The organism is Clostridium zhoujianii, from assembly GCF_051590805.1.
GTDB lineage: Bacteria > Bacillota > Clostridia > Clostridiales > Clostridiaceae > Clostridium.
Genome location: NZ_JBPUTF010000006.1, coordinates 1 through 115343, shown reverse-complemented (window position 1 = coordinate 115343; position 115343 = coordinate 1). Strand labels below are relative to the sequence as shown.

Below are 115343 nucleotides of genomic sequence, written 5' to 3'. Positions count from 1 at the left end.
AAACATTAGATGCACTACAATACTTAGTATCATTAGTAGTTAATAAAAATCATGAAACTTCTTATAAAAGAGTTGTTTTAGATACTGAAAATTATAGACAAAAAAGAGAAGAAACTTTAAAAAGAGTTGCAGAAAAAACAGCTTATAAGGTAAGGAGAAGTGGTAGAGCTTACAAGCTTGAACCTATGAATCCTTATGAAAGAAGGATTATCCACTCTGTACTTCAGGGTAAGGATGATATTCGTACTTACAGTGAAGGTGAAGAACCTTATAGAAGAATAGTGGTAGATATAAAAAAAGAAAGTCGTTAAGACTTTCTTTTTTTATTTATATATGATCCTAGTTAAAAGTTAGATAACCTTATAGAATTATTTTTATATTAATTAGTAAGAAGATACCAGTGGAATCAAGGTTAGTTGATATCTGTATTATTTTAAGTTAATAAAATATATGTAGAATGTATTTGAAATTTATATATTTACTTTTAAATATGAAAATATTTAGGGTGTTTAATTGCGTTTATTTCTTTGACTAATTAATTAATGTTTTGTAAAATGGATATTAGTCTAAATGGGTTATAATATGAATAGAAGAATTACTTCTAAGGAGGATAACTAATGAAAGAATTTGATACTATATGCGGAATAGCTACACCTATAGGAGAGGGCGGTATATCAATTATAAGGGTGTCTGGAAGCATGGTTTTAGATATAATAGATAAAATTTTTAAGGGTAAAAACAATTCTAGTGTAAAAGATATGAAAACTTACACTATGAAATATGGGCACATCTATGAACTTGGAACGGATAATGTTATAGATGAAGTTATAATTAGTTATATGAAAGGACCAAGAAGCTTTACCGCAGAAGATGTAGTAGAGATTAATTGCCATGGTGGAGTCGTATCAACTAATAGAGTAATAGAAGAAATAATAAAATCAGGTGCAAGAATAGCAGAACCAGGTGAGTTTACAAAAAGAGCATTTTTGAATGGCAGAATTGATTTAAGTCAAGCAGAAGCTGTTATGGATATAATAAGAGCAAAAACTGATCTTTCGATGAAATCCGCAGTTATGCAACATTCAGGAGATCTTTCCCGGGAAATAAATAAGCTAAGAGAGTATATGTTAAACACATTAGCTTTAATTGAGTACTCAGTGGACTTTACAGAGGATGATGAAGAAGTAGATGAAACTATACCTTTAAGAGTAGGAGACCAACTACAGAAGGCTATAGAGGATATGAATAGCTTACTTAAGGGAGCAAATGAGGGGCGAATAATAAGAGAAGGTTTAAATATGGCAATAATTGGTAAACCTAATGTTGGAAAGTCTTCACTATTAAATGCACTGCTTAAGGAGAAAAGGGCTATCGTAACAGATATACCTGGAACAACTCGAGATGTTATAGAAGAGTTCATTAGTTTGGATGGAATTCCTGTAAAGATTACAGATACCGCTGGAATTAGGGAAACTGAGGACGTTGTAGAAAGAATCGGGGTAGAGAAGTCTAGAGAAAAGCTAAATGAGGCAGATTTAGTTGTATTAATGTTAGATAGATCAAGAGCTATAGATGAAGAAGATAGGGAAATAATTAAGAGCATACAGGATAAAAATTATATTGTTCTTCTTAATAAGGTTGATTTAGATTCAAATATTCATAATGAAGATTTAGATAATTTAAGTAATATAATAGAAATTTCAGCTATGACTGGTTTTGGAATTGAGGAGTTAAAGGAAAAGATTAAAGAGATGTTCTTTAGCGGAGAAGTTGATACTGAAAGCCTAATAATTTCAAATAGTAGACATAAGCAAGCACTTTATAGAGCACTTGAAAATTGTCAAGTTGCTTTAGAAAGAGTAAAATTAAATGAGTATTTAGACTTGATATCAATATATGTAACTTCAGCGCTAAAATCCCTTGGAGAAATAACTGGATCAGAGCTTGAAGAAGACTTAGTAAATAAAATATTTAGTGAATTTTGTGTAGGAAAGTAGGAGAAAAGAAAATGAGATATAATGCTGGTGAATTTGATATAGTTGTAATTGGTGCCGGGCATGCGGGGTGTGAAGCTTCATTAGCAGCTGCTAGAATGGGGTTAAATACATTAGTATGTACTATTAACCTTGATTCAATTGCTATGATGCCTTGTAATCCTAATATAGGAGGAACTGCAAAGGGGCACTTGGTTAGAGAAATAGATGCATTAGGCGGAGAAATGGGCTTAAACATTGATGATACATTTATCCAATGTAGAATGCTAAATACATCTAAAGGACCTGCAGTTCATTCCCTAAGAGCTCAAGCTGATAAGTTAAAATATCAAAATAGAATGAAAAATGTATTAGAAAATCAAGAGAACCTTCAAGTAAGACAGGTTGAGGTTACTGAACTATTAGTTGAAGATGGTAAAGTTACAGGAGTAGTTACTAAAAATGGTGCTATATTTAAATGTAAGGCAGTAATTTTGGCAACAGGTACTTACTTAAAAGGTAAAATTATAATTGGTGATGTAAGTTATAATAGCGGACCAAATGGGTTATTCCCTGCAAATGACTTATCTCAATCACTCTTAGATTTAGGAATTAGTTTAAGAAGATTTAAGACTGGTACTCCTGCAAGAATAAATAAACGTTCTGTTGATTTTTCAAAAATGATAGAGCAATGCGGTGATGATAAGATAGTACCATTCTCATTTATGAGTGATGATATAACAAGAGATCAAGTATCTTGTTACTTAACATATACTAATGAGGAAACTCGTAAAATAATTGAAGAAAATATCAGTAGATCACCTATTTATAATGGACTTATTCAGGGTATAGGACCAAGATATTGTCCATCTATAGAAGATAAGGTTATGAGATTCCCTGATAGACCTCAACATCAAATATTTATTGAGCCAGAGGGAGAAGATACACTTGAAATGTATGTTGGAGGAATGAGTTCATCATTACCAGAAGATGTTCAAATTAAGATGTTAAGAACTTTACCAGGATTAGAAAATGTTGAGATGATGAGAACGGCTTATGCAATTGAGTATGATTCAATTGATCCAACTCAATTAAAACCAACGTTAGAATTTAAGCATATAGAGGGTTTATATGGAGCAGGGCAATTAAATGGTAGTTCAGGTTATGAAGAGGCTGGATGTCAAGGTCTTATAGCAGGTATAAATGCTACACTAAAGATTAAAGGAGAGGAACCTTTAGTACTTACAAGATCTGATGCTTATATAGGAGTTCTTATAGATGACTTAGTAACTAAGGGTACTAATGAGCCCTATAGAATGATGACCTCTAGAGCTGAATACAGACTACTATTAAGACAAGATAATGCTGACTTTAGACTAACTGAAATTGGATATAAGGTTGGTCTTGTAAAGGAAGATAGATATAAGAGATTTATAGAAAGAAGAAATAAGATTAATAGTGAAATTGAGAGGTTAAAAAATCTTCAAGTAACAAATAGAAAAGAAGTAAATGAGTTCTTACAATCACTAGAATCTTCAGAGTTAAAGAAGCCTATAAGTTTTTATGAATTAATTAAGAGACCAGAATTAGACTATTTCTCTCTAGCAGAATTAGATGTTGATAGAGAGGATTTAAGCGATGATATAGGTGAACAAGTTAATATAATTGCAAAGTATGAAGGATATATAGCTAGTCAATTAGAGCAAGTAGGACAATTTAAAAAGTTTGAAAAGAAGCTTATTCCTGAAAATATAAAGTATGAAGATGTTAGAGGTCTAAGGACAGAGGCAATACAAAAACTATCTAATATCAAACCTATTAGTATAGGGCAGGCATCTAGAATATCAGGGGTATCCCCAGCAGATATTTCTGTGTTGTTAATTTATTTAGAACATCAATATGGTAAAAATAAGGAAAGTAATTAACTCTGGAGGTAAAGATGAGTTTTTATAATATAATGAAACAGGCAGCTAATGATGTAGGGATGGAGTTAACTGCTAATCAATATGATCAGTTTATTCAGTATATGAGATTAGTTCAAGAGTGGAATGAAAAAATTAATCTAACAGCAATAACTGAGGATGAAGATTTTATAAAGAAGCATTTTATAGATTGTATAAAAGCATTTAAGAGCAATGAGTTAAAGGAAGCTAAATCATTAATAGATGTAGGAACAGGGGCTGGTTTCCCTGGTTTACCTATTGCTATAATGGACTCTAGCAAAGAGGTTACATTATTAGATTCATTAAATAAAAGAATTAACTTTTTAAATCTTGTTGTTAAGGAGCTTGGATTAAAGAATGTAACAACTATTCATTCTAGGGCAGAGGATGGCGCTAGAAATAATGATCTTAGAGAAAAATTTGATGTAGCGACTTCAAGAGCAGTTGCTAATATGACAGTTTTATCTGAATTCTGTTTACCATATGTTAAGGTAGGTGGTAATTTTATAGCATTAAAGGGTCCTGCAATTGAAGAAGAGCTAAAAGGTTGTAAAAATGCTATAGGAACTTTAGGTGGAAAACTACATGAAGTGATTGAATTAGATATTGAAGATACAGATTTAAAGCATAATATTGTGGTAGTTAATAAGATAAAAGAGTGTCCTGTGTCATTTCCTAGAAAAGCAGGGATGATTACTAAAAAACCACTAAAATAATATGTTGTATTATGAAAATTTTAAAAACAATTTGTCTAACGAAAAATAAATGTAAAAAGAAGGAAATTAACGGCAGATATAGAATCTATAATTAGACAATAAAGTAAATTTATTAAGGATGGTTGAAGCAAGATGAGTAATGAAATAATAAGAGTGAAGATTGATGATATAATTCCAAATACATACCAACCACGTAAATACTTTCATGAAGAAGCTTTAATGGAATTGTCTCAATCTATTAGGGAGCATGGAATAATACAGCCTATTACTGTTAGAAAACGTGGAGCAATATTTGAACTTGTAGCTGGAGAGAGACGATGGAGGGCAGCTAGACTTGCAGAATTAGCAGAAGTACCTTGCGCCATTGTTGATATTTCTGATACTGAATCAGCACAAATTGCATTATTAGAAAACTTGCAAAGAGAAGATCTTAATTTTATTGAAGAGGCTGAAGCCTACTATAATTTAATGCATGATCATAACTTTACTCAAGAAGAAATAGCAACAAAGATGGGTAAAAAACAATCTACAGTTGCGAATAAGCTAAGATTATTAAAATTATCTCCACAGGTAAGGTCATTATGTTTAGAAAATGCATTAACAGAAAGACATGCTAGAGCTCTATTAAGTTTACCAGATGAAGCTCTTCAACTAAAGGTTATTGGAAAAGTTATTAAAAATAGTTTAAACGTAAAGAAGACAGAAGAATTAATAAATAAAGAATTATTAAAGATAGCTGGTAAGCAATTAAGTGGAAAAGGAAAGAAAAAAATTAAATCTGTTTTTCCAGCGAAATTGTATGTTAATACAATAAAGCAAGTATTTGATAAGTTTAATATACCAGCCGATTATAAATTTAACGATACAGAAGAATATATTCAAATTACTGTTAATATTCCTAAGAATAAAATGTAATAAAACGACTGAATTATGGTAGTATTTTCATCTTTTTATATATTTCAATGAAAAAGATGAGAATACTGCTTTTTTTATATAAATCTTCTTTTATTATTACATGATTATATATATAATATTATTATGGAAAGGGGGTGTAGGCTCTATTGATTAGAGCTTTATATGAAGGTAATTTGTGTATTTAATCAAAAGGGTGGAGTTGGGAAGACTACTACCAACATTAATTTATGTGCCTATCTAGCGATGGAAGGGTATAAGGTTTTAACTATAGATATAGATCCCCAAGGTAATACGACAAGTGGATTAGGATTAGATAAAAGAAATCTAGAGTTATCTATGTATGATGTTTTAACATCAGATTCACCGTTAAAGGATGTTATTCTAAGAAGTGATTTAGTACAAAATCTTTATATTGCGCCATCGACAATGGAATTAGCTGGTGCAGAAGTAGAAATGATTGAAAAGAAGGATAGAGAACGTATATTATTGAAGAAAGTAGAAGAAGTAAAGGATGACTATGATTTTATTTTTATAGATTGTCCACCATCATTAGGAATTTTAACTATTAATGCATTAACTTCTAGTAATTCGGTTCTTATTCCTATACAATGTGAATTCTATGCTTTAGAAGGTGTAGGACAACTGATAAACACTATACAATTAGTTAAAAAGTCACTAAATAAGGATTTAGAAATAGAGGGTGTTCTAATGACTATGTTTGATTTTAGAACTAATCTTAGTAATGAAGTATACAAAGAAGTCGAAAAGTATTTTGATGAGAAGGTATTTAAGCAAACTATACCAAGAAATATTAGATTAGCTGAAGCTCCAAGCTTCGGATTACCAATTATGCTATATGATGAAAAATGTAAAGGTGCTGAATCTTATTCAAACTTTACTAAAGAGTTTTTAGAAAGGCAAAAGTAGATAGGTGATTAAATGAGTAAGAAATTTGCTTTAGGAAAAGGATTAGGAGCATTAATTCCTGATGATATAGAATCTAATAAGGAAGAAAGCAATTTATTAATTCCTTTAAACAAAATTAAAAGTAATTCAGAACAACCAAGAAAAGCTTTTGATAATGAAAAAATTGCTGAGTTAGCTGAATCAATTAAGAATCACGGAATTATACAGCCGTTAATACTTAAGCAGAAAGGCAGTAATTATATTATTGTTGCCGGTGAGAGAAGATGGCGAGCAGCAAAGATGCTTAGCTTAAAAGAAGTTCCAGCTATTGTTATGGATTTGACTGATAAGGAAGTACTTGAAATATCGTTAATTGAGAATATTCAAAGACAAGACTTAAATCCTATAGAAGAAGCCTTAGCTTATAAAAAGTTATTATCAGACTTTAATCTTACTCAAGAAGAACTTAGTAAGAGAATAGGTAAGTCTAGAGCTACAATTACAAATACTATGAGACTAACAAACCTTGATGAAAGAGTTCAACAATATTTAATTGAGGGAATAATCACTGAGGGGCATGGAAGAACGTTATTAGGAATTGATGATGGAGATTTACAGTACGATATAGCACAAAAAACTATAGATGAGAAATTATCAGTACGTGAGCTTGAAAGACTTATTAAAAAACTCGGAAATGAGCAAACTAATAAGGAAGTGGAAGAAAGGTCAAAAGAATTAAATCCTTATTATAAAGATGTAAGAAATAAGCTACAAGATTACTTTGGTACTAAGGTTAATCTAAGTAGTAAAAAGAATAAGGGTAAGATCGAAATCGAATATTATTCAGAAGAGGATCTTCAAAGAATTTTAGACATAATTAATTTATAATGTTTCACGTGAAACATTTTGAAAGGATGAGCTAGAAGTGGAAAGTTTAATAAGTAGTTTAAATGATTATCTTCCGTATATATTAGGAGGAATGGCATTAATAATCTTACTTCTATTTATATTGGTGATAGTTTTATTCAAATCAATTAGTAAACTAGAAAATAGATATAGAAAATTAATGAGAGGTGCTAGTAATAAGAATTTAGAAGAATTAATAGTATCACAACTGGAGAATATTGAAAAAGCTAATGCTAATTCAGAAACTGCATTAGAGAAATGTGAAAGTCTATCATCCAAAATGAAAGAATGTGTTCAAAAGGTTGCTATCATGAGATATAAAGCCTTCGAGGATGTAGGTAGTGATTTAAGTTTCTCAATAGCAATATTAGATGATAATAATGATGGAATAATGCTAACTGGTATATATGCAAGACAAGAAAGTACAACTTATGCAAAACCTATAGATAAAGGTATATCTAGATATGATTTATCTGAGGAAGAAATTTGTGTTTTAAATGAAGCAATAAATAAAGATGCTAATGTAAAAGTGAAAAAGAAAAAATAAAAACTGAGTGAGAATATAATTCTCACTCAGTTTTTATATGTTAGGAAGAGTAAAAATATCGTTAATAAAATTATCATTATTTTTTTTATTACCGACACTCTTTAAAATGAAGTGGTATATTCCATTAGATATAGAATCAGCTAATGACATAACAGTATAGAGGCGTGTATTTTGTAAAACCATAAATTCAAAACTACCTGAAATATTAACGATTCCTGTTATACTCATCTCTCCAATGGGAGGTAGATCTTTACTTACAGCTAAACCTGGTAAAACTGGTTTATGATCAATAAAAACTTTTCCTATATTATTAAAGCTGCCTAAACAAGCATCGATACCTATAATATAAGGATCATCAAAGTTCTCATGTATTCTATTCATAATTGTAAGTAAGTTTTTTGAATGTATTGGGTTTTCTAAAGTTCCATAAATATAAAAGTTTTTTCTTTTTATGCATTGCAGTTTATATCCTATTAAGGGACCGAGAGAGTCACCTGTAGACCTATCCGTACCAATACATAAGAAAATTATAGAGCGATTAGATTTCACTATTGGCTTTAGCTCTTTATATAAATAATCTCTTATTGCTTCATAAGAGTTATGTGAGGTAGAATCAACTGAAAAACAATTATCCATAAAAAAGCCTCCTTTAATGGAATTATTTCCATTAAAGGAGGCTATTATTCATTTATATGAGGTTTTTGCCAATTTTATTTAGTACGGTTAAAGTATAGTCTATTTCCTCCTTAGTATTGAAAAAACCAATACTTAATCTAACAGTTCCCGTTGGGAAAGTATGTATGGATTTATGGGCTAGAGGAGCGCAGTGAAGACCAGCTCTATTCTTTATTCCATTACTATCTAAGTAAAATGAGGTTTCTGATGGATCTATGTCCTTATAGTTAAATGATATACAGGTAGTAGAATTATTATTATTATTAGTATCTCCATAAACAGTAATACCATCTATATTAAGCATACCATTTAAAAGGATGCCTCTTAGAAGTTTATTTTTATCTTCTATAGTATTTCTACCTATTATATTTATATAGTTAATGGCATTAGATAATCCTATTATGCCAGGCATATTTAATGTACCACATTCAAATTTATCAGGAAGAAATGTAGGTTGATAAAGTGAATGTGATAAGCTGCCAGTTCCACCACTTAAAATTGATGAACAAGAATCATTAAGCTTATCATCAATGATAAAGCCACCAACACCTTGAGGTCCTAAAAGACTTTTATGGCCAGTAAAAGCAATAGCATCAGCTTTAAGACTCTTCATATCAATATCTATGACACCAGCAGTTTGGGCTGTATCAATAATGAAAAAAACATCAAATTCACGACAAATCTCGCCAATAAGTTTTAAGTTTTGAATTGAGCCAGTTACATTAGAAGCGTGAGAAATAATAACAGCTCGAGTATTACTTTTCACTTTCCCTTTAATATCATTAGGATCAATAAATCCTTCCGTTGAGGCTTGGATTATATCTAACTCAATATTAAGAATTTCTTTACAATCTATTAATGGTCTAAGAACAGAGTTATGCTCCATTGAAGAAGATATAACATGGTCACCAGATTTTAATAGACCTTTTATAAGTAGATTTAAAGATGTAGTTATATTATTAGTGAAAATAACATTTTCACATTTATCATAATTAAAAAATTGAGATATTCTTTCACGAGCTAATAAAAGCTGACGATTACTTTCAAGTGAATTAGAATAATTTGATCTATTAGCATTACCGCCAATATTGATTAAGTAATCATATATTGAGTCAGCCACTATTTTAGGTTTTGGGAATGTCGTACTTGCATTATCTAAATATACATCCATAAAGACACCTTCTAACAAAATAATTTTATAGTCCCATATACTACAAAGACTATACCTAAAAATAATAGTACATAATCTAGAATTGAGGAAGTCTTTTTGGCTATATTTTTATTGAAAAGTCTAAAACCTTTTGTAGCTAGAAAGTTAAGTAGCACAAACCAACTTAAACTTCCAACCACCATGGCAAGGAAAGAGCAGATGAAATATAAATTACCCTTTGACCTCCAAACACTCATAACAGTTCCGCTTACCGCTAACCATAATGAGAGTGTCATTGGATTTAATAAAGTAATTAAGTAACCAGAAAATAGTCCCCCCCAATTTTCTATTATTAAATATACTAGTGGAATTAGTAGGATATCTTTTAGAGATATAATTAAAAATAATTAATATAATTCCTGATAGTATCCAAAAAGCACCTTCAAAGGAAGTGTCAATTGCAAAAAAACTTAATAAACCGAAGTTTATTATAAGTATACATGTTATATCAGCTAATATAGCCCCAATGGAAACCTTGAAACCTTCCATAAAGCCAAATGTGATTGATCTATTAACTGACTCTATTCCGGAGGGCCCTAGGGGGATAGAAACGCCAAATCCTGTAAAGTATCCTATTAACAATCCTATTACTAAATGTCTTAGTTTTATCATAATATGCTCCTTAAGATTTCTAATATTACTTACTAATTATAATGTAAAATATAATAAAATTCACCTTAATTTAACAAAGAATATTAATCTATTACTCTTACTTTATTAATATGAAAAAACATATATAATATAAATGTAGAGTTGTAATTATAGGAGGATAATATGAAATATTATATTATAGTATATAAAAATACCCACGAGGCAATGGAAGCAGATAAGAAGCTTAGTGAGAAGGGATATGACTTTAAAATAATGCCCACACCAACTTCAATAACACAAAGTTGTGGCATATGTACTAGATTTAGTGAAATAGATATAATAGAAGACATTATTGATTCTAATATTGTTGAGTATAAAAATATCTATATGAAAGATAGTGAGGGTTTTAAATTAATAAAATAAAGATAGGTGATTAATATGAAATTGGGTGCATTATTTAATTTCAAGACTGAAGCTACTAGTTTGGATTTAGGTATTATAGAGATTAGTATTTCAGATATAGAATACCTAATAGGAAAAGGAATAAAGATAATAGTAGTATTATTATTAATGTATTTTACTATTAAGATTGGAAATAGGTTGATTAATAAATTTGTAGATAGGCAAATTAAAAGTAATACGAAATTTTCAATGGATACTCAAAAAGCATTAACTATAGGAGAAGTCTTAAAAAGTATATTGAAGTACATGACATATTTTATTGGAGCAGCAATACTATTATCTGATTTCTTTAAGGGGGTATCCGTAGCACTAGCCAGTGTAGGTGGATTTGCTCTGGGATTTGGAGCACAAAGTTTAGTTAAAGATATAATAAATGGATTCTTTATACTCTTTGAAGATCAATACGGAGTTGGTGATCATGTTACAATAGGTACATTTACAGGAATAATAGAGACAATTGGAATTAGGACAACTGTTATTAGAGATTTTACAGGTGATATACACCTTATACCTAATGGATCAATAGTTCAAGTAACCAACCATTCAAGAGGTAATATAAGGTTTATTGTAGATATAGAAATAGCATATGAGGATAATATAGATAATGCTATTGATATAATATCTAATGTGTGTAAGAACTTTGAAGAAAGAAATGATGAAGTAACAGAGCCAATAGAGGTGTTAGGAGTAAACTCACTAAATCCATCAAGTGTAACAATAAGGGTATCTGGTAGAAGTAAGCCATTAAAGCAATGGAAAATGGAGAGAGAATTAAGAAAGGAAATAAAGTTAGCATTAGATAGGGAAGGTATAGAGATACCATATCCAAAAACTGAGTTTATACAAAAAGAAGAGTAGGAGGCATTTAATATGGTAGAGACTTTTAATTTAGGTGATATAGTAGAAATGAAAAAACAACATCCTTGTGGTACTCATGAATTTGAAGTCATAAGAGTGGGAGCAGATATTAAGATAAAGTGTACAGGATGTGGCAGAATAGTAATGATTCCAAGGGCAAAATTTGTAAAAGGTGCAAAAAAGATTGTAAAGACCTCTGAAGTGTAAAAAAAACTTGAAAAAAAACTAATTAGGTGTTAAAATTATTAATTGTAATCCCTGCTGTACAAAGTACAGCCGTTAGTCCGAGGGGAGGAGGTGAATTAGATGAGAAAGTACGAAACTATATTCATACTAAGCCCATCATTTGACGAAGAAGCTGTTAAAGCTAATATCGAAAAATTTAAGGGTGTAATAGAAAATGGTGGCGGAACTGTTGAAAATGTTGATTTCTGGGGTAAGAGAAAGCTTGCTTATGAAATTGCAAAAGTAAACGAAGGTTACTATACTCTAGTAAACTTTACTGCTGGTCCAGAATTACCAAGAGAATTAGATAGAATATTTAGAATTACTGATGGAGTTATCAGACACATCATCGTTAAAGAAGAAGCTTAATATGGAGGTATTGTAATGAATAAGGTTATTCTTATTGGAAGACTTACAAAAGATCCAGAATTAAGGTTTGCAGCTGGCAGCGGTACTGCTGTTAGTAGATTTTCTGTTGCTGTTACAAGACCTTTTAAGAAGGATGAGACTGACTTTATCAATTGCGTAGCATTTGGTAAAACAGCAGAAACAATATCCCAATACCTTACTAAAGGTAGACAAATAGCTGTTACTGGAAGCATTAGAACAGGTAGCTATGATGCTCAAGATGGAACAAAGAGATATACTACAGATGTTGCAGTAGAAAGCTTTGAGTTCATTGGTTCAGGCAACGGTGGAGCTAGGGAAAATGCAGATTCATTCAATGGTGGATACGGAAATTCAAATTCTGATTATTCAGCTCACTCAAACAACGATGCATTCGGTGGAGCGAGCTTCAATGATGACATAACTCCTGTAGATGATGGAGATATGCCATTCTAAATTTCAAGGTAAGGAGGAAAAAGTAATGAGAGATGCTAGAAGACCAGGCGGCAAAATGAGAAGATCTAGAAAAAAGGTTTGCGCTTTTTGTGTAGATAAAGCTGAAAATATAGATTACAAAGATGTTGCTAAGTTAAGAAAGTTCGTTACAGAAAGAGGTAAGATATTACCAAGAAGAATTTCTGGAACATGTGCTAAGCACCAAAGAGAATTAACTACAGCAGTTAAGAAGTCAAGAAACATAGCATTATTACCATTCACAACTGAATAGTAATAATAACCTCTGATTTTATCAGAGGTTTTTTTATTAAAATAAATATTATTATATGAAGCTTTATGGCTTCTTTTTTATACTTTTTGTAAATACTATAATTAATAAAGGTATGCATCAATACATATTATGGTAAAAACCTATAACATATGTTGCAATAGTTAGTAAAAAAAACTACAATATATATACAAGGAAAAATAGGGGTGAATTCAATGAAACACAAGGAACTTAACATAATGGCAAATGTTAAAATAATAGAAAACTTGAAAGCTCAATTACTTTGTATTGTAGGTGAATTTTTTAGATTATTAACTAAAGGAACTAATGTAGCTCAAGATGCTATAATTGATTGTATATCAGGTGCTATAATAATTCTTTATGTACTAGGGGAGAAGTTAGGATATTCATTATCTGAGATTGATCATACAATGAAAAATAAATTAGATATGGGGATAAAAGCAGAAGATGAAGTTGAGAAAGATGGAAAGAGTTTAAGTGAATTAAAAAGTTATATAAGCAAGAGAAGAGATTAGTATCTTACAGGAGGCTAGTATATGAAAAGACTTAAAGTTCTTAAGCCATATCTAAAGCCTATTGCACTAATTACTCTATCTGTAGCTTCCTGCTATAAAGGCTACGTTGCTATTGGAGCAATAATATTTTTGGTATATTTAATAGATAATTTCTATACCCTAAATATATATTGGAAAAAAGAAAGTGACATGAAACAATTTACTAGTTCTATTGATAAGAGTGTATCCGGTAATTTATGCAATTTAGCATTACCAGTGGCGCTTATTAAAGAAAATGGAGAAATTGTTTGGCATAATGAAAGATTTAACGATCTGAAAAAAGGCGAGGAGCTATTAGGTAAGAATATCGTAAGTATAGCTAGGGGTATGAATATAGATAAAGTAGTGAGGAATGAAGAGTCATCACACCAAAGATTAAAATATAATAGTAGGTTATATGATATTCATAGCACTAGAATAGTTAGAGATAAAGATGTTTTTATACTTGTATACTTTAACGATATAAGTGATTTAGTAGGTTTGGATAGTACAAAAGAAAGTGTAGTGTTAATCGAAGTAGATAATTTAAATGAGGCTTTGGATACAACAGAAGAGAATAATAGACCATTAGTTGTAGCGGAAGTAGAAAGAATGATTAATGCATATGCACATAAAATTAATGCAATGATAAGAAAATATGATACAAATAAATATATATTATCAGTGCAGGATAAGTATATCAAGGAACAGATAGAAGAAAAGTTTCCTATATTAGATGAAATTTCTACTATAAATAAAGGAAATAAATTAGAAGTTACATTAAGTATGGGAATTGGTAGAGGTGGTATATCTCCATTAGAGAATAACAACTTTGCTACAGTAGCAAAAGAGCTTGCCTTAGGTAGAGGTGGAGACCAAGTTGTAGTAAAGGATAATGAAGATATAAAGTTCTTTGGTGGAAATACTAAAGAAATTGAAAAGAGAACAAGAGTAAGAGCAAGGGTAGTATCGCATGCATTAAAGGAATTAATATATGAAAGCAGTAAAGTATATATATTAGGTCATAAGAATCCTGATATGGATTGTTTTGGGGCTGCTATTGCATTATCCTCTGTTATTAAACAACTTGGTAAGGAATGTAATATTATATTAAATAATGATACTAATCCAATAGAGTACTTCTTAGGAAAATTAGCAAAGGATGAAAGATATAAAGGTAGGTTTATATCTTTAGAAGAGGCTAATAAAGAATTGGATGATGAAACATTAATTATAGTTGTAGATGTTCACAATAAGAGCTATGTTTCAGATGTAGATATTGTTGAAAGAGCAAAAAGAAAGGTTATAATTGACCATCATAGAAGAAGTCCTGATATAATAGGAGGAGCATTACTAAATTATATAGAGGTATATGCATCATCTACGTCAGAAATGATCACAGAAATAATTCAATATATTGTTGATAAGCCTAATCTAACAACTGTAGAGGCTGAAGGTTTATTAGCAGGGATAGTTATGGATACTAAAGGATTTTCCTTCAAAACTGGAGTAAGAACTTTTGAGGCAGCTTCATTTTTAAGAAATATGGGAGCTGATACCATACAAGTAAAGAAGATGTTTACTGATAATTTGGAAGATTATCTATTAATTGCAGAAACTATAAAATCTGCGGAAGTAGATAATGAAAATCATACAGCTATAGCTGTATGTCCTAATAATGTAGATACAGTTATTGTTGCAAAAGCAGCAGATGAAATGCTTAATATTTCAGGTATTTTAGCTTGCTTTGTTCTAGCTAATATAAATGATGATATTTATATTAGTGGTAGATCTGTAGGTGATATTAACGTACAGGTGGTGTTAGAAGCCTTGGGAGGCGGAGGACATATGAATATTGCAGGAGCAAAATTATCTGGTATTACTATAGATGAAGTTATAGAAAAACTAAAAGATTCAATGACAAAACATTTAAGGGTGGGTGAATAGACATGAAAGTAATTTTATTACAAGATGTTAAAAAGATAGGTAAAAAAGGTGATGTTATTAATACATCAGATGGATATGCGAGAAACTTTTTATTTCCAAGGAAATTAGCTCAAGAAGCTACAGATGCAAGTCTTCACATATTAAATAATCAAAAGGAAAATGAAAGAAAGCAAAAGTTGGCTGAAATAGAAGCAGCACAAAAGCTAGCAGGAGAGCTAAAAGGCAAAGAAATAAGAATAACTGCTAAAGCTGGAGATGGTGGTAAGCTATTTGGAGCAATTACGAGTAAAGATGTAGCAGAATTAATAGATGCTCAATACAAAATAAAAGTAGATAAGAAAAAAATAGTAATGGATACAATAAAAATCGTTGGCGGATATGAAATAGAAGTTAAGTTATATCCTCAAGTGTCGACTAAGATGAAAGTTATTATTGTTCCACAAAATTAAGGAGGAGTAATATTGAAGTTTCATGAGGAAGCAAGCTTCTTACAAGAAGTATTAGATGGAAACTTGTCTCAAGAAGCTCAGATTAATGTGTTATTTGAGATATTAAATAATGTTTTAGATCAAGGAGCAGTTAGAGCAAGGACAGTAAAATATAAATTACAAAAGTATACAAAGTCAGCAAATGTTTGTGAAAGAGCATATGCATTAAATATGATAGCCTCAGATGGAAAGGGTATGGATGTTATACCTAAAGAGGAAGAAGTAAATAAGGTTTTAGAAAATACAGTGGATTGGATAGCTGAAGAGATTGCTCGTAAGTACGTACAAAATCAGATTGAATCTAAAGTAGAACAGTCTATTATGGAAAAGCAAGAAAAGTATATAGACGAAGTAAGACTTTCTGTTATAAAAAAGCAGAAGGGCAGCGAAAATAATAAGACTAAAAAGAAGTATGAGGATTTAGTTAATCTTGATGAAAAAGTAACGAATAAGAATATAATGAGCGTTTTAAGGCCAGAAACTTTAGATGAAGTAGTAGGTCAAGAGAGAGCTATTAAATCTCTTATTTCTAAGTTATCATCACCATATCCGCAACATATTATTTTATATGGACCTCCAGGGGTTGGTAAAACTACAGCAGCTAGAATAGCATTAAATAGAGCTAGAGAATTAAATTTTACCCCATTTGATGATGATTCTAAGTTTGTTGAAGTTGATGGAACTACATTAAGATGGGATCCGAGGGAGATTACAAATCCTTTATTAGGGTCAGTACATGATCCAATATATCAAGGAAGTAAAAGAGATTTAGCTGATATAGGAGTTCCAGAACCAAAGCCAGGGTTGGTTACAGAGGCTCACGGTGGAGTTTTATTCATAGATGAAATTGGAGAGTTAGATAATATACTTCAAAATAAGCTATTAAAGGTTTTAGAAGATAAGAGAGTGGAGTTCTCCTCATCATACTACGATCCAGATGATGAAAATACACCTAAGTATATTAAGTATTTATTTGACAAAGGGGCACCAGCAGATTTTGTTTTAATTGGAGCAACAACAAGGGAGCCAGGAGAAATAAATCCTGCTTTAAGATCAAGATGTACAGAAGTATATTTTGAACCATTAGCTGCAACAGATATACAACAAATAGTTATAAACGCTGCTAATAAGTTAAAGGTAAAACTTGAAGAAGGTGTTGCTGAATATATTAGTAGATATACTATTGAGGGGAGAAAAGCTGTAAATATTTTAACTGATGCTTATGGATTTGCTTTATATAGTGAAAAGAGAGCAGAGGTTGAAGGTTTTGAAATAAAACTTAGTGATGTTGAAGAAGTAATTTCAATAGGTAGATATACTCCTTTTGAAAGAGATGATTATACTGATAAATTTGAAATAGGTCATATATACGGATTAGGTGTAAGTGGGTTTATTGGTTCAACTTTAGAAATAGAAGCAGCTGTATTCCCAGCAAAGAAAAAGGGTGTAGGATCAGTAAGATTTAATGAAACAGCAGGTTCTATGGCAAAAGACTCTGTATATAATGCAGCATCGGTTATTAGAAAATTTACTGATAAAGATATAAGAGATTATGATATTCATGTAAATGTAGTTGGTGGAGGAAAGATAGATGGACCTTCAGCAGGTGCAGCTATAACTGTATGTGTTATAAGCGCATTATTAAATAAACCTTTAAGACAAGATATTGCAATTACAGGAGAAATTTCTTTAAGAGGAAAGATAAAACCTGTAGGAGGAATATTTGAAAAGGTATATGGAGCTAGAAGAAAAGGAATAAAGCTAGTATTAGTTCCGAAGGATAATGAAAAAGAAATACCAAAAGGCTTAACAGATATTGATGTTAAAGCTGTCAGTGATATAGAAGAATTATTAGAAATAGTATTTAAATAAGAAGAGGGGAGGGTTACTTTTGGACGCTCCAGTAATGAGAAGTTTGCCACAAAGTATAGAAGCGGAACAGTCTGTAATAGGGTCTATGATTATAGATAAATCTGCAATAGCGCAAGTGGCAGAAAAATTAGGAGAAGATGATTTTTATAGGGATGGTCATAAAGTTATATATAGGGCAATATTTGAAATGTTTAAGAATGATATGGCTGTTGACCTTCTGACCCTATTAGAATATTTGAAATCAACTGATCAATTAGAACGAGCTGGTGGAGTAACATACATTACTGAAGTAAGCTCATCAGTACCTACAACTGCAAACTTATCTTCATATATAAAGATAGTTGAAGAAAAGTCTATTTTAAGAAGGCTTATTAAGTCAGCTACAACAATTATTGAGGATAGTTATAATAAGCAAGGTGAAGTAGAGGAAGTCTTAGATCAGGCTGAAAAGAAGATATTTGATATAGCAGAAAAAAGAACGACTAGTGATTTTGAACCATTAAATGTTGTACTAGAAAGAGGTTTCCTTGAAATAGAAAGACTATTTAATAACAAGGGAGAAATCACAGGAGTAAGTTCAGGATTCAAAGATCTAGATGCAAAGACATCTGGTTTCCAAAAGGGGGATATGGTGCTTATAGCTGCCAGACCCTCAATGGGAAAAACAACATTTGCCTTGAATATTGCAGAACATGCAGCACTAAGAGAAGGTAAGAGTGTAGTTATATTCTCACTAGAAATGTCTAAGGAGCAGCTAGCATATAAGTTATTATGTTCTGAAGCAAATGTAGATTTACTTAAGCTTAGAACAGGTGCTCTTGAAGATAAGGATTGGGAAAATATAGCGAGGGCTACGGGGCCTTTATCTAAAGCTAAAATGTACATAGATGATACAGCAGGTGTATCTGTAATGGAAATGAGATCTAAATGCAGAAGACTTAAGATGGAGTATGGTATAGATTTAATTATGATTGACTACCTTCAATTAATGTCCGGATCTTCTTCTGAAAGTAGACAACAAGAGGTATCTGAAATATCAAGATCTATTAAGGCGCTAGCTAAAGAAATGGAATGTCCAGTTATAGCATTATCACAGTTATCACGTGCTCCAGAACAAAGAGCTGACCATAGACCAATGCTTTCGGATTTAAGAGAATCAGGCTCTATAGAGCAGGATGCCGATGTTGTTATGTTTTTATACAGAGATGAGTATTATAATAGAGAAACTGAAGATAAGAATACTGCTGAGTGTATAATTGCAAAACAGAGAAACGGCCCAGTTGGTACTGTAAAGATGGCCTTCTTAGGTCAACTTAGTAAGTTTGGAGATTTAGATGTTGTTCATCAAGAATAACAAGTGATTTGGGGGATTTATAATGAATAAAAAAATTGGATTTATTGGCTGTGGCAACATGGGTGGGGCTATGGTTGGAGGATTAATTAATTCTGGATTTCAAAGACCAGAAGATATAATTATCTCTACAAGAACAGAAGAATCAGCTAATAGCTTAAAAGAAAATTTAAAGGTTAATACTACTTTAGATAATAAGGTTGTAGCAAAGGAAGCAGATATTCTATTTCTTGCAGTAAAACCTAATATGTATAAGAAAGTTATAGATGAAATTAGAAGCTATCTATCAAAGGATAAGCTTATAGTTACTATAGCAGCAGGAATAACTATTGATGATATGGAGGAATGGCTAGGAGAAGGCTATAAGATAGTTAGAACTATGCCTAATACTCCAGCACTTGTAGGAGAAGCTATGTCTGCTGTGTGTCCTAACGTAATTATAACAAAAGAAGAGCTTGATTATATATTTAATATATTTGAAAGTTTTGGTGAATGTGTAGAGTTAGAAGAGAAAGATTTTCATGGATTTATAGCATTATGTGGATCATCACCAGCTTATGTATTCATGTTTATTGAAGCAATGGCTGATGGTGCAGTTAAGCTTGGAATACCTAGAGCTAAAGCATATAAGATGGCTTCACAAAGCCTTCTAGGCTCAGCTAAAATGGTTTTGGAGACAGGAAGGCATCCAGGAGAATTAAAAGATATGGTTTGCTCTCCAGCTGGAACAACAATAGATGCAGTAGCAGAGCTTGAAAAGCAAGGGTTAAGAACTACTGTTATAGAAGCAATGGTTAAATGTGCAGATAAATCTAAATCAATGTGATAAGTATATAAGAAGAAGTTAAGTAATACAGCACTTAACTTCTTTTTTATATTTAAAATTAAATTTTATTTACTTTAGTTCTAATAGCGGCTTCTTTTACGGCTTCAGCTACCATTCTTTGAACCTTTAAGTCAAAGGCTTTTGGAATAATATTATCAGCTGTAAGCTCCTTTTCATCTATAGCATTAGCAATAGCATATGCAGCAGCAACTTTCATCTCTTCGTTTATCTCACTTGCTCTTACATCTAAAGCGCCTCTAAATACTCCAGGGAAGGCTAATACGTTATTAATTTGGTTTGGATAATCGGATCTACCTGTACCAACAACTCTAGCTCCAGCATCCTTTGCATCCTCTGGGAATATTTCAGGAGTTGGGTTAGCCATTGCGAAAAGGATTGAATCTTTATTCATTGATGCAACCATTTCCTTAGAAACTATATTTGGCGCAGATACTCCAATAAATACATCAGCATCCTTCATAGCATCCTTTAATAATCCTTTTTCTTTGTTAGGATTAGTTATTTCAGCTAACTCTCTTAAAGCATCATTTTCTAATTCAGAGTCTGTAGTAATTATTCCATTAATATCACACATTACAATATTAGATACCCCAGAAGAAAGTAATAACTTACAGATTGCAGTACCAGCAGAACCAGCGCCATTTATAACAATCTTCAAATCTTTTAATTCTTTATTCACAATTTTTAAGGCGTTTATAACACCAGAAAGAACAACTATAGCAGTACCATGTTGGTCATCGTGGAAAACTGGTATGTCTAGTTTTTCCTTAAGTTTTTTTTCTACTTCAAAACATCTAGGTGCAGAAATATCTTCTAGGTTAATTCCGCCCAGTGATGGGGAAATTCTAAGGATTGTTTCTACAATCTCATCTACATTTTTAGTATCAAGAACTATAGGATAAGCATCAACATCTCCAAACTCTTTAAAAAGTACACATTTTCCTTCCATTACAGGTAATGAGGCAAGTGGTCCAATGTCTCCTAATCCTAGAACCGCAGTTCCATCAGATATTACCGCAACAGTATTACATTTTCTTGTGTATGTATAAGCCTTAGTAGGATCTTTGTGTATTTCTCTACAAGGCTCAGCCACACCAGGTGTATAGGCAAGGCTTAAATCATTAGCATTATTTATAGAACATCTTGACTTTATTTCTAATTTACCTTTTAATTCCTCGTGAAATTTTAAAGCTTCTTCGTATATAGTCATATAAGCACCCCTTTTCAATATTTAAATGGTGAATAATAGCCCTGTCTATATAATCATACACATATTATACGAATTATTCATTAAATTTGCAAAAAAATATTCGATTACTATGTTGACCTATGGGTCTCACTTTGCTAGTATGAAATATGGAGATTTTTCATAAGGAGGCAATGTATATGTCAGCATTTATTGTTTTAGGCGCTCAATGGGGCGATGAAGGAAAAGGAAAGATGACGGATTATCTGGCAGAAGAGGCAGATGTAGTAGTTAGATTCCAAGGAGGTAATAATGCAGGTCATACTGTAGAGGTTGGAGATAGACAATACAAGCTTCACTTAATACCTTCAGGTATATTATACGATGACAAACTAAATGTAATAGGTAATGGAGTTGTAGTAGATCCTAAGGCTTTATTTGAAGAAATAGGATACCTAGAGAAAGAAGGAGTTAAGGTAACACCTGATAAGCTTATAATTAGTGATAGAGCTCACTTAATTATGCCGTATCATAGAGTGTTAGATAAATTAAAAGAAAAGGCTAGAGGCAAGAATGATATAGGAACTACCGGTAAAGGTATAGGTCCTTGTTATACAGATAAATTTGAAAGATGTGGTATTAGAGTATGTGATTTAATGCACGAAGAAGTTTTCGAAGAAAAGCTTAGAGAGAACGTGGCAATGAAGAATGATTACATCACAAAGGTTCTTAATGGAGAACCACTTGATGTAGAAGAAATATTAAGTGATTATAAAAACTTTGCAAATAAATTAAGACCATTTGTTAAGGATACATCAGTACAAGTATATGATGCTATTAAAGCAGATAAAGATGTTCTATTTGAGGGTGCTCAAGGTATGTTACTAGATATAGACCATGGTACATATCCATATGTTACATCATCAAATACTACAGCAGGTGGAGTAAGCAACGGCGTAGGTATAGGACCTAATCTTATAACTAATGCAGTGGGTATAACTAAAGCTTATACAACAAGAGTTGGTAAGGGGCCATTCCCAACAGAATTAAATGATGAAACTGGAGAATGGATTAGAGAAAAAGGCCATGAATATGGTGTAACTACAGGAAGATCAAGAAGATGTGGTTGGTTAGACTTAGTTATAGTAAAATCAACAGTTAGAGTATGTGGATTAACATCTTTAGCAGTAACAAAGATTGATACATTAGCAGGACTTGAGAAAATTAAGGTATGTGTGGGATATAAATTCGATGATAAAATAATTGATTACTTCCCAGCTAGCTTAGAAGATTTAGCTAAGTGTGAACCAGTATATGAAGAGTTTGATGGATGGGATGAATCAGTTGCAGATGCAAGAAGTTATGAAGAGCTACCTGCAAATGCTAAGAAATACCTAGAAAGAATTGCAGAGTTTACAGGAACAAAGATTTCAATTGTTTCAGTTGGTCCAAAGAGAGATCAAACAATGAGAGTAACAGAACTATAATTTATTATATTTTAAGAAGACTTTTTATTAAGAATAAAATATAATTTATTTTAGAACAATAACTATAATTAGCTACAAAGAGGTGATATGAATGATAACTAAGGATATGACAATTGGAGAAGTAATTAAGGCAAATCCAGATAAGGCAGAAGTTTTAATGAGTTTTGGTATGGGATGCGTTGGCTGTCCATCAGCACAGGCAGAAACTATAGAAGAAGCTGCTATGGTACACGGACTTAATTTAGATGAGTTAATGGAAGCATTAAATAAATAATGAAAAAATTAAAAGGAAGCAATTTGCTTCCTTTTAATTTTTTATTTTAATAACAGAAACATCTTTTCTTTGAAGTTAAAAAATCTAAGAATTTATTTTCATAATCAGTAAATAAATAGTTTTTTCTAAAAGCAACGTAATAATTAAATGGTATATCTAACTCTTCAATATTAATTTTTTGTAGAGTACCAGTTCTTAATTCATGACTTACAACAGATTCGGGTAAGAAGGAGTATCCCCTACCAGAGGCAACTGATGATTTAATAGATTCTAAAGAGTTTAAAGAAAGTAATATGTTCAAATTACTTAAAGTTAGAAGATTCTCTTTTAGTGACTTTTCTAATAAAGCTAATATACCAGAACCTTCTTCTCTTAAAATTAAAGGTATTGAAGTTAATTCAGATAGGGATATAGAGTTTTTCTTGGTATTCTTTCCGCCAACCAATATTAATCTATCTGACATTATAGGAATCGTAGATATATTATCTGGTACAATCATATCTTGAATTATTGCTATATTAGTAGTGTGGTCCATAAGTTTCTTCAAGACATTAGAGGAATTATCTATCTCCATAGAAATATCAATATTAAAATGAATTTCTTTGAAGGTATATATACTACAAGGAAGTATGTGTTCTCCAATACTTTTGCATGAAGAAATAAGTAATTTAGATTTTTTATTCTTAAGGTTTTTCAAATCTATTTGCAAATTATCTTCTAATGAAAGCATGCTATGTGCATATTCGTAGACAAGAGATCCCTCCTCTGTTAATCCAACGCCTTTATTACTTCTATTAAGAAGTTTTGCACCAATTTCATTTTCTAAACTTTGCAATTGCATACTAAGTCCTGGTTGAGTTAAATGTAATTCCTTTGCTGCCTTAGAAATGCTATTAAACTTCACAGTAGTATAAAAAGAACGTAGAGATACTAAATTCATATAATCACTTCCTAACCGTATTATTGTAAATATAGTCTATATTACTAATGCAAAGGATGTCAAATTAGGAAATGCTGTTATAAGGATTAGTTATAATGGATAAGGAGTTGTTATTATGAAAAGGGATTCACATATGTTATTATTGAGAAGGATAAAAATTTAACAATGTATACTGATTAGTTCAAATAAATGGAGGCGGGATATACATGGGAAAGAAAATAGTTATAGTAGGTGGAGTTGCTGGAGGAGCATCAACTGCAGCTAGACTTAGAAGACTAGATGAGAGTAATGAAATAATAATGTTTGAAAGAGGACCTAATGTTTCATTTTCAAATTGTTGCTTACCATATCATCTAAGTGGAAAAATCGAGGATCATGAAGATTTAGTGCTAATGAGACCTGAAAATTTCTTTAGTCAATATAAAATAGATGCAAGAGTTTTTAGTGAAGTTGTTTCTATAGATAGAAAGAATAAAGAGGTAAGGATAAGAAATGTAGTTAGTGGAAAGGAGTACACCGAGAGTTATGATAAACTAGTACTTTCACCAGGGGCTAAGGCTATAGTACCGCCTATAAAGGGAATAGATGAAGTAAATGTATTTACAGTAAGAAATGTAGTTGATATAGCTAAACTAAATTTCTTTATAAAAGGTAACAACAGTAAGAAGATAACTGTTATAGGTGGTGGATTCATAGGGGTTGAAGTTGCTGAAAACTTAAAAGAAGCAGGATATGATGTTACTTTAGTAGAAGCAATGAATCAAATAATGAAGCCATTTGACTATGATATGGTACAAGTATTACATAAGGCTATGTATGACAATGGAATAAATCTTATTGTTGGTGACAAGGTTAATTCATTTGAAAAGAATTTAGTTGTACTAGAGTCAGGAAAGAAAATAGAATCAGATGCTGTAGTTATGGCAATAGGGGTTATACCAGAGACTGACCTAGCTAGAGAAGCAGGATTAGAAATAGGACAAACTGGAGCTATAAAGGTTAATACTAATTATATGACAAATGATAAAGACATATATGCAGTAGGAGATGCTATAGAAGTGCATAATGCATTAACAAACACAGTAACTAAGCTTCCACTTGCAGGACCAGCTCAGAAGCAAGCAAGATCAGTAGCTAATCATATTCATGGACTACCTGTTAGAAATACAGGATATATTGGTTCATCATGTATTCAAGTTTTTGATTATAATGGGGCATCTACAGGATTGACAGAGGGACTGATAAAAGCTCTAAATATGAACATTAATTATGAAGTTGTTAGAGTAATACCCCAAGATAAAGTTGGGTTAATGCCAGGAAGTGAGCCACTTCATTTTAAATTAATATTTGAAGTACCTACAGGGAGAGTACTTGGTGCTCAAGCAATAGGAAGAGGAAACGCTGATAAGAGGATAGATGTAGTAGCTACATTAATTAAATTTGGTGGAACTGTTTATGATTTAGCTGATTTAGAATTATGTTATGCACCGCCATTTGGGACAGCAAAAGATGTTGTTAATCATGCAGCATTAGTAGCTACTAATATTCTTCAAGGGACATTTAAGCAAGTATATGTTCATGAGGTAAGAAATTTAGTTAAAAACAATGGATACATAATAGATGTTAGGGAAGAAGATGAATATGAATTAGGTCATATTATTGGTGCAAAAAATATTCCGTTAAGTCAATTAAGAGATAGAGTAAATGAAATACCTAAGGATATACCAGTATACTTACATTGTAGAAGTGCACAAAGAAGTTATAATGCGTCATTAGCATTAGGTCATTTAGGGTTCGATAATATTTATAATGTTTCAGGTGGATTTATGGGAATAAGTTTCTATGAATATTACAATGATATGATAACTGGAAGAGAAAAAATAGTTACAGATTATAATTTTGATTAATAAAATGTAGAGCCTATTATAGGGGCTCTTAAAATTGGAAAGGTATGATTGATAAATAACAAACAATATGAAAAGTTATAAGCTTTTATATAAATTAAAATACTAAGGAGGATACTATGAAAAAAGGACAAGTATTTATCGGAGTTGGAATTATAGCTGCAATTACTACATTTATAATTACTAAATATGCAGATAAAAGTAATTTAGCATTATTCTTAATTACAGGATTGATGTTAGGATACATATTACAAAGATCAAGATTTGGTTTCGCTGGTGGAGTTAGAAAGATATCAATGACTGGTGATGGAAGCTTAACGAAGGCATTATTATTTATGTTTGCTATTACAGTAATAGGTGCAGCTGGAATTCATTATGCAGCAGCACAAGGTGGTGCAGAAGCTGCTTTTAGAGCTGCTAAGGATGCAATAACTATTCCTGGTACAGGAAGTGTTTCTGCAATTACTATAGGATTCATATTAGGTGGTATATTATTTGGGATTGGTATGATAATTGGTGGAGGATGTGCTTCAGGTACATTATCTGATACTGGTGAAGGTTCAGGAAGAGGTTTAATAGTATTAATATTCTTCTGCATAGGTGGCATGCTTGGAACATGGCATTTACCATCATTAAAGAAGACTTTCTTATATGAGAATGGTGTTACTGTGTATTTACCAGATACTTTTGGATATGTTGGTGCTGTATTAGTTTCTTTACTACTATTATTAGGATTATATTTTGTTGTTAAGATGTATGAAGGTAAGAGAAAGAAAGCTGGTACTTATGTAGCAGAAGAGTATCAAGATTGGGAAAAAGAAGTTGAAGAAGATAAAGAGTTTAAAGTATTTAGTTACAAAACTTATCATAAGTTATTTATTCAAAGATGGTCATTCTTTACTGGAGCAACTTTATTAGCAATAGTATTTATATTTATAATTAACACAACTAAGTCAAGTTGGGGTGCATCAGGACCATATACTCATTGGGGAGTTTGGTTATTTAGTAAGTTAGGTTTTGACTTTGGTGCTGTAGAAGCATTTAAGGGAAGTGTTAAAGTTGTTAATAGTGGAATATTAAGTGATCCAGTTTCAGTAAGAAATATTGGTATTATATTAGGAGCAGCTATTTGTATGTTATTAGCTGGAAAGTGGAAATTCAATATAAACTTTAAGGCTAAAGATGTTGCATTTTATGGACTAGCTGGTATACTTATGGGATATGGAGCGAAGCTTGCAGGTGGATGTAATGTTGGTGCTTTATTCTCAGGAATAGCTAACCTATCTTTATCAGGATGGGTGTTCTTAGTAGCACTTGTTGTTGGGGGATTAGTAGGGGTTAAGTTAGTTAAGAAGTTTAATATACCTGCATAAGTCATCACTCTTTTTATAAAATGAACCTGTTGTTATTAATATAGACCTATGTGGAGTTCTCCACATAGGTTTTCTTTACTAAATATAAAATAAAGTAGGTAGTAAGTATGAAGAAATATCTTAGTAAGTTAGATGTATTTTCCATTGTAGTTGGTGGAATTATTGGATGGGGATCATTTATGCTTCCAGGAACAAAATTCTTGAAGGAAGCAGGAGTTATAAATACAGCTATAGGATTAATTTTAGGAACATTATGTATTGTGATTATAGAAAGAAACTATGAGGTAATGATGAGTACTCAGAATGAAGAGGGGGGAGAATTTTCATATACATATAATAATTTAGGGAAGAAGCATGGCTTTATAGTAGGTTGGTTCCTTACATTAGCATACTTCACTATGATCCCTTTAAATGCTACTGCTTTCCCATTAGTTATTAAGAAGTTATTTGGAGGTATATTAGAATTTGGATACCTATATAATGTAGCAGGATATGATGTATATATAGGGGATATTCTTACATCTACTATAGTTATCTTAGCTTTTGCTTATTTAAATATAAAGGGATTAAAGGAAAGTAGTAAGGTACAAAATGCAATAATATTTGCGCTAATATCCATGGTTTCAATTGTATTTATTGGGATGTTATTTAAGGGACAAAGAGGTGTATTTATAGAAACTTATATTAAAGATTACAGCTTTAATATAAGTGGGATAGCTAGAGTACTAGCAATAACGCCTTTCGCATTTGTCGGATTTGATGCTATACCTCAATTAAGTAAAGAATATAATTTTTCAACTAAAAAGGCATCACGTATTGCTGTCATATCACTATTTATAGGAACTTTAATTTATAATTTATTAAACATAATAACAGCATTAGCATTTACGCCAGAACAGGTAATAGGCCTTGAGTGGGCAACTGGAAGTGCTGTATTAAGCACATTAGGAAAAGGAGCATTTTTCATGCTTATTATTGCTCTATGTGCTGCAGTATGGAGTGGTATAAATGGATTTATGATTTGTAGTTCTAAGTTATTAGGTTCAATTTCAAAATATAAGATGCTACCAGATAAAATAGGAGAGACAAATAAAAATGGAGTATATAGAAATGCTGTATTGTTCCTATCATTCATAAGTTTAATTGCTCCATGGTTTGGACGTGAGGTTATTACATGGATTGTTGATATGTCATCTTTAGGTGCATCTATAGCCTATTTTTATGTTTCATTTATAACATACAAAAAATGCAGTAATAATATAGGAAAGTTATTTTCTGTTTTAGGAGTAGTAATTAGTGTTATATTTATATTATTGTTACTTTTACCTATGTCACCAGCGGGTTTAGGAAAAGAGTCTATAATCTCTTTACTGGCATGGTGCTTAATGGGAGTTATGTTCTATTTAAAAGTTAGAAAAAAATAAATATAAAGAGAGTGTATCAAAGTATATCTTGATGCACTCTCTTTTATAATTGTATAGTTATATAAAATTATAAAAAATTTAAGGTGGTGAACATGGAATTATATGCTATTTGTGATAAAATACTTATTATATAAGAGGTGATTAATATGTTAAACAAATTTAGTAAAGAATATGAAATAAATTATTATGATGTAGATTATAAATTAAAATGTAAATTATCATCTATAGTGAATTTTCTTTGTGATGTAGGCAATTATCATGCGGAAAGTCTAGGAGAGACTATAGAGAGTTTAGTAGAAAATAATTGTGCTTGGGTATTTTATAAGTACGATATAAAAATCAAAGAATATCCAAAGTATAGAGATACTATAACTGTAGAAACTGAGCCTATTGGATTTAAAAAGTTTTATGCATATAGAAGCTATTATATCAAGAATTCAGAAGGGAAATTGTTAGGAGAAGCTATCGCTTTATTCTTCTTAATTAATATAGAAAAGAGGCGCCCTATGAGAGTGTTACCAGAGCAATATGTTAGATATGGGGCAGATGGAGATCTTAAAAAAAATATTGAAATGGAAAATATATTAAAGTTAGAGAAGGAAGATCACTATAAAGATTTTAATATAAGATATAGTGATATAGATTCAAATGGTCATGTAAATAACGTTAAATATATAGAATGGGCTATTGAGTCTGTTCCTGTAGAGGTTATTAAGGATTATGAGTTAAAGAGAATAAAAGTTGTTTTCGAGAAAGAAACAACATACGGAGATACAGTTCATGTTTCAGCACAAGTAATAAGAAATGAAGAAAATGAGTTAGTAACAATTCATACAATAAAAAGTGAAGCTGGAGTTGAGCTTACTAAATTAGAAGGTAAGTGGGTAAAAGAAAAGGAATAGCTTAAACGCTATTCCCAACTAAAAATCCTGAACTCCAAGCCCACTGAAGATTAAATCCTCCACAATCCCCATTTACATCAAGAATTTCTCCTGAAAAATATAAACCAGAAACTAATCTTGATTCAAGGGTTTTAGGATTAACATCCTTTGTATTTATACCCCCAACTGTAAGTTGAGCACTGTTAAATCCATTTGTATCTGTACATGTAAATATCCATTCTTTAAATCTTTTACATAATAAGGATTTGTCTTGCCAATCTAATTCATAGCATGGCATATGAATATTTGAAATTCCAATATCCTTTAAGAAGATTGGAATAAGTTTTTTATTTATTACTCCAATAAGTGCATTTGAAATACTTCTATGAGAGAAAATAGCTAAGTGTCCTTGGACAAAATTATCAACATCATCAATAGACATTTTAGGCAACATATCTATCATTAACTCAACTTTTTGCTTTTTGGCAATAGATCTGGAAGCTATTGCGGATAATTGAAGTATAGGTGGACCAGATATCCCATAATCAGTGAATAATACTTCGCCTGTATCTTCTCTAATTATTGAATCATTTACAATTACCGATACTTTAGCATCGAATTTAATTCCTGCTAGAGCCTTTAAATGTGGATAATCTAATTTTAATTGAACTATACCAGGAAGAGGTTCTATTATTGAATGACCAAATTCCTTTGCTAATTTATAGCCGGTTCCATCAGAACCAGTTTTAACAGCTGATTTTCCTCCACAGGCTAAAATTAATTTTCCACATGTGAATAAAGATAGCTCTTCGTTATTTGTGGATAACTTAAAAACTTTATCCTTGTGGATAGATTTTATTTTACAATCTGTATACACAGGAATTTCTCTTTCCTCTAAAGATAATCTAAAGATATCCACAACAGAAGAGGCTTGCAAGGATTGTGGATAAAGTTTACCTTTTTCCAGTTCTGTTAATGGAAGTCCTAAAGACAAGAAGAAATTTTTTGTATCTTCTATAGAAAAATTATTTAAACAGTCTGTATAAAAACCATCATTTCTACTGTGGTAGGTAGGATATGGGTATGCAATTGTAGAATTAGATATATTACATCTACCATTACCTGTTGTTAAGATTTTTTTTCCTATCCTATCAGTTCCTTCAATTATTGCTACATCTTTTCCAAGATCTTTTGCTACTATTGCAGCCATCATGCCAGAAGCACCGCCGCCGACAATAATGATATCGTGATGAATCATAATAAATTTATCTCCTTAATATATGTTATAAATAATTCTACCACAGTAATATTACCTATTAAAGATAGGAATAATACTATTGAGGTGATTAGCTATGAAAGTTAAAGTTATTGGGGAACATAATGATAATGGCAAGGAATTTAAAGTTAGGAGAATGAATTATGATGAAGTTATAGTAAATTATCCTACAGGAACAGGTTTATATACATATAAGTATAGTGAAGTGGAGTTGATTAGTGAGGGAGAAATTGACGACTTTCTTATTAATAATATGGAGTTTTTAAGAATTAAATTGAATAGGGGAATATCGATATTTTTTTACAAGGCATTAAAAGATTCTTTTGAAGAAGAGTTAAAGGAGGAGTTAGAGGACCTAAATTTACTTAGGGATAAATATAAGGTTAATAAGAGAGGAATATGGGAAAAAGAAATAATATGTGTGATTAATAAAAAATTACCTGTAAAAGTAATAGCTTCAGGACAAAATTTTAAGAGAGAAGGATATAGTATTTCTATAAATAATATCCAGACTGGAGATTTTTTGAAATCTGCATTAGATGAAATTAATAAAATAAAAGAAGAAATTAATAGAAAAGAAATGACATTATTAATGTATGATAAGGCCATAAAAAACCTTAAAGAAATTGAGAAAAATGAAGATATTCAATATTAATTTAAGTTGGAAATATAGTTAAAATAATAAGGTTTTTAAAAAATATAAAAAAAATTATAAAAATGTGTTGACACAAATAATTAAATTCTGTATTATAGTCTATGTGGTCAGCGCCGAGCAATATCGGTAGAGACACAATGACAATTTGGCTCCTTGGTCAAGCGGTTAAGACACCACCCTTTCACGGTGGTAACAGGGGTTCGATTCCCCTAGGAGTCACCATTATTACTTTGGGCGCATAGCTCAGCTGGGAGAGCATCTGCCTTACAAGCAGAGGGTCACAGGTTCGAGCCCTGTTGTGCCCACCAAAGTAAATTTTATGGCTCAGTAGCTCAGTTGGTTAGAGTGCCAGCCTGTCACGCTGGAAGTCGAGGGTTCGAGTCCCTTCTGAGTCGCCATTTAAATTGCTGGCATGGCTCAACGGTAGAGCAGCTGACTTGTAATCAGCAGGTTGTAGGTTCGATTCCTATTGCCAGCTCCATTTAAATTTTCAAACAACCTATATGGCTCCTTGGTCAAGCGGTTAAGACACCACCCTTTCACGGTGGTAACAGGGGTTCGATTCCCCTAGGAGTCACCATTATTACTTTGGGCGCATAGCTCAGCTGGGAGAGCATCTGCCTTACAAGCAGAGGGTCACAGGTTCGAGCCCTGTTGTGCCCACCAAAGTAAATTTTATGGCTCAGTAGCTCAGTTGGTTAGAGTGCCAGCCTGTCACGCTGGAAGTCGAGGGTTCGAGTCCCTTCTGAGTCGCCATTTAAATTGCTGGCATGGCTCAACGGTAGAGCAGCTGACTTGTAATCAGCAGGTTGTAGGTTCGATTCCTATTGCCAGCTCCATTTAAATTTTCAAACAACTATATATGGCTCCTTGGTCAAGCGGTTAAGACACCACCCTTTCACGGTGGTAACAGGGGTTCGATTCCCCTAGGAGTCACCATTTTTTACTTTGGGCGCATAGCTCAGCTGGGAGAGCATCTGCCTTACAAGCAGAGGGTCACAGGTTCGAGCCCTGTTGTGCCCACCAAAGTATGGCTTAGTAGCTCAGTTGGTTAGAGTGCCAGCCTGTCACGCTGGAAGTCGAGGGTTCGAGTCCCTTCTGAGTCGCCACTTAAAAAAGCATCAATTATTTGATGCTTTTTTGTTTTTAATATTTTAACAAGATAAAAATGTGGAGAAGATTATTACAAATAAAAATCTTCTCCACATTTATTTTATCTATTATTTTTTAAGTTAAGTGTGATTCTTATATCCTCTGAATAGAACTTACATAATTTAAAATCCCCTATTAGTCGTGAACAGATTCTCTCACTATATACTTGAGTTATGCTTGGTAAAGAAAGATTGGTTGAAACTAACATTTTTTTATTTCTTAATAACTTTTTATTTAATAAATTAAATAACTCTGTAACGGAGAATTCATTCTTTTGCTCTGCACCTAAATCATCGATTATTAATAAATCACAATCTAATAGTAGTTCTTCTAGATTAGAGTTATTGTTAAATCTAATATCTCTTAAGTCACTAATAAGCTCATCTGAAGTTTTATATACTACCAAATATCCTAAATCTAAAAGCTCTTTAGCTATACAATAGGATAAATAAGTTTTTCCACTTCCAGGATTACCATAGAATAGTAAGTTAGTATTTGAAGTGTTAAAGTTAGGAATATACTCTCCACGAATATATTCTAAAGTATTCTCCATATTTTTTCGTGATGAATATTTCTCATCACCTATCTTACGTTGTGGAAATAAGCTTATATCAAAACTATTAAAGTTTTTAACTCTTAGTGTATCCTCTAATAAAGAATTCTTATAATAGAGTTTAATTAATTTTTGTTTGTAGCAAGAACATCTTTTTGTTGCTATAAATCCTGTATCCTGGCACTTCTTACATCTATAATGAAGATTTAGGTATTCAGGATCGTAGCCTTTAGATACAAGCATTTCACATTTCTTCACTCTTAAATCTGTGATTTGATTTCTGTATTCAGATAAAGTTTTTTCACTATCCTTTGATTGTAATATAGATAAAGATAGTCTTAGAGATAGCTTTTGAATTTTATTATCTATTTCTAGAATTTCAGGAAATAGATTTTTTATTTCAGCTTTCCTATCTTTAAGTAATTTAGCTTCTTCATCTCTTATTTTTGTATATATATCCATAAGTTTAGATTGATAACCATTAATCATCAGTATCCCATCCTAACAATTTCTTTTCTAAAGAATCATAGTCGTAGGATCTTGGCTCGAAGTTATTAAATCCACCAAGGTTAGAACTAGTATTCTTTGGAGAGTTTCCTTTATTATAAGTATTTTTATGCTGTCTATCTTTAATAGCAACATCTTCTAGAGTTTTAATATTATCCTTAAACCACTTTGATAATATTCCGTCTATGTATTTAAAATCTGCACGATTAAGACGTTGGAAACAGATATCACATGCTTTTTGAATTAATTCTAAATCAAAGTTATATGTGGAAATCCATTTATCAAGCAAATCTTCTTGAGGTTTCATTATCTCTGTATTCTTTAATCCTAGGTAAGTTAGTATTTTTCTAATTTTAATCCATTTATCTTCTGTTTTCTTGATATAGACTTGAACTTCTTCAATAGTTTTAATACCCATATCATTCCAAGCTAAAGCTACTTTTTCTATATATCTATAATCAGTTTTACCCTTTGATGCACAGTATTCGATTAAAATTAATATAAGCTCAGAAGAAAAAGAAAAGTCATTTTGCCATCCAAGGTATATTTCCATTTCTTTAGTGGAAAGGGTTCTAGCAAGAATCTTTTCAATATCTCTAAGCATATCTGTAGTTTCAGAATTATTAAGTGCATCTAGTAGATTTACATCTTTAGGATTATCAGTTGGATCATCTTCTAAAGACATGAATTCAATACTGAAGTTATTCATCTTGTCGATAGGGGTTAATTTAATAACTCCTTGCTCATTCCAATAGTTTAGCGCATTCATAACATCGGATTCTAATAAATTTAAGGAAGAAGCTAGTATAGAACCATTTACACCTGGTTCACTAGAAATATTGTATTTTAACATAAGTAAATAGACTTTTACAAATTCTCCCCTTGCCTGAGGCATGTATTTTTCGATAAAAACATTGCTGACAGGAGTGAAGTTGAAATTATTATTTTTAAGCATGAAAGTGCTCATTAGCTAACTTTCCCCCCTTTTCTATAAATAAAGAATGTTATCTATTCAAATTATAGTAAATATTATGTTCAAGTTAATTATAGCAAACACCAAAAGGTATAACAACTTATGAAAAAATATATAAAATGTATAAAAATTTAATTAGTGGGAAAAGTAATTTATGTGTTTCTAAAAGAAGGGATGATGTATGATTAGTAGAAAAAAAAGAATTGTTTTAATATCATTATTAAGTATTTGTATTTCACTAATATCAGTGGAATATATTTTCGGAGAAGAGGAAAGTATATATGAAATATACTTTAAGGAGAGAGTTGTAGGTTATTATGATAATAAGTCTGAAGCCAAAGAAGTCTGTTCGAATGAAGTTTCTAATATTAATAATAGATTATCTGAAGTTAATCTAACAGCTAATGACTTTAAATATAAAAAAGTTGGAAATGAAGTTGCTGTAAGTAAGAAAGATGAAATTAGAAATAATATATTAGGTACATTAAATGGGGAAGCAACATTAATAAAAATGAGCATAAAGGATAAAGATTATGGAGTAATAGCAACAGAAGATGAGGGAAAAAAGGTTTTAAGAAAATTAGGAGAGTTATATATAGAGAAAAGTAATATAGAGGAAGAGAACATTTTAGCTATTGATATAAAATCCAATATAAAATATGAAAAGGTAAAAACAAGTATTAAGCTATTAGATTCCATAGAAAATATTGCAGATAAGATTTGGAAGGAAAATAGTGATAAATCTATTGTTGATGTAAATATTAAGTGCAAAGAAAACAGAGTAGAGGAGATAGCACCAAACACTAAGATTATTAGTGAGAGTGATATGTATATAGGGGAAAGCAAGACTGAGGAGGGGGAAGTAGGTAGCAAAGAAGTGTTAGCAGAGGTAACATATAAAAATGGTTTAAAGATAGGTGAGAATGTATTACATGAAAATGTGATTGAAAATAGTAAGGATAATATTATTTATAAAGGCAGCAAAAATCCAATAGAAGATGGATTTGCATTTCTAGAACATCCTACTAGAGGAGGATACATAACATCAAATTTCGGTAAACGGTGGGGTAGAAACCATAATGGATTAGATATTGCTCATAAGATAGGCGATCCTGTTTACTCTGCCTTGGATGGAATAGTTAAAGAATGTCATTATGAGAGTGGGTATGGAAATAAAATATTAATAGAGCATGAAGGCAATATTGAAACTATTTATGCTCACTTAAGTAAGTTTAATATAAGGATTGGAGATGAAGTTAAAAAGGGTGAATTGATAGGTGAGGTTGGAAACACAGGTAGGAGTACAGGTCCACATTTACACTTTGAAGTAAGAGTAAATGGAGCACCTGTTGATCCTACAGGATATATTACAAATTAATTTAGTAGCTTACTTATATTTATAACCCCCTCTCCTTGTTGAAATTTTGAGAATTCTCCAAGTTCACAAGATAGCTTTAATATAGAAGATATATCTTTGAATGATAAGCTTGGATTATTTTCATATAAAAGTGCACAAATACCACTAATGAATGCGGTTGAAAGAGAAGTTCCACTAAAAGTTTTATAGGAGGCTTCAAGCTTAGTAGGATATAGCTTGAAGCCTTCTTTTTCGGAAATATATGCTGTATCTGCATTTAGTGATGTAATATTCACACATGCAGCGCTTAGATTTGGCTTGTTACTTTTGGAATAGGGACCGGCTGATGAATATTTATAAGGCTTTAAAGATAAAGCAGTATCTACACCAGCAACGGTTATACATGTATCTAATGTTGCAATACCCATTATTGAATTATTTACATTTGAATTACTACCACTAGGTACTATTGGGACTATGCCTATTTCATTTGCTTTTAAGAATGTACTATTAAAAGCTTCTATAACTTGAATATTATGTGTTAACAACTCAAAAGGTAGACAGAGTACCTTTATATTATTAATTTCAGAATTTCTTATTAGTTCTTCAATAGCAAATAATACATTAGAGGCATATCCCTTACCTAACTTGTCAAAAGCTTTATAACAATGAATTTGAGCGTGAGGTGCAATGCCTTTGTACATGTTATTAGAAGAGATTCCACTACTGGATATAAGACCTGATATGCAGGTGCCATGTCCATTATCATCATAGGGGAATCGTAATTCATTAATTAAATCTACAAAATTAGCAATTCTATTAGATGGATTCAAAAGGTCTGGATGGGGATAGACACCACTATCTACTAAGCCAATACCAATACCTTTGCCAGAAAGGCTATACTTTTCAGAGATATGGACTTTATTTGCAGTAGACACACTCATACCGCAAAGAAATAGATATTCATCAAAGCAAATATGTTGGACTTCTGGGTACTCTATAAGTCTTTCAATAGAAGGGCCATCAAGGCTAGCACAAACTATATCAGAGTACTCAAGAGAATGAATAACCTCGCCCCTATAGGAAAGTACCTTCTTTGATACACCATCTCTAAAGTTTTTACATTTGATTAAAATTCTATATTTCTTATAGCTTTTGTTTGATAAATAATACTTTAAGTTTTTATCTAATTTATTTCTAGAAGAAAACATACTAAACTCCTATTAATTACTTCTTTATATATTATATAGGTATGCGTAGTTTTGTTAATATAGCATAAGATAGGATCTGGTTTTATATACTCATAAAATCTTATAGAGTAAAAGCAGTTGTCTATTTAGACAACTGCTTTTAAAATTTATAAGTTTCACCTATATTAATTAACTTTATTTTTTCATCTTTATAATTATCAAGAATACTATAAGTTTCATCAAAATCCTCAAGGGATATCCTAAAAGTCTTATAATGAATAGGAATCATGGCGTCAGAATTCATTTGAGAGAACATCTTATAGCTTTCTTGTGGAGTACAATGCATGTATGAGAACCTATCTGGCTTATAGCAACCTACAGGCATTAAAGCTACATCACATTTCAAATCATTATAGTCATCTGTATAGGCTGTATCCCCTGCAAAAAACACTTTCTTATCATTCTTTTCAATTAGGAAAGAATGACTTTCATCATCTATTCCAACATAAAATCTTCGCCCATCATGATTGGCTTTAAGTGAAGTAATTTTAATATTATCGTCCTCATAAATTTCACCATGTCTAAGCAGTATAACATTTTTGTAGCCCAATAGTTTTATTAAGCGTTTATATCCTTTAGGAACTATAATAGTAATATTTTTATCAAGCTTTCTTAAGGATGGAAAATCCATATGGTCCATATGACCATGAGATAGTAATATATAGTCTATCTTAGTATCTTTTAAATCACTAGGTTTTTCTACAACTCTTTTAAATATTCCTAAGGTATTAGATAAAACAGGATCAGTAAGAATAACTGTTCCTGATAAATTAATTAAGGTTGTAGCGTGACCATACCAATGTACAGAATTATTTACAAGAGTATCATTTAGGGAAGAATCTCTTGGAATAAAGTACTGATGTATATTATTTAAAGTTAGTTTAGATAGAAATTTTATATTACTAAAAAAGTTCATATTAGTTCTCCTTAAATCAGTGTTTCCATTTAAATACTATAATACCAATAACCATAATTGCAACCCCTAATATTTCTTTAATACTAAAGTTTACTTTTTGGCTATCAAATAATCCAAAGGCATCTATCAAAGCAGCAGCAAGTAACTGAGCAACAAGAATAATTCCTATGCCGTAGGTTGCCCCCATACCTCCAATACTTTTCATTACAGTAAATATTATTATTACTCCAAGGGCCCCACCTAATAAGTAAAGTTTATTAACATCTCGAAGTTCACGGTAGCTTCCCTTTCCTAAAAAGAATGCTATTATTAAAGTTAAAATTAATCCACTGGCCTGAACAAGTACATTTGTTTCCCAGATTCCAATTTTCTCTCCAAGTCTAGTATTAAATACACCTTGGAGGCTCATAGCAATTCCAGAAATTATTGCGAATATTATTGGCATCATTATTTCATCACCTCAAGGTTAGTATTCCCAGAGGTGAGAAGAATATAAATAAAAGCCCTCTAAAAATTAGAGAGCTATTTGTATATTTCTAAAGTTATAAAAACCATCTAGGATTATTTCTTCTGAAAATCCTAGGCTAATACCTAAGCTAAAATAGTCTTCAATCAATGTTATAAAATGGTCCTTTGAAGGTGATATTATTAAATCATTTATGTCTATATATAAGTTTAAGAATTGGTCACTTAAGCAATATTCACTAGGTTGTAGTGTGACTTCTTCAACACTATCATAGTTATTATCCAATCCAAGTGAAAGAATTTGTTTTAAACAAGCTATGTATTTTTGGAAAATTATATTTTTGTCAAGGATACTGTCATCATTAAGCCAATACTTATAGCACTTAGTCTCATTAGCTAATTCACTCATCTTAATTTGAAGTTGAAGATGCTTTCTAGCGAATAACTTATATTCACTTAAAGTTGTGTCAATAACTAATTTACTATTGGCTTCCTTTTGTATCTTAAACAAATTTGAAATTTGCATATTTACATCCCCCTTAATTTTCAAGGCAATCCATCTTTATATATTTTACAAAATCTTTAAAATAAAGAAAAGGGCAGAAAACGAATACAAAATAAATATTTTTTAAAAAAGCAAAATATTAAAAAAATTCCTAATTAATTATAGTATTAATTAGGAATTTTTTATTATACATTTTAAAAATCTTTTAACGTATATGTTTTTAAACAAGTTTCTTTTTTGTTATTAGATATCTTCCAAAGTTCAACCCTATCAATTTTAAGAGTTAAGTTCTTACCATCTTTCTCAAGAGGATCACAAGCACTATCATTTTCATGTTTTTTACTATCTTTATTAAAGTAATTAATATTAGCCAAAGATATTGCTAGTTCTTCCTTAGGAGAGGATTTAAGATTAAATCCATGTAATTCAAGTGTATCTGTTAATGATCTACATATTTTTCTTATGTAGCCTATATCTTCTATTTTTAAGTTTATAGTCCTCATAGATTCACATATAGAAACATTGTCACACAGTTCAATCTTAAATTTCTTGTAGGGTTTAAGTACTTTCTCTATTATTGGATTTAATTTTTCAACATTAGGATTTTCCATTACATTTAAAGCTATATAAGGAATTGGTGAATTTCTATTAGCTCTAAATTTTTTAGAAAACTTCCGTTGAATAGGTGTTATAACGTTATAAGATTCTTCGTCAAAAAGTGCAACAATATAGTATTTCATAGCAAACCTCTCATCTGATAATATTATGTATATTAAATACATACAATCTTTGTTATAAATTATAACATATTACCATATATAAAAAAATAGAATTATCATTATTAAGGTTTATAAAGAATAGTGTTAGTAGGGTTAGGGCAAGAATTAAGATAATATATAGTTAATATTAAAAAAACAACAAATTGGCATAAAAAAAGGATTTAAATAAATATAGTTTATGATATAATGAGTAAGATAGAAATTAATTAAAATAGGACTATAATGTCTGAGTACTAAATATTTGGATAATTTTATGATTTTTGGGAATTTTAATATATATAATCTGTGAATAAGGGTGAATTGGATGGAAAGATTGGTAATTAACGGAGGAAAGGCTCTTAGGGGTTCTGTTGATATAAATGGAGCTAAGAATGCTGCAGTAGCTATTTTACCTGCTACAGTGGCTGCGAGCAAAGGCAAGTGCATAATAGACAACATACCTGATATAGAGGATGTTCATTGTTTAGAAAGAATACTTGAAACATTAGGTTGTAAGGTAAATAAGATTGATAATAATACATTAGAAATAGACAGTACGGATTTAAATAACTTCAAAGCATGTACAGATGATGTTAGAAGAATGAGAGCATCATACTACTTTATAGGGGCCTTATTAGCAAGATTTAAACAGGCCACAGTTGAACTACCTGGTGGATGTCCTATAGGGGTAAGACCTATAGATCAACATATAAAAGGATTCGAGGCTCTTGGAGCGCACGTAACTATTGAGCATGGTGCTGTAACTGTAAAGGCGGACAAATTAATAGGAGCTAATATATTCTTTGATGTTGTTTCAGTTGGAGCAACTATTAATGTTATGATAGCAGCGACCTTAGCAGAAGGTATGACGACCTTGGAAAATGTTGCAAAGGAACCACATGTAGTTGATGTTGCTAACTTCTTAAACTCTATGGGGGCTGATATTAAAGGTGCAGGAACCGACGTAATAAGAGTTAAGGGTGTAGAAGAACTTAATGGATGTGCATATAGTGTTATACCTGACCAAATTGAAGCAGGTACATTTATGATAGCTGCAGCAGCTACTAAGGGAGATGTAACTATTACTAATGTTATACCTAAGCATTTAGAGTCAATAACAGCTAAGTTAACTGAAATGGGAGCTATAGTTGAAGAAGGTGATGATAGTATAAGAGTTGCTGTTGATAAGGAACTTAAAGGAGTAAACATTAAAACAACTCCTTACCCAGGATTCCCAACGGACGTACAACAACCTATGTCATCATTATTAAGTACAGTTCCAGGTAGAAGTTTAATTACAGAATCTATTTGGGAAAATAGACATAAGCACATAGATGAATTAAAGAAGATGGGTGCGAACATAAAGGTTGAAGGTAGAGTAGCTATAATAGATGGAGTTAATAGACTTACAGGTGCTATAGTTAAGGCTACTGACTTAAGGGCAGGAGCAGCAATGGTTATTGCAGGTCTTGTTGCTGAAGGAAAAACCGAAATTACAAGCATAGAACATATTGATAGAGGGTATCCTCATATAGAAAACAAATTTCAATCACTAGGAGCGGACATATACAGGATTGAAGAATAGATGGGGGAAAATTAAATGAAGTTTTGCTCATTATACAGTGGTAGTAGCGGAAATAGTATTTTTGTTTCTTCAAAAGAAGCAAAGATACTAATTGATGCAGGGTTGCCAGGTAAAAAGATAGATGAAGCGCTAAATTCTATTGGAGAAAATCCAAGAGATTTAGGGGGTATTTTTATTACACATGAGCATAGTGACCACATCAAAGGAGTAGGTGTACTCTCAAGGAAGTATGATATTCCTATTTATGCAAATGATAAAACATGGCTAGCTATGGAAAGTTCTATAGGAAAAATAAAAGAACATAATATAAAAATAATGGATAGAAGAAGCACCGTTGATATCGGTGATTTAGCTATAAAGTCTTTTATCATACCTCATGATGCAATAGCCCCTGTAGGATATAGCGTTGTTTGCGATAACAAAAAAGTTAGCGTTGCTACTGACTTTGGTACATTTACAGAAGAAATTTACAGTAATATTAAGGACTCGGAAGTTATTCTATTAGAGAGTAACCATGATGTTAATATGTTAAAGTTTGGGCCATATCCGTATAGCCTAAAAAGAAGAATTTTAAGTGAAGTTGGACATTTATCAAATGAAGATTGTGGTAAGGCTATAGTTGATATAGCTAAAAACGGTCTAGGGAAAAAAATAATATTAGGACATTTAAGTAATACTAATAATCATCCTGACTTAGCCTTCCAAACTGTGCTAAGTGTTGTACAAGAGTATGGTATTAAGCAAGGAGAAGATATATTACTTTCTATGGCAAATAGAAAAGCACCAAGTGAATATATAGAGTTATAGTCTGAAAGAGGATGATGATTTGGATAATCAGTGTATTTATGCATGTTCAGAACATGTAGATGAAGGAATAGACGAATATGTTAATGAAAAAGAAACTTTTCCTATTTTAAGTGAATGTACTAGTGGGAGATGCTTTAGTTGTGATAATAATTCCAATTATAAGATTGGTTAATTATAGTTGAAAATAATGTTCTAACTTAGTATAATTTTTTATATTAAGTGGAAGAAAGAGGAGAGAAAACATGAGTTTATATAAGAATTGGACAGATATGGTCGTTGATTATGTTAAGACTAAGGGAGAAGAAGCTTTCTGGACAGAATATAGTGAAATAGAAACAAATGTATATAAAGAGCTTTTATCAAATCACAAGGAAATAAAGAAAGCTACAATAGCTGACTTAGCTAAAAAGTATAATACAACTGAAGAGTTTATTATGGGATTCGTTGATGGAATTAATGATAGCTTAAATAACTCATATGACTTAGAAACATTAGAAGGTAGCACTGAACTAGTATTTGATATAAACTTAGAAAAGTTATATTTCAACATGTTAGACGCTAAAGCTGAATACTTATATGAATTACCTCAATGGGATGGAATATTCTCAGAGGAAAAGAGAAAAGAAATTCAAAAAGAGTACAGAGAATCAAGAATTGTTAGAAATGAGAACAAAGTGGGAAGAAACGATGCATGCCCATGTGGAAGTGGAAAGAAATATAAGAAGTGCTGTGGAAAGTAATATAATATTTTAAGAAACTCATAGTTATGAGTTTCTTTTTTTATGGTAAAATTTATATATAGTTAAATTTATATAGTTAATTTTGGGGAGGCTAATTTATGGATAAGAATTTAGAGTGGGTAAATAAAGAAAAGATACTTAGAACAATATCAGCCTTAGAAGCTAATAATATGAAGGGATACTTAGTAAAAAACAATGAAGAACTTATCTTAAAAATTAAAGAAATAGTTCCAGAAGGTTCTAAAGTTGGCTGTGGAGGGTCAATGACTTTATTTGAAACCGGAGTAATTGATTATTTAAGAAGTAATAATTATGAATTTTTAGATAGATATAAAGAGGGGCTAAATCAAGAAGAACTAGTGAAAATATATAAGGACTCTTTCTTTACAGATGCATATTTTACAAGTAGTAATGCAATAACAGAGAAAGGTGAGCTATATAATGTAGATGGTAATGGAAATAGAGTTGCAGCTATGTTATATGGACCAGAGAAAGTAATAGTAGTATGTGGAGTAAATAAGATAGTAAAGGATTTAGAGGCGGCAATAAATAGAAATAGAGAAATTTGTGCACCTACAAATTCTAAAAGGTTAGATAAATCTACACCATGTACTAAAACTGGATACTGTATGGATTGTAATAGTAAAGATAGGATATGCAATGAATATACAGTAATTAAAAGGCAAGGAAGAAAAGATAGAATTCATGTTATATTTTTAAATGAAGATATAGGATATTAATTATAATAGTGTCAATTTGGAAAACATTTAATACATATATATTATAATGCTTCTATTGTAAGGAGATAGATATGTATGTTTGGAATGTTTCCTTTTAATTTTAACAACAATAACAATAATAATCCGAATAACTACAATAATGGGAATAACATAAACATTTTTGATACTCTTTTAAATGATAATTTTATAAATGGTATGGTTGATCAGCTATTATCTAGCGATTTAGTTAATGATTTAGTTAGTGAGATGACTCAAGAAGATAATTATGATGTAGAACTTAAAGATTATGGTGATTATTATTTGATTAAGGGATATCTACCTGGTTTGACCCCAAAGGATGTAAGCATAGATTTCGAAAAGAATAAAGCAATATTAACAATAAAAAAGAAACAAAGTTATTCTAATGGTAGAAATGCAATGGTTACAGTTATACAAACAGGGGGGAATTTAGTAAAGAATTTTTATATAAGTGAAGTAGATGTAACTAAACTAAAGGCATCCTTTGATAATAGCTTATTGCTACTTACCTTGCCTAAAGTTAAAAAGATTGAAGATGAGGTAATTAGTACTACTGCAGATAACCCTATCATTATAGATGTAGACAATTATAAAATTGAATAGCATAGAGCTTACTAAAGAGAATAATGAAGGGATATTTGGCTCATTATTTTCTTTAAATATGCCTAAGGTTTCGTCCTCCTTTGTGGTAATATATTATTATTAACACAGGAGGATTTTTTATGAACATTTCAGTTATTGCAGTTGGAAAGCTAAAGGAGAAATATTTAAAGCAGGCTATAGATGAATATGCTAAAAGGTTAAGTAGGTATTGCAAACTAGATATAATAGAATTACCTGATGAGAAGACACCAGATAATGCTTCTGAAAAAGAAGAAGAACAAATAAAAGAAAAAGAGGGTAGATTAATTTTATCTAAGATAAAAGATACTGCTTATGTAGTAGCTATGGATTTAAAAGGAAATCATTTAACATCAGAAGAGTTTTCAAAATTCATATCGAATTGTGGAGTGATGGGGAACTCCAATATTGTATTTATTATTGGAGGAAGTTTAGGGCTGTCTGATGAGGTAGTAAAAAGAGCTAATTATAAGCTATGTTTTTCTAAGATGACATTCCCACATCAACTATTTAGAGTTATGTTGCTAGAGCAAGTTTATAGAGGATTTAGGATTATTAATAATGAACCGTACCATAAGTAAATGAGGTTATTAGTCTTAGATATATAACTTGTCTAAGGCTATTTTTATTTGGACATAATGTATCATAAGTAATATTGTGATTACATAATATGGTATAATTTAAATTACAAAACTTTTGCAAAAGATAAATTAGAATTTTTAGATGTGAGAATGTTATTCGATGTTTATGTTAAAGACAAATTAGATGAAACTGGCTAAATGTATCATAAATACTATGATGAAAAAAGTAGCTATAAACATGCAAAAATGATTAATAAAGAATTTATAAGGTGGTAAATAAATGATTTATGTTGCTTTATTAAGAGGAATAAATGTTGGTGGTAAAAATAAAATCGATATGAAACTTCTAAAAGAAACTTTTATACGAATAGGTATGGAATCTGTTGTAACATATATTAATTCTGGTAATGTAATATTTACTGATAGGAAACATACAAAGTCAGAAATTACAACATTACTGCAAGAAGCTATATTTAAGGAGTTTCAGCTGAATATTGGAGTTTTAATCCGTAGTCTAAATGATTTTGAACATATGATGAAAGTTCTTCCTGAATCATGGAAGAATGATAAAAGTATGAGAAGCGATGTACTATTTTTATGGGAAGAAGTAGATAGGAAGACCTTGATTAATGAATTAAAAGTTAAACCTGAAATAGATACAGTTATGTATGTGCCAGGAGCAATTCTATGGACATTAGATAAAAGCAATATTACAAAAAGTGGGCTACATAAACTTATTGGAAATGGATTGTACAAAAGAATGACAGTGAGAAATGTTAATACTACCCGTAAAATATATGAGATTATGAAAGAGCTACTTTAGATTTATTAAAAATAAGAACAATAGTTTTAGCTACTATATTATTACAATATGAGAAGGGATTTATGAGTTTTTATGTATTTAAGTTATTTAGTTTTTATTGAGATGCTTTAATTCATAGTACTAAACAAGTAGAGGACGTTGTAAGAAGGATTATGGATATTGAGTTGTAGAAATTATATATAATTACTTATCATAAAAATATTAAAAGAATTCTTAGATAATAGATAAGGGTAATAATACACATATATTTAGAATTATAAATAATGAACCCTATCACAAATAAATGAGGTTTTTATACATTGAATAATTTTTACGATTTATTTATATTTGAATATGGGATAAAAGTTTCAACATGCAGATCATATTGAAAATATGTAGTATTCTGATTTTTTATAAAGAGCATTATTCATTAATAAATATAGAAAGTGGAACTAAAACAATTATAATGGGAATCTATAAGTTAGGTGAAGAAGATTTATATCTAATTACTTTATTAGATATGGTAGCTATATTACCACAGTAAAACCTGAATCTCTAAAACATCTTATTCAAGAAAAAGCAAAAAGTTTATTGAGTTATTATCCAAAAATACAAATTTGGATTATAATAATTAGAGTAAGCAAAGTTTGGAGATAAATACCTGATAAATATCTAAAAAGAAGATATTATGATGGGTTAAGAAGTATAGAATTAAAAAAATAAAAAACTTATTTTAAATTATAAAAAAGTGCTGTAAAGCTTGATATTTCAAGTGTTACAGCACTTTTTACTATACTATTATAATACCACAAAATAGTATAAATTTCAAGTCTAGTACTAATATAACAATAGCAGTAAACTACATTAGAGGTGATAGTAATGAATGAGAAAGTTTCTTTAACTATGAAAAATATTAAGAAAAAACAATTAGCAGTGGAAATAAAAAAATGCAATGAGATGACAATAAAATATGGAGTTACATTGTCAGATATCCAAATTGAAAGTCTAATTAATAAAAGGTTTGAAAGTTTAAAGAATACTGGAAGAGTAGAATTTGGAGATGGAGTTTTAAAAGAGTTAATCGAAGCATTTTGTGATTCCCCATACATCATTCAGGAAAACTATGAAGAAACATTAGAAGAGCTACAGGATATTTTTTACTTTTTTAAGGGAGAAGCAATGGAAGAAATAGCAGATGATGAGTTAATAGAATTTATGAAGGAATGCTTCAATAAAGAATGTCAGGGGTCTATTGAATATTTAAGTGGAACAAGTCTTGAAGAGTTATGCCGTAATACTAGATATGGATTAAATAGAGAAAGATAACTTATGGCTATAAAAGGAGATGCTATGGAGGATAATAATTTTTATTTAGATCTTTTAAAAAATTCACACCTAGCTAATATAAGTAATGAAGATAAAGAAATAATGACAATAAAGCTTTGGATTTTATTAGGAAAAGTTACAGAAAGATATACCATGGGAGATAGTTCATCAGTTCCAATTGAAATTGCTGAAGAACTTTTAAAGTCTATTACCTTTTTATTAAAGAAAGAAATGAAAAATTCAAAATCTATGGTAGACATATTTGAATGTGAAAGTCTAGAAGGTGCATGGAAGGATTCTTGGATAACAATAGAGAAGGATATAACAATTGGTAAGAATTTGCTAGAAGAGGTAATAAAAACATCAACTGGGATAGAAAATATATCATATGAGGATACTGTAATGGGATTTAAAAATGGTCTCAAAGTTTATGATTATAGATTTTTGGCTCATGAAATAACTTGCAGTATAGATTATCAACTTTCAAATCCTGTAGATGAAGATTTGCAAGGGATAGATTTCATTAATGAATATCTTACAAGATTATTATTTGAAAATAAATTCTGTAATAACTTTGAGAAAGAAAAAATAATAGAGATTTTAAAAAGTTATTGTAGAGATTATAAAGGATTATTAATAAATATATTTGAACCAGTACTTACTAATGTTATAGCCTTAGAGCTGGTAGAGGCAGATATATTTGAATTAGAAGTAAAAAGCTATGAAAGAGAAATATTACTATATATTTTCAAAAAAATGAGCATAGAAGAAATAGAAGCAGATATTATAAAGGCAGCTAATAATATATGTAATAAATTAAAAATAGTAAGGGATTATGAAATTAATTATGTTAAAATGACAGCTTTAAATTTACTCCCAAGAATTGAAGAATGCATTAAAAATAATAATTTAGAAAATATATTTTTAAGCTATAAAATAGAGGAAGAAGAAATGAGAGAAATTTTTGTAGCTAATGAAAATATGGATGATGAAAGATTAAGGGAATTAATAGATGAAATAAGAGTTTGTAGATTTACTAAGGATAAAATTGAAGTTATTCATAATGAGGTTAAAAGTTTAGATGATTTAGTAGAAATTTTAAATAATTGTATTTTGGAAGATGAAGTAGAGGAATTAGTAAATAATCTTAGAAAAGAGGAGGTAGAAGCATTGAAATATTATTTGAATAATAAATTAAATGATAATATTTCAAATACAGGTTGGGAGCAGAAGTTTATCCGGATTTGTTAGTTTGTATAGATTTTTAATTGTTTAAAGTTAGTACAAAAATATTCTTAATAAACTTTTCAAGTTATGCAAAGTAGAATAGGTGATAAAGAACGACTTAAGCTAACAAGTTATAGAGCTTAAGTCGTTTATTTATTTTGAATTCATTTACTGAAATAGATGGCGCTAGCTCTTGTAGCAAATTTCAGCTAACAGATAACGTAATGAAATTTACTATAAAATATCATTGGCTATATATTTGCTCTATTTCTTAACTCAATTAATCAATACGTCTAAATTCTATTGGCATATCAAAAGTAGTGACTATAGCTTTTTGAGATTTTCCATTTTGTATATCCATAAATTCTATATTTAAATCCTGATATTTATGGAAAAACTTTTTTTCTGAACATGGAAAGATTGTACTAAATTCACTAGGGGAAATTCCATAGGACTTTGTAACAAAAGATAGGCCATTATCTTTTTTAATAACTTCTATGTCATAACCTGGAGCAAATTCATACTTCCCAGTATAATTATCTAAAAGATTTGAATCAATGTTTACTTCTTTAAATTGTTCTGGTGTTTCATATTTTCCTTCATGTAAAATAGAATATAAATTTGTCTCCATTTTTGCAAGTTTCGATGCCTTAAGATTTGACAATATGATTATACATGTATCTTCATCAATAAATCTTAATATATAAGAATCAACTCCTGGCAAGCTTCCACTATGACTTATACATTTTTGTCCATGGACATTATCTAGTACAAATCCATAGCCATACCCTATCTCTGGTAAATATCTCTTGTACATTTGATCCAAGGATTCTTGAGTTAATAATCTGCCATCACTTAAGGCTCTATTCCATAAGTATAAATCATCTATTGTTGAATACATACCCCCTGCGGCATAAGTTGATGTAGGATTAGCGTATATTGGACTTTGTAAGGAATTATCTAGAATATTTTCGCTTCTTTGATAAGGCCTAGATTTATTCTTAACATTCTTTAAATCTAAATAAAAGCCTGTATCTTTCATATCTAATGGGTCAAATATGTTATCAGCTAAAAAGTCTTCATATTTTCCGCCAGATACTATTTCAATTATATATCCTAATAATGCATAATTTGAATTGCAATATTGATATTGTTTCCCAGGTTCAAAGGAAAGAGGCTGGTTCTTGAATAAGTTTATTATTTCTTCAGGAGTTTGCCTTTTTTTAGATTCTTCAGAAAGACAAAAATCCCAAGTGAAATAATCTGGAATTCCTGATGTATGTGTAAGTAAATTTTCTATTGTTATTTTATCTCCATTTGGAAAGTCAGGTATATATTTTGATATATAGTCTTTTACATTTAACTCACCACTTTCTTGTAGTATCATTATTCCAATTGCGGTAAATGATTTTGTCATTGATGCTATAGAAAATTTAGTTTTAGGTGTATTAGGTATATTATTTTCATAATCAGCTTTACCATAAGCTTTTCTAAAGATAATTTTTTCTTTTTGAGACACAAGAACTGTACCACTAAAAGGATATTGAGTGTTTAATTCATTCATATAGTCATTCATCATTTTTGCTACATCTTTATCTTTCTTTGGAACCTTTGTACTAGAGCTAACATTTGCTATTGAACTAGCTGTTATTAAAGTTGATAGTAAAAATACGGATATACATTTCTTAAAAATATTCATTAATTTCATCTCCTTAATCTACATATACACAATTTTACCATATTTTTCAAAATAAAAACTACTGGATGTGATGTCTTTACCAAATATAACTAATTATGATAATATTAAATAATTAGGTTTTAAAAGATTAAGTTTTGGAAATACCCTATGGGTAGAGAGTGAAGAAATTAAAAGGAATTTAGAGGAGAAAAAGTATGGTAATTAATTGGATAACTATTAAGGTAGATGATTATAATAAATCAAAAGAGTTTTATAGAGACTTTTTAGGAATGAAGGTAGAGAGGGAGTTTTCTCCTAATGAATCTATGTCCATTGCTTTTTTTGAGGGAGATAATGGAATGAAAATTGAGCTGATTTATGATAAAAATTCAAAAGTAGAGTTTCCTTTAAATAGCAGAATTTCTATTGGGGTTTGTCCTTTGGATTATGATGAGGTTTTACAGAAATCACAAGAAAAAAATCTTATTTCTAGTGGGCCAATTGTTTTAGGTGGAAGTATGGAATGCTTTTTTATAAAGGATCCAAATGGAGTTGGAATTCAAGTTATTAAAAGTTTGACTTTTAGATGTAGGAACTAATCTTAAGGGTGAAGAAAAGAATGATGTTTATAAAATAAGAACTACCAAGGAAAAGGGAATATAGGATTTTATTTTTGTCAGTGTTCCTGAAGGTGGAATAAAAAAGGGAGTTCAAATGAAAAGAATTATAAAATCTAAAAAATTAATAATAATGAGTGTGCTTATTATAGCAATGTTTTTAGGAATGATATGGCAACTTGTTATGATAGGGATTGAAAGAAAAACATATACTGCCCCTGGACAATTTGTTGATGTAGAAACATATCAAGCTCATTACTATTTGCAGGGGGATGGAGATCCTGTTTTTATTTTTATTACAGGATCAGGAACACCTTGTGCCTATACTGATTTTTATGCCATTCAAAATAAATTATCTGCCATAGGACAGACCATTACCTTTGACCATCCAGGAAGCGGGTGGAGTACAGAGACAGAATCTGAACGTAGTATTGAAAATATTGTAAAAGAGCTTTCTATTATTATAGATAAGGTGGCTTTAAATAGGTCGGTTGTTTTGATTTCTCACTCGCTAGGATCTTTAGAAGCAATCGGATATGCACAAAAATATCCAGAGAGGGTGGAGGGAATTATATTTTTAGATTCAGGTAGTCCAGAGTTTTATTGCACTGATTCAGAATTAACTGCCAAAATAGTGAACCGTAGTGCTGCATTTACAAGAGTATTTGGTATAAATCGTTTATTAGGAGAGGTTGGTGTTTTTTTACCTATGTATGGTGAGAATATTAGAAATACACAACTGCCAGATAATAAAAAGGATATAGACAAAGCCATGTACTATCAGTATGCAGGTAATGCATCGACTCTCAATAGTATTGAGTTAATTAATGAGAATGCTGAAAAAGTTCTTAAGGAAAGAAAATTAGGTGATATACCAATACTTGTACTTTCTTCTGATAGCGGAAGTAAGTGGAATGAAGTACAAAAGCAGTTGGCATCATGGTCTGAACATAGCAAACAAATAGCTATTGAAGATTCTAATCATTATTTGTATTGGTCAAACTATGATGGTATTTCAGATTATATTGATGAATTTATTAATTATTTATATCATTAACATTCCACTTGGAATAGTTACAGTGAACCATACTATAAGTAAATTAGATTTTATGTTGATTCACGCCATTTATTTTCCATTAAATAAAGATACACCTTGCACAAAGCTTGGATACTAGTTTTTACAATTGATTCTAGCATATTCGAAGCCTACCTAAACTAGGATGAAGTATCCACAATAGTATTAGGGAGATAAAATTTCAAAACTCAATATATACAGCAGTTTTACACAATGATATGGTATAATTTAGAAGTTGAAATTGCTTATAGGTTAATAATATGAGGTGAAAATAAGGATGACATATAAAAATAAAGTTAAGTATGATGAGGAATTAAATGAGAACCTGAGAGTAGATTGTGAAAAATGCTTCGGATTTTGCTGTGTTGCATTATATTTTTCAGCTTCTGAAGGTTTTCCAACAAATAAAGATGCAGGTAAGCCCTGTATAAACTTACAACCGGATTTTAAATGCACTGTTCACAAAAGCCTTAGAGATAAGGGGCTTAAAGGATGTATGGCTTATGACTGTTTTGGATCAGGTCAAAAAGTTGCTCAAGTTACATATGGCGGTAAAGATTGGAGAGGGAATCCAGAAATATCGAAGGAAATGTTTGAGATATTTTTAATAATGAGGCAACTTCATGAAATGTTATGGTATCTAAAAGAAGCACTTAGTATACCACAAGATAACCTTGTTCAAAATAAAATCATTAATATTATAGATGAAACTATTAGACTTACTGATTTAGATCCTGACTCTCTTATAAAGTTAGATTTAGTAGCACATAGAAATAATGTTAATTTGCTACTTGCAATGACTAGTGAGGCTGTGAGAAGTAAAGAGCGTAGAGGAAAAAAGTCTAATCTAAATCGTAAAAAGATAATTGCTGGAAGATTAAACTTAATTGGTTTAAATCTTAAGAAAGTAAACCTAAGGGGAGAAGATTTAAGAGGTGCACTCCTTATTGCAACAGACCTTAGGGATGTAGATTTAAGTGGAGCTGATCTAATTGGTGCAGATATGAGAGATACAGATATAAGAGGGGCAAATCTTTCAAGGAGTATATTCATTACTCAAGCTCAGATTAACGGGGCTAAAGGAGATTCTAATACAAGATTACCAATATCAATAGTTCGCCCTAGCCATTGGGATAAATAATGAATATAAGGAGATACAAGTCCGAAGATTGTAAGGAAATTATTGAGTTATTTTATAATACAGTTCATTCAGTTAATTCAAAAGATTATAATGAAAAGCAAATAGAGGTATGGGCACCAAAAGAATTTAACATTTTAGGGTGGGATAAGTCACTTTCAGAACATTTTTCAGTGGTAGTTGAGGAAAACAATATTATTGTAGGGTTTGGAGATTTACACTTTAGTGGGTATCTCGATAGATTGTATGTCCATAAAGATTATCAAGGAAAAGGAATAGCAACTAGAATTGTAAATAAAATAGAGAAGTATGCGAAGGAAAGTATGATTAAGATTATTACAACACATGCATCTATAACAGCAAAATCATTTTTTGAAGGGAAAGGGTATAAGGTTATAAAAGAACAAACAGTTAAACGTAAAGATCAATATTTAATAAATTTTATTATGGAGAAAATCATTAGATAATGCTTTTTGTAAAGTAATTATAAAAATTAATTGTTGCTTAATACTTAGGGGATAGTAATAAATATTTATGTTATAATATATAAATAATTTAAGCTGTTAAGTAAGTGGAGGAGAGAGTATGTTTACTAAGGAAGAACTTTTGGTAATCGAAGAGGCATTAAAAATAGCAGATGCAGAATATATAAAATTACTTGATGAAAATAAGAATAATAAGAATAGAATGGTTGCTTATAATAGAAAGCAAAAAAAACTATGGTTAGTTCAGAATAAATTAAAGAAAATTAAAGATGAACTATAAGAATATAGAAAGAAAGCTTTACTAAAGTGGTTTTACAAATCATTTTGGTAAAGCTTTCTTTGTTTATAGCCTCATATAATTTAAATTTAAGGATATTATATATTAATAAGTGAATATAATAATTATAAAGAAAGGGGTCATTAAAATGGAGCTTAGAGATAATAGTTTTATAGCCGAGATGGCATTAGAATATATGGAAGATGGATTAGAAGATAGGAAGAGAATATTTAAGAATCAGTTAAAAAAGTTAAGGGATGAGGAGTTACGTAGTGCTGTTATTAGCATCGATATAAATGACTGGAAATATGATTTGCTTAAAAATGAATTAAAAAGAAGAGTACTATTAAAAAGATAAAGTAATTAATAAAGAATAATATTGAATAAAACAATACCACCCTACCTCGAATTAAGAAGTAAGGTGGTATTATTTCTTATTTAATTTTTATATTAAGGTCTAAATATAGTATTAGTAAAAGTTAATTCCACTATTCACAAAAAGAGAAACTAACTGCATACATATAATTCTAATTTTTAGAACATCATAAAGGGTATGAAGTAAATTTATCTATATAATGTAAAAAATAAAATTATAAAATAGAAAGAGGATGAATCATGAGAAAAATGAAAACTATGGACGGGAATACTGCGGCTGCACATATTTCCTATGCATTTACAGAAGTAGCAGCTATTTTCCCAATAACTCCATCAACACCTATGGGGGAAAGTGTTGATGATTGGGCATCAAAGGGGAAGAAAAACATATTTGGGCAACCAGTTAAGGTTGTGGAAATGCAGTCAGAGGCAGGTGCAGCAGGTGCCTTACATGGATCATTACAAGCAGGTGCACTAAGTACTACATATACTGCATCTCAAGGTTTGTTACTTATGATACCTAATATGTATAAGATAGTAGGAGAGAGACTACCGGCGGTAATTCATGTATCTGCAAGAGCAATCGCTACATCTTCATTAAGTATATTTGGAGACCATCAAGATGTTATGGCTACAAGGCAAACAGGCTTCGCAATGCTTGCAGAAGGATCTGTTCAGGAAGTCATGGATTTAGCAGGGGTAGCACATTTAACAGCAATTAAAGCTAGGATGCCATTTATTAATTTTTTTGATGGATTTAGAATTTCACATGAGATACAAAAGATTGAGATAATAGAGCAAGATGAGCTAGCTAGATTAGTTGATTATGATGCAGTTGAGAATTTTAGAAATAATGCACTTAATCCAAATCATCCTGTTACTAGAGGGACTGCACAAAATCCAGATGTGTATTTTCAAATGTGTGAATCAATTAATAGATATTATGATGATATTCCAACAGTTGTAGAAAGCTATATGAGTGAAATAACAAAGCTAACTGGCAGAGAGTATCATTGCTTTGATTATTATGGTGCTCCTGACGCCGATAGAATTATTATAGCTATGGGATCTGTAACAGAAGTTGTTGAAGAGACAATTGATTACTTAAATTCAAAGGGGCAGAAGGTTGGATTAGTAAAAGTTAGACTTTATAGGCCATTCTCAATGGAAAGGTTAATTAAAGCTATCCCAACTACTGTAAAAAAGATTGCGGTACTAGATAGAACTAAGGAGCCTGGATCAATAGGAGAACCTTTATATTTAGATGTTGCAAGAACATTCTTTGGAAAAGAAAATCCTCCTTTAGTTGTTGGTGGAAGGTTTGGATTAGGATCAAAAGACCCAACCCCATCACATATAGCAGCGGTATATGAAAACTTAAGTAGTGATAAGCCAAAGGATAGATTTACAATAGGAATAATTGATGATGTTACACATACATCATTAGAAGCAAAGGAAGAAATAGATGCAATACCAGAAGGAACAACATCATGTAAGTTCTGGGGATTAGGGTCAGATGGTACTGTTGGTGCTAATAAGAGTGCGATAAAGATTATTGGGGATCATACAGAAATGTATGCCCAAGGTTATTTTTCTTATGATTCTAAGAAATCTGGTGGCATAACTGTATCTCATTTAAGATTTGGTAAAACACCAATTAAGTCACATTATTTGATTGATACAGCTGATTTTGTTGCTTGTCATAATCAATCATATGTATATACTTACAATTTATTAGAAGGATTAAAGAAGAAGGGTAAATTCTTATTAAATAGTATTTGGACACCAGAAGAATTAAATGATAGATTACCAGCAAAGCTTAAGAGGTATATTGCAGAAAATGATATAGAATTTTATACTTTAAATGCAGTTAAGATAGCCCAAGAAATAGGTCTTGGTGGAAGAATTAATATGATAATGCAAGCTGCCTTCTTTAAGATTGCCAATATAATTCCAGTTGAAGATGCAGTTAAATATTTAAAAGAAGCTGTTGTTACTTCATATGGTAAGAAGGGTCAAAAGGTAGTAGATATGAACAATGCGGCTATTGATGCTGGAGTAGGTGCAATAGTAAAGATAGATGTTCCAAGTGATTGGAAGAATGCAGAGGATGATAAGACAGAGGATGATAAGGAAGTTCCTGACTTCATTAAAAATATTGTTAGGCCAATGAATAGGCTTGAAGGTGATTTATTACCAGTTTCAACTTTTGTAAATTCAGGAGTTGATGATGGTACCTTTATGGCTGGTACGACTGCTTATGAAAAGAGAGGGATAGCTGTTAATGTACCAGAATGGATTCCTGAGAATTGTATTCAGTGTAATCAGTGTTCATATGTATGTCCTCATGCAACTATTAGACCATTCTTATTAACAGAAGATGAGAAGGCTAAGGCTCCAGAAAGCATGAAGTTAATTCCTGCTAAGGGTGTAAAGACAGAGCAAACTATGTTATATACCATAGGAGTTACACCTTTAGATTGTACTGGATGTGGAAATTGCGTAGAAGTATGTCCAGCACCAGGCAAAGCTCTAGTTATGAAACCTCAAGATAGTCAACATGATCAAATTGAGGCATGGGATTATGCTGTTGAAGAGATATCAAAGAAGCAAAATCCTATGAATAAGAAGACTGTTAAAGGTAGTCAGTTTGAACAGCCATTACTTGAGTATTCAGGGGCATGTGCAGGTTGTGGTGAAACACCTTATGCTAAGCTTGTAACACAATTATTCGGGGATAGAATGATGATAGCTAATGCAACAGGTTGTTCGTCAATTTGGGCAGCTGGAGGGCCAGCTACTGCATATACAGCTAATAAAGAAGGTCATGGTCCAGCTTGGGCAAATTCATTATTTGAAGACAATGCAGAGTTTGGATTAGGCATGTATATTGCTGTTAAAACTATAAGAGAAAGAATAGCAGCAAATATTAAGATAGCTTTGGATTCAGATATTTCAGAGGATGCAAAATCAGTATTAAAAGACTGGTTAGATAATATGTATGTCGGTGAAGGATCCAGGGAAAGAGCTGATAAAGTTATAAGCACTTTACAGGGAGTGAATAATGAAATAGCTAAAACTATTCTAAAGGATAAGGATTACTTAGTTAAGAGATCTCAATGGATATTTGGAGGTGATGGATGGGCTTACGATATTGGTTATGGTGGACTCGATCATGTATTAGCATCAGGAGAAGATGTAAATGTGCTAGTATTTGATACAGAAGTTTACTCTAATACTGGAGGTCAATCTTCAAAATCTACTCCTGCAGCAGCAGTAGCTAAATTTGCTGCATCTGGTAAGAGAACTAAAAAGAAAGATTTAGGTATGATGGCAATGAGTTATGGTTATGTTTACGTAGCTCAAGTATCAATGGGTGCAGATAAAAACCAAACAATTAAAGCTATAACAGAAGCGGAAGCGTATAATGGACCATCATTAGTAATTGCATATTCTACATGTATTAGTCATGGTATTAAAATTGGTATGTCTAATTCTCAAGAGGAAGAAAAGAAGGTTGTTGAGTGTGGATACTGGACTCTATATAGATATAATCCAGAACTAAAAGGACAAAAGAATCCATTCTCGCTAGACTCAAAGGAACCAAAAGCAAGCTTTAGGGATTTCTTAATGGGAGAAGTGAGATATGCATCATTAGCTAAGGCCTTCCCAGAAGTAGCGGAACAGCTATTTGAGAAGACAGAACAAGATGCAATGGAGAGATACAACAATTATAAGAGATTAGCAAATATGGAATAAAAAGAATGGTGTTCAAAATAAGAAAGTTTATTTTGAACACCATTTTTATTCAATAATATTGCCTAGGAAATTTAGTATCTATGATAAATGAAACTTGTGAGGTATAATTGAAGTGTTAAAAAAGGACTAAGCTTACATATCAAGGAGAAATAGAATGAACATTATTATAGTCGGTGCAGGTAAGGTGGGATATACCTTAGCAAAATATCTCTCAGTAGATGAAGATAATATAACTATTATTGATAACGATGATAAGGCTTTGGAGCGTATCAATAATAATTTAGATGTAATGTGTGTTAAAGGGAATTGTACTAGTTTAAAGGTGCTTTATGAAGCGGGAGTAAGGGATGCAGATTTATTAATTTCAGTAACAGATAGTGATGAATTAAATATGCTTTGTTCTCTTGCATCTAAAAAGTTAGGAGTTAAACATACAATAGCAAGAGTAAGAACCCCAGATTATGATGAAGATATAACTCTTCTTACTGAAGCAGTAGGAATAGATTTAGTCATAAATCCAGAAAAGGCTGCAGCTATAGAAATAGCTAAGCTAATTAAATATCCATCAGTATGTAGTATAGATAATTTTTCAGATGGTAAGGTTAATTTAGTTGGGTTTAAGGTATCGCAGGATACAGCACTTGAAGGTAAGAAAATAAGCGATATAGGTTTTATAAGAGGAAGCGTTCTATTCTGTGGAGTAGAAAGAGATGATGAATTCATAATACCTAAGGGTGATTATGTTTTCCATAGAGATGATAGAGTTTATGTTATAGGTGAGCATAAGGATATACAAGATTTATTTAAAAGGCTTGGAAAGTATAAGAGAAAAGTAAAAAGAGCTATGATTATAGGTGGAGGTAAGATTGGATATTACCTTTCAAAAATGATTACTGAAGTGGGAGTTAACTGTAAGATAATAGAGAAGGATTTTGATAAATGTGAAGAACTAAATCAACTATTACCACATTCTATAATAATAAATGGAGATGGAATGGATGAGGAATTATTATTATCTGAAAGTCTACTTGAGGTTGATAGTTTTATTACTTTAACAGGGAGAGATGAGGATAATATAATAGCATCACTTATAGCAAATAATAAATCTATAAGTAATGTAATTACTAAGATTACAAGAGATAACTATAGGGAAATAGGTAAAACTGTAGGGATTAATTCTATAGTAGATCCAAAGTTAGTTACTTCATATAAAATAATAAGGTATGTAAGGTCCCTAAAGAATACAAGAAAATGCTTCCTAGAAAATATGTATAAGATATGTAATGATAAAGCAGAAGCCATAGAAATAAAGGTAGGTAGCGATACTAAAAATATAAATAAGAAGTTCAAGGATGTAGATATTAATGAAAATACCTTAGTGGCTACAATTGTTAGAAATAACAAAATAATAATACCTACAGGTGATGATTACTTAAAAGTAGATGATAGAGTAATAATTGTAACTAAGAATATGAAGCTTTCACATATTGATGACATCTTCTGCGGAGGTGTCAGATAGTATGAACTATAAAATGGTTCTAAAGGTCCTTGGTAATGTATTATTATATGAACTATTACTTTTAATAATTCCATCTGCTGTAGCTCTATATTACGGTGATGGAGATGCTATAGCATTTTTACTGACAATGATAATTATGGCACCACTAGCTATATTCCTACGTAGGATTAAGGTTAGGGGTAGTGAAATGTATGCAAAGGAAGGTTTTTTAACTGTAGGATTATCTTGGCTAGTAATAGCAGCAGTTGGGGCGATTCCTTTTGTTATAAGTGGTGCAATTCCTTCGTATATAGATGCATTCTTTGAAACAGTATCGGGGTTTACAACAACAGGAGCATCAATACTTACAGAAATACAATCACTACCTAGGGGCATATTATTTTGGAGAAGTTTTAGCCATTGGATAGGAGGTATGGGATTCCTGATATTTATACTTGCATTAGTTCCGTCATTAGGGTCTAATACAATTTATTTATTAAAGGCAGAAAGTCCAGGACCTAATCCAGGTAAGATTGTACCTAGAATAAAAGAAACAGCAAAAATATTGTACATAATATATTTTGTGTTAACAATAATTCAAACAATATTATTAATGGTGGCAGGTCTTTCATTCTATGATTCAGTGATACATGCACTAGGGACAGCAGGAACAGGGGGATTCTCTAATATGAATACCAGTGTAGCTGCATTTAACAGTCCAGCAGTAGAGTGGATTATAACAATATTCATGATACTATTTGGAGTTAATTTCGCCCTGTATTTCCAAGTAATCAAAGGTAATATAAAGAGTTTCTTTAAGAGTGAGGAATTAAAGTATTACTTATTAATGATTGGAGTATCTATAGTATTTATAACTATAAATATATTAGATTTTAATGGGGGAAATATAGGTGAGTCAGTAAGACAAAGTTCATTCCAGGTTGCATCTATAATAACAACTACAGGATATGCTACTGTAGATTTTAACCTATGGCCTACCTTGAGTAAGATGATAATAATGATGCTTATGATTGCAGGTGCCATGGCTGGATCAACAGGTGGTGGAGTAAAGACTATAAGAATAGTTATAATACTAAAAGCTATAAGGCGTGGTATTGATAGAATACTTCATCCGAAGAGAATACAGGGAGTTAAAATAGATGGTAAGGCAGTAGATGAGGAAACTATATCAGGAGTATTTTTATTTATAGGAGCGTATATTGTAATAAGTTTAATTGCAATGTTTATAGTAGCCTTTGATGGATTTGACCTGGTTACAACATCAACAGCTGTACTTACGGCAATAAGTAATGTAGGACCTGGATTTGAAATGGTTGGACCTACAGGGAACTTCTCAGCATTTTCACCCTTAAGCAAGATAGTATTATCTTTCTGTATGCTTGCTGGTAGATTAGAGATTTACCCTATGTTAATTATGTTTAGTAAATCAATTTGGAAAAAGACCTATTAAAAAGAAAGGGGTGTTTTGGTGGGGGATGTAAATTTAAATAGTAGTGAAATTATATCAAAGGAATATTTTTATGCTATTAATTACCCAACTTTTGAAGAAAACTTATGCGATATGGAGATGAAATATCTTTTCAATAAGGTTCCAGCAGGAAAGTATTTCTTATCTGATAAGTATATTAATCCCTCAAGAAGTCCATTTATAAAAGAAAGTATATCTATAATTTATTCTGAAGAATCTCTAGAAAAGATAATTCAGAATATTGTAGAGGATAAGTTGGCCTACGATGATTTTAAGGTTTGTTATATAAAAGTTGAAGGCGGAGATGTTGATTATAAAGAGAGGCTTAGAAGCTTAAGGGAAATAGGCTGGGTTATCCAGGGAGAACCGGATATGCATGAACCTAAAGTAACTTTAGGAGTAACTAAGTTTGAGGGAAAGTGGATATTTGGAATATACGAAAGAAATGATTATGAATGGCATATTCACGATGAAAAACCTTTTTCTTATTCAAATTCATTAAGCTTAAGGGTATCAAGAGCTGTAGTTAATATAGCAGTTGGTAATAACTTAGGCTGTAGATTAGTTGATCCTTGTTGTGGTGTAGGAACGGTAGTGTTAGAAGCTCTTTCAATGGGGATTAATGTAAGAGGATATGAAATAAATGATAATATTGCAGGAAATGCTATAAGGAATTTAGAGTTCTTTGGATATGAGAATGTTATAGAGAATAAGGATATGCATAGGGTAGAGGAGCATTATGATGTGGCAATTGTAGATTTACCATATGGATTATTTTCACCAACTACTATTAAAGAGCAAACTGATATTATGAAAACAGCACGAAAAATTGCAGATAAGTTAGTTATAATTACTTTTGAAGAAATGGATAAGCATATAAGGGAAGCAGGCTTTGAAATAATAGATAATTGTTATGTTTGTAAAGGTAAATTTAAAAGATATATAAATATATGTAAGTAATAATAAATAGTTTGGGTATATTTTTTGATTAAGTAAAAGATTGATTATACGAAAATATTAATAGGAGTATTAGTGATATAAGGAGATGTTTTTTATGATACAAGATGTAACCTTAAAAGATATTCTTACCATTATACATAGAACTATTAATTCAGTAGATAAAAGGCTTTTAAATCACGGGGAACAGGTAGCATATATTATGTTAAGTTTACTTAAGGCCGATGGTGGATATAGGGAAGAAGAGATTGTAAGAATATGCACAATAGCAATGTTCCATGATATAGGAGCATATAAGGTGACAGAAAGAGATAGACTTGTAGAAATTGACTCTGTAAAGCCATTTCATCATGCAGTATATGGGTCATTATTTATTAAGCATTTCTCACCATTATCGGATTTATCAAATATAATTTTAGGCCATCATTTTACAGCTAAATACATAGAAAGAAAAAATATAAAAGATAATCCTAAAGAAGCTTTAATGTTGAGTTTGGCAGACCACATAGCTATAGTATATTTAAATAAAAAATTAATGGGAGTAGATTGCCTAAAAAAGAAAGAAAAATATTATTTAAAAGAAAATATAGATTTATTTATTGAGGCAGATCAGAGATTTAATGTTGTAAATAATTTAAATAATAATACATATGCAGAGGAGTTATATAAATATTTTGATGGTAGAAAAGTAAGTCGTGAAGAGGTAATTGGATATGTAAAGATGTTGACTTATGCAATAGATTTTAGAAGCGAAGCAACAGTTAAGCATACAATATTAGTAGAGGCTATTAGCCATGAACTTGCTATATTATGTGGATTAAATGCGCAAAGAGTAGCAAGAATTACTATAGCTGCAACTCTTCATGATATAGGAAAGATAACTATACCTATAGAAATATTAGAGAAGCCAGGAAAGCTTACATCAGAAGAATTTGAAATAATTAAATCTCATGCTATTAATGGGTATAATATTTTAAGTGATTTAAATATTGATGATATAAGGGATATGGCAGCTCTGCACCATGAAAAACTTGATGGAACAGGGTACCCATTTGGACTTACCGGAGATAAACTATCTACAGAGGTAAGAATAGTGGCAGTAGCAGATATTCTTAGTGCATTACTTGGTGTAAGAAGTTATAAAAATGAATTTAGCAAACCTAAAATAATAGGAATATTAAAAGATATGGCTGAGAATAACAAAATAGATTATGAGATGGTCGGAATAGTTATAGAAAATTATGATTACATAGTTAGACAAGCTAACGAGAAGTGCAGTGAAGTAATGGAGATTTATGAGAATATAATGAAAGAGTACAAAATATTACTTGATAAGGTTTCATAGGGAGGCAATAGTCTCCCATTTTTATTGCAATTCTATATGATAAAAGAATATAATTTATATAAGTACTTAGGAGAGGAGATTTAAAATGGAAAAAACAATACAGCTCTTTAAGGCTCTATCAGATAAATCAAGATTAAAGATAATAGCTACTCTAAATGAAGGTCCTATGTATGTTGAACTATTGGCCCAAAGATTAGATTTAGCACCATCTACAATTTCCTTTCATTTAAAGAAGTTAGAAGAGTGTGGAGTTGTAACATCCTCTAAGGAGCAATATTATGTGGTTTTTACTCTTAATAAGGATATATTAGATAACAAGATAATTGACTTTATTAAAATTAATAAGGAAGATAGAAAAGAAGAGAGAAAAAGAGAAGAAGAATATAAACAAGATGTTATAAATACTTTCTTTAAAGATGGTAAATTGCAATCTATGCCAGTACAAAAGGAGAAAAGGCGAATTGTATTAGAAGAGATAAGTAAGCTATTTGAAGAGGGTAAAGAATATAAAGAAAAAGAAGTTATTTTAATGATAGCTGACTTTACAGAAGATTTTTGGACCATAAGAAATGAATTAATAAAACAAGGATTATTAATTAAAGCTAAGGGACTTTATTATAGAGGTGATAAGAATAAAGAAATTAGTAATGTAGTAGCAAAGAAAATTCCTCAGATGATAAAAAATAAATTATTTAAAGATGAAGTTATAGTTGCTTCAAAATATGATGGATTTCTAGTTGATATAAAAGATTCTGCATATAATAATGTTAAAGAAAAACAATTATATATAACCAATAGAGGAAGGATATTAATATATCAGTTATCTACAATAAAGGGATTTGAGATAATTGAGCATGTATATTCATATAACATAAAAGTAGAAAGTAATAAGAATAAATTTGAAGTTATCTACTCAAATGATATTAATAATGAAAAATTAGATTGTGTAGAGCAAGATAATGAGGTTATTTGCAGAGGAAAGAATCTTAAAGCAAAGTCAGAAAATGGGTTAAGAACTTCAATAATGGATATGACAATTAACTTTGAAATTGAAGAATTTAATGAAATTAGGAAAAAAGTAGATATAGACATATTCAATATTACAGGATGATTAGTATGCTAATCATCTTTTTTTTGAAATTTAATTCGATAAATATAAAAATAGAATGGACAAAAATGATTTGATAAGTATATAATTAAAATATAGGAAAAATAGAACTATGGAGGTTGAGAATAATGGGAGCGATTTCAGAAAGAGTTTTAAAGTTTTTAAAAGATGATGAAAAAATTGTATTTGAGGTAAAGTCAGATATAAAAGTGGGTCTATCTGCTAATCAAGTAGAAGTAAAGGAAGGAACAAAAATATATATAAGTAATTTTGCTAATATTTATTTCTATCATGAAGAGAGTGATGCAATATATACTCTAAAACAAGGGGAGTTTATTAAGGGTATTAAGTATAAAGTTATAGGTGATAATGCATTGTGTAATATGGAGAGGTTGATGGTAAAGCCAGAAATGGCAAATATTATGACCGCAATAGCTTATATAGATGGAGAATTTACAATTTCATTAAAAAAAATAGAATCAGTTCAAAAAGATATAGAAGTGAGATTTTTTGAATTAGAAGAAGATGAGGAAATAACCGGAGAAATATTAGAGGCAAATAATCTGTACAAGATTTATGGTAATAACAAGGAGGAAGTAGCTGCTTTAAATGGTGTAACTGTAAAAATTAACGAAGGAGAATTTATATGTATAATGGGGCCATCTGGATCAGGTAAGTCTACCTTAATAAATATTTTATCAACAATAGATGCACCTACAAGAGGGACAGTAAGATTTAGAGGGAAAAATCTTTTGAGTATGAAGGAAAGGGAAATTAGTAAATTTAGATATGAGAATTTAGGATTCATATTCCAAGATTTTAATTTAGTAGACAACCTTACTATACGTGAAAATATAGCAGTACCACTTATATTAGCATCTATGTCAAGTAAGGATATAGAAGAGAGAATAAAAAATATAGCAAACAAGTTAGATATAGAAAAGATATTAAATAAGTATCCAAGTCAATGTTCAGGAGGTCAAAATCAGAGAGCTGCATGTGCAAGAGCTTTGGTAACGAATCCAAAGATAATAGTTGCAGATGAACCAACAGGAAATTTAGATACTAAAAATTCACATCAATTATTAAAGATGATGCAAAAATTAAATGAAGAAGATGGAATTACAATAGTTATGGTAACTCATGACAATATGATAGCAAGTTACTCTAAAAAGTTAATATTTATTAGAGACGGAAAGATGGATGAAGTTGTTGAAAGAGCTGGAAGAACCCAGAAAGAATACTTCTATAATATTGTAGATATCACTTCAAAAGAGTCTCAAAATCTTATAGATATATTATAGGGGGTAGGGAGCATGGGAATATTTAAATATACACTAATGACTTTCAGAAAGGATTTTAAAAACAATCTATTTTATATCCTTGCAATGACAGTTTCAATTGCAATAATATTTAATACCTTCAATCTAATTTTTAATGAGAATATTGTAATAAGAAAAAGTGCTGACTATCATACAATGTTTTTGCTTGGTTTAGTAATACAAGCTGTAGCAATTTTATTTATGCTATTTGCAAACTCCTATTATTTGGAGGATAAATATAAAGAGTACGGAGTAATAACTATTTCAGGTAGATCTGTATTTGAAATTAGTAAAATAATTATGATTAGAAATATAATCAGTAGTACTTTATCAGTTATTCTTGGTTGCGTAATAGGTGGTATGGTATCACCATTAATCACTGCTAGAGCATACTCATTAATAGGCTTTGATGGAAGTCCTAGATATATATCACAAACTGGTATTGTAATGACTTGTATTATTATTGCTACACAATTTATGTTTGTAATATTAGTAAACACAGGAAACGTATATAGAAAAAAAGTAACTGAATTAATGAAGGGAAAGAATCAACCTTTCATGCCTGATAAAAGGAATATAAAGCTAAAGCCTAAAAACTATATTATTATATTTTTATTACCAGTATTATTATTTTTAATACCATTTAATCCAAAAGATAAAATGTACCTATTAACAGTATTAATTGTAATATGTAGCTTTGGTACTCAGGGAATTGTAAGGTATGTTATTCCAACTATGTTTTCTGAGTATAAGAATAAAAAGTTAGTTACAGATAGAATTAAATTAATATCAATAAGTAACTTACATTACTCATTACAAAAATCCACATATTTAATTTTATCCTTAGTACTTGCAACATCCTTTACTATAGCAATAGCTTGTAGTTATGAATCAGGAAGTATTTTAAGTGTAATATCATTAGTATGTTTTGCTGTTGTTGTAGTAATATTAAGTTTTACTATAGTATATAAGTTTTTAGTGGAGGCTCTGAAGAGGAGAAAAAACTATAAACAGCTTAGATTATTAGGATATACGAAGAATGAGATTAGAAAGGTAATATTCCAAGAAGTAATAATATACTATTTTATAATAATTGCAATTGCATTAGTTCATATGTCTTTAGTTATTATAACTAGCGTAAGTGCAGGATTATTAGCTGGTAGCTTAGCTATTGGATTAGTATCAGCCTATATACTTACATTTGTAATAACAGGTGTTTTATCATATATTGGATACAGAAAATTAGCAGTATAAGCAATGTTTAGAATATAAGAAGAATCATATTATTTTTATTAAAGTAATGTGGTTCTTTTTTATATGCTTTTATTTTATAAGGGGTAAGTCGATAGAAAGTGGCGTAACAATAAATGGATTTACAAATATTTTCCTTATTGGTAAAATGAAATAAAAGGAGATGATATGTTTGAAAAGGCTTATAGACCTTATAATAGGAGTATTTTTCATTGGATATTTTATAGTAATTAACCTTTTAAGTAGTAGAAAGATAGCATTTAGTGGAGCAATTGCAATAGCTGGTGTTATTTTAATTTTATATCATTTCTTGAAAAAGAAATTTGAAGATAATAGGAGTTTTATTAAAGCAAATAAGTTAATTAGAATATTAGTTTGTATTGGATTAGTAGGATTTTTAGCGGTTGAAGCAGTTATAATTGGATATCCAAAGAAAAGTGAGGTTAATACAGATTATATTCTGGTGTTAGGGGCTGGACTTAATAATGGTAATGAACTTAGCTTAACCTTGAAGGATAGATTAGACGCAGCTTTAAAGTGTATAAATGAGTATGGTAATGATGGATATATAGTTCTTTCAGGAGGTAAGGGTTCAGATGAGAGAATTTCAGAATCAGAGGCCATGAAAAGATATTTACTAGAACAAGGTTTACCTAGTGAAAAGATAATAACTGAGGATAAGTCTACAAATACTTATGAGAATTTTAAATACTCTAAAGATAAGATAGAAGAACATAGTAAAAAACCAATAGGAGAAAGTAGTGTTAAAGTAGTAACTACAGATTTCCATGGGTTTAGAAGCAGTATATTGGCAAATAGAAATGGATATGAAGATGTAAAGTTATACACAAGCAATACAGTATCTTATTTAATTCCAGTATTTTATGCAAGGGAAGCTTTAGCTTTAGTTAAAAGTGTTTTATTTGATAGATAGGGAGTAAATATATTTTATGGGGGGAATTTTAATATGTTTTTACCATTTATAAAGGGGATTTCATTTTTATTTGTATATGCAATTTATGCTTTTATTTTAATACAAATAATGAGGATTGTAGTTAAAGAGCAAGATTCCAAGAATTTTATAGTGGAGCCTCTTACAGAAAACGAGTATTTTGTACTAAAGGAAGCTGGCAAGGTAAGTGCAGTAGATGGAATAAGGTTTTTTTGTTATAAGTTATATGTAAATGGATATATTGATTGTATGGATAATAATAAAGGAGTATTTAAATCAAAGCCGTGTATTGATCTAGGAAATTTAACAACTATTGAGCAAAAAATATACTATGAATTTATAAGTGAAAAACCTGTATCAGAGGTAAAAATTGAAGGAGATGTAATAGATGCAATAAATACATATGTCTCAGAAATAGAGCCGGGATTAGAGAGCAGGGATTTAATTAGAAATCCTAGTAATAATAAAAGAATTATAAATGTAGTAAGGGTTATGGCTATATTAGTCTTTCTTCCGGGGTTTCTAAGATTATTATCGGGTATAGTTAATAATATGGCAGTTACCTATCTTGTAATTGAGTTAATAATTGTAGCTGGTGGATTTTTAGGGGCAGCAGATAAGGTTAAGAATAAATATATTACTAAAAAAGGAAAAGCAAGTTTAAAGACATATGAGTCTGCTTTTAATATGAATAATGCAAGGGATATTAACATGGAGGATGAGGATTTTAGGAGAGCTAATTACGATATATTAATGGCTGCATTTTTAGCTCAAGGAATAGGGGAAAGTATTTTAGGAGCTATTCCGATAAGTAGTAGTAATGTAATTAACGACAGCAATAATTCTAGTGGGTGTAGCTCATGTTCATCTTGTAGCTCATGTTCATCTTGTAGTTCTTGTTCTTCCTGTAGTGGGTGTGGTGGATGTGGTGGAGGTAATGATTAATGTCTTCATTAGTATTACAGTGGCATATAACTAATAAATGCAATAAGAGGTGTAAGCATTGCTATCAGCAAGAATATGATTGCCAAGAGATGGGTACGGATAAATTGATTGAGATAGGTGAGCAGTATAAGGAACTTTTAGAGGAGTATAACAATATAAATGAAATCAAATGCAAAGGTCATATAAATATAACTGGAGGAGAGCCTTTCGTTAGGAAGGATCTTTTTCAGTTACTTGATTATTTTCAGGAAAATAAAGATAAGTTTACTTTTGGAATACTTACAAATGGTTCATATTTAACTGAGGATATTGTAAAGAAACTTAAAACTTATAATCCAAGAATAGTACAAGTTAGTTTAGATGGGGATAAAACTATGCATGATAATATTCGAGGAGAAGGGTCATATGATGAAGTTATACAGGCTATAAGGTTATTAAATAAGTATGGAATAAAGTCCTTAGTTTCATTTACAGCAAATAATAAAAATTACAATTACTTTGGCAAAGTAGTACAAGCAGCTAGAAGAGCTGGGGCCTATAAAGTTTGGAGCGATAGAATGGTTCCAATAGGAAATGGATCAGGGGGAGAGGTAGATACATTATCCCCACAAGAGGTAACAAGATACATAAATATATTGAGAAGAGAGAAAGGCAAGTTTATAAATAGACATAGTAAGACTATTGTAAGTACGGAAAGAAGTCTTCAATTTTTGTGTGGAGAAACTAGTGGATATAGCTGTAATGCTAGTAAGGGGTTGATAGTTGTATTGGAAAATGGTGATGTTATGCCCTGTAGAAGGTTGCCTATTGTAGTGGGAAATGTGAATGAGGCATCATTAAAGGATATTTATTTTGGGGCACCTGTTATGTTAGATTTGAGAAAAGAAGGCGACAAACCTAAGGGGTGTGAGAATTGTAGGTTTGTGCAGATTTGTAATGGTGGAGCAAGGTGTATAGCTTATGGAGTTTATGGTGATTATAGACAAGGGGATTATGGGTGTATGTTGAGGTCAAAATGATGTTATCATGGAACAAATAGGATATAATAATAAGTGAATTAGGAGTGTGTGAAATGAAAATGAATGAGTTTAATATAGCTATCAGCTAGTGATCAATACTTGATAAGGAAGAAGGAAGCTGATAATAGCTTCCTTAGTGATTCATGATTTCATATAAATATAATCTATAATGCACAATCTTTATTGTGTAATACATCATTAACAATGCTGCCATCACTAATTTGTATAATCCGATTACATTTCTTAGAAACTTCAATATCATGTGTAATTATAATAACAGTTTTACCTTGGGCATTTATTTGCAATAGCATATCTAAGATACTAGTACCTGTTTTTTTATCAAGCGCTCCAGTTGGTTCATCTGCTAGAATTACTTCAGGGTTGTTTACTAATGCTCTTGCAATAGCCACCCTCTGTTTCTGTCCACCTGATAATTGTTTGGGATTTTTTTTGAGATGTTCTTCTAATCCTACTTCTTTTAAAATGTTAGTTGCTTTTTCTTTAAGCTTCTTTTTATTATCAGAATAACTTAGAGGAATTGCCACGTTATCAACTATATTATAATCATATAGTAAATTAAAATTCTGAAATATAAATCCGATTTTCTTATTTCGTATTTTTGATAATTCTTTTGAATTTTGTTTACTTACATCTTGCCCATCTAAGTAATATTCACCTTTTGTTGGGATATCAATACAACCTAATATATTTAATAAAGTTGATTTTCCAGCGCCAGATTGTCCCATTATAGCTAATAATTCACCCTTTTTTACACTAATATTAATATCTTTTAAAGCTTCTGTTTTAGCATCGCCACTTCCATATATCTTATTTATATTTTTCAAGTCTATAATATTCATATCTATTCACCTCTCATTAAATCAGCAACAATAATTTTTCTTAATTTTATAATTGGTATTATTCCTATAAATAAAGTAAGAATCAAAACTAAGCCTACATTGTACAGTACTATATTTAAATTTATTATCTTAGCAGTAATAAATAATGATTGTTTTAACCATAAACTAACTATTGATAGTAGAGAACATGCCCCCATTATATAAAGAACTTCAAAGAATAATTCTTTGCATAAATCGTTTATTGTTGCACCACAGGCTATTCTAATACCAAATTCTTTTCTTCTTTCTTTTATTTCACCCAATAATACGCTTATCACACCTATAACAGATAGTATTGTTAATATTAATCCTAATACTACTGAATTAATTACATCTTTATACAATACTTCTTTAGCAGGTATATAGTCATCTTTTAAAGGTATATCTCTTATGATAAAATTACTATTACCATAATCTTTCTTAAACTGTTCTTTTACATAATCGATGGACATATCATTATTAGCCTCTACAAAGCAACCAACATCATTTATGGCTACTGTTTCATTAAAGAAATCTAAATTTTTTACAGTTGGAAATATTGACAAAGCATTAGAAAAAGTTATATTTTCAATAAATTCTGTTTTGCTAAGAATTGAAGGTATTGCATTATCTTCATAGAAACCAATAATTTTAAATGTTATTTTTTCTGTGTCACTAATATTTTGTGAAATTGTATCTCCAATTTTATAATGTTCCTTATAATCCTTTCCAAGGATTAAGGGTATATTCTCTTTTTTATAATCAATTTCAAAATCAGCTTTAGTGAAATTTCGTCCTTCAGAAAGTTTAAGATCATACCTATTAAAAAAATCATAATTTATCATTATTGAAGTAGTATATCTAGCTGGAAGATCTTGAGGCAGTTGCAAATATTCTTTTGGACAATATTCATATAGTTCTGAGATTGCATTGGGATAAATAAAGTAAATACTACTTCTATTAATGATGTCATTACTTTTCATTTCCTGCAATTTGTTGTGAAAGTCTTTAATTATAGGTGTTGCTTCGGCAAAAAAATCAATATTATCATTTTGAAATATTGAATCATTTGGAAAGACTCTTAAAAGGTGAGTTTTATTAAAGTCAAAAAGATTATTAAAATAGTTCATCTTATTCCGTGAAGTTTCTATAGTTACTGCTGATGAATTTAGCATCATTAAACCAATTGAAAACTGTAATACTATAAGAAAAGCTAAAAATTTCATTCTTTTAAGTGATTTAAGTGCATTTAACATTGTTATTCCTCCCTTAACATCTCAATTGGTTGAACTTTAGATATAAATTTTAAGGAGGGCAATGTTACTATAAATGCTGAAAATATAGCTAACATAAATGAAGAAATAAAATTGCCCTTGTGCAGCCTAACATCAACAGTTGAAATAAAACCATTAGTATTAATTGCTAATATATATTGGATTCCTAAAGCTAAAATTAGGGACGCTATAGCAATAATAACTAATTCACCAAAGAAAATTTTAGCTATATCTTTATCTTCAGCTCCTAATACCTTCCTTAGAACGATTTCTTTTTTTCTACTTTTAACCCAAAGTGAAGAAATGCTAATAGAGTTAATTATTGTAATTAATACAACGAAGAATGTAGCCTTATGCAAAGCTTCACCTTCAATACTTTTGTTATCTGATAAATAGGGAGAGGTTATTAGTTTGAAATTTTCATCTTTTGATTTTAAATACTTATCGAGCATATCAACAGCATTACTTAGAGTGTTAACTTCACCTCGTATGATTACATTAACATTTGATTGATTCATATCTTTTTTATCATAAAGTTGTTCAAATGTTTCATAGGGCAGGATTACACTCTTTTGGATATCGAAGACTGAGAATTCTTTTTTTAACGTTAATGCTTTATTTTCAACAGATGAATTTAATATAAGTTCATCTTCTTTTATCCTAGTGGAGAATATGGCACTATTATTAGTGCTTAATAATGAACTATTAAATACTTGTCCACCTTCTTTTAAATCTAAATAGAATTCTTCTCCATTTCTAGCAACGATGCTTTGAACAATAATACCTTTTTCATTAATTTCTTTCTCAAGAATAATTGTTACTTTTTCATCTTTAAAAACATTTACAACTTCAGATAAAGAGATATTATTTGTATGTATAAATACTAAAAATTTATTATTATCTGAATTAAATGCTTTAGCTCTATTATTTTGAGAAATAGTTGCGGAGCTTCCTAGCGAAAATATAAGTATTGATAGTGTAAAGGATAAAATGAAAAAGATAGTTGTGGCTTTTCTTTGTTTTATTGAATAAAATAAATTCATAAATTTTCACCTCTAAAATTTGTAAAACATTTGGTTTTGTTAAAAGGGTTTAATATATATCGTTTATTTAAATTTTCACAACCTTGTTAGATATAAGTTCTAATTAAGAATTTTAAATTTGAAATGTAGCAAAAAAATTCATGTGGAATGTTTAAAGGTTGAAATGAAATAAGTCAAAGAGTTATTTAATATATTACATTAGTATTACTTAAATCACAATAGATTACAAAATAAACAAAAAATGCAAATATATAAATATATTAAGACGAGAAAAAAATAGGTTTATAAATAGATATAGCAAAACTACTGTAAGTACTGAAAGAAGCCTTCAATTCCTATCTGGGGAAGATAAAGTGTATATATTTTAACTCACCAGTAATGATGGAGCTTAGAGAAGATGTGGGTAAGCCTAAGGGATGTGAAAACTGCAAGTTTTTAAAGATATGTAATGGGGGGCAAAATGTATATCTTATGGGGTATATGGAGATTACAAAGAAGGGGATTATAGATGTATATTGAGGAATAGATAGATATGAATTATGAATAAATATGAGGTATTTCAAGCTAGGAATCACCATATCCAACATTGAAAGTAAATATACAAAATGGTAATATATACCTAATAAGTGGTGTGGGAGTGATTAAGGTGATTGAAAATTTTCAAGCAGAAGTAGAGTCGAAATTAACACCTGATGAAGAAATTGAAAAAATGTTTGTTGCACCTAACTATGAAATGCTTAAGGAAGGTCCTAACATTACTGCTTTTTCATCCAGTGCTTTAATGGGAACTGGAGATTATTCATTTACTTATTCTATCATAATAACTAATAAACGAATTTTTATTGGTAATGCCAATCCATATTTTAAAGTTATTTCTTATAAAATATATGATATAAAGGATCTTAAGAATATTGAAGTCTCAAGCTATGATTCAAAAAAGAAATTTAATATTATGCCCTTTTATTATTTCTTTGGTTTGTTACCAATAGTTTTAGTTGCTGATATATTTTTAAATGAATATATATCTGAATTGGGAACAATAGATAGTCAATTAGCTATTTATTTCATATCACTAGCAATACCGGTCACTATAATTTATGGACTATATAGACTAATAAGAAAGTTTGCTTATTCTAAATTAGTTACTGATATAAGTTTTAGTGATGGAAATGAATTATGTGCTCTTTTAGGGAAGAAAAGTGACTTTAACTTTTTGAAAAAATTATCAATAAATAAAAGTTTTTAGTATTTATTGATAATTTAGAAGGCGAAAGATATTAAGAGAAGAAGATATATAGAAATAGATATATCTGGATACAAAGATAATAAGATATCAAGAAGCTGATGTAATACGGATTTGATGGACCTTTGTAAGAGAATTATAATGATATTAAATAAAAATATACTAAAAGAATACTCGTATTAGCTAGAGAATAGCATTCTATAGACTAATATGAGTATTCTTTTATTGGTTTAAGAAATTTATGATATTATAATAATCTTCCCATCATAACACCCATTGCAGATGCCATCATAAGTCCTCTAGTCCAACCACTAGAATCACCTAAACAGTGAAGACCTTGAATATTTGTCTCAAAATTCTTATCTAAGTTGATCTTATTACTATAGAACTTTATTTCAGGTCCATAAAGTAAAGTTTCTCTACCTGCAAATCCAGGAACTACTGTGTTCATAGATTCAATGAAGTTTAATATGTTAGTCATAGTTCTGTATGGCATAGCAGAAGTTAGATCTCCAGCTACTGCATCAGGTAAAGTATGCTTAACATTTGATTGAGATAGCTCATGTTGCCAAGTTCTCTTACCATCTAAGATATCTCCGTATCTTTGAACTAAGATACTACCATTACCAAGCATATTAACAAGTTCAGATACCTTTTTACCATATTCAATAGGTTGATTGAAAGGTTCAGCAAAATCATGAGAACTTAATATAGCTAAATTGGTATTGTTAGACTTCTTATCCTTGTAAGAATGTCCGTTAACTATTGCAAGGTTATTATCATAATTTTCTTGGCTAACAAATCCACCAGGATTTTGGCAGAAGGTTCTTACTTTGTCCCTAAATGGAGCAGGATATCCAATTAGCTTTGATTCATAAAGAACGCTATTAACACTCTCCATTACCTCATTTCTAAGTTCAACTCTAACCCCAATATCTACAGTACCGGCTCTATGATTAATATTGTGTTTAACACACATATCTTTAAGCCAGTCAGCACCTTTTCTACCTGTACCAACTACAACTTTTTCACTATAGACTTCTTCATCTTTAGTTTTAGTTATAGAGTCAGTTAAGATAACACCAGATACCTTATTATCATTTATAATTAAATCTTTAACGGTTGTATCAAATCTTATTTCAACACCATTATCTAATAAGTGGTTTTGTATTTTTAAATATATTTCTTGAGCTTTTTCAGTACCTAAATGTCTTATTGGACAATCAACGAGCTTTAAATTAGCCTCAATAGACTTTCTTCTAATTTCTTTAATTTCTTCTGTATGACCTAAGCCTTCTACATGGCTATCAGCACCAAAGTCTAAATATATAGAATCAGTATAATCAATATATTCTTGAGTAAAGTCAGCTCCAACTAGATTTGGAAGATCTCCTCCAACTTCATAGTTTAAAGATAGTTTTCCATCTGAGAATGCACCAGCACCAGAGAAACCAGTGGTGATATGGCAGTAAGGCTTACAAGACACACAAACATTTGTCTTTTCCTTTGGACAATGTCTTCTGTCTATTCTTCTTCCTGCTTCAATTAAAAGAATATTAGATTGTGGTTTTTGTTTCTTTAACTCATAGGCAGTAAATATACCTGCTGGACCTGCACCTACTATTATTACGTCATAATTCATTATAAACAACTCCTCATAAATTAAGATATTTAATTAGTAGACACTTATAGGTAGAGCAATTTACGGTAGCTCGGTAGAAACATCCAACCCATATTGTAGGATTTATATAAGTGAACAATATTCAATTTTTTAAATATAAAGTTCTTATTACAAGGAGATTTTAGCCTATATAAACAAAAAAATCAATATGAAAGTGGAAAATAATTAAAAAATACCAATAAAAACACGAACATTTAAATTTGAAAGACGATTATTTTATCATTAGCAATACATAGGGTGTATATTTCTTGGTGGTGTATTATTTTTATTAGTAAAGGATTTAATAAAAGACTCATTTACTAAAATGAAGACTTAGTACTATCACTTAATGCTTCATATCTAAGGCTAGTAAATAAGGAGGAGGGATGGGTACTATTTGAATTTAAAGTGAATTCTATAAGTATAAAGGAGTAAGATAAGAAGTATTTTTGCATGAAATTTATCCCTAAAAATGAAGTTTACATAAATAACTGTAGGACAGTGAGAAAATTTTACAAAGAGATAACTTAAGAATCTTATACTTTTTTATCTGACTTTGTCTGACCTTGTAGAGAAAATTATATTTATAAAATAATAGATAAAATACTATTTATTTTTAAAACAAGTAATTATATACTATATTTATATTTAAAGTAAATTTATCGAGGTGATTCCATGTTAAAAAATGACTATATAAAAGAAATTGAAAATGCACTAAAATTAGTTAAAAGAGAAGTTGATAAGAACATAGTAAATAATGAAATAGATAAGGCTTGCCAGGCTATAAATAAAGAGTTTAAGGGGTTAGTAGGTTTAGATTTAGATACAATAAGCTCCTTATCTTTTGATAGTATTAAGGCAATAATTAGTAGAGATAATCAGTATAATGCTGAGAAATATATTGCATTAGGTGAATTATTAAACCTTCAAGGTATAGTTTATAGTAGCCAAAAGGATGAGATGAATAAAGTTATACATTTTGGAAAAGCCCTTCAAGCTTTTGTTCAAGCTTATGAGGAAGATGATTCTATAGATAAAAAATATCTAGATGATGCTGAAAAAATGATAGAAGATTTAAGGCAATATGAACTTACTCTAGAAGATGATAAAAGGATATTCACTATATATGAATTATTAAATCAATTTGATAGGGCAGAAGACATGTTATTTTATATGTTAAAGATAAACAATAATAGCAAAGAGATAATTAAGGCAGGTTTAGATTTTTACAATAGACTAAAGGAAAAACCGGAGGAATTACTAGAAAAGGGTAATCTTCCATTGGAAGAAATTGAAGATAGCATTTTACAGCTAAAAGCTTTAGAAGCTATTGACAAGGAAGTATAAATATTAGAGAATATAGCAGGAATATTTAAAAAGTATATTTTGAAAGCAGACGGGCGGCTGGACTACCCGTGTGCTTTTTTTATTTTTACAAAGGAGAAGGTTATGAAGACGTTAAAGGATAAGAAGTTTTTAAAATCAATTCTTACCTTAGCACTACCTATTACACTACAAAGTTTTATAACATCATCTTTAAATCTTGTAGATAATGTGATGGTAGGTAGACTAGGGGAAGAAGCCATTGCGGCAGTAGGATTAGCAAATCAATATTTCTTTATATTTACCCTTTGTTTATCAGGGATTAATGCTGGTGCAAGTGTATTTATGTCACAGTATTGGGGTAAGAAAGATATCAAAAGTATTCGTAAGGTTTTAGGGTTAGATATTACAGTAGGATTTATTGCATCCTTTATTTTTGCATTAGGAGCCTTTATTTTTTCTAATGAAATAATGTGTATATTATCAAAGGATATCAATGTAATTGCATTAGGCAGTAGCTACTTAAAGATAGTTGCAATTAGTTGTCTATTTACAAATTTTACTCAAGGATATTCATCAGCACTAAGAAGTACAGAACAGCCTAAGTTACCTATGTATGCAAGCCTTATAGGGGTAATAAGTAATGCATTTTTAAACTGGGTATTTATATTTGGAAATTTAGGTATAGAGTCTATGGGGGTTGCTGGAGCAGCAATGGCTACAACTATAGCTAGAGCTATTGAAATGATATATATAATAACTATGGTTTATATAAAGAAAAATAAAGTTGCATCAAGACTAAAAGAAATGTTTAGTTTTAACAAGGATTTTGTTAAGACGTATTTTAGAACATCTACATCAGTTATTATTAATGAACTTGTATGGGCTTTTGGGATGACTGCATATTCTATAGCCTATGCACAAATAGGGACAAGTGCAGTGGCAACAATGCAAATTGCAACTACTTTAAATAATATGTTTATGGTACTTTGTATAGGTCTTGCAAGTGCGGCATCAATAATGATTGGTAATAAAATTGGTGCAGGACATGAAGATGAAGCGGTTGATTATTCTAAAAAAATAGGCTTACTATCACTAATAGTAGGATTAGTATTAGGAATTTTAATATGGGTATGTGCACCTTTAATATTAACAATTTTCAATATTACCCAAGAAACTTATGGAGATGCCTTAAAGGTACTTAGAATAATGGCTATTTTCTGCATAATTAGATCCTATAACGTTGTAATGATAGTTGGTGTGTTTAGAGGTGGTGGAGACATAACTTATTCAATGTTAGTACAAGCAGGAACAATATGGCTATTTGCAGTTCCAATAGCATTTATAGGAGCTATATTCTTATCAGTTCCTATATATATAGTTTATTTATTAATATGTCTTGAAGAAGTAATAAAGATTTTCTTTGAATTTGGTAGACTAAAATCAGGGAAGTGGGTAAATAATATAGTTGGTTAGGTTACTTACTCTCAATGTAACCCTAGTTAAACGAAAGAAGAAGGTAAATGGAAAATCCGTTTACCTTCTTTTTTACTTAGTTATTGATGAAAAAACTATATTCTCAATTGTTTCAGGAAGAACATTGATTTCTTCTTTAGAAAGATTTTTAACATCAACTGCAGGGTGAATAATTACTTCAACACTTGCAGCTTTAATCTTACTATTATTTTGCTCTAGAAGTTTATACGTACCATTTATAGTAATTGGTACTATAGGAACCTTAGGTTTGGTAGCAAGTTTAAAGCTACCCCCTTTAAAATCATGGGTATCTCCACCTTTACTTCTAGTACCTTCAGGGAATATTACCATGGAGTATCCGCTTTTGATAATGTTGATACCTTGAACTATAGATTCAGCAGATTTACGAAGATTATCTCTATCCATAAATATACACCTTATTTGTTTCATCCATGTACTAACACCGGGCCATTTTTCGAGCTCTTTTTTTGCGATAAATCCTTTTGGTACATCAATAGTACTCATAATTAGTGGTATATCAAAGTGACTTTGGTGATTTGCCATAAATACAACTGTTTGATCCTTTGGAATATTCTCTAGCCCCCTAACAGTTACTTTAGCTCCGCTAATCTTCATTATAAACTTTGCCCACCTATGGGTTATTTTGTGAATAAATTCAGTTGCTTCATCTACTCTTCCTTTACGCTTTAAATAGTTTGCCCTAGGTAATGCAATAGTAGTTACAAATATACTTAGGATTACACCAGGATAAAATAATATTGTTCTTAACATATATAAACCCTTCCTATCTTCAAATGATTTCATATAAAATAGTATATTACATCTATGATATAAATTAAAGAACTAATAGTAGAGTTACTTCATATAAATGAATAGGAAATAATAGTTTAGGAGTATAAGGTTGTCAGATTATTTAAAAGAAAAATTATTTATTGATTTTGAAGAGGGTATGGAGACTAGCACTGAGATAATGCCCAGAAAATATACCTTAACCCATTCTGATGAGACAGGTGATCTATTTTTATATATAGGAGAGAATTATGCCTGTAATAGACTTGAGGAAATAAGGGATGAGGTATTAGCAACATGGGAAAAGGTAGCTGAAACATATATTTTAAAAGTAGATTTACATTTAGATAGTGAATTATCTAATAAAAATTTAGAAGAACGAGATGTTATTTTTAGAAAAGAATTACCATTAGCGTTAAAAACAATTATATATGGTGATAGAAAATTATATATGAACAGAAAAGAGTTAATTAATTCCCCAGTTATTGTATATTTTAATTCAAATGATGAGAATTATAATAAGGTAGAGAGATGGGGAGCTGTAAAAGATTATATAATAGGCGAAGCAAGATCAAATGAGGATGAAAGAATAGTACCTCCATTGACGCGAGATAAAGTTATAATAACTTTGCTTACTCCACATATAGATAGAGAGTTAAAGAAATTGTATGGAAATAAGTTTGTTTTCTGTGCTACTTTTGCTGAAATTATGTCAATAAGACCATTAAATCCACCATTTGCTTGTAAGGGAAGTTATATAGTTGTAGTTGGAGTAAGAACAGGATTAAATATTCCAGGTCCAAATAAGAATAATGTGATTTTAGAGTTTCTGATAAAGCCTGACCAAGTTAGATTGGAATCAGTGAAGAATCCGAGGTAAAATCAGGTATGAACTGGTTAGTATATATATGATATAATTTCATTATAAATTATTGGGACTATATACATTTAGGAGGATAAAATGGGAGTAAAGATAATAACTGATAGTACAGGTTATATCCCTAAAGAACTAGTTGATGAATATGATATTTCTATCGTGTCATTAAACGTTGTTTTAAATGGAGAGAGTTATAGGGAAGTAGATTTAGACAACGTAGAATTTTATAAAATGATGGATGAGTCAGGGGAAATACCAACATCTTCACAACCTAGTATGGATGAACTTTTAAAGCTATTTAAAGCTAAAGTAAGTAATGGAGATGATGTAGTAGGAATATTTCTATCTTCTGATATGAGTGGCACATATTCAAGTTCACATTTAGTGAAGGAAATGGTATTAGAAGAATATCCAGATGCAAGAATAGAGTTAATAGACTCTAGAACGAATTGTATGCAAATGGGATTCCAAGCACTTCAAGCAGCAAGGGCAGCAAAGGAAGGTAAATCTATAGAGGAAGTTGTATCTATAGCAAAGAAGGTAATAGATACTAGTAGATTCTTATTTGTACCAGACACCCTTAAATATTTGAAAAAGGGCGGAAGAATAGGTGGTGCATCAGCTTTATTTGGAACGATTCTTCAAATTAGACCTATCCTAACAGTAGAGAAAGGGCAGACAACTGTTTTTGACAAAGTAAGAACTAAAAAGAAAGCAGTAGATACAATAGTAAATAAAGTTATTAAGGATATAGATTCTAATGGATTAGGAGAAGTTATAGTTCATCATATTAATTGTGAGGATGAAGGATTAGAACTTGCTAAAAGATTAGAAGAAAAATTAGGTAGAGCTGTAGGGATACAATCTATAGGGCCAATCATTGGATTACATGTTGGACCTGGGAGCATTGGAGTTGCATACTACACAGAAAGATAAGGAGAGCTTAAGGCTCTTCTTTTTTTTGCTTAGATTAGTACAAATAGATAATAAGATAAAATTAAGAAGTTTAACTAATAATTAAGTCTTTTTTTCTATTTATTTAAGAGTATTTTAAGAAAGGTACTCTAGAATAAAAGTATAAGGTACATAAGCAGGAATAGTGATAAGGGGTATGACATGGAGTGTAAAGATATAAATAATAATATTATAAGTTCATCTTTTAATATAAGAAGTGAGGTTACTGGACTTACAGATAATGAGGTAAGATCAAGGATTGTAAAGGGAGAGGTAAATAAAATACCTAAGGCACCATCTAGAACATTAGGCCAGATGGTTAGGGCAAATTTCTTTAATGTATTTAACGCTCTTAATGTGGTGCTAGCATTAGTTTGTATTATAGCTGGATCACCTAAGGAAGCTATTTTTGCAGTAGTTATTGTAGTTAATAGTGTAATAGGTGTTGTACAAGAACTTAATGCGAAGAAGACCCTTGAGAGACTATCAGTTCTTAGTATGGCTCATGCAAAGGTTTTGAGGAATGGAAATATAAAAGAAATATCAGTAGAAGAATTAGTTTTAAATGACATTGTATACTTATCTACTGGTAATCAAGTATTAGCGGACTGCAAAGTAGTAGATGGAGATGAGTTAGAAGTAGATGAGTCTATGCTTACAGGTGAATCAGATCCAGTATATAAGAAAAAAGGTGATGAAATTTTATCTGGAAGTTTTATTGTTGCTGGGGAAGGGTATGCAGAGGTTCAACAGGTAGGAACACATACTTACTCATCTCAATTAGCAGATGAGGCGAGAAAGTTTAAGATAATTAATTCAGAACTTCAATCATCAATTACTAAGGTTATTAAGTTGCTATTATGGTTAATAGTACCTATAGGAATTATTTTAACAACTACTCAAATGATGTTTACCGGAGCTAACTGGAGAGATGCTTCAATTGGAGCGGTATCTGGTATTATCGGAATGGTACCAGAAGGATTAGTACTGTTAACAAGTGCTACCTTTATAGTTTCAGTAGTTAAGCTTGCTAAGTACGAAACTTTAGTGCAACAATTATCTGCAACAGAGGTACTTGCAAGGGTAGATGTGCTTTGCGTAGATAAGACAGGAACTATTACCGAGGGGAAATTAAAGCTTGTAGATATAGTTAATTTAGATGGCAATAAGGAAGAGGTAGATGAGGTGTTATCAGCCTTAGTTCATAATTTACCTAGTAAAAATCCAACACAAGAAGCAATTCTAGAAAGGTACTCAGAAGAACTAGAAGTAGAGATTTTAGAAAAGATTCCATTTTCATCAAGAAGAAAATGGGGCGGAATTATATTAAAAGGTTATGGAACTTGGGTAATGGGAGCTCCTGAAATATTATTAGGTGATAAATATGAGGAGTTTAAAGATAAAGTGGAAGAAGAAGCAAGAAAAGGACGAAGAGTTTTATTACTTGGAAAGGTAGATCAGATATCCTTAAAACAAGGATTATGTGAAAATATTAAAGAAAAAGCATTAATTCTTATAGAGGACGTAATAAGAGAAGAAGCACCTAACGTGTTAACTTATTTTAAAGAAGAGGGAGTAAATTTAAAGGTTATATCAGGAGATAATCCGGTGACTGTATCGGCTGTGGCCATGAGAGCTGGAGTAGAAGGATATGATAAATATGTAGATGCAAGGACATTACCTACAGAATTAGAAGATTTAAAGAAGGTAGTAGATGACTACACTATATTTGGTAGAGTAACTCCACATCAAAAGAAAGATATAATAAAAGCACTTCAAGGAAATGGACATACAGTAGCAATGACTGGTGATGGAGTTAATGATGTATTAGCACTAAAGGAATCAGACTGTGGTATAGCCATGGCAAAGGGTTCAGATGCAACTAAGGCAGTAGCACAATTAGTGCTTTTAAACTCAGATTTCGGAGCACTTCCACATGTGGTTGCAGAGGGAAGAAAACAAATTAATAATTTAGAAAGGGTAGCAGAACTATTCTTATCTAAAACAGTATTCTTTGTATTTTTAGCATTTATATTTTCAGCATTAGTACTACCATATCCATTACTACCAATACAAGCATCATTAGTAGGCTCTTGCGCTATAGGTATACCAGCATTTTTCTTAGCATTACAGCCATCTAATGGAAGAGTTGAAGCAGGATTTTTGAAGCGGATATTATCAACTAGTATTCCTAATGGGATAATTATGGTGGTGTTTGTTACTATAGGATATGCAATGACATATTTTTCAGGAGCTAGTGTAGAGCATAGTAGATCTGTGGCACTTTTAATATTTATTGGAATTAGTTTAGTTATATTAGTAAGGGTAGCATTACCTGTAACAAAATTTAAGTTATCCTTAGTAATTGGAATGATAGTGTGTATAGGAATTTGTTATATGACACCTGTGGGAAGAATGGTATTTACATTAACACCAATAACTATTAAAGAGTGGATTATAGCAGGAGGATTTACAGTTGCTTCATGGCCATTAATCTCTGTAACTGTAGTGGTAGTGAGAAGATTAATGAATGGAAAGGCAAATATTCAAGTAGCTTAAGATAATTAGTAGAGTAGATGATATATAAGTAAGAGTTGTCATCTGCTCTTTTTTATTTTATTAGAGTGTTCTATTATGTTGACAACTAATGTTAATTATAATAGAATTTAAATGTAATTTAATAATATATGTCCTCATAGTTCAATGGATAGAATAGTCCCCTCCTAAGGGATAGATGTAGGTTCGATTCCTACTGGGGATACCAAATAGGAAAAAAGAATGGTTTAAACATTAAGTTTAATCCATTCTTTTTATTTTTACTAAGGTATATCAGTTTATATTATGAGTTATCTCCCAAACCATTCATTAGCTATTGGTTGAATGAAATGAGGTGTAAGCTCCATAACACGATAGTCTTGGATACCAGAAACCTTAAGTGGATCAGCGGAAAGATAAGCTTCTACTTTTTCAAGTGACTCAGCTTTCATAATGGATAATCCACCACTCTCATCAGATTTAAGTCCTGATACTAGTATTAATCCTGCATTTGCTGCAGTTGTAGAATAGGCTATATGTTCATTCATAATATTTTCATCTATTGGAGCTGATTTATTTATTGTACCTTCTATAATAAAAAATTTCATTTTTATAATCCTCCTTTATTTGGAATGTATACATAATATTATATCATATTAATTACTTGTTGATAGTATATATTAAATAAAATGGCGAAATTAATTTAGTTATTGACTATATAGTAAGAAATTCTTATAGAGACTCAGCTATTAGGAAAGCCGTTCGATATGATACAATATTAATTAAATTAATTATAAATCGTATAATTATAAAGGGAGATGAAATATTTGATGATGAGTACAGTCTTAGGTTTTATATTTATAGCAATGGTATTTATGGCTTTTGGAATATTTTCGATAATTAAACCGAACTTAATTGGTGCAGAGCTTAAGTGGGTTAAATATAAATATATTTATTTACCTAAATATGAGAAGTCAACAAATGAATACTATCATAAACAGATAAAAGTTGTAGGTGTAGGTTTGATAGGAGCAGCAATTATAATGATAATAATTTCAGCAGGTTATTTTATCAATCCAGATATAATATCATTATTTAAATAGATTTAAAAAGAATAATATTTGTTGTAATATGATTAATAGCCTGTTGAGTAGATGTAACTTAAACTCTAGTGCAATATCTACTTAATAGGGTTATTTTTGTGAGAGAAGAAAATTTAATAATGATAATATTACAAAATATGGTACACTTATCTGGTAATAGTATAAAATTGTGAAATATAGTTTATTTATATATTAAGTGAAAGGCGGCCACATATATGAAGACACCAATTTTAGAGACAGATAGATTGATTTTAAGGCCATTTTGTATAGGAGATACACAGGAAGTCTTTGATTGTTGGGAAAGTGATGCTGATGTAGCCAAGTATATGTTTTGGACTAGTCATAATGACATAAATAAAACTATTAGCTGGATAAGAGAAGAAACAAGTAAAATAGACTCTGATGATTGGTATAGGTGGGCAATTCTATCAAAGGAGACGGGATATTTAATTGGGACTGGATTAATCTATATTGAAGAAGAGTACGGTAAATTTGAAATAGCATATAATTTAGGAAAAAAAGCTTGGGGATTTGGATATACAACAGAAGCAATGAAAAGAGTTATTAAATTTGCAAAAGAAGAATTAAGGATAAAAGAAATAAGGGGTAGGCATGCCAAAGAAAATCCTGTTTCAGGGAAGGTATTAGAAAAGTTAGGATTTATATACATTAAGGATATACCCTATAAATGTAATATGGGAAAAAAATTATATGAAGGTAGAGAGTATACTTTAAAATTATAATTAATAAAGACTTGGAAGATATCCAGGTCTTTAAATTTTTAGTAATAGGCTAAGAGTTGTACCGCAAGAATGTGATTTGTTGATAACTAATAGGATATATGGAGTAAATGTGGATAAGTTATTTGAAAATAATAGAGATGTGGATAAAAATATAGTTAGTGGAGAATATATATGGTTAAAAATTATGTATCACTAGATAATAAAGAAAAAAATCTGGTTTATAAATTTATTACTAGAAGAGAAGAAGAAAAGAAAACAATAATGGAAATAGAAAAGGATATTAAAATAGATACCTACAATTATGGTAAGGGTGTACTATTTTACTTCGAAGATGGGAGAGTATTAGGTAAAGTTTCAGTGGTTTTGGAAGTAGCAGAAGTTATGCATGTTGCTTATATACATAATATAGATATATTAGAGGGAATAGATAATAAGGAGAAGGTGCTAAAAGAGTTAATAGAGAGAGGATCATTAATTTCTAAAGAATATAGTGCTACTAAAATTTTATTAGGAATAAGAAATAATGATGTATTAAAGGTGGCAGAAGCTATTGAATTATACAGTGAATATTCATCATTTATTATGATATTAGAAGAAAGAAAAAGTAAAGCAGAGATTCTAGATATAGTTCCTATATCTGCTGAAAATTTAAATGAGTATGTAGATAATTATAATAGTTCGTTTATGGACATGCCACATGGAACATATATTGATTTAAAAGAAGCTAAGGGATATCTAGAAAAAGTAGATGGAAATAATGGATTTTTTTTAGTTAAAGCTGATGGAATTACTATTGGATTTATGAATGTGTCTATAGAAAATAATGAGGGTTTTTTTGATATTGGATTAAGAAAAGAGTATAGAAAACAAGGATATGGAAAAATGTTATTAGAAACGGCAATAGATTTTCTTAAGAAAAAGGATACAGAAAAAATATGCTTGATTGTAATTGAAAAAAATTCTGTGGCGTATGAAATGTATAAGAAAAGAGGATTTAAGGTGTATTCTAAGATAAGTAATTGGATTCAAATAGAGTAGTTTTTCTGAAATTTATCATTTCTATAAAATCTAAAAATAATATGTTATAATAAACAATAAAATAAAAAGTATTTATATATTTAGGAGAGTGATTATTTTTGGACCCTAGTTATACGTTTGAGATAATTCTATTAATAGTATTATTAATAATGTCAGGATTTTTCTCAATGTCAGAGACAGCATTAATGTCTCTAAGTAAGATTAGAACAAGACACATGGTGGAAGAAGAAGTTAAGGGAGCTAAACTTGTTGCAAAGTTAATAGAAGACCCTAATAAGCTTTTAGGAGCTATTCTTATAGGAAACAATATAGTTAATATTGGAGCATCATCAATAGCTACATCTTTAGCAGTAAAGATGTCTGGTGGTAGTGAAGCGGCAGTTGCTATATCAACATTAATTATGACGGTGTTAGTTCTTATTTTTGGTGAAATAACACCAAAGTCTATAGCAAAGCAAAAATCTGAGAAGGTTTCATTACTTGTTGGTAAGCCAATCAAGTTGGTTGTATTCTTATTTAAACCATTTATTTCTATTTTTACAGGAATATCTTCAGTATTTATAAGATTATTAGGTGGAGATCCTAAGGCATCGGAACCATTTATTACTCAAGAAGAGCTAAAGACAATGGTAGGTGTCAGTGAAGAGGAAGGAGTCCTTGAGGATGTTGAGAAGGAAATGATATTTAATGTTTTTGATTTTGCGGATATGCAGGTTAAGGACATTATGGTTCAAAGAGTGGATATTACAGCAGTAGATATAGAAGATACTTATGAACAAGTATTGGACGTAATTAGAACAGAGCAGTTCTCGAGAATACCTGCGTATAATGACACTATAGATAACATAGTAGGTATTTTGAATGTTAAGGATCTTATAATGGCTAATGATAAAACTGGAGAGTTTAAGGTTGAAAAATATATAAGAGAACCCTACTATACATTTGAGTTTAAAAAGATAACAGAGGTCTTTAAAGAAATGAAAAAGACTAGAAACCATATGGCAGTAGTTCTTGATGAGTATGGTGGAACAGTTGGTATTATAACAATCGAAGATTTAATAGAAGAGATTGTCGGAGAGATTGAAGACGAGTACGATGATGAAAACCATATGATAGAAGTTATTAAAGAGGATGAGTATATTGTAGATGGTAGCGCAAGACTTGATGATATAAGTGATTTAATAGGTGTATCAATGGAATCTGAGGACTTAGATTCTGTAGGTGGTTTATTAATTGAAGAGCTTGGTAGAATACCTGATGAACATGAGGAAGTTCTTATTAATAATCTTAGATTTGTTGTAGAGGAAATAGATAAGAACCGTATCAAAAAAGTTAGAATATATACTTAAGGTGGGGTGGCTATTAGCTGCCCTTTCTTGCTTAGGAGAGTATTTTATGGATTTTATGGATTATGCTTTAGAAGAGGGGTATAAGGCTTTTGATAAAGGTGAGATTCCTATTGGGGCAGTTATTGTGAAAGATGGTATAATAATAGGCAAAGGTCACAATGTAAAGGAATTTACAAAGGATCCAACACAACATGCTGAAATTATAGCAATAAAAGAAGCTTGCAAGATCACAGGAGATTGGAGATTAACAGGCTGTGATATGTATGTTACTCTTGAACCATGTCCTATGTGTGCAGGAGCAATATTACAAAGTAGATTATCAAAAGTTTATATTGGAACTTTTAACAAGGATATGGGAGCTTGTGGATCGGTAGTAAATCTAGTTGATAATAGAAGTTTGAATTCTTTTGTGAACACTATATGGACTTATGATGAAAGATGTAGTGATTTACTAAAGAATTTTTTTAGCAAAAGAAGACTGAAAACGGAGGAGATTAAATGAATCCAGTAGCATTTGAAATTTTTGGACTAGAGGTAAGATGGTATGGTGTTCTTATTGGAATGGGAGTTGTTGTAGCATTAGTATTAGCATGGTTCAATTGTAAGAAGAAGAATCTAAGCTTTGATACATTAACAGATGCATTTTTAATTGCATTTCCTTGTGCATTAGTAGGAGCAAGACTGTACTATGTAGCTTTTGAATTTAGTAATTATCAGGATAACCTTATAGATATATTTAAAATAAGAGAAGGAGGATTAGCTATCCATGGTGGGCTAATAGGGGCTTTTTTAGCAGGCTTTATATTTGCTAAGGTTAAAAAAATTAATTTCTTAGAGTATATGGATGTTGCAGCACCATCAATAATATTAGCTCAGGCTATAGGTAGATGGGGAAACTTTATGAATAGCGAAGCTCATGGTGGTCCTGTATCGTACGAATTCATAAGTAAGTTTCCAGAGTTTATTCAAGATGGAATGAAAATTGGAACAAGCTATTACCACCCAACATTTTTATATGAATCTATATGGAATATTTTAGTATGCATTATTCTATTAGTTATTTTATATAATAAGAAGGTGAGTGAAACTGGTATAGTTATTTCAAGTTATATAACTTTATATTCTGTTGGAAGATTCTTTATTGAGGGATTAAGAACGGATAGTTTAATGCTAGGTGGAATGAGGATTGCTCAAATTATAAGCATTATAGGAGTAATGATAGGGTTAGCAGCTATTGTTTATATTAAGAAAATAAAGAAAATTAAGGAATAAGCTATATTTCGATAGGGGAAATATTCTATTGAATTACTATTATATCTATGATATTATAAGGAAGTATCAGATATAATAGTAGGTATGGAGAGATGTCCGAGTGGTCGAAGGAGCACGCCTGGAACGCGTGTATAGGGGCAACTCTATCAAGGGTTCAAATCCCTTTCTCTCCGCCATTGCCGTGCTAGATGGGGAGTCAGCGGTGCCTTGTAACTTGCAATCCGCTATAGCAAGATTGAATTCCCCAGAGAGGCTTTATATTTGTATGGTCTGCCCTATGTAAGTGGTGTTGATAGTCGGGTCCCACGCAACGGAACCCATGAACCTCGTCAGGTCCGGAAGGAAGCAGCGATAAGTGGTCACTTTCGTGTGCCGTGGATTAATCTGGCTTGAGCTAACTGCATAGGTAACGCATATGAATTATTGTCGAACTGGGGTGCACGGTTCATATTTTATTTAAACCCTTTCTTGGTAAAAGGAAAGGATTTTTTTATGGAAACAAAGACATTAAATAGGTTACTCTTCAATAGGATTAACAATATAGGACAAACAATAGGATAAGAAAGAGAGGGAATTCAGTTTACTATGGATACCCTCTTTTTCTTATATTAAAATAAGAGAAGTTTACAATGTGGAAAATTACGGTATAATACTTAGTATTAGAAATATATTTATGGAGGAGGAGCTATGAAAAAAGAAAAGCAAAAGTGGAGCGTGAAGAAAAAAGTAGTAGTTACACTTGTATCAATATTAACTGTGATTTTATTAGGTGCATGCGGAGCAGCTACCTATGGATACTATATGTTTTCTAAAATGGATAATGTTGACATAAATAGAGAAGAAGTATTAAATGAAAGTGGCAAGAAAGATGAGTATAATCATATTACTAATATAGGTTTATTTGGAGTAGACCGTGGTGGAGATGAAGGCACTAGTGGGCTATCTGATAGTAATATGATATTGACTATTAATAAGAATACTAAGGAAATTAAATTAAGTTCTATTATGAGAGATACTTACTTAACGCTACCTGGAGTCGGAGATAATAGAATAAATGAGGCCATGATTATTGGTGGCCCAGAGCTAATGTTAAAAACAATAAATCATAATTTTGATTTAGATATAGACAAATTTATTACTGTAAATTTAAATTCATTACCAAAGATTATAGATAAGATAGGTGGGCTTGATATTGAAGTTGATAGTGATGAGTTTAAATGGATAAATAGCTATATAAATGATATCAATAATAAGAATAGAACTAATGAACCTCCTGTTAAAGGTCCAGGTAAACAACATTTAAATGGAACCCAAGCTACAGCATATTGCAGAATAAGGTATACTGAAGGAACTGATTTTAAGAGAACAGAGAGACAAAGGCATGTATTTTCCTTAATATTTAGCAAGTTAAGTAATATGAGTACAGGAGAATTATATAATTTTGTTAATGAAGTCTTACCTTTAGTTACTACTAACTTAAGTTATGGAGAAGTAACGTCAATTGGTACAGATATCTTAGGGATAGGAAAAGTAGAGATTCAACAAAATAGATTCCCTAATGACGGAGATCATTGGAGCACAAATGATGTTCCAGGTGATTATAGATTAAATATAAATAAAGAAGTCACTACTGAAAAGATGCATAAATTCATATATTCGGAGTAATCAAAAAGATAAAAGCTAATGTTACAATCAACATTAGCTTTTATCTTTATTTTCTTTTTAAATCTATAAATTCAAATTCAATATTATTTTTAGGATCTATTTTTTCTCCTGAGGAATATGTAATTTTCCAATCTTTAAAATTAATATCAGGGAAGTGAGTATCACCTTTATAACCCTTTTTAATTTTAGTTAAATATAGTTTTTTACAGTGGGGGAATGTTAAATTATAAATTTCGCCTCCACCTATAATAAAAGCATCTTCTTCAGAATTAGCGTATTTATCTAAAACTTCATCTAAGCTATGGACTATATGTACGCTATCAGAATCAACTTTAAAGTTTTTATCTCTTGTTACTACTATATGGTCTCTATCAGGAAGAATTCCAGGTAATGATTGAAATGTTTTTCTACCCATTATAATAGTATGATTCATAGTAATTTCTTTAAATCTTTTTAGATCCTCAGAAATATGCCATAATAATTTATTGTCTCCACCGATAATGTTATTTTCTGCTACCGCAACTATTATTGATAACATTAAACAGACACCTCCATTTTTATTGCTGGATGATATTTATAATCTTCAAGTCTGAAATCATCTGGAGTAAAGGCATAGAAGTCTTTTATCTCGGGATTAATCCATAACTTTGGAGCTTCATAAGTTTCATTTGCCCTAGTTAATTGTAATTTTATACCCTCTATTTGGTTTTCGTATATATGAGCGTTATTTATAACATGTGTAAATAGTCCTGGCTTTAGTCCTGTTACTTGAGCTAACATATGAGTTAACACAGAGAACTGAGCAGTATTAAATGGAACACCTAGAGGCATGTCTCCAGATCTTTGGATAAGCATACAGTTTAAGTGGCCATCAGTTACATCCCACATTGTTAAGAAACAACAAGGTGCAAGATTCATCTCAGGTAGGTCTTGCCAATTCCAAAGATTTATCATCATTCTTCTGTCTTGTGGATTATTTTTTAAAGCTTCAATTAATTGATCTATTTGATGGAATTTCTTTATTTGATACCCATAGGCTTTTCCAATAGTACCATCTTCACCTTCCCATTCATTCCATATCTTAACACTCATTTCTCTAAGATCTTCTACTATATTTGATTGTTTTTGATATATCCAAAGCATTTCTTTAACTGCTGTTTTAAAAGCTACAAATTTTGTAGTTAGTATAGGGAATTCCTTTTCTAAATTAAATTGCATAATTTGATGTGGCAATTTATATGTAGGCATACCAGTTCTATTATTATCATAGTATCCATTGTCTAAAATATCTTTCACAATAGACAAATATTTTTCATCATAAAGACTCATTTTTTAACCTCCCTAAAAAATTGTACTATTCCTATTTTATCATAGAAATGGTTTTTTGTAATATTAATATTCAATCCATTGGTGTATAATAGTAAGTACAGAAATTATCAATGTTAGAGAGGTGAGAGGCCTTGGCTTATACAGCTTTATATAGAGAATGGAGACCTAAGAATTTTAATGATGTAGTAGGACAGGAACATATAACTACTACACTAAAAAATCAAATATCAAATGACAGAATTGCACATGCTTATCTATTTTGTGGTACTAGAGGAACTGGTAAGACCTCTACAGCAAAGGTTATGGCAAAGGCACTTAATTGTTTAGACTTAAAAGATGGTGAACCTTGCAATGAATGTGAGATGTGTAAAAAGATTAATGAAGGATTAGCAATAGATGTAACAGAACTAGATGCTGCTTCAAACAATGGTATAGATAAAATAAGAGATATTATAGATGATTCAAAATATCCACCACAGGAAGCAAGATTTAAAGTATACATAATGGATGAAGTTCATATGCTATCAATGGGTGCAGTAAATGCATTTCTTAAGACTTTAGAGGAACCACCAGCTAACGTAATATTTATTCTAGCTACTACAGATCCTCAAAAGTTACCAATAACAATATTATCAAGATGTCAAAGATTCGATTTTAAAAGAATTAGTAATAAGGATATATCTGAAAGACTTAGAACTATTGTTACAGCACAGGGAGTTTTGTGCGATGATAAATGTCTAGATTTAATAGCTAGAGTTTCTGATGGTGCTATGAGAGATTCACTTAGTATCCTTGATCAAGCAATTGCTATGGGAGATGGTAGTGTAGACTATGATAGTTTAGTAGGAATGTTAGGGTTAGTTACTAATGAACACTTATTTAATATAACATCAGCTATTATAGAAAGAAATATTGAAAAGGCAATGACTGTTATAGAGAAAATAGTTTTTGCAGGTAAAGATATACATCTATTTATTAAGGATTTAACCGCTCACTTTAGAAATTTATTAATGATTAAGGTAACTAATAATCCAGAAGAAGTATTAGATATGTCTCTTGAAAATATCGATCTTATAAAAGAACAAGGTAGTAGAATAAGAGTAGAAGAGATTATGAGAGATATTAGAATACTTCAAGAAGCTGAAGGCAACGCAAAGCTTAGTAAACAAGGGCGTTTATATTTAGAATTAGCTACAATAAAGATGTGTAAAATAGAGTATGATACTTCAAATGAAGTAATATTAGCAAGAATAAATAAACTTGAAGATGCATTAAGAAATGGTAAGATTAAAGTAGCATCAGCTCCAATATCACAGGGGAGTGGAGGGCAACAAGGACAGAGACCTCAACAAGCTGTTAAGCCAGCTGTACATAGAGAGCAGGCTACAACTTCATCAGTTCATGTTGAAGGAAATAGCGAAGCTATGAGTTCTATAGGCGATATTCAAAGAGCTTGGAAGGATATTTTAGAAGCTGTTAAGGCTAGAAGAGCTATGGTAGTTTATGCATCTATGATGACTGGAAAGCCAATAGCTTGTAGCAATGGAATAGTAACAATACAGTATGATGATCAATATGCCTTTAATAAGCAGAGATTAGAGAAGGCAGATAACCATAGGCTTATAAATGAAGTTGTCTCTGAGGTTATGAGAGAAAACTTAAAGGTTAAATTTACCGTTGAATCAACAGGTAGGGGAGAGTCTGAAAGAAATCCAGAAGATGTATTACTAGAGGCATTTGGAGAATCTGCATTAGAGATAATTGATGAATAAAGGTAATAAGATATAGATAAGTTAAAGATAAAAATATTATAAATCTATGATAGTATTGTTATATAAAATGCTATATAATAGGAAATAGATTTATTATTAAGGAGGAATTATTTATGGCAAGAGGTGGATTTCCAGGTGGCTTCGGCGGCGGAAATATGAACAACTTAATGAAGCAAGCACAAGCAATGCAAAAGAAAATGGAAGATATGCAAAAGCAAATGGAAGTAGCTGAATTTGAGGCTTCTGTTGGCGGTGGTGCTGTAGCTGTACGTGTTAATGGTAAGAAGGAAATTTTAGGAATTAATATAAAGCCAGAAGTAGTAGACCCAGAAGATGTAGAAATGTTAGAAGATCTAGTTCTTAGTGCTGTTAATGAAGCATTAAGAAAGGCAGAAGAAGAAACTTCAAATCAAATGGGCAAATTAACAGGTGGAATGAATATACCTGGTTTATTCTAGGATATAGTTAGAGCATACAGGGATGGAGTGATCTACCTGTATGCTTTATTTAGTTAAGAAAGGAATGGGATGATTATGGATTTTTATCCAGTAGCCATAGAAAAATTAATAGAAGAGTTTGCCAAGCTTCCTAGTATAGGACAAAAGACAGCTCAAAGATTAGCACTTCATGTATTAAATTTACCTGGAGAAGAAGTAAGAGAGTTTGCAGAGGCATTAGTTAAGGCAAGAGGAACTGTAAGGTACTGTTCAGTATGTGGAAACTTTACTGATAAAGACCCTTGTTCAATTTGTGGTAATCCCAATAGAGACGGTAGCATTATTTGTGTTGTTGAGCAACCAAAGGATATAATGACTATGGAAAAGGTTAAAGAGTACAATGGAATGTACCATGTACTACACGGGAACATATCACCAATGCAAGGAAGAGGGCCTCAAGATATAAAAATTAGAGAATTAGTTTCAAGAATGAAGGAAGAAGTTAAGGAAGTAATTATTGCGACTAACCCTAATATAGAAGGTGAAGCAACTGCTATGTACATATCTAAGATTTTAAAGCCTTTAGATGTAAAGGTAACTAGAATAGCAGCAGGTATACCTGTTGGTGGAGATTTAGAATATGCAGATGAAGTAACTTTATCTAAGGCTTTAGAAGGAAGAACAGTTATATAAAAAAAAGGAGGGCCCAATATAAATAGGGCCCTTTAATAGATAGATGGGAGTTTTAGAAGTTTTTGTTTGATAATGAGTGAAAAGCTTCTTATACCATCAATATATGTAGAACAAATAAAAGTGTTACTAATTTTTAAAAAAGCTTGTATACTACCACAATAAGATGTCAAGACTTCAAATAAAGTGATTCTTAGCTTCAGGTGGAAGTTTTCTTAATAGGAATACCCAACTTGCATCTGATGCTTAGAAGAACTAATCCAGGCGCGTAGCAGTGCTTAGCTCCACTTATAGAAGATGGGGCATTAGCAATGGTAGCGATCGGATAAATAGTTTTGGAGGATTAGTTATGAATAAAATTAATATTCTTGAATATCTTATAGGGATGATAGATAGGAAGCCTAAAGTAGATGACATAATAAAAGCCATGGAAGAAACTAAAGCAGAGCTTGAAGCAGCAAGATGCATTTTTGATAATGTACAAGATTCCAAGCTTATAGAAGTAGCTATATACTCAGAGGAAGTAGCAAAAAAGCGTTATGAATATCTTCTAGGTTTAGCTAGAGAAAAAGGACTTAGAGTAAGTAATGAATATGTTTTAGACCAATGTATGAGGTTGGCAGAGTAAATTAAACAGTAAATGGGGTGGGAGAGTGGAGTTATTACAATCTATGGATGATAGAACGAAGCTTATAGTATTTGGAGTAATAGGAGTAGTCATATTATTTATTATATTAAAGCTATTTAAGTGGCCTTTAAAAATATTGTTAAATGGTATTTTTGGAGTAGTGCTTTTATATGTTGTTAATGCAATAGCAGCAAACTTTGGTATTGATATTAACATAGGTATAAATCCAGTAACTGCTTTAGTGGCAGGTATACTTGGTATTCCAGGGGTAGCAGCTTTAGTTATATTCCAATTATTTATGTAAATTATAAAGTTAATATCACAATTCTATCGCAAGCTCAGAATTGTTTTAATTAAAAAAGCTAATCCAACTAGTTATATTTAGTTGGATTAGCTTTTTTTAGGCCATATTAAGAATTAGTTAAGAAAATAGTAAGAAAATATATCTTTAATATTAAGTTATTTCCATTAATATAGAATTATAAGATATTTGGAGGGGACATAATGAAGGTTTTAGAAGTTAAAGGGGTTAAGAAAACCCTTGGAAAAAGAGAAATCATTAAAGGATTAGATCTGTCAGTAAATGAGGGAGAAATCTTTGGGTTCTTAGGACCTAATGGAGCAGGTAAAACTACTACTATAAGAATGTTAGTTGGACTTATATCACCCAATGAAGGGGACATAATAATATGCGGTAATAGCGTTCAAAAGCAAAAAGAGAAAGCGCTTAAGAATGTTGGAGCAGTTGTAGAAAATCCAGAGTTATATAAATATTTATCTGGTAGAGAAAATTTAATGCAAATTGCTAGAATTAGAAAAGTATCTAAGGAAGAAGTTCAAGAAATAATAGAGTTAGTTGGATTAAAAGATAGAATTAATGACAAGGTTAGAAAGTATTCATTAGGAATGAAGCAAAGATTGGGACTTGCAGCAGCATTAATAGGAAATCCTAAGTTATTAATACTTGATGAACCTACAAATGGACTTGATCCATCAGGAATTATAGATTTTAGAGAAGTTGTAAAGAAAGCAGCTAGAGAAAGAGGAATGGCTGTATTCATATCTTCCCATATATTAAGCGAAGTACAAAACCTTTGCGATAGAGTTGCATTTATTAATGGAGGGGTTATTAAATCTATAGAAGATATTCATGATAATACAATGGATACAGAGCTTGATAGCTTAACATTAATGGTTTCAAGTGATAAAGAAAAGGCTGCAGATGTGTTAAAGGGTGTTGGAGATGTTGACTCAGCAACAATTGCAGAAGATGAGATTCACATAATAGCTAAGACTGGAAAGACATCAGAAGTATTAAAAGCACTTCTTGCTAATGATGTAGTAGTAGAAGAAATATTTAAGAATAGAAAAGGACTTGAACAAAGATACATGGAGCTTGTGGAAGGGGGAGTAAGATAATGCTATTTACTCTAATAAAAAATGAATTTATAAAAATATCTAAAAGAGGGAAGACGTGGATAGTATTTGCGTTATTTGCCTTATGTGTTATTGGGGCAGCCTTTTTAAATAATTACTCTGCAAAACAAACTGAATATCATAATTCACCAGAAGGGAGAATTGAACAGTTAAATGATCAAATAAAATGGGCAAATGAGAGAATTGAAAATGCTGAAAAATATAATGATAAGTGGGCAGAAGAAGATAAGGCTCAAGCAAAAAAAGATATAGAAAAGTTTAAGGAAGAAATTAAACTTCAAGAGGAAAGAAAGAAAAACCCAGATGATCCAAATATATGGAAAAAACAATTGGAAGATGAAAAGAAAGGTGTAGAAGAGAGATTAAAAGATACAACTATACCAGAGAGGTATAAGAATTATGATAAAGATAGATTAAAAGAAATAAATATGTATCTAGAAAATGATATGAAGCCAGTAGAAGAATGGGAATTTGATGCTATTAATTTTGCAACAGGTCTACTACAAATGATTGGATTAATAGTATTAGTAGCAGGTATTGCAGTATTTATGAGTGATATTGTTTCAGGTGAATCAACACCAGCTACATTAAAGTTCTTATTAGTGCAACCAATTTCAAGAGGAAAAGTAATATTATCAAAGTTTATAACTGTTGTTTTAACTGTAGTTGGAATGATAGTGGGACTTGAGGTTGCAGCCTTTGGAGTAGTAGGTGCAATAACTGGATTTGATGCAGCGAAGATGCCAAAAGTGATAGGAACAAAATTCTATTTTGATTATTCAGATAGTGTAGCGCAAATTATGCCAGTGGAGAATAGTGGAATACTTTCAACACGAGGAGAAGCTTTATTACAAAGTCTTGCATTACAAGTTCTATTTATTGTTGCATGTTGTGCATTTATATTCTTAATATCAGCAGTATTTAAGAGTAGTATGATAACAATGGCACTATCGGTAATAATATCAGTTGCAGGAACAATGATATGTATAATGTCAAGAGCAGCAGGTAAGTTTGCACATCTTATATTCCTAAATTACGGAAATACAGCTGCTGTTGTTGATGGGAATGTAGCCCTTATGTTTAATAATCCAAGCTTTAGTATGGGCCTTGGAATAGCATTAATGGTAGGAACTATAGTAGTTTCATATGTGTTAGCACATATTGTATTTAGTAAAAAGGATATTTTAGTTTAACTAATAGTAAAGAGGAGCAATTGTAATAGAAAAATTACAGGCTTCTCTTTATTTTTATAGTTGCAGAACATATAGGTATATAACATATCTTATATTTCTTATTTAAACATATGATATATTATTATATATAGAAAAAAGAGAGGAGATATTTTTATGGCAGCAGGTAATGGAGTTAATTGTGGGGAATGCCCAGAAAAGAAGAATGGAAAGTGTGGTGGAGATGACATTGGGTGTCTTTGTTATAAATGTCCTAGGAAATTAGCGCAATGTATGTGTGTGAAATATTGTAGAGAAACTGAGTCTGTTTTATTTTTTGACGAAGATTAAAAAATAAATTTGAAAATATATACCATTTAAAAGAAATATAGTATATAATAGACTTGTAAAGAACACTTGTATATCACAGAAATACATTTGGGGCAGGAATGTATTTGGTATTAAGGTAATTTAGGTGAGATAAATATTAAATATAGGGGAGTTTATAGGTGTATAGGAGCCTGAAAACCCTGATAGAATATATGAACAAATATTTATCCTAAAGTTAAATAAGCGGAATATTAAGGGGGATTATTAAATGATTAGAGTATTAACAAACGACGGGTTAGAAGCAGCAGCAATTGAAAATTTAAGAGTAGCTGGAATAGAAGTTGTAGATGACCATATAGAACAGGACAAGCTTGGAGAAGCATTAAAGGAGTTCGATGCATTAGTAGTTAGATCAGCTACAAAGGTTACAGCTGATGTATTAGATAAAGCTGAAGGTGGAAAACTTAAGTTAGTTGTTAGAGCTGGTGTTGGCGTTGATAATATCGATGTTAAGTATGCTCATGATAAGAATGTTGCAGTAAAGAACACTCCAAATGCAAGTTCAGATTCTGTTGCAGAATTAGTACTAGCTCATATGTTTGCAGTAGCGAGATTTATAAATGATTCAAATGTAACCATGGTAAATGGACAATGGAACAAAAAGAAGTATACAGGAGTTGAAATTGGTGGTAAGACTCTAGGAATTATAGGTATGGGTAGAATAGGGAGATCTTTAGCTACTAAGGCTACAGCTTTAGGAATGACTGTTGTATACAATGATTTATTTGGTAAACAAGAGAATTTAGAATATGAATTCTTAGAATTAGATGAAGTATTAAAGAAGTCAGACTTTATTTCATTACACGTACCATATGATAAAGAAAAGGGTGCTGTAATAGGTAAGGAACAATTTGAATTGATGAAGGAGGGAGCATACTTAATTAACTGTGCTAGAGGTAATGTTGTGGATGAAGCAGCATTATTAGAAGCTTTAAATAGTGGTAAAGTTTCAGGTGCTGGAGTGGACGTATTTGCTAAAGAACCAACTACAAATACAGATTTAGTAAACCATCCAAGAGTAAGTGTAACTCCTCATATTGGAGCATCAACTCAAGAAGCTCAAACTAGAATTGGAGATGAAGTAGCATCTACTATTAAGGAATTCTTTAATATTTAGTAAAAGGAGGATAGTCGAATATGGCTATAGTTAAAGCGTTTAAAGGAATAAGACCTGTTAAGGACTTAGCTTCAAAAATAGCAGCCCTTCCTTATGATGTAATGAATAGTGAGGAAGCTAGAGAAATGGTAGAGGGAAATCCTTATTCATTTCTTCATGTTGATAAGGCTGAAATAGATTTAGATCCTTCAATAGATGTACATGATAAGAAGGTTTATGAGAAGGCCAGAGAAAATCTTGATAATATGATTAAAGATGGCCAATTTATGCAAGATGATAAACCTTGTTTATATATATACAGACAAATAATGAATGGAAGAGCACAAACAGGACTAGTATTCTGTGCATCAATAGATGATTATATAAACAATATAATTAAAAAACATGAATTCACTAGAGCTGATAAGGAACAAGATAGAATTAATCATGTAAATTATTGTGATTCCAATACAGGTCCAATATTCTTAACTTACAGAGAGGATGAAGTAACTTCAGAAGTAATAAAAGAATGGACAAAAGAAGGAACAAAAAGAAAACCAGTTTATGATTTTGTATCAGAGGATGGTATAGGTCATCAAGTATGGGTTATTGATAATGAAATTATAGTAGAAGAAATAGTAGCTTTATTTGGAGAAATAGAGCATCTATATATTGCAGATGGCCATCATAGATCAGCTTCAGCAGTAAAGGTTGGATTAATGAGAAGGGAAGAGAATTCAGACTATACAGGAGAAGAAGAGTTTAACTATTTCCTAGCAGTTGCATTCCCAGACAATGATTTAATGGTAATGGACTATAATAGAGTTGTTAAAGATTTAAATGGATTAAGTAATGATGAATTCTTCAGTAAATTAGAAGAAAAGTTTAATATATCAGAATCTAAGGAAGCTGTTAAACCAGCTACTAAGCATACTTTTGGTATGTACATTGAAAATAAGTGGTATCTACTAGAGGCTAAGGATGGAATATTTAATCCTAATGATCCGATAGAAAGCTTAGATGTAGCAATACTTCAAAATAATGTATTAACTCCTATTTTAGGAATAGAAGATGTAAGAACTTCTGATAGAATAGATTTTATTGGAGGAATTAGAGGTCTTAAAGAACTAGAGAGAAGAGCTAATAAGGATATGAAGGTTGCATTTTCAATGTATCCAACAGAAGTTAGTGACATAATGGATGTTGCGGATACTAATCAGGTAATGCCTCCAAAATCTACTTGGTTTGAACCAAAGCTTAGAAGTGGATTATTTGTTCATAAGTTAAGTTAATATATATACAAAGGTGTATCAAGATATTATGTTATTTTGATACATCTTTTTTTACATATTTAATAGATAGGTATTGTTTTTTTAGTAGATGCTTTAATAATATGCTAAATTATACAAAATATGTTGTTATAAAGTAAAAATTAATATAATAGATACTCCGTAATTATATATTATTACAAAATATATAATTAGTAGATGTTGTGGGGGGAGCGCATATTTTATCTTAGGAGGAAAGATATGGCTTCAAATTATGATGTAAAGTACAAAAACAGTTTAAAGGTTAGTATTACAAGAAAGGTGGGTATTATATTTTCGATAATATTTATTTGTAGTATTACCTGCATCTATGCATTAAATAGAATTGTTCTGGGAGAGTTAACAAAGAGTTTGGGTGTGGATTCGAATTTATTGTATTCAGCGAGCCATAGAATAGTTATATTCTATGGAGTATTCTTATTTATAGCTTTAGTAATAGGATTAGTATCTGTTTATAAATCTATTGAGAAGTTTGCAACTTTAATTCATAGGTTTAGAACTCACTACCAATTATTAAAGGAAGGAGAGTTGTTCTATAGGATTAGAGACAAACACTTCACAAGAGGCGATGAACTTGGTGGAATTGCAATTGAAACTGATGCAATGCAAGTTGGGATGATAGAGATGATAAAAGAAATTAATGTATCTGCAAGTGACGTTAATGAGCAATCTACTGAGTTGACTAAGGTGTCCCAGGGATTAATGAATACTACAAGTGAGATATCACAATCAATAGCAACTGTAACTTCAAATATTTCAGAAGAGTCTTCAGAAATAGTACATATATCAAATAAAATTTCAGATTTTAGGAAACTATTGGATAGTAGTTTAGGAGCTATTGAATCTATATCATTAATGGCCGATAATGTTAATAATAAAGCTATATTAAGCTTTTCTGATATGGATGAACTAAATAGTTCATTCCAAGATTTCAGTAATATATTCAACGAGTTTGTTCAGGTATTAACTGTAATGAAAAATAGTATTGAAGAGGTAGATGAGATAACTTCATTAATAAATGATATAGCAGAGCAAACAAACCTGCTTGCGTTAAATGCTGCTATTGAATCAGCTAGGGCAGGTGAAGCAGGTAAAGGATTTAGTGTAGTTGCCTCCGAAATACGTAATCTATCAGAACAAACAAAGGAATCATCAATAAACATAAATCAATTAATTAGGAAAGTGCTTCTAAGTTCAAATGAGCTTGTAGAAAAGACAAGCGAAATGACAGGTAAACTTCAAGTACAGAGTGAAACTATAAATAGTTCTACAGTAGCTTTTGGAGATATCTCCAAATCTATAAACGAAATGACACCAGAAATTGACAACCTATCTAAGACATCAAGGGATATAAAAGAGAGTAATAATTATATTATGAAGAAGATAGAATCAATATCAGAAGTTTCAACTGGTATAGCAGCCCTTTCAGAAGAGATAAATGCAGCTTCAGATGAGATGAGTTATTCTTCTGAAATTGTATACAAATCTGCTCAGAAGCTAAGTGTGGTAGCAGATCAAACAATAAAATCTGTAGGAAGATTTAAGTTAGAGAAGCCTGAGGATGAAGAGTGGAAGTAATAATTAAAAGGATGGGAGTTTAGACTCCCATCCTTTTAATTATGGAGATTTATAAAAGCAATTTCTGAGTTACTTCCAATCCTTATAGGAGGACCCCATGTACCAAAACCAGAACTTACAACAATATTTGTATTGCCCAATTTACCATATCCATAATCAACAGGGAACAGAATATTAGTTATAAAGTTTATAGGAAACATTTGTCCTCTATGTGTATGCCCTGATACTTGAAGATCTATGTCATTATCTGTTGATTCCTTGATATAATCAGGATTATGATCAATTACAATTGATGGTTTAGAGGTATCAACATCCCGTAGTATATCTTCAAGATTACTCCTATCACCACCATACCTTGATTTTGTAACATCATCTCTTCCAATTATATAGAATTCATTATTAACTAGGATTGAATTATCTCTTAATATATTAATACCGTATTCAGAAAGGATAGTAGCTAACTCATCAGATCTATCGGTATAGAAATCATGGTTTCCAAGAGCTATGTAGGTACCATATGTGCTATTTATGTTTTTAAGTTGTGCTAGCATTTCATCATGGAGAACAGGCTCTAAATCCATATCTACTAAATCTCCTGCTATTAAAACCATATCTGCATTAAGAGAATTTAAATTATCTATCATTTTAGATAGTCGTTTATTACCAATGATATCTCCTAAATGAATATCTGAAACTAAAGCAATTTTAATAGAGTCACTTGCAATAGGCTTATCTATGAGAATATCATAATTTTTAGTTTTAGTAGTATTGCTTAAGTAACTTCCTACTATAGTAATTAGAAATACAATTATCAATGAAAGAGTATAGAAATCAAAGTTTCTTTTTTTATTTTTAAAAGCTTTAGTTAAAAGGAATGCTAGTGGGAAAAGGATAATTATATAGAATAATACTGCTAAGTAGTATGAACCTACAAAAGCAAGGATTTTATTGATTATATGGGGCATGAACTTTCTACTTATCTCATAGATTAAAAATGAAGAAGCTATAAAAGAAAAAAGTATCCAGTATACTTTTGAGTTAAGCTTTTTTATTTTGTTAATAGATGTAAAGATTCTTTTGCCAATAAAATAATTAATAACAGCATATAAAGCTATAAAAATTAGTAAACCCAAAATCATTTAATCATCTCCTTAAAAATAGATATTTCAATAATTATACAATAACTACCAATATAATCAAGTAAGAACATTAGATAAATTAAAAATAAAAAGGATGCTAAAAATAAGCAGTAGTTATCTTAGCATCCAATAAAGTTTAATTACATATTTACTAGCATTTCTTTTAAGATAGCAGTTGAGTTCTTAACTGCTATTGGAGTAAACTTTTCAAAGTCCATATGTGCTCCATTATTAGCATTATCAGAAATAGATCTGATAACTACAAATGGAATATTGTTCAAGTAGCATGTGTGAGCAATACTTGCTCCTTCCATTTCGCAGGATAATGCGCCAAATTCTTTTTCAAGCCATTGGATTTTTTCAATACTTGCAACAAATACATCCCCGGAAACTATTCTTCCAGTAAAGGTATTGAAACCACCTACATTATCACATGCCTTATTAGCAAGTTTAACTAGTTCTTCGTCACATTTAAAATCAAAGGTATCAAGTCTAGGTATTTGACCATGAGGATCTCCAAAGGCGGTAGTATCCATATCATGTTGAACAAGATTACTTGCAACAACAACATCACCAGGATATATTTCCTTGCCAATTCCTCCAGCAACACCAACATTTATGACTTTATCAACATTGTATTCAGAAGCTAAAATTTGAGAGCATATAGCTGCATTAACTTTACCGATTCCACAGACAACAGCAACTACATCATTTCCCCATAGCTTACCTTTATTAAATGTCATATTAGCCTTAACTTTTTTATCCTCAAGGTCCATATCCTTAAGTAGTATTTCTAATTCTTCGCTCATTGCACCTATTATTCCTAAAGTCATAATTAAAACTCCTCCAAAAAAATTAGGCTAACAAGTTAGCCTAAAATAATTTAATATATATAGTTTAGCAAAAAAGCTAGTTTATTACCATTATAAATCTCTGTATACATAGATATTTTTATCAGGAAGTGTACTTACAAAGTTTTCTTGATAGTTAAAGTGAAGTTTTTTCTTGATTAAAATAATCAGAGGGATACTTATAGCTACTGAGACAAATATATTTATAATAATCCCAGGTATAGTTTCCGGTACAAAAGCAATAAAAGCAATTGTATTATTTACAAAGTGACAGAAGATGGTAAGATAAATTGACCTAGTTTTATAGTATATATATCCGAATAGTGCCCCTAGAATAAATGCATTAACTCCTTGATGGATATTCCCATGGGCAGCAGCAAATAAAAATGCTGATAATAGTATAGAAACCTTTGGAGAGTATTTCTTTAATAATCCACCCATTACAATGCCACGGCATATAACTTCCTCGATTATAGGAGCTACAATACATGCACTTAGGATAAAGTATAAGGTATTATTTTCTACTAATTCCTCAACACTATTTAAAAGGTCACCTTGAGGAATTAAATTTAATATCGGGAATATAAAGGCATCAAATAATAATCTAAATACTACTATAAATAATGCTAAGTACAAAAAATCCTTTTTATTAAATTTTTTAAATGTATTTTTACGCCAAGTCAATTTACCAAATGTATTTATTAATATCAATGATATTAATGGAATAGAAATTATATCAAATATAATCATTAGAGTGTAGGTTTTGCCTGAAAAATCAAAGCCCAAGATAGAGTTCCCTACTAAGCTAAATGTAACAGTTAGAAATTGCCATAACAAAATAGCCCATAGCCCTTTCCAAAAACCAACTTTAAATTCTATACTTTCTTCTTCAATTTGTATGATAGGTTTAAGTAATTTTCTAAATAAATTTTTCACCGATTTGCCTCCTAAAAGAATAGTCAATTTTAATTATATACAATATTTACTACTTTTTATATAAGTAAATATTTTATATATACTTGTTTTAAGTACAGATATAAAATAAAATAGATAAATAAGAAAATATAAAGGAGAGATGGATATGTTACAACATCCTTTATCTAGAACAGAGCTATTAGTAGGGAAAGATGGTTTAGATAAATTAAGAGAAAGTAAAGTAATAGTATTTGGAGTTGGTGGAGTAGGAAGCTTCACAGTAGAGGCACTTACAAGAGCAGGCGTTGGGACTTTAATTCTTGTTGATGATGATACAGTATGTTTAACAAATTTAAATAGACAGATACACGCTACATATGAGACTATAAGTAAAGTCAAAGTTGAAGTTATGAAGGATAGAGTTCTTTCAATAAATAGAAAGTGTAATGTTATAACTCATCAAGTATTTGTAACTAAGGAAAATATACCTGAGTTAATTCCAGATGATGTTGATTATGTTGTAGATGCTATTGATACAGTTTCAGCTAAAATTGCTTTAGTTGAGTATTGCAACGAAAAGGGAATTAAAATAATGTCTTCTATGGGAACTGGTAATAAGTTTGATCCTACTCAGTTCAAAGTAGCTGATATATATGATACAAAGGTTTGTCCCTTAGCTAAAGTTATGAGGTATGAGTTAAAGAGAAGAGGGGTAAAGAATCTTAAGGTAGTTTATTCAGAAGAACTTCCAACTAAGCCAAAAACAGAAGATGTAGTTACTTGTAAAACCGGTTGTGTTTGCACAGGTGGTAGTAAAAAGTGTGCACAAAAGAGACAAATACCTGGAAGTATATCATTTGTACCGCCAGTAGCAGGTATGATTATTGGCGGAGAAGTTATAAAGGATATAATAGCTTCAAAGTAGAATAGGATTCAGATTTAGAGAAGTATAGAGCTAAGGTTGAATTATTGACCTTAGCTCTTTTATATTGTTTTAGATAAATTCCACATTAACATTAACATCTTCACCAAGGATACTGCTCAATAAAGTTTTCATTGAAGCCTTAGCACTTTCAGATGCTTTAGCATATAATTCAGACTCATTCATTTTATTATAAATACTTGATTTTAGCTCGCGTTCAATAGCTCCGTATTCTTCAGAAGATAAGGATAAATCTCCAAACCGTAAAAGTCCTGTGACTGCTTCTTGGTAAATAGTTTTATCATGATTTATATTAATACTATAAACCTCAGGTTTTGGAACTTTTAAATCAATTTCTTTTTTGGATGAGTTTATTTCTATGTTTGAAGATGACAAGATAGATAAGTCCATAGAGTAAGAACAAGCAGCGGTATATGTTATTTTTTTATACTTCTTAAATATATCCCAATCACCCCAACTATTATCTACGATAATTGTCTCAGATAACTCAAGTTCTAAAGGGATAATTTTATTAGTCTCCTTAATATCATTTAATAGGCTTTCTTCAGTAACAAACTTTACACCTTTACCAGAAGTATCAGGAAGCTTCCATTCCTTAGTACTTTCAGTTGGAGAAACAAATAATTTATAACCAATAAGAACACCTAGCAAAATTAATATACAAGGAAAAATTAAGGAGAGCTTTGAGATTTTAGGTTTTTTAAAAAATTTAATAGTAATCCCTCCCAGCAATATTAGTTATAAAATAAATATATGAGAATGTGAAGCTGATTATGTTAATGAATTAATTAACCTTGTATTGTAGAGAAGATAATTTATAATATATAATAACTATAATAAGATAAATTAGGAGATGACTTTATGCCACAGGCTCAGGGGGTAACTATTTCAATAAATCCAAGTGATAATAAGGAATATGTTATAAGAGATAAAAACAAAATAAATATAGGTAGATTTAATATAGTAGATTTAGATACAGATAATAGAAAATGCAATATTAAATTTAAATTTTATAGAGTAGATGACTATGCATTATTGAAAGAGACCTTAAGTTTGCTACTTAAAGCTATATTTAAGGATTCAAATGTGAATAAAGTTAATGTATTTACTGCAGATACAGTAACTTTAGGGCCATTTTTAGATTTAGGATTTGTCTTAGAGGGAATTTTTACAGATAATATATATTCTCAAGGATTATATAATAATGAAATAGCTATGGGAATCAGTAGATTAGATTATAACTCTGGAGAAAGGTATAATTTTGCTCAAATGGAGTCTAAGAATTTTATGATAAGAATCCTTACACCAGAGGACTCAGAAAAATTATTGGAGTACTATATTAGAAATAAAGATCATCTAGAAGCATTTGAGCCAGTTAGAGACTCAAGCTTTTATACATTAGAGGTTCAAAGAAGTATACTAAGCGATAGTTATAGACAATTCTTAAATGGAAGTGCTATGGATTTTGGAATTTTTAAAGGTGATATCTTAATAGGAAAGTTAAGATTATCTAATATAGTATATGGTATATTTAAAAGTGGAATTTTAGGGTACTCTATTGATAAGGATGAGCAAGGAAAAGGCTTGATGAAAGAGGCAGTAAATTTAGTTGTAGACTATGCATTCCAAGAATTAGAGCTTCATAGAATAGAGGCATCGGCTTTAGTAGATAATGAAAAATCTAAAAAGGTTTTAATTGGATGTGGATTTGAAGAATTAGGTGTTAATAAGAATTATTTATTTATAAATGGTGGCTGGCAAGATCACATTACTTTTTATAAGGTAAAGGAAATGAACTTTAAATAGGGAGGAGTGATAGGATGAAGGTAGAATTAACTCAGGATCATATTGTATCAAAAATATTTAATAATAATATAATTTTGGTTACTGAATCAGATAAAGAGAAGATACTTTTTGATAAGGGTATTGGATTTGGAAGACGACCTGGATACAAGATACCTAAAGGAACTAAAGTAGATAAAGTATTTATTATAGCTGATGATGAAAACAGGGCTAATTTTAATAGTATTATTGAAAAGATTGATGGTGATTTCTTTGCAGTATGTGAAGAGGCAATATATGAAGTATCTGAGAAAATAAATAAAGAACTAGATGAAAGAATACATATAGGTCTTATTGACCACTTATATTTTGCCGTAAAGAGAATGAAAAATAAAGAGATTATAGAAAATCCTTTTTTAGTGGAAATAGAAACATTATATTCTAGGGAATATATGCTTGCAGAAATGGTTGCAGCTAAGATAGCGAAACATTCAAAGCTTGTTATTCCAGAAGATGAAGTTGGTTTTATTGCACTACATATTCATTCAGCTATAAATAATGGGACAGTTTCAAATACGTTAAAAAATAGTTACCTGGGAAATACAATAGTAGAGCATGTTGAGGATAGACTAAACATTGAGATAGATAGAAAATCTTTAGACTATGCAAGATTCCTAACTCATATAAAATTTGCACTGCAAAGAATAATGGAAAATAGACCAATAAATAATGAATTAAATGAGATGATAAAGGTTAGCTATAAAGAATCGTATAAAATAGCTGAAGAAGTGGCAAAAATAATTGAAGATGAGTTAGATATAAAAGTAAAAGAGGATGAAGTAACATTCTTAACTATACATATAGAAAGATTTAGAATGACTATAAAATATCTATAAAAACCTTTACAGACATTTTTAGATGTGTTATTATAAAAATACAATCAAATAATTAAGGTGTAACTGGTAATGCAGGCAAGACTTGGTATAGGCGTTGGTTCTATATTTACTTAGTAATATTTTGAGTAAATATGGGGAAGCTATATTAGAGTCTTTTTTTATTGTCTAATTTACCATTAAGCTGGCCAGCTTTTATAAATAAATAGACCTTATAAACTATTATTGATAGGAAAATAATAAGTATTAGGAGGAATTATAAATGCTTAAATTTTTACAAAGAATAGGTAAAGCAATAATGCTACCAATAGCAGCATTACCAATAGCAGGTATATTACTTGGTGTAGGTGGAGCACTTCTTGGAATATCAGGATTAGATAATCCACCATCAGTTTATCAACCACTTATAGCATTTGTTAATATCCCAGTTGTTACGGCTATATTAACAGTTATGAAAAATATAGGTGATATAGTTTTTGGAAATCTTCCACTTTTATTTGCAGTTGGTGTTGCAGTAGGTTTAGCAAAGAAAGATAAAGGAACAGCAGCATTAGCTTCTATTTTTGGATTTATAGTAATGAATCAAGTTATTTCAACCTTGCTTTCTTTAGGAACTACCCAATTAGGGGTAATTACTCCGGAAAATGTTGGTGAATATGGTACCTATGTTACAACTAATCTTGGTATATTTACTTTAAATATGTCGGTGTTTGGTGGTATTATTACAGGTATTATTACAGCTATACTGCATGATAGATTTCATGAAATCCAATTACCACAAGTAATAGGTTTCTTCTCAGGGTCAAGATTTGTCCCAATAGTTACATCTATAGTTATGGCGTTTGTTGGTGCAATATTAGCATTTGCATGGCCAGTAGTACAAAATGGTATATCAGTAATTGCAACTTTAGTTAGAGATTCAGGTTCTATAGGAACATTATTATACGGTATTATTGAAAGAGCATTAGTTCCATTTGGATTACATCATGTATTCTATACTCCTTTCTGGTTTGGTTCATTTGTTGATGGTCAAATTTTAGTTAATGGAGCATGGGAAACAGTTGCAGGTGCTAATACAGCATACTTTGCTCAATTATCAAGCATGACAGATTTAGTAGGCGCATCAGCAGATACTATGTCAACAATAGTAGGTGGGACAACTAGGTTTATGGCAGGTAAGTTCCCATTTATGATGTTTGGATTACCAGCAGCAGCTTTTGCAATGTATAAGGCAGCAGCTCCAACTAAGAAAAAGCAAGTTGGTTCATTGTTAGTGGCAGCAGCAGTAACTTCACTATTAACTGGTATTACTGAGCCACTAGAATTCACATTCTTATTTGTTGCTCCAGTATTATATGGTGTACACTGTGTATTAGCAGGATTATCATTTATGTTAATGGATATATTTAATGTATTTATAGGTATGACATTCTCAGGAGGATTAATTGACTTTAGTTTATTTGGATTACTTCCAGCAGGAGCAGGAGTGCCAACTAAGTGGTTTATGGTAATAGCAGTAGGAGTAGTATATGCATTGGTTTATTACTTCTTATTCTTATTTATGATCAAGAAGTTCAATTTAAAGACGCCAGGTAGAGATGAAAGTGAAGAGGAAACAAAATTATTCACTAAGGCTGATTATCAAGAAGCTAAGGGATCAAAGGGTGAAATAGTAGAAAAAGCTCCTTTAGTATTAGCAGCTTTTGGTGGAGAAGAAAATATTGTAAGCATCGATGCATGTATCACAAGACTTAGAATCGAAGTAAAAGATAAATCTAAGGTTAATAAAGAAGAATTAATGTCATTAGGTGCATCAGGTGTTGTAGAAGTAGGTAATGGAATGCAAGCAATATTTGGAGTTAAAGCAGATAGATATAAAAATGAGCTTAATAAAATATTAAATATAGAATAACATATTTGGTATAAGTTTAAGTGGCATTATGGATTTAAATCCCTAATTATGAAAAAGAGGTAAGATTTCTTACCTCTTTTCTTTATATTAACATTGACCATACTTCTTTGATATTATACAATTTAGATGTATAAAATTGAGGAGTTCTGTAATAAACATTTATGGAGAGAGGTGAATGTGATGGCTGTAACTTTGAATAAAGATGCTGTTTTAACCAGGTCATTTAATAACAGTATAGCTTTAGTTAGAACTGAGGGTAAGGAAAAGATACTATTTTCAAAAGGGATTGGATTTGGTAAAAAGTTTGGAGATATCATAACTGCTGGCACAGAAATTGAAAAGGTTTTTACTATAGAGAATGAAGATAATGTAAGAAATTTACAAAAGTTAATTAATACTGTAGATGAAGAGTTCTTTGTGGTTTGTGAAGAAGCAATTCTTGAGATTTCAAAAAGAATTAAGGGTGAGTTAAATGAAAATATACATGTAGGGCTTATAGATCATTTATCATTTGCTATAAAAAGACTTGAAAAGGATGAAGAAATTCAAAATCCATTTTTAGTAGAGATAGAAACTCTTTATCCAAAAGAGTATGAATTAGCAGAGTTTGTTGCTGATAAGGTTGGTAAGAAGGTAGGAGTCTTTATACCGGAAGGTGAGGTTGGGTTTATAGCTCTACATATCCACTCAGCTATGAATAATGGTAAACTATCTAATACTATTAAATATAGTTACATTGCTAATACTATAGTAGAGCATGTAGAAGATAGGCTAAATATTGAAATTGATAGAAAATCCTTAGATTATGCAAGATTCTTAACACATATAAGGTTTGCTATTGAAAGAGTTATGACGAATGTACCAATATGTAATGATTTAATAGGAATTATAAAGATTAGATATAAAAAATCATATGCAATAGCGGAAGAAGTAGCATTAATATTGAAAAAGCAATTATCTGTAGGTATATCAGAAGATGAAATTGCCTATTTAGCAATGCATATAGAGAGATTTAGGATTTCGATGAAACTATAATAAAAAAGCTAAGCATCAGAAGATGCTTAGCTTTTTTATGTTTTTACAGATAACAGATACTAGATCGTATATTCTATAACAACAGTTTCTCCAGCCACAGTTTCAATATTCTCCATTGGAGTAATTGATTTTGTTATATCAGGATTTGTTATTAATATAGGAGTTATTAGTGAAAGACCTTTGTTTTTAATAAATTCCCTATCAATTTTAATTATTGGAGTACCAGCTTTTACTTTAGCTCCTTGCTCTACTAATTGTTCAAAACCTTCTCCGTTTAAAGAAACAGTTTCAATACCAATATGAACTAGAAGTTCAATACCATTGTTTAATGTTAATGCAAAAGCATGTTTTGTTTTAAATACTAAAGTTAATTCTCCATCGGCAGGAGCTACAATAGTATCACCAATAGTATCTATAGCTATTCCGTCACCAGCCATTTTTTGAGCGAAAACAGGATCTGGTACTTCTGATAAAGGAATTGCCTTACCAGATACTGATGATACTAATTTAAAATTATTTTCCAAAGTGTCATTTTCTTTCTTCTTTTTTAAAAATCCAAACATAAGCTAAATCCTGAATGAACAGGATTACTCACATCCTTTCCCTTAAATTAATTGTATTATAAGTTAGTTTGTATATAATTGATAAAAAATATTAAAAAAAGGCATAAGTTTTTTTCAAAAACTTATGCCTGATTTAACAGTAACACGTCTTAAGCTAATTATATAGTTATGAGGTTTTTGTGTCAATAAAAAATAGTAGAAAAAAAGTTTAATTTACTAGTTGACTTGTAAAGGTTTTTATTATACACTTAGGTCAAGGATAATAAATTGAATTGATGATTGGCGTGCGACCATTATAATATTGGGCATTAGCTAAAGAGATATAACGAGATATCGTTACCTCTCTTTAGCTTTTTTTGTTTCCAAAAAGTACTCATACAAGAATTATTTTAACAATCGTCAAGAAAAAAGTATTAAATCCTGAAAAATAAGATGGAGGTATTTTTATTATGATGAAGTATTTACAAAAAATCGGGAAATCTTTAATGCTTCCAGTAGCATGTTTACCTGTTGCAAGTATCTTAATGGGTATCGGTTATTGGATGGATCCAAGTGGTTGGGGTGCAAATAGTGTAGCAGCAGCTTTCTTAATAAAAGCTGGTGGAGCTCTAATTGACAACATGGGAATATTATTCGCAATTGGTGTTGCAGTTGGTATGTCAGATGATAATGATGGAACAGCAGGATTAGCTGGTCTTGTTTCCTGGCTTACAATAACAACATTATTAGCACCAGGCGTTGTAGCAATGCTAAAAGGTATTGATCCAGAGTTAGTACCAGCGGCTTTCGGTAAGATTCAAAATCAATTTGTTGGTATAGTGTGTGGTATTATTGGATCAACTTGTTATAACAAGTTTAAGAGTACTAAATTACCAAATGCATTAGCATTCTTTAGTGGAAAAAGAAGTGTTGCTATAGTAACATCATTATGTTCTCTTGTAGCAGCTTTAATACTATTATTTGTATGGCCATTTGTTTATGGTGGATTAGTATCATTTGGAGAAGGAATAATTTCTACTGGTGCTATTGGTGCAGGTATATATGCATTCTTTAATAGATTATTAATCCCAACTGGTCTACATCATGCATTAAACTCAGTATTCTGGTTTGATGTTGCAGGAATTAATGATATCGCTAACTTCTGGGGGCAAGCATCAGAAGGTGTTAAGGGAGTAACCGGTATGTACATGACTGGATTCTTCCCAGTAATGATGTTTGGTTTACCAGCTGGTGCTTTAGCTATGTATCATACAGCTAAAGATAAGAAGAAAAAGGCTGTTTATGGTTTATTATTAGCAGCTGCTGTTGGTTCATTCTTTACAGGAGTTACTGAACCGTTAGAATTTGCATTTATGTTCTTAGCTCCAGGTTTATATGTAGTTCATGCTGGTTTAACTGGTATCTCAGCAGCTATATGTGCATTATTACCAGTAAGAGCAGGTTTCAACTTTAGTGCTGGTTTCGTAGATTGGTTCCTAAGCTTTAACGCTCCAATGGCTGAAAATCCATTATTATTAATTCCAATTGGTTTAGCATTTGGTGTTGTTTACTACTTCGTATTCCGTCTTGTAATTACAAAATTCAACTTAAAGACTCCAGGAAGAGAAGATGATGACGATACAAGTGAAGAAATTAGTGCAAAACTAGAAAGTAATGACTTCACAGAAGTAGCAGCTACTATATTAAGAGGTCTTGGTGGAAAAGAAAATATAGTATCTATTGATAACTGTATAACTAGATTACGTTTAGAAATTAAAGATCAATCTTTAGTAGATGAAAAAGTTATTAAATCTGCAGGTATATCAGGTATAATTAGACCAGGTAAAACAAGCGTACAAGTAGTTGTAGGAGTACAAGTACAGTTCGTAGCAGATGAGTTTAAGAAATTATGTAAATAGGAAAACAAAAAGGCAGTCCATAAATATATCATTTAAAGAGGTGGGTTTTATCCCACCTCTAATTTTCATATAGAAAATAAATATTAAATTAGGTAAATATAAGAGCATATTATATATGATTAAGGGGAGGTGAGAAGAAAGGATGATTTTAGATATATTTAAGTGGTTGTCTATAAATATAATATAGAAGTTAAAAATAGCTTCATTAATATATATAGTTTTTTTAGTCTTTAATAAAAATAAGGAGGTTTATACTATAAAACTAGAAGTAAATAGGAACACTAATCCTAGTGTGTCAATATGTATATTAGGTAGAAAATAATAGATATATAGAGTATTATTAGAATAACTATCTATAAAGGGATAATATTAGTCGAAGGTTGTCGAATGATATGGTAAGATAAGTCTTGTCGCTGAGATACGAAGTTCTCAACACTAAGAAGTTTCTAAAAAATCTTTTTATAAAAGTTTTTAGAAAAAGATGTTGACAGAATTCGAGTAGAGTGATAAGATAAGGAAGTCGCTTGAGTGCGACAAACAAATTGGTCTTTGAAAATTGAACAGATATATAAGTTAAAAACCAGCAATTCTTTTTATGAGTAAGTTTTTGAGATTAAGATTAAACTTTTTATTGAGAGTTTGATC

General features: G+C 30.7%; 113 protein-coding genes, 13 tRNA genes, 1 other RNA gene and 1 riboswitch (1 of these 128 running past the window's edge). Of the genes, 101 read left to right on the top strand and 26 right to left on the bottom strand.

The features are described from left to right. The 8 genes from jag to ACSYT2_RS18205 all read left to right on the top strand — a co-directional run. A protein-coding gene (jag, locus tag ACSYT2_RS18240; protein WP_438385380.1) for an RNA-binding cell elongation regulator Jag/EloR crosses the window boundary here: on the top strand, window positions 1–311 show its final stretch. 322 nt of this gene lie to the left of the window's left edge; only the last 311 of its 633 coding nucleotides appear in the window; its start codon lies beyond the left edge, outside the window; it ends in the stop codon at window positions 309–311. Between the two features lie 306 nt (window positions 312–617). Continuing rightward, on the top strand, window positions 618–1997 hold the full coding sequence (gene mnmE, locus ACSYT2_RS18235) for a tRNA uridine-5-carboxymethylaminomethyl(34) synthesis GTPase MnmE (protein WP_430857996.1): 1380 nt from the start codon (window positions 618–620) through the stop codon (window positions 1995–1997). Between the two features lie 11 nt (window positions 1998–2008). After that, complete coding sequence (gene mnmG / locus ACSYT2_RS18230; protein WP_430857997.1) at window positions 2009–3898, top strand: tRNA uridine-5-carboxymethylaminomethyl(34) synthesis enzyme MnmG; 1890 nt, start codon at window positions 2009–2011, stop codon at window positions 3896–3898. A 14-nt stretch (window positions 3899–3912) separates the two neighbouring features. Next, window positions 3913–4632 carry a 16S rRNA (guanine(527)-N(7))-methyltransferase RsmG gene (gene rsmG, locus ACSYT2_RS18225; protein ID WP_430857998.1) on the top strand — a complete coding sequence of 240 codons (720 nt, stop codon included), beginning with the start codon at window positions 3913–3915 and terminating at the stop codon, window positions 4630–4632. 132 nt (window positions 4633–4764) lie between these two features. Further along, window positions 4765–5547 (top strand): nucleoid occlusion protein, encoded by a 783-nt coding sequence (gene noc / locus ACSYT2_RS18220; RefSeq protein ID WP_430857999.1) that lies wholly within the window; start codon window positions 4765–4767, stop codon window positions 5545–5547. Between the two features lie 162 nt (window positions 5548–5709). Further along, entirely contained in the window at window positions 5710–6474 is a 765-nt protein-coding gene (locus ACSYT2_RS18215) for a ParA family protein (protein ID WP_430858000.1), read from the top strand. 12 nt (window positions 6475–6486) lie between these two features. Further along, complete coding sequence (locus ACSYT2_RS18210; RefSeq protein WP_438385379.1) at window positions 6487–7341, top strand: ParB/RepB/Spo0J family partition protein; 855 nt, start codon at window positions 6487–6489, stop codon at window positions 7339–7341. A gap of 37 nt (window positions 7342–7378) precedes the next feature. After that, the gene (locus tag ACSYT2_RS18205) at window positions 7379–7906 is read left to right on the top strand and encodes a DUF4446 family protein (protein WP_430858002.1); all 528 of its coding nucleotides are present in this window, start codon (window positions 7379–7381) and stop codon (window positions 7904–7906) included. 33 nt (window positions 7907–7939) lie between these two features. Here ACSYT2_RS18205 and yyaC read toward each other — a convergent pair whose 3' ends face one another. After that, window positions 7940–8542, bottom strand: coding sequence for a spore protease YyaC (gene yyaC / locus ACSYT2_RS18200; protein ID WP_430858003.1), 603 nt, complete (start codon window positions 8540–8542; stop codon window positions 7940–7942). Window positions 8543–8594: 52 nt separating this feature from the next. Next, entirely contained in the window at window positions 8595–9752 is a 1158-nt protein-coding gene (locus tag ACSYT2_RS18195; protein ID WP_438385378.1) for an aminotransferase class V-fold PLP-dependent enzyme, read from the bottom strand. Between the two features lie 813 nt (window positions 9753–10565). On the opposite strand from ACSYT2_RS18195, the gene ACSYT2_RS18190 reads away from it, so the two are divergent. From ACSYT2_RS18190 to proC, 12 genes are all read left to right on the top strand, one after another. After that, complete coding sequence (locus ACSYT2_RS18190; protein WP_430858006.1) at window positions 10566–10805, top strand: putative Se/S carrier protein; 240 nt, start codon at window positions 10566–10568, stop codon at window positions 10803–10805. 15 nt (window positions 10806–10820) lie between these two features. Then, the gene (locus tag ACSYT2_RS18185; protein WP_438385392.1) at window positions 10821–11702 is read left to right on the top strand and encodes a mechanosensitive ion channel family protein; all 882 of its coding nucleotides are present in this window, start codon (window positions 10821–10823) and stop codon (window positions 11700–11702) included. A gap of 12 nt (window positions 11703–11714) precedes the next feature. Continuing rightward, on the top strand, window positions 11715–11909 hold the full coding sequence (locus ACSYT2_RS18180; protein WP_430858008.1) for a DUF951 domain-containing protein: 195 nt from the start codon (window positions 11715–11717) through the stop codon (window positions 11907–11909). Between the two features lie 99 nt (window positions 11910–12008). Then, window positions 12009–12296 (top strand): 30S ribosomal protein S6, encoded by a 288-nt coding sequence (gene rpsF, locus ACSYT2_RS18175; RefSeq protein WP_430858009.1) that lies wholly within the window; start codon window positions 12009–12011, stop codon window positions 12294–12296. Between the two features lie 15 nt (window positions 12297–12311). Then, complete coding sequence (locus tag ACSYT2_RS18170) at window positions 12312–12770, top strand: single-stranded DNA-binding protein (RefSeq protein ID WP_430858010.1); 459 nt, start codon at window positions 12312–12314, stop codon at window positions 12768–12770. A gap of 25 nt (window positions 12771–12795) precedes the next feature. Then, window positions 12796–13041, top strand: coding sequence for a 30S ribosomal protein S18 (gene rpsR, locus ACSYT2_RS18165; RefSeq protein ID WP_430858011.1), 246 nt, complete (start codon window positions 12796–12798; stop codon window positions 13039–13041). 212 nt (window positions 13042–13253) lie between these two features. Further along, entirely contained in the window at window positions 13254–13574 is a 321-nt protein-coding gene (locus tag ACSYT2_RS18160) for a MazG-like family protein (protein WP_430858012.1), read from the top strand. A 21-nt stretch (window positions 13575–13595) separates the two neighbouring features. Continuing rightward, window positions 13596–15539: a DHH family phosphoesterase gene (locus tag ACSYT2_RS18155; RefSeq protein ID WP_430858013.1), complete on the top strand. Its 1944-nt coding sequence runs from the start codon at window positions 13596–13598 to the stop codon at window positions 15537–15539. 2 nt (window positions 15540–15541) lie between these two features. Next, window positions 15542–15988: a 50S ribosomal protein L9 gene (gene rplI / locus ACSYT2_RS18150; RefSeq protein ID WP_430858014.1), complete on the top strand. Its 447-nt coding sequence runs from the start codon at window positions 15542–15544 to the stop codon at window positions 15986–15988. Window positions 15989–16000: 12 nt separating this feature from the next. Next, window positions 16001–17899 (top strand): Lon family ATP-dependent protease, encoded by a 1899-nt coding sequence (lonC, locus tag ACSYT2_RS18145; protein ID WP_430858015.1) that lies wholly within the window; start codon window positions 16001–16003, stop codon window positions 17897–17899. A 19-nt stretch (window positions 17900–17918) separates the two neighbouring features. Beyond that, window positions 17919–19253, top strand: a complete 1335-nt coding sequence (locus tag ACSYT2_RS18140) for a replicative DNA helicase (protein ID WP_430858016.1) — start codon at window positions 17919–17921, stop codon at window positions 19251–19253. A gap of 22 nt (window positions 19254–19275) precedes the next feature. Then, entirely contained in the window at window positions 19276–20076 is an 801-nt protein-coding gene (gene proC, locus ACSYT2_RS18135; RefSeq protein WP_438385377.1) for a pyrroline-5-carboxylate reductase, read from the top strand. Between the two features lie 58 nt (window positions 20077–20134). Here the strand turns inward: proC and ACSYT2_RS18130 are convergent, their stop codons facing one another. After that, the gene (locus tag ACSYT2_RS18130; protein ID WP_430858018.1) at window positions 20135–21307 is read right to left on the bottom strand and encodes an NAD(P)-dependent malic enzyme; all 1173 of its coding nucleotides are present in this window, start codon (window positions 21305–21307) and stop codon (window positions 20135–20137) included. 176 nt (window positions 21308–21483) lie between these two features. Here ACSYT2_RS18130 and ACSYT2_RS18125 point away from each other — a divergent pair, with 176 nt between their 5' ends. Both ACSYT2_RS18125 and ACSYT2_RS18120 read left to right on the top strand, forming a co-directional pair. Then, complete coding sequence (locus ACSYT2_RS18125) at window positions 21484–22770, top strand: adenylosuccinate synthase (RefSeq protein WP_430858019.1); 1287 nt, start codon at window positions 21484–21486, stop codon at window positions 22768–22770. A gap of 91 nt (window positions 22771–22861) precedes the next feature. Continuing rightward, a complete protein-coding gene (locus tag ACSYT2_RS18120; protein ID WP_430858020.1) occupies window positions 22862–23044 on the top strand; it encodes a DUF1858 domain-containing protein in 183 nt (60 codons plus the stop codon). Between the two features lie 46 nt (window positions 23045–23090). Here ACSYT2_RS18120 and ACSYT2_RS18115 read toward each other — a convergent pair whose 3' ends face one another. Then, window positions 23091–23984 (bottom strand): LysR substrate-binding domain-containing protein, encoded by an 894-nt coding sequence (locus ACSYT2_RS18115; protein ID WP_430858021.1) that lies wholly within the window; start codon window positions 23982–23984, stop codon window positions 23091–23093. A 206-nt stretch (window positions 23985–24190) separates the two neighbouring features. Between ACSYT2_RS18115 and ACSYT2_RS18110 the strand changes: the two genes are divergently transcribed. The 4 genes from ACSYT2_RS18110 (at window position 24191) to ACSYT2_RS18095 (ending at window position 29587) form a co-directional block, all read left to right on the top strand. Next, entirely contained in the window at window positions 24191–25891 is a 1701-nt protein-coding gene (locus tag ACSYT2_RS18110; RefSeq protein ID WP_438385376.1) for an FAD-dependent oxidoreductase, read from the top strand. Window positions 25892–26007: 116 nt separating this feature from the next. Then, entirely contained in the window at window positions 26008–27261 is a 1254-nt protein-coding gene (locus tag ACSYT2_RS18105) for a YeeE/YedE family protein (protein ID WP_430858023.1), read from the top strand. 107 nt (window positions 27262–27368) lie between these two features. Continuing rightward, window positions 27369–28685: an APC family permease gene (locus ACSYT2_RS18100; protein WP_438385375.1), complete on the top strand. Its 1317-nt coding sequence runs from the start codon at window positions 27369–27371 to the stop codon at window positions 28683–28685. A 146-nt stretch (window positions 28686–28831) separates the two neighbouring features. Then, entirely contained in the window at window positions 28832–29587 is a 756-nt protein-coding gene (locus tag ACSYT2_RS18095) for an acyl-[acyl-carrier-protein] thioesterase (protein ID WP_430858025.1), read from the top strand. Between the two features lies 1 nt (window position 29588). On the opposite strand, the gene ACSYT2_RS18090 is transcribed toward ACSYT2_RS18095, so the two are convergent. Continuing rightward, window positions 29589–30824, bottom strand: a complete 1236-nt coding sequence (locus ACSYT2_RS18090; protein ID WP_430858026.1) for a BaiN/RdsA family NAD(P)/FAD-dependent oxidoreductase — start codon at window positions 30822–30824, stop codon at window positions 29589–29591. Window positions 30825–30918: 94 nt separating this feature from the next. Between ACSYT2_RS18090 and ACSYT2_RS18085 the strand changes: the two genes are divergently transcribed. The 12 genes from ACSYT2_RS18085 (at window position 30919) to ACSYT2_RS18030 (ending at window position 32606) form a co-directional block, all read left to right on the top strand. Beyond that, entirely contained in the window at window positions 30919–31497 is a 579-nt protein-coding gene (locus tag ACSYT2_RS18085) for a hypothetical protein (RefSeq protein WP_430858027.1), read from the top strand. Window positions 31498–31644: 147 nt separating this feature from the next. Further along, window positions 31645–31719 (top strand) — tRNA-Glu (locus ACSYT2_RS18080). Between the two features lie 10 nt (window positions 31720–31729). Further along, window positions 31730–31805, top strand: a tRNA-Val gene (locus tag ACSYT2_RS18075). Window positions 31806–31818: 13 nt separating this feature from the next. After that, window positions 31819–31895, top strand: a tRNA-Asp gene (locus ACSYT2_RS18070). Between the two features lie 8 nt (window positions 31896–31903). Further along, window positions 31904–31978 (top strand) — tRNA-Thr (locus ACSYT2_RS18065). 24 nt (window positions 31979–32002) lie between these two features. Then, window positions 32003–32077 (top strand) — tRNA-Glu (locus ACSYT2_RS18060). 10 nt (window positions 32078–32087) lie between these two features. Beyond that, window positions 32088–32163: transfer RNA gene (locus ACSYT2_RS18055), tRNA-Val, on the top strand. 13 nt (window positions 32164–32176) lie between these two features. After that, a tRNA-Asp gene (locus ACSYT2_RS18050) sits at window positions 32177–32253 on the top strand. 8 nt (window positions 32254–32261) lie between these two features. After that, a tRNA-Thr gene (locus tag ACSYT2_RS18045) sits at window positions 32262–32336 on the top strand. Between the two features lie 25 nt (window positions 32337–32361). Then, window positions 32362–32436 (top strand) — tRNA-Glu (locus ACSYT2_RS18040). Between the two features lie 11 nt (window positions 32437–32447). After that, window positions 32448–32523: transfer RNA gene (locus ACSYT2_RS18035), tRNA-Val, on the top strand. A gap of 6 nt (window positions 32524–32529) precedes the next feature. Then, window positions 32530–32606 (top strand) — tRNA-Asp (locus ACSYT2_RS18030). Window positions 32607–32710: 104 nt separating this feature from the next. On the opposite strand, the gene ACSYT2_RS18025 is transcribed toward ACSYT2_RS18030, so the two are convergent. Together ACSYT2_RS18025 and ACSYT2_RS18020 are read right to left on the bottom strand one after the other, a co-directional pair. After that, window positions 32711–33691 carry an ATP-binding protein gene (locus ACSYT2_RS18025; protein ID WP_430858028.1) on the bottom strand — a complete coding sequence of 327 codons (981 nt, stop codon included), beginning with the start codon at window positions 33689–33691 and terminating at the stop codon, window positions 32711–32713. Further along, on the bottom strand, window positions 33684–34676 hold the full coding sequence (locus ACSYT2_RS18020; protein WP_430858029.1) for a DnaD domain protein: 993 nt from the start codon (window positions 34674–34676) through the stop codon (window positions 33684–33686). The genes ACSYT2_RS18025 and ACSYT2_RS18020 overlap by 8 nt, the downstream gene beginning before the upstream one ends. 187 nt (window positions 34677–34863) lie before the next feature. Here ACSYT2_RS18020 and ACSYT2_RS18015 point away from each other — a divergent pair, with 187 nt between their 5' ends. Next, window positions 34864–36060 carry a peptidoglycan DD-metalloendopeptidase family protein gene (locus tag ACSYT2_RS18015; RefSeq protein ID WP_430858030.1) on the top strand — a complete coding sequence of 399 codons (1197 nt, stop codon included), beginning with the start codon at window positions 34864–34866 and terminating at the stop codon, window positions 36058–36060. Here ACSYT2_RS18015 and ACSYT2_RS18010 read toward each other — a convergent pair. From ACSYT2_RS18010 to ACSYT2_RS17990, 5 genes are all read right to left on the bottom strand, one after another. Next, on the bottom strand, window positions 36057–37250 hold the full coding sequence (locus tag ACSYT2_RS18010) for a S8 family serine peptidase (RefSeq protein ID WP_430858031.1): 1194 nt from the start codon (window positions 37248–37250) through the stop codon (window positions 36057–36059). The genes ACSYT2_RS18015 and ACSYT2_RS18010 overlap by 4 nt on opposite strands. Window positions 37251–37389: 139 nt before the next feature. Beyond that, window positions 37390–38205 (bottom strand): MBL fold metallo-hydrolase, encoded by an 816-nt coding sequence (locus tag ACSYT2_RS18005; RefSeq protein ID WP_430858032.1) that lies wholly within the window; start codon window positions 38203–38205, stop codon window positions 37390–37392. A 16-nt stretch (window positions 38206–38221) separates the two neighbouring features. After that, window positions 38222–38653, bottom strand: coding sequence for a DMT family transporter (locus ACSYT2_RS18000; RefSeq protein ID WP_430858033.1), 432 nt, complete (start codon window positions 38651–38653; stop codon window positions 38222–38224). Window positions 38654–38719: 66 nt separating this feature from the next. Continuing rightward, a complete protein-coding gene (locus ACSYT2_RS17995) occupies window positions 38720–39196 on the bottom strand; it encodes a dUTP diphosphatase (protein WP_430858034.1) in 477 nt (158 codons plus the stop codon). Between the two features lie 173 nt (window positions 39197–39369). After that, window positions 39370–39915: a hypothetical protein gene (locus ACSYT2_RS17990; RefSeq protein WP_430858035.1), complete on the bottom strand. Its 546-nt coding sequence runs from the start codon at window positions 39913–39915 to the stop codon at window positions 39370–39372. A 343-nt stretch (window positions 39916–40258) separates the two neighbouring features. On the opposite strand from ACSYT2_RS17990, the gene murA reads away from it, so the two are divergent. The 11 genes from murA to ACSYT2_RS17935 all read left to right on the top strand — a co-directional run bounded on the left by murA (window position 40259) and on the right by ACSYT2_RS17935 (window position 48404). Beyond that, on the top strand, window positions 40259–41518 hold the full coding sequence (gene murA / locus ACSYT2_RS17985) for a UDP-N-acetylglucosamine 1-carboxyvinyltransferase (protein WP_430858036.1): 1260 nt from the start codon (window positions 40259–40261) through the stop codon (window positions 41516–41518). 15 nt (window positions 41519–41533) lie between these two features. Beyond that, window positions 41534–42325, top strand: a complete 792-nt coding sequence (locus tag ACSYT2_RS17980) for an MBL fold metallo-hydrolase (protein WP_430858037.1) — start codon at window positions 41534–41536, stop codon at window positions 42323–42325. A gap of 19 nt (window positions 42326–42344) precedes the next feature. Next, window positions 42345–42497 (top strand): CxxH/CxxC protein, encoded by a 153-nt coding sequence (locus tag ACSYT2_RS17975; protein ID WP_430858038.1) that lies wholly within the window; start codon window positions 42345–42347, stop codon window positions 42495–42497. 70 nt (window positions 42498–42567) lie between these two features. Beyond that, a complete protein-coding gene (locus ACSYT2_RS17970; protein ID WP_430858039.1) occupies window positions 42568–43065 on the top strand; it encodes an SEC-C metal-binding domain-containing protein in 498 nt (165 codons plus the stop codon). A gap of 98 nt (window positions 43066–43163) precedes the next feature. Then, the gene (locus ACSYT2_RS17965) at window positions 43164–43805 is read left to right on the top strand and encodes a lactate utilization protein (RefSeq protein WP_430858040.1); all 642 of its coding nucleotides are present in this window, start codon (window positions 43164–43166) and stop codon (window positions 43803–43805) included. Between the two features lie 75 nt (window positions 43806–43880). Continuing rightward, a complete protein-coding gene (locus tag ACSYT2_RS17960; protein WP_430858041.1) occupies window positions 43881–44426 on the top strand; it encodes an Hsp20/alpha crystallin family protein in 546 nt (181 codons plus the stop codon). Window positions 44427–44545: 119 nt separating this feature from the next. Next, on the top strand, window positions 44546–45025 hold the full coding sequence (gene rlmH / locus ACSYT2_RS17955) for a 23S rRNA (pseudouridine(1915)-N(3))-methyltransferase RlmH (RefSeq protein ID WP_430858042.1): 480 nt from the start codon (window positions 44546–44548) through the stop codon (window positions 45023–45025). 280 nt (window positions 45026–45305) lie between these two features. Then, window positions 45306–45848, top strand: coding sequence for a DUF1697 domain-containing protein (locus ACSYT2_RS17950; protein WP_438385373.1), 543 nt, complete (start codon window positions 45306–45308; stop codon window positions 45846–45848). A 352-nt stretch (window positions 45849–46200) separates the two neighbouring features. Continuing rightward, the gene (locus ACSYT2_RS17945) at window positions 46201–46371 is read left to right on the top strand and encodes a hypothetical protein (protein ID WP_430858062.1); all 171 of its coding nucleotides are present in this window, start codon (window positions 46201–46203) and stop codon (window positions 46369–46371) included. Window positions 46372–46706: 335 nt separating this feature from the next. Then, window positions 46707–47153 (top strand): DUF6323 family protein, encoded by a 447-nt coding sequence (locus ACSYT2_RS17940; protein ID WP_430858063.1) that lies wholly within the window; start codon window positions 46707–46709, stop codon window positions 47151–47153. A gap of 3 nt (window positions 47154–47156) precedes the next feature. After that, on the top strand, window positions 47157–48404 hold the full coding sequence (locus tag ACSYT2_RS17935) for a DUF6179 domain-containing protein (protein WP_438385371.1): 1248 nt from the start codon (window positions 47157–47159) through the stop codon (window positions 48402–48404). Window positions 48405–48660: 256 nt separating this feature from the next. On the opposite strand, the gene ACSYT2_RS17930 is transcribed toward ACSYT2_RS17935, so the two are convergent. After that, window positions 48661–50079: a serine hydrolase domain-containing protein gene (locus tag ACSYT2_RS17930; protein WP_430858066.1), complete on the bottom strand. Its 1419-nt coding sequence runs from the start codon at window positions 50077–50079 to the stop codon at window positions 48661–48663. 194 nt (window positions 50080–50273) lie between these two features. Between ACSYT2_RS17930 and ACSYT2_RS17925 the strand changes: the two genes are divergently transcribed. The 17 genes from ACSYT2_RS17925 (at window position 50274) to ACSYT2_RS17845 (ending at window position 69670) form a co-directional block, all read left to right on the top strand. Next, a complete protein-coding gene (locus tag ACSYT2_RS17925) occupies window positions 50274–50657 on the top strand; it encodes a VOC family protein (RefSeq protein ID WP_438385370.1) in 384 nt (127 codons plus the stop codon). Between the two features lie 115 nt (window positions 50658–50772). Then, complete coding sequence (locus ACSYT2_RS17920; RefSeq protein WP_438385368.1) at window positions 50773–51732, top strand: alpha/beta fold hydrolase; 960 nt, start codon at window positions 50773–50775, stop codon at window positions 51730–51732. 295 nt (window positions 51733–52027) lie between these two features. Next, window positions 52028–52891, top strand: coding sequence for a pentapeptide repeat-containing protein (locus tag ACSYT2_RS17915; protein ID WP_438385366.1), 864 nt, complete (start codon window positions 52028–52030; stop codon window positions 52889–52891). Next, window positions 52891–53355, top strand: coding sequence for a GNAT family N-acetyltransferase (locus tag ACSYT2_RS17910; RefSeq protein WP_438385364.1), 465 nt, complete (start codon window positions 52891–52893; stop codon window positions 53353–53355). Before ACSYT2_RS17915 ends, ACSYT2_RS17910 begins: the two co-directional genes overlap by 1 nt. Before the next feature lie 118 nt (window positions 53356–53473). Further along, window positions 53474–53653, top strand: a complete 180-nt coding sequence (locus ACSYT2_RS17905; protein WP_430858071.1) for a hypothetical protein — start codon at window positions 53474–53476, stop codon at window positions 53651–53653. 145 nt (window positions 53654–53798) lie between these two features. Next, window positions 53799–54008: a hypothetical protein gene (locus ACSYT2_RS17900; protein ID WP_430858072.1), complete on the top strand. Its 210-nt coding sequence runs from the start codon at window positions 53799–53801 to the stop codon at window positions 54006–54008. Window positions 54009–54265: 257 nt separating this feature from the next. Next, complete coding sequence (gene nifJ / locus ACSYT2_RS17895; protein WP_438385363.1) at window positions 54266–57784, top strand: pyruvate:ferredoxin (flavodoxin) oxidoreductase; 3519 nt, start codon at window positions 54266–54268, stop codon at window positions 57782–57784. A gap of 154 nt (window positions 57785–57938) precedes the next feature. Beyond that, on the top strand, window positions 57939–59303 hold the full coding sequence (gene trkA / locus ACSYT2_RS17890; protein WP_430858074.1) for a Trk system potassium transporter TrkA: 1365 nt from the start codon (window positions 57939–57941) through the stop codon (window positions 59301–59303). A gap of 1 nt (window position 59304) precedes the next feature. Beyond that, window positions 59305–60753, top strand: coding sequence for a TrkH family potassium uptake protein (locus tag ACSYT2_RS17885; protein WP_430858075.1), 1449 nt, complete (start codon window positions 59305–59307; stop codon window positions 60751–60753). 18 nt (window positions 60754–60771) lie between these two features. Next, entirely contained in the window at window positions 60772–61731 is a 960-nt protein-coding gene (locus ACSYT2_RS17880) for a TRM11 family SAM-dependent methyltransferase (RefSeq protein WP_438385361.1), read from the top strand. Between the two features lie 94 nt (window positions 61732–61825). Next, window positions 61826–63073, top strand: a complete 1248-nt coding sequence (locus ACSYT2_RS17875) for an HD domain-containing phosphohydrolase (RefSeq protein ID WP_430858077.1) — start codon at window positions 61826–61828, stop codon at window positions 63071–63073. Between the two features lie 85 nt (window positions 63074–63158). Continuing rightward, complete coding sequence (locus tag ACSYT2_RS17870) at window positions 63159–64184, top strand: metalloregulator ArsR/SmtB family transcription factor (RefSeq protein ID WP_430858078.1); 1026 nt, start codon at window positions 63159–63161, stop codon at window positions 64182–64184. Between the two features lie 530 nt (window positions 64185–64714). Beyond that, window positions 64715–65485: an ABC transporter ATP-binding protein gene (locus tag ACSYT2_RS17865; protein WP_430858122.1), complete on the top strand. Its 771-nt coding sequence runs from the start codon at window positions 64715–64717 to the stop codon at window positions 65483–65485. A 12-nt stretch (window positions 65486–65497) separates the two neighbouring features. After that, window positions 65498–66757, top strand: a complete 1260-nt coding sequence (locus tag ACSYT2_RS17860) for an FtsX-like permease family protein (protein WP_438385360.1) — start codon at window positions 65498–65500, stop codon at window positions 66755–66757. 169 nt (window positions 66758–66926) lie between these two features. Further along, window positions 66927–67688 carry a YdcF family protein gene (locus ACSYT2_RS17855; RefSeq protein ID WP_438385358.1) on the top strand — a complete coding sequence of 254 codons (762 nt, stop codon included), beginning with the start codon at window positions 66927–66929 and terminating at the stop codon, window positions 67686–67688. A gap of 33 nt (window positions 67689–67721) precedes the next feature. Next, the gene (locus tag ACSYT2_RS17850; RefSeq protein WP_438385357.1) at window positions 67722–68651 is read left to right on the top strand and encodes a hypothetical protein; all 930 of its coding nucleotides are present in this window, start codon (window positions 67722–67724) and stop codon (window positions 68649–68651) included. Further along, the gene (locus tag ACSYT2_RS17845) at window positions 68651–69670 is read left to right on the top strand and encodes a radical SAM protein (RefSeq protein ID WP_438385356.1); all 1020 of its coding nucleotides are present in this window, start codon (window positions 68651–68653) and stop codon (window positions 69668–69670) included. The genes ACSYT2_RS17850 and ACSYT2_RS17845 overlap by 1 nt, the downstream gene beginning before the upstream one ends. A 164-nt stretch (window positions 69671–69834) precedes the next feature. Here the strand turns inward: ACSYT2_RS17845 and ACSYT2_RS17840 are convergent, their stop codons facing one another. The 3 genes from ACSYT2_RS17840 to ACSYT2_RS17830 are packed head-to-tail and all read right to left on the bottom strand — an operon-like array spanning window position 69835 to window position 72865. Continuing rightward, window positions 69835–70530 carry an ABC transporter ATP-binding protein gene (locus tag ACSYT2_RS17840; RefSeq protein ID WP_438385354.1) on the bottom strand — a complete coding sequence of 232 codons (696 nt, stop codon included), beginning with the start codon at window positions 70528–70530 and terminating at the stop codon, window positions 69835–69837. 2 nt (window positions 70531–70532) lie between these two features. Further along, the gene (locus ACSYT2_RS17835; protein ID WP_438385352.1) at window positions 70533–71804 is read right to left on the bottom strand and encodes an ABC transporter permease; all 1272 of its coding nucleotides are present in this window, start codon (window positions 71802–71804) and stop codon (window positions 70533–70535) included. A gap of 2 nt (window positions 71805–71806) precedes the next feature. Next, window positions 71807–72865 carry an FtsX-like permease family protein gene (locus tag ACSYT2_RS17830; protein ID WP_438385350.1) on the bottom strand — a complete coding sequence of 353 codons (1059 nt, stop codon included), beginning with the start codon at window positions 72863–72865 and terminating at the stop codon, window positions 71807–71809. Window positions 72866–73243: 378 nt separating this feature from the next. On the opposite strand from ACSYT2_RS17830, the gene ACSYT2_RS17825 reads away from it, so the two are divergent. Then, window positions 73244–73384, top strand: coding sequence for a hypothetical protein (locus ACSYT2_RS17825; protein ID WP_438385349.1), 141 nt, complete (start codon window positions 73244–73246; stop codon window positions 73382–73384). A 127-nt stretch (window positions 73385–73511) separates the two neighbouring features. Beyond that, window positions 73512–74111, top strand: a complete 600-nt coding sequence (locus tag ACSYT2_RS17820) for a hypothetical protein (protein WP_438385347.1) — start codon at window positions 73512–73514, stop codon at window positions 74109–74111. Between the two features lie 244 nt (window positions 74112–74355). Here the strand turns inward: ACSYT2_RS17820 and ACSYT2_RS17815 are convergent, their stop codons facing one another. Continuing rightward, window positions 74356–75750, bottom strand: a complete 1395-nt coding sequence (locus ACSYT2_RS17815; protein ID WP_438385345.1) for an NAD(P)/FAD-dependent oxidoreductase — start codon at window positions 75748–75750, stop codon at window positions 74356–74358. A 27-nt stretch (window positions 75751–75777) separates the two neighbouring features. Then, window positions 75778–75880, bottom strand: a riboswitch (purine riboswitch). 563 nt (window positions 75881–76443) lie between these two features. On the opposite strand from ACSYT2_RS17815, the gene ACSYT2_RS17810 reads away from it, so the two are divergent. Both ACSYT2_RS17810 and ACSYT2_RS17805 read left to right on the top strand, forming a co-directional pair. Next, entirely contained in the window at window positions 76444–77115 is a 672-nt protein-coding gene (locus ACSYT2_RS17810) for a DUF6483 family protein (protein WP_438385344.1), read from the top strand. A 102-nt stretch (window positions 77116–77217) separates the two neighbouring features. Then, window positions 77218–78567: an MATE family efflux transporter gene (locus ACSYT2_RS17805; RefSeq protein WP_438385343.1), complete on the top strand. Its 1350-nt coding sequence runs from the start codon at window positions 77218–77220 to the stop codon at window positions 78565–78567. Window positions 78568–78639: 72 nt separating this feature from the next. On the opposite strand, the gene ACSYT2_RS17800 is transcribed toward ACSYT2_RS17805, so the two are convergent. Continuing rightward, a complete protein-coding gene (locus ACSYT2_RS17800; RefSeq protein WP_438385341.1) occupies window positions 78640–79359 on the bottom strand; it encodes a lysophospholipid acyltransferase family protein in 720 nt (239 codons plus the stop codon). A gap of 130 nt (window positions 79360–79489) precedes the next feature. Between ACSYT2_RS17800 and ACSYT2_RS17795 the strand changes: the two genes are divergently transcribed. The 4 genes from ACSYT2_RS17795 to ACSYT2_RS17780 all read left to right on the top strand — a co-directional run bounded on the left by ACSYT2_RS17795 (window position 79490) and on the right by ACSYT2_RS17780 (window position 83972). Then, window positions 79490–80257 (top strand): staygreen family protein, encoded by a 768-nt coding sequence (locus ACSYT2_RS17795; RefSeq protein ID WP_438385339.1) that lies wholly within the window; start codon window positions 79490–79492, stop codon window positions 80255–80257. An 81-nt stretch (window positions 80258–80338) separates the two neighbouring features. Further along, complete coding sequence (locus ACSYT2_RS17790; RefSeq protein ID WP_438385338.1) at window positions 80339–81190, top strand: DegV family protein; 852 nt, start codon at window positions 80339–80341, stop codon at window positions 81188–81190. 180 nt (window positions 81191–81370) lie between these two features. Continuing rightward, on the top strand, window positions 81371–83767 hold the full coding sequence (locus ACSYT2_RS17785; protein ID WP_438385336.1) for a cation-translocating P-type ATPase: 2397 nt from the start codon (window positions 81371–81373) through the stop codon (window positions 83765–83767). A gap of 130 nt (window positions 83768–83897) precedes the next feature. After that, a tRNA-Arg gene (locus ACSYT2_RS17780) sits at window positions 83898–83972 on the top strand. Between the two features lie 82 nt (window positions 83973–84054). Here the strand turns inward: ACSYT2_RS17780 and ACSYT2_RS17775 are convergent. Continuing rightward, complete coding sequence (locus tag ACSYT2_RS17775) at window positions 84055–84351, bottom strand: YciI family protein (RefSeq protein ID WP_438385334.1); 297 nt, start codon at window positions 84349–84351, stop codon at window positions 84055–84057. Between the two features lie 219 nt (window positions 84352–84570). Between ACSYT2_RS17775 and ACSYT2_RS17770 the strand changes: the two genes are divergently transcribed. The 9 genes from ACSYT2_RS17770 to ACSYT2_RS17730 all read left to right on the top strand — a co-directional run bounded on the left by ACSYT2_RS17770 (window position 84571) and on the right by ACSYT2_RS17730 (window position 90913). Continuing rightward, window positions 84571–84846 carry a hypothetical protein gene (locus tag ACSYT2_RS17770; RefSeq protein WP_430858094.1) on the top strand — a complete coding sequence of 92 codons (276 nt, stop codon included), beginning with the start codon at window positions 84571–84573 and terminating at the stop codon, window positions 84844–84846. Between the two features lie 215 nt (window positions 84847–85061). After that, complete coding sequence (locus ACSYT2_RS17765) at window positions 85062–85589, top strand: GNAT family N-acetyltransferase (RefSeq protein WP_438385332.1); 528 nt, start codon at window positions 85062–85064, stop codon at window positions 85587–85589. A gap of 171 nt (window positions 85590–85760) precedes the next feature. Next, a complete protein-coding gene (locus tag ACSYT2_RS17760; protein ID WP_438385331.1) occupies window positions 85761–86627 on the top strand; it encodes a GNAT family N-acetyltransferase in 867 nt (288 codons plus the stop codon). Between the two features lie 98 nt (window positions 86628–86725). Next, window positions 86726–87976, top strand: a complete 1251-nt coding sequence (locus tag ACSYT2_RS17755) for an HlyC/CorC family transporter (protein ID WP_430858097.1) — start codon at window positions 86726–86728, stop codon at window positions 87974–87976. 46 nt (window positions 87977–88022) lie between these two features. Then, window positions 88023–88478 carry a nucleoside deaminase gene (locus ACSYT2_RS17750; protein WP_430858098.1) on the top strand — a complete coding sequence of 152 codons (456 nt, stop codon included), beginning with the start codon at window positions 88023–88025 and terminating at the stop codon, window positions 88476–88478. Beyond that, the gene (gene lgt, locus ACSYT2_RS17745; protein WP_430858099.1) at window positions 88475–89248 is read left to right on the top strand and encodes a prolipoprotein diacylglyceryl transferase; all 774 of its coding nucleotides are present in this window, start codon (window positions 88475–88477) and stop codon (window positions 89246–89248) included. The genes ACSYT2_RS17750 and lgt overlap by 4 nt, the downstream gene beginning before the upstream one ends. Before the next feature lie 86 nt (window positions 89249–89334). Further along, a tRNA-Ser gene (locus ACSYT2_RS17740) sits at window positions 89335–89424 on the top strand. A gap of 3 nt (window positions 89425–89427) precedes the next feature. Then, an RNA gene (gene ffs / locus ACSYT2_RS17735) (signal recognition particle sRNA large type) lies at window positions 89428–89692 on the top strand. A gap of 243 nt (window positions 89693–89935) precedes the next feature. Beyond that, window positions 89936–90913, top strand: coding sequence for an LCP family protein (locus ACSYT2_RS17730; protein WP_430858100.1), 978 nt, complete (start codon window positions 89936–89938; stop codon window positions 90911–90913). A 46-nt stretch (window positions 90914–90959) separates the two neighbouring features. Here ACSYT2_RS17730 and ACSYT2_RS17725 read toward each other — a convergent pair whose 3' ends face one another. Then, a complete protein-coding gene (locus ACSYT2_RS17725) occupies window positions 90960–91451 on the bottom strand; it encodes a dihydrofolate reductase (RefSeq protein ID WP_438385329.1) in 492 nt (163 codons plus the stop codon). Next, the gene (locus tag ACSYT2_RS17720; protein ID WP_438385327.1) at window positions 91451–92242 is read right to left on the bottom strand and encodes a thymidylate synthase; all 792 of its coding nucleotides are present in this window, start codon (window positions 92240–92242) and stop codon (window positions 91451–91453) included. Before ACSYT2_RS17720 ends, ACSYT2_RS17725 begins: the two co-directional genes overlap by 1 nt. 131 nt (window positions 92243–92373) lie before the next feature. Between ACSYT2_RS17720 and dnaX the strand changes: the two genes are divergently transcribed. From dnaX to ACSYT2_RS17665, 11 genes are all read left to right on the top strand, one after another. After that, entirely contained in the window at window positions 92374–94014 is a 1641-nt protein-coding gene (dnaX, locus tag ACSYT2_RS17715) for a DNA polymerase III subunit gamma/tau (RefSeq protein ID WP_438385325.1), read from the top strand. Between the two features lie 113 nt (window positions 94015–94127). Beyond that, entirely contained in the window at window positions 94128–94472 is a 345-nt protein-coding gene (locus ACSYT2_RS17710) for a YbaB/EbfC family nucleoid-associated protein (RefSeq protein WP_430858104.1), read from the top strand. 75 nt (window positions 94473–94547) lie between these two features. Beyond that, the gene (gene recR, locus ACSYT2_RS17705; protein WP_430858123.1) at window positions 94548–95144 is read left to right on the top strand and encodes a recombination mediator RecR; all 597 of its coding nucleotides are present in this window, start codon (window positions 94548–94550) and stop codon (window positions 95142–95144) included. A 346-nt stretch (window positions 95145–95490) separates the two neighbouring features. Continuing rightward, a complete protein-coding gene (locus tag ACSYT2_RS17700) occupies window positions 95491–95769 on the top strand; it encodes a DUF2508 family protein (RefSeq protein ID WP_430858105.1) in 279 nt (92 codons plus the stop codon). 43 nt (window positions 95770–95812) lie between these two features. Then, complete coding sequence (locus ACSYT2_RS17695; RefSeq protein ID WP_430858125.1) at window positions 95813–96073, top strand: pro-sigmaK processing inhibitor BofA family protein; 261 nt, start codon at window positions 95813–95815, stop codon at window positions 96071–96073. A gap of 200 nt (window positions 96074–96273) precedes the next feature. Further along, window positions 96274–97188 (top strand): ABC transporter ATP-binding protein, encoded by a 915-nt coding sequence (locus tag ACSYT2_RS17690; protein WP_438385322.1) that lies wholly within the window; start codon window positions 96274–96276, stop codon window positions 97186–97188. After that, window positions 97188–98399, top strand: a complete 1212-nt coding sequence (locus tag ACSYT2_RS17685) for a DUF2705 family protein (RefSeq protein ID WP_430858107.1) — start codon at window positions 97188–97190, stop codon at window positions 98397–98399. The genes ACSYT2_RS17690 and ACSYT2_RS17685 overlap by 1 nt, the downstream gene beginning before the upstream one ends. 153 nt (window positions 98400–98552) lie before the next feature. Next, the gene (locus tag ACSYT2_RS17680; protein WP_430858108.1) at window positions 98553–98726 is read left to right on the top strand and encodes a hypothetical protein; all 174 of its coding nucleotides are present in this window, start codon (window positions 98553–98555) and stop codon (window positions 98724–98726) included. Window positions 98727–98973: 247 nt separating this feature from the next. After that, window positions 98974–99882 carry a D-2-hydroxyacid dehydrogenase gene (locus tag ACSYT2_RS17675; protein ID WP_430858109.1) on the top strand — a complete coding sequence of 303 codons (909 nt, stop codon included), beginning with the start codon at window positions 98974–98976 and terminating at the stop codon, window positions 99880–99882. 20 nt (window positions 99883–99902) lie between these two features. After that, complete coding sequence (locus ACSYT2_RS17670; protein WP_438385320.1) at window positions 99903–101153, top strand: DUF1015 domain-containing protein; 1251 nt, start codon at window positions 99903–99905, stop codon at window positions 101151–101153. Window positions 101154–101390: 237 nt separating this feature from the next. Continuing rightward, complete coding sequence (locus tag ACSYT2_RS17665; RefSeq protein WP_438385319.1) at window positions 101391–102767, top strand: methyl-accepting chemotaxis protein; 1377 nt, start codon at window positions 101391–101393, stop codon at window positions 102765–102767. Between the two features lie 35 nt (window positions 102768–102802). Here ACSYT2_RS17665 and ACSYT2_RS17660 read toward each other — a convergent pair whose 3' ends face one another. From ACSYT2_RS17660 to ACSYT2_RS17650, 3 genes are all read right to left on the bottom strand, one after another. Then, the gene (locus ACSYT2_RS17660; protein ID WP_430858112.1) at window positions 102803–103906 is read right to left on the bottom strand and encodes a metallophosphoesterase; all 1104 of its coding nucleotides are present in this window, start codon (window positions 103904–103906) and stop codon (window positions 102803–102805) included. A gap of 140 nt (window positions 103907–104046) precedes the next feature. After that, window positions 104047–104739, bottom strand: coding sequence for a 5'-methylthioadenosine/adenosylhomocysteine nucleosidase (locus tag ACSYT2_RS17655; protein ID WP_430858113.1), 693 nt, complete (start codon window positions 104737–104739; stop codon window positions 104047–104049). 90 nt (window positions 104740–104829) lie between these two features. After that, window positions 104830–105693: a CPBP family intramembrane glutamic endopeptidase gene (locus ACSYT2_RS17650; protein ID WP_430858114.1), complete on the bottom strand. Its 864-nt coding sequence runs from the start codon at window positions 105691–105693 to the stop codon at window positions 104830–104832. A gap of 145 nt (window positions 105694–105838) precedes the next feature. Between ACSYT2_RS17650 and ACSYT2_RS17645 the strand changes: the two genes are divergently transcribed. Continuing rightward, window positions 105839–106597, top strand: coding sequence for a tRNA threonylcarbamoyladenosine dehydratase (locus ACSYT2_RS17645; RefSeq protein ID WP_430858115.1), 759 nt, complete (start codon window positions 105839–105841; stop codon window positions 106595–106597). A 69-nt stretch (window positions 106598–106666) separates the two neighbouring features. Here ACSYT2_RS17645 and ACSYT2_RS17640 read toward each other — a convergent pair whose 3' ends face one another. Then, window positions 106667–107266: a DUF4230 domain-containing protein gene (locus ACSYT2_RS17640; protein WP_430858116.1), complete on the bottom strand. Its 600-nt coding sequence runs from the start codon at window positions 107264–107266 to the stop codon at window positions 106667–106669. A gap of 210 nt (window positions 107267–107476) precedes the next feature. Between ACSYT2_RS17640 and ACSYT2_RS17635 the strand changes: the two genes are divergently transcribed. The 4 genes from ACSYT2_RS17635 (at window position 107477) to glcT (ACSYT2_RS17620) (ending at window position 112237) form a co-directional block, all read left to right on the top strand. Continuing rightward, the gene (locus ACSYT2_RS17635; protein ID WP_430858117.1) at window positions 107477–108421 is read left to right on the top strand and encodes a GNAT family N-acetyltransferase; all 945 of its coding nucleotides are present in this window, start codon (window positions 107477–107479) and stop codon (window positions 108419–108421) included. Window positions 108422–108435: 14 nt separating this feature from the next. Next, window positions 108436–109293, top strand: coding sequence for a glucose PTS transporter transcription antiterminator GlcT (glcT, locus tag ACSYT2_RS17630; protein WP_430858118.1), 858 nt, complete (start codon window positions 108436–108438; stop codon window positions 109291–109293). 259 nt (window positions 109294–109552) lie between these two features. Then, complete coding sequence (locus tag ACSYT2_RS17625) at window positions 109553–111202, top strand: PTS transporter subunit EIIC (protein ID WP_430858119.1); 1650 nt, start codon at window positions 109553–109555, stop codon at window positions 111200–111202. Between the two features lie 180 nt (window positions 111203–111382). Beyond that, window positions 111383–112237: a glucose PTS transporter transcription antiterminator GlcT gene (glcT, locus tag ACSYT2_RS17620; protein ID WP_430858126.1), complete on the top strand. Its 855-nt coding sequence runs from the start codon at window positions 111383–111385 to the stop codon at window positions 112235–112237. 59 nt (window positions 112238–112296) lie between these two features. On the opposite strand, the gene ACSYT2_RS17615 is transcribed toward glcT (ACSYT2_RS17620), so the two are convergent. Continuing rightward, a complete protein-coding gene (locus tag ACSYT2_RS17615) occupies window positions 112297–112800 on the bottom strand; it encodes a PTS sugar transporter subunit IIA (protein WP_430858120.1) in 504 nt (167 codons plus the stop codon). Between the two features lie 449 nt (window positions 112801–113249). Between ACSYT2_RS17615 and nagE the strand changes: the two genes are divergently transcribed. After that, window positions 113250–114698 carry an N-acetylglucosamine-specific PTS transporter subunit IIBC gene (nagE, locus tag ACSYT2_RS17610; RefSeq protein WP_430858121.1) on the top strand — a complete coding sequence of 483 codons (1449 nt, stop codon included), beginning with the start codon at window positions 113250–113252 and terminating at the stop codon, window positions 114696–114698. The last annotated feature ends 645 nt before the right edge of the window (window positions 114699–115343 follow it).

Coding starts and splice junctions, on each gene's coding strand:
- glcT (WP_430858118.1), top strand. CDS start 108,436: ATGAAGGTAGAATTAACTCAGGATCATATTGTATCAAAAATATTTAAT.
- ACSYT2_RS18015 (WP_430858030.1), top strand. CDS start 34,864: ATGATTAGTAGAAAAAAAAGAATTGTTTTAATATCATTATTAAGTATT.
- ACSYT2_RS18170 (WP_430858010.1), top strand. CDS start 12,312: ATGAATAAGGTTATTCTTATTGGAAGACTTACAAAAGATCCAGAATTA.
- ACSYT2_RS18095 (WP_430858025.1), top strand. CDS start 28,832: ATGTTAAACAAATTTAGTAAAGAATATGAAATAAATTATTATGATGTA.
- mnmE (WP_430857996.1), top strand. CDS start 618: ATGAAAGAATTTGATACTATATGCGGAATAGCTACACCTATAGGAGAG.
- ACSYT2_RS17800 (WP_438385341.1), bottom strand. CDS start 79,359: ATGTTAAGAACAATATTATTTTATCCTGGTGTAATCCTAAGTATATTT.
- nagE (WP_430858121.1), top strand. CDS start 113,250: ATGATGAAGTATTTACAAAAAATCGGGAAATCTTTAATGCTTCCAGTA.
- ACSYT2_RS17665 (WP_438385319.1), top strand. CDS start 101,391: ATGGCTTCAAATTATGATGTAAAGTACAAAAACAGTTTAAAGGTTAGT.
- ACSYT2_RS17885 (WP_430858075.1), top strand. CDS start 59,305: ATGAACTATAAAATGGTTCTAAAGGTCCTTGGTAATGTATTATTATAT.
- ACSYT2_RS17970 (WP_430858039.1), top strand. CDS start 42,568: ATGAGTTTATATAAGAATTGGACAGATATGGTCGTTGATTATGTTAAG.
- ACSYT2_RS17995 (WP_430858034.1), bottom strand. CDS start 39,196: ATGCAAATTTCAAATTTGTTTAAGATACAAAAGGAAGCCAATAGTAAA.
- ACSYT2_RS17655 (WP_430858113.1), bottom strand. CDS start 104,739: ATGACTTTAGGAATAATAGGTGCAATGAGCGAAGAATTAGAAATACTA.
- ACSYT2_RS17645 (WP_430858115.1), top strand. CDS start 105,839: ATGTTACAACATCCTTTATCTAGAACAGAGCTATTAGTAGGGAAAGAT.
- ACSYT2_RS18195 (WP_438385378.1), bottom strand. CDS start 9,752: ATGGATGTATATTTAGATAATGCAAGTACGACATTCCCAAAACCTAAA.
- glcT (WP_430858126.1), top strand. CDS start 111,383: ATGGCTGTAACTTTGAATAAAGATGCTGTTTTAACCAGGTCATTTAAT.
- ACSYT2_RS17910 (WP_438385364.1), top strand. CDS start 52,891: ATGAATATAAGGAGATACAAGTCCGAAGATTGTAAGGAAATTATTGAG.
- ACSYT2_RS17720 (WP_438385327.1), bottom strand. CDS start 92,242: ATGAGTCTTTATGATGAAAAATATTTGTCTATTGTGAAAGATATTTTA.
- ACSYT2_RS17850 (WP_438385357.1), top strand. CDS start 67,722: ATGTTTTTACCATTTATAAAGGGGATTTCATTTTTATTTGTATATGCA.
- ACSYT2_RS18120 (WP_430858020.1), top strand. CDS start 22,862: ATGATAACTAAGGATATGACAATTGGAGAAGTAATTAAGGCAAATCCA.
- ACSYT2_RS17775 (WP_438385334.1), bottom strand. CDS start 84,351: ATGAAATTTTTTATTATAGAAGGTACAATAAATAAATCAGCTCCAATA.
- ACSYT2_RS18125 (WP_430858019.1), top strand. CDS start 21,484: ATGTCAGCATTTATTGTTTTAGGCGCTCAATGGGGCGATGAAGGAAAA.
- ACSYT2_RS17625 (WP_430858119.1), top strand. CDS start 109,553: ATGCTTAAATTTTTACAAAGAATAGGTAAAGCAATAATGCTACCAATA.
- ACSYT2_RS18215 (WP_430858000.1), top strand. CDS start 5,710: ATGAAGGTAATTTGTGTATTTAATCAAAAGGGTGGAGTTGGGAAGACT.
- ACSYT2_RS17990 (WP_430858035.1), bottom strand. CDS start 39,915: ATGAAATACTATATTGTTGCACTTTTTGACGAAGAATCTTATAACGTT.
- ACSYT2_RS17830 (WP_438385350.1), bottom strand. CDS start 72,865: ATGAATTTATTTTATTCAATAAAACAAAGAAAAGCCACAACTATCTTT.
- ACSYT2_RS17875 (WP_430858077.1), top strand. CDS start 61,826: ATGATACAAGATGTAACCTTAAAAGATATTCTTACCATTATACATAGA.
- rpsF (WP_430858009.1), top strand. CDS start 12,009: ATGAGAAAGTACGAAACTATATTCATACTAAGCCCATCATTTGACGAA.
- ACSYT2_RS18190 (WP_430858006.1), top strand. CDS start 10,566: ATGAAATATTATATTATAGTATATAAAAATACCCACGAGGCAATGGAA.
- ACSYT2_RS18180 (WP_430858008.1), top strand. CDS start 11,715: ATGGTAGAGACTTTTAATTTAGGTGATATAGTAGAAATGAAAAAACAA.
- ACSYT2_RS17760 (WP_438385331.1), top strand. CDS start 85,761: ATGGTTAAAAATTATGTATCACTAGATAATAAAGAAAAAAATCTGGTT.
- ACSYT2_RS18160 (WP_430858012.1), top strand. CDS start 13,254: ATGAAACACAAGGAACTTAACATAATGGCAAATGTTAAAATAATAGAA.
- proC (WP_438385377.1), top strand. CDS start 19,276: ATGAATAAAAAAATTGGATTTATTGGCTGTGGCAACATGGGTGGGGCT.
- ACSYT2_RS17915 (WP_438385366.1), top strand. CDS start 52,028: ATGACATATAAAAATAAAGTTAAGTATGATGAGGAATTAAATGAGAAC.
- ACSYT2_RS17945 (WP_430858062.1), top strand. CDS start 46,201: ATGCAGATCATATTGAAAATATGTAGTATTCTGATTTTTTATAAAGAG.
- ACSYT2_RS18000 (WP_430858033.1), bottom strand. CDS start 38,653: ATGATGCCAATAATATTCGCAATAATTTCTGGAATTGCTATGAGCCTC.
- rlmH (WP_430858042.1), top strand. CDS start 44,546: ATGAACATTTCAGTTATTGCAGTTGGAAAGCTAAAGGAGAAATATTTA.
- recR (WP_430858123.1), top strand. CDS start 94,548: ATGGATTTTTATCCAGTAGCCATAGAAAAATTAATAGAAGAGTTTGCC.
- ACSYT2_RS18025 (WP_430858028.1), bottom strand. CDS start 33,691: ATGATTAATGGTTATCAATCTAAACTTATGGATATATATACAAAAATA.
- ACSYT2_RS17660 (WP_430858112.1), bottom strand. CDS start 103,906: ATGATTTTGGGTTTACTAATTTTTATAGCTTTATATGCTGTTATTAAT.
- ACSYT2_RS17695 (WP_430858125.1), top strand. CDS start 95,813: ATGGATGATAGAACGAAGCTTATAGTATTTGGAGTAATAGGAGTAGTC.
- rpsR (WP_430858011.1), top strand. CDS start 12,796: ATGAGAGATGCTAGAAGACCAGGCGGCAAAATGAGAAGATCTAGAAAA.
- ACSYT2_RS17730 (WP_430858100.1), top strand. CDS start 89,936: ATGAAAAAAGAAAAGCAAAAGTGGAGCGTGAAGAAAAAAGTAGTAGTT.
- ACSYT2_RS17790 (WP_438385338.1), top strand. CDS start 80,339: ATGGGAGTAAAGATAATAACTGATAGTACAGGTTATATCCCTAAAGAA.
- ACSYT2_RS17940 (WP_430858063.1), top strand. CDS start 46,707: ATGAATGAGAAAGTTTCTTTAACTATGAAAAATATTAAGAAAAAACAA.
- ACSYT2_RS18090 (WP_430858026.1), bottom strand. CDS start 30,824: ATGATTCATCACGATATCATTATTGTCGGCGGCGGTGCTTCTGGCATG.
- ACSYT2_RS18115 (WP_430858021.1), bottom strand. CDS start 23,984: ATGAATTTAGTATCTCTACGTTCTTTTTATACTACTGTGAAGTTTAAT.
- ACSYT2_RS18105 (WP_430858023.1), top strand. CDS start 26,008: ATGAAAAAAGGACAAGTATTTATCGGAGTTGGAATTATAGCTGCAATT.
- ACSYT2_RS17965 (WP_430858040.1), top strand. CDS start 43,164: ATGGATAAGAATTTAGAGTGGGTAAATAAAGAAAAGATACTTAGAACA.
- ACSYT2_RS17750 (WP_430858098.1), top strand. CDS start 88,023: ATGGATTTTATGGATTATGCTTTAGAAGAGGGGTATAAGGCTTTTGAT.
- ACSYT2_RS18005 (WP_430858032.1), bottom strand. CDS start 38,205: ATGAACTTTTTTAGTAATATAAAATTTCTATCTAAACTAACTTTAAAT.
- ACSYT2_RS18130 (WP_430858018.1), bottom strand. CDS start 21,307: ATGACTATATACGAAGAAGCTTTAAAATTTCACGAGGAATTAAAAGGT.
- ACSYT2_RS18020 (WP_430858029.1), bottom strand. CDS start 34,676: ATGAGCACTTTCATGCTTAAAAATAATAATTTCAACTTCACTCCTGTC.
- murA (WP_430858036.1), top strand. CDS start 40,259: ATGGAAAGATTGGTAATTAACGGAGGAAAGGCTCTTAGGGGTTCTGTT.
- ACSYT2_RS17835 (WP_438385352.1), bottom strand. CDS start 71,804: ATGTTAAATGCACTTAAATCACTTAAAAGAATGAAATTTTTAGCTTTT.
- lgt (WP_430858099.1), top strand. CDS start 88,475: ATGAATCCAGTAGCATTTGAAATTTTTGGACTAGAGGTAAGATGGTAT.
- ACSYT2_RS17825 (WP_438385349.1), top strand. CDS start 73,244: ATGATGGAGCTTAGAGAAGATGTGGGTAAGCCTAAGGGATGTGAAAAC.
- ACSYT2_RS17930 (WP_430858066.1), bottom strand. CDS start 50,079: ATGAATATTTTTAAGAAATGTATATCCGTATTTTTACTATCAACTTTA.
- ACSYT2_RS17805 (WP_438385343.1), top strand. CDS start 77,218: ATGAAGACGTTAAAGGATAAGAAGTTTTTAAAATCAATTCTTACCTTA.
- ACSYT2_RS17785 (WP_438385336.1), top strand. CDS start 81,371: ATGGAGTGTAAAGATATAAATAATAATATTATAAGTTCATCTTTTAAT.
- ACSYT2_RS17690 (WP_438385322.1), top strand. CDS start 96,274: ATGAAGGTTTTAGAAGTTAAAGGGGTTAAGAAAACCCTTGGAAAAAGA.
- ACSYT2_RS17675 (WP_430858109.1), top strand. CDS start 98,974: ATGATTAGAGTATTAACAAACGACGGGTTAGAAGCAGCAGCAATTGAA.
- trkA (WP_430858074.1), top strand. CDS start 57,939: ATGAACATTATTATAGTCGGTGCAGGTAAGGTGGGATATACCTTAGCA.
- ACSYT2_RS17615 (WP_430858120.1), bottom strand. CDS start 112,800: ATGTTTGGATTTTTAAAAAAGAAGAAAGAAAATGACACTTTGGAAAAT.
- ACSYT2_RS17670 (WP_438385320.1), top strand. CDS start 99,903: ATGGCTATAGTTAAAGCGTTTAAAGGAATAAGACCTGTTAAGGACTTA.
- yyaC (WP_430858003.1), bottom strand. CDS start 8,542: ATGGATAATTGTTTTTCAGTTGATTCTACCTCACATAACTCTTATGAA.
- ACSYT2_RS17725 (WP_438385329.1), bottom strand. CDS start 91,451: ATGTTATCAATAATAGTTGCGGTAGCAGAAAATAACATTATCGGTGGA.
- noc (WP_430857999.1), top strand. CDS start 4,765: ATGAGTAATGAAATAATAAGAGTGAAGATTGATGATATAATTCCAAAT.
- ACSYT2_RS17950 (WP_438385373.1), top strand. CDS start 45,306: ATGATTTATGTTGCTTTATTAAGAGGAATAAATGTTGGTGGTAAAAAT.
- ACSYT2_RS17860 (WP_438385360.1), top strand. CDS start 65,498: ATGGGAATATTTAAATATACACTAATGACTTTCAGAAAGGATTTTAAA.
- ACSYT2_RS18210 (WP_438385379.1), top strand. CDS start 6,487: ATGAGTAAGAAATTTGCTTTAGGAAAAGGATTAGGAGCATTAATTCCT.
- ACSYT2_RS17700 (WP_430858105.1), top strand. CDS start 95,491: ATGAATAAAATTAATATTCTTGAATATCTTATAGGGATGATAGATAGG.
- ACSYT2_RS17925 (WP_438385370.1), top strand. CDS start 50,274: ATGGTAATTAATTGGATAACTATTAAGGTAGATGATTATAATAAATCA.
- ACSYT2_RS18155 (WP_430858013.1), top strand. CDS start 13,596: ATGAAAAGACTTAAAGTTCTTAAGCCATATCTAAAGCCTATTGCACTA.
- ACSYT2_RS18110 (WP_438385376.1), top strand. CDS start 24,191: ATGGGAAAGAAAATAGTTATAGTAGGTGGAGTTGCTGGAGGAGCATCA.
- ACSYT2_RS17680 (WP_430858108.1), top strand. CDS start 98,553: ATGGCAGCAGGTAATGGAGTTAATTGTGGGGAATGCCCAGAAAAGAAG.
- ACSYT2_RS17980 (WP_430858037.1), top strand. CDS start 41,534: ATGAAGTTTTGCTCATTATACAGTGGTAGTAGCGGAAATAGTATTTTT.
- ACSYT2_RS17810 (WP_438385344.1), top strand. CDS start 76,444: ATGTTAAAAAATGACTATATAAAAGAAATTGAAAATGCACTAAAATTA.
- ACSYT2_RS18185 (WP_438385392.1), top strand. CDS start 10,821: ATGAAATTGGGTGCATTATTTAATTTCAAGACTGAAGCTACTAGTTTG.
- ACSYT2_RS17765 (WP_438385332.1), top strand. CDS start 85,062: ATGAAGACACCAATTTTAGAGACAGATAGATTGATTTTAAGGCCATTT.
- ACSYT2_RS18010 (WP_430858031.1), bottom strand. CDS start 37,250: ATGTTTTCTTCTAGAAATAAATTAGATAAAAACTTAAAGTATTATTTA.
- ACSYT2_RS17960 (WP_430858041.1), top strand. CDS start 43,881: ATGTTTGGAATGTTTCCTTTTAATTTTAACAACAATAACAATAATAAT.
- ACSYT2_RS17920 (WP_438385368.1), top strand. CDS start 50,773: ATGAAAAGAATTATAAAATCTAAAAAATTAATAATAATGAGTGTGCTT.
- nifJ (WP_438385363.1), top strand. CDS start 54,266: ATGAGAAAAATGAAAACTATGGACGGGAATACTGCGGCTGCACATATT.
- ACSYT2_RS18100 (WP_438385375.1), top strand. CDS start 27,369: ATGAAGAAATATCTTAGTAAGTTAGATGTATTTTCCATTGTAGTTGGT.
- ACSYT2_RS17840 (WP_438385354.1), bottom strand. CDS start 70,530: ATGAATATTATAGACTTGAAAAATATAAATAAGATATATGGAAGTGGC.
- ACSYT2_RS17845 (WP_438385356.1), top strand. CDS start 68,651: ATGTCTTCATTAGTATTACAGTGGCATATAACTAATAAATGCAATAAG.
- ACSYT2_RS17905 (WP_430858071.1), top strand. CDS start 53,474: ATGTTTACTAAGGAAGAACTTTTGGTAATCGAAGAGGCATTAAAAATA.
- ACSYT2_RS17685 (WP_430858107.1), top strand. CDS start 97,188: ATGCTATTTACTCTAATAAAAAATGAATTTATAAAAATATCTAAAAGA.
- ACSYT2_RS17870 (WP_430858078.1), top strand. CDS start 63,159: ATGGAAAAAACAATACAGCTCTTTAAGGCTCTATCAGATAAATCAAGA.
- rplI (WP_430858014.1), top strand. CDS start 15,542: ATGAAAGTAATTTTATTACAAGATGTTAAAAAGATAGGTAAAAAAGGT.
- rsmG (WP_430857998.1), top strand. CDS start 3,913: ATGAGTTTTTATAATATAATGAAACAGGCAGCTAATGATGTAGGGATG.
- ACSYT2_RS17900 (WP_430858072.1), top strand. CDS start 53,799: ATGGAGCTTAGAGATAATAGTTTTATAGCCGAGATGGCATTAGAATAT.
- ACSYT2_RS17935 (WP_438385371.1), top strand. CDS start 47,157: ATGGCTATAAAAGGAGATGCTATGGAGGATAATAATTTTTATTTAGAT.
- ACSYT2_RS17710 (WP_430858104.1), top strand. CDS start 94,128: ATGGCAAGAGGTGGATTTCCAGGTGGCTTCGGCGGCGGAAATATGAAC.
- ACSYT2_RS17815 (WP_438385345.1), bottom strand. CDS start 75,750: ATGAATTATGACGTAATAATAGTAGGTGCAGGTCCAGCAGGTATATTT.
- ACSYT2_RS18085 (WP_430858027.1), top strand. CDS start 30,919: ATGAAAGTTAAAGTTATTGGGGAACATAATGATAATGGCAAGGAATTT.
- mnmG (WP_430857997.1), top strand. CDS start 2,009: ATGAGATATAATGCTGGTGAATTTGATATAGTTGTAATTGGTGCCGGG.
- ACSYT2_RS17635 (WP_430858117.1), top strand. CDS start 107,477: ATGCCACAGGCTCAGGGGGTAACTATTTCAATAAATCCAAGTGATAAT.